The organism is Burkholderia sp. Ax-1719, from assembly GCF_011753055.1.
Lineage (GTDB): Bacteria > Pseudomonadota > Gammaproteobacteria > Burkholderiales > Burkholderiaceae > Paraburkholderia.
The window spans coordinates 56,906-153,226 of record NZ_VWWJ01000021.1 but is presented as its reverse complement, the minus strand read 5'-3'; the positions used below and the strand labels follow the sequence as shown (position 1 = coordinate 153,226).

Here is a 96,321-nt window from a genome sequence, read left to right as displayed (position 1 = left end):
ACTCGTGCTGCCGGAAACGCCCGCGCCGACACCGCCCGCGCTGGCCGAACTCGACGATCCGTTGCCACTGCCGCCGCGGCCGCCCTGGCCGCAGTTGCCGCTGTTGTTGCCGTAGCAGTTCTTCGGCAGGAAGACCGTGGCGGCGTCAGACGCTTCGCTCGTGGTGTCGCTGCCAGCGCCCGCTGTGCCCGCCGCTGTGCCCGCAGTACCGGCCGTACCGGCGGTGCCTGCCGCGCCAGGCGCACCTGCGCCAGCCGCCTTGCCGGGCGCTGTCGCTGCGCCCGCGCTGCTTGCCGGAAGGGCGCTGGCCGCGCCGAACGGGCTCGCGCCCGACATCGGCGTCGAGCCGCCTGCCGTCCCGGCGCCGCCCGCGGTTCCAGCCGTGGCCGACGAACCCGGACCCGAGCCTTCGACCGGCATCCCGGCGTCGTTGACTGCGCCGCCGCTCGCCGGCAATGCGGCATCGGCGACGATCATCCAGGTCGGGGACGTGACGTTGCTTTCGGCGTGCGCGCCGACGGCGGGCAGGAGCACGCTGGCTCCCGCCGCGCCGATTGCAACAATAGCGAGTCCTCGGCCAACCCCGTAGCAGTACTGATGAAATGATCTGTTCTTCATGACGTCCTCCCGGGAAGCGATGGCGCGTGTCCGCTTCGCTTCTCTTGCGCCTTGTGTCTGACGTCGCGCAGTAACTGCGTCAACGCCGACCCCCGTCAGGCTGGATCCGCTTTGCGCCGGTGTGCGCTCCATATCGTGGGAGCGCCATGTCATGCCAGTTGGAGCGGTACACGAGGCACACGGCCGGCTTCGCATCGGATGACCGGTTTGTGCAGGAGTCCTTGCCGATTGTCGTCAGCCCGATGGCGGAGCGGCAGAAAGCAAGCGCGTCGTGCGTCCGGTCATCCGTTCGCCTGGTTCGATGCAGGGCGCTTACACGCCCTGAGCCGTCGTCAGGCGGCGACCGGATGCCTGGTATCGATATAGCGAGTTCTGTGCCATCGGCCGCAAAAGGCCGTAGGTAGGGGACTTTACAATTCACCTATGGTGCTGGCGCAGGAAAAATCGCTGAAAACGTTTCGGCGATGAAACGTGTCAGTGCGGAATGTCGAAATCCGTTTCAAACGCGGACAACGCAACGAGTTTCCGCAGGCGGGTTTCGTCAGACCTTCTGTGTGTCTGACGAATCGCCCGATGCCACACTGAGCCCGCGCTGCAATTCGCGTAGTTCGGCGGCGGGGATATGGCAGCGGATGCGATGGCCGTCGCCATCGGTACGGTCATCGGCATCGAAGGGTGGAGCGCTCTCGTCGCAGATCGCGCCGAGCTTGCGCGGGCAGCGGCCGCTGAACACGCAGCCCGTGCTTGAATGTGCCGCGGCTATCGTGGCGATCGTGGCGCTGCTGCGCGCCGGATCGCTCGACGTCGCCTTGCCGGCGTTGAGCAACATTTCGGTGTAAGGATGGCAAGGGCCGCCGAGCACCGCGCTCGCCGGACCGCTTTCCAGCACATGGCCCGCGTAGAGCACCATCACGCGATCCGCGAGATAGCGCACCACCTCAAGATCATGCGAGATGAAGAGATAGCTCACGCCGCGCTCGCGTTGCAGACGCGCGAGCAGGTTCAGGATCGCCGCTTGCACCGAGACATCGAGCGCCGAGGTCGGCTCGTCGCAGATCACCACGCGCGGCTCGCCCGCGAAGGCCTGGGCAATCGCCACGCGCTGTTTGAGGCCGCCCGAAAGCTGCCGGGCACGCGCGTTGAGATAGCGCAGGGGCACGCGCACGGCGTCGAGCAGACTGGCGACGCGAGGCGTGGGGTCGGCGCTCGTGCTCGTTGCAGAGCCTTCGCCTTCGGCACGCACGAGGGCGCGGCCAACCAGCCGCTTCACGGGCAACGCGCGGTTGAGCGAGGCATCGGGATGCTGGAACACGATGCGCAGCGCGCGCAATGCGCGGGCATGGCGCTGTGCAAGACGTGCCGAAAGCGGCTGGCCGTCGAGTTCGATCGTGCCGCCCGCATCGGCGCTATGTACCCCTAGCAGGAGCTTTGCGAGTGTCGTCTTGCCGCTGCCCGATTCACCGACAAGCCCGAGCGTTTCGCCCGCACGCAAGGCGAGCGAGACATCGTTGAGCACGCGCCAGGATCGCGCGCCGTGACCGAAGGTCAGCGAAAGATGGGCCGCGCGCAGCACGATGGGCGCGGCGCGCTGCCCGCTTGCCACAGGCGTTTTGTCTGTTTGTTCGTTTGTCTGTTGTATGGCGTCTTGTCTGGCCGCTTCGGTTGGGTGCGTGGCGCTCTGTGCGCTTGCGCGCGCATCGAATGTATCGATATCGCTTGTATTCGCCGCGTCCGCTGCGGGCAGGTCGATGGCGCGTTCGTGGTAGTGGCAACGCGCCATCTGCTCGCCATGCGGCGCTTCCATGCGATGCGGCGGCGGCGCATGCTCGCGGCAGCGCGCGTCGGCCATGCGGCAGCGCGGCGCGTAGACGCAGCCGTGCGTGAGCGTGCCCGGCGCGGGCAGTTCGCCCGCAATCGTATCGAGCGTGCCGTGCGCTTTGGTGCGACCTGGCGCGGGCAGGCAGCGCAACAAACCCACCGTGTACGGATGGCGCGCGCGAGCGAACACATCCTGCGTCGCGCCTTCTTCCACCAGACGCCCCGCGTAAAGCACGCCCACGCGCTCGCACATGCGCGCGATCACGCCCAGATCGTGGCTGATGAGCAGCACCGCCATGCCGAGTTCCGCACGCAACTGCGCGACGAGCGCGAGCACTTCGGCTTCGACGGTGGCGTCGAGGCCGGTGGTGGGTTCGTCGAGAATCAGCAGGGTGGGGTTCGAGGCCAGCGCCATCGCGATCACCACGCGCTGCTGCATGCCGCCCGAAAGCTGATGCGGCCAGCTCGCCATCACGCGCGCGGGATCGGCAATGCGCACGCGGGCGAGCATCGCGTGCGCCTGAGCGAGCGCGTCGGTGGCGCTCGCACCCGCGGCTTCGAAGGCCTCGCTGAGCTGCCGCGCGATGGTGAGCGTCGGGTTGAGCGCGCTCGCCGGATCCTGATAGACCATCGAGACCTTGTGCGCGCGCAGCAGACGCAAGCCTTCGCGATTGAGCTTGAGCACGTCCTCGCCGCCGATGGCGATGCGGCCGGATTTCACGCGGCCGTTGTGGGCGAGATAGCGCAGCACGGCCAGCGCCACCGTCGATTTGCCGCAGCCCGATTCGCCGACGAGCCCAAAGGCTTCGCCGCGTTTGATGCGCAGCGAGACGTCGGTGAGCACGTCGCGATCGCGCCCGCGCACGCGGTACGACACCGTCAGGCCGACGAGCGCGAGCGCATCGTCGGCGCGCGGGGCGCTGAAGGTGGCGAGAGCGGGGCCGCGGGCGGTGCCGGCGTTCATGTTTCGCTCATGTTTCAAGCACCTCGCGCAGGCTATCGGCGATCAGATTGGCGGCGACCACCAGCGAGGCGATGGCGAGCGCATCGAACGCCACGGTCCACCACGCGCCGCCCGCGAGCAGCGCGTACGACTCCGCCAGTGCAAGTCCCCAGTCGGCGGAAGGCGGCTGGATGCCGAAGCCGAGAAACGACAGCGTTGCGACCGCGAAGATCGCGTAGCCCAGCCGCACGGTGGCCTCGACGACGATGGGCGGCCAGACGTTGGGCAGGATCTCCGCGAACATCACGTAGAGCGCGCGCTCGCCGCGCAGGCGCGCCGCCGCCACGTAGTCGAGATGACGTTCGGCCAGCACCGCGGCGCGCACCGTGCGCGCGACCAGCGGCGCGAAGGTGATGCCGATCACCAGCACCACGGCGAGATTCGATGCGCCCACAGCCGCGAGCACCAGCAGGGCGACGATCACGAGCGGCAGCGCCAGCACGGCGTCGAGCGCGCGCGCGACCAGCGTGCCGCCCCAGCCTTCCAGATAGCCGGTAAGTAGGCCAAGCGCCGCACCCGCGAGCGTGCCGGTCAAGGTGGCGAGCGGCGCGATCGTGAGAATGTCGCGTGCGCCGACGATCACACGCGAGCAGATGTCGCGGCCAAGCTGATCGGTGCCGCACCAATGCGTGTGATCGGGCGGCAGCAGCGAGCTGAGCGGATCGGAAGCGTAGGCGTCGTACGGCGCGATCCACGCACCCGCAATCGCGCAGACGATCCACGCGAGCAGGATCAGCGCACCCACCACGAAGGTGGGCGAGCGCAGCAGCAGGCGCAGCGTTGCCGCGAAGCGCGATGGTTCGTGCGATGGCTCGTGCGAGGGCGCGTGCGCCGCGTCATCGCTGATCGTTTCGGAGGCCGTATCGGTCATGGGGCGCTTATCGACATTGATCGACCTTCATCGGCCGGAAGGATTGCGCAGGCGCGGATCGAACAGCGCGTGCAGCAGATCGGCCGCCAGATTCGCAAGCGTATAGACGAGGCCCACCGTCAGCACGCCCGCTTCGAGCAGCGGAAAGTCCTTCGCCTTGGCCGCGTTGTAGATCAGCGAGCCGATGCCCGGATAGCGGAACAGCGACTCCACCACCACCAGCCCGCCGATCAGATAGCCGAGCTGCGTAGCCGCCACCGTGACGCTGGGCAGCAGCGCATTGCGCAGCACGTGGCGCACGATCACGGTATGGCGCGGCAGCCCTTTGAGGATGGCGGTGCGGGTGTAATCGGCGTCGAGCGCTTCGAGCATGCCCGCTCGCGCGATGCGGGCGAGATAGCCGAAGAACACCAGCACGAGCGGCAGCACGGGCAGCACCAGATGGCGCAGCGTTTCGAACACGCCCGCATCGGGCGGCGCGACGGCTTCGATCGGCAGCCAGCGCAGCCACACGCCGAACACGAGAATCAGCGCAATCGACGAAACGAATTCCGGCACCGCGCTCGCGCATAGCCCGAGCGTGCTGATGAGGCGATCGAGCCAGCGCCCGCCGTTGAGCGCCGCCCACACGCCGCCGCCGATGCCAAGCGGCACCACCACGATAAACGCCAGAAAGCCGAGCTTTGCCGTTTGCAGCAGGGCGTCGCCGACCATCGGCGCGACGGGTTGGCGGAAGGTCCACGACGTGCCGAAGTCGCCGCGCAGCGCATGGCCGATCCAGCCGCCGTATTGATCGAGCAGCGGGCGGTCCGCGCCCAACTGGTGGTTGAGCGCGGCCACGGCGCGGGCATCGGCGAGTGGCCCCAGCACCGCGCGGCCGATGTCGCCGGGCAGCAGCTGGCCGCCCGCGAACACCAGCACGGAGAGCAGCCACAGCGTGAACAGCGCCCACGCGGCGCGTTGCGCGAGAAAGCGCGCCGCGCCGCTGCCCAGGCGCTGGCGCGGTGCACGGCGAGGGAGGTGGGGCGGTCTCGTCAGCTCAGTGGCCATGCGCGGTTTCTTCGACGCCGTGAGTCAGCCCGCGCTCAGCCCGAAAGCGTGGCGCGGTCGAAGTACAACTGCGCGAGCGCCGTGAAGTGCACGCCCGAGAGCTTCGTGCTTTGCGCGATCAACTGATCGTAGAAGTACGGGATGATCATGGGCGTTTCGTCGAGCAGCAGCGTCTGGATCTGCGCGGACACCTGCTTTTGCGCGGCGACGTCGAGCGTCGCCACGAATTGCGCGACCAGCTTGTCGTACTGCGGATTGCGGAAATGCGCTGCGTTCCACGTGCCGCCGCTTGTGAGCGGCGCGTTGAGGAATACGTTCGGCACGCCGCGATGGCCGTAATCGGTGATACCCAGCGGCGCGTCGAGCCAGTCCGATTTGCCGTAGGTGCCCGCGCCGTAGTACTGCGACTGGCTCTCCACTTTCAGCGTGATGCGCACGCCGATCGCCTTGGCCGCGTTCTGCACGACCACGGCCAGATCGGGAATCTCCATGTACTTCTCGGTCGTGAGCGTCGCGTCGAAGCCGTTGGCCACGCCCGCCTGCGCGAGCAATTGACGCGCCTTCGCCAGATCGACCTTGCGTTGCGGCACGGTCGTGGCCGTCGACGGGAAGATTGGCGCGAACGGGCTGTCGTTGCCCACCACGGCGCGGCCCTTGAAGAGGCCGCGCACCATCACGTCGCGATCGAGTGCGAGCGCCAGCGCCTGGCGCACGCGCTTGTCCTTGAATTGCGCGACGTCGTTGCGCATGTGAATCTGGCGATGCGCGCTCGAACGCACGCCGATCACCTTGAAATCCGGATTGTTGAGAATGCCGATGCCGCCCTGCACGGTGAAGGTGCCCATCACGTCGGCCTGTCGGCCTTGCAGCGCGAGAATCTGCGCCTGCTCGTCGGCGTAGAAGGCGAACTGCACGCGTTCGGGCAGCGCCTTGTCGCCCCAGTAGCCGTCGTGGCGCACGAAGCTCGCGCCGCGCCGCGCTTCGAACTTTTCGAGCTTGAACGGGCCGGTGCCGATAAAGCTTTTCTCGTAGTTGCCAGCGTAATTCGCGGGCAGCAGCACGGCGTTGTAGTTGTCCGACGAGACGTAGTAGGGGAAGTTGCCGTTGGGCGCATCCAGATGAAACGCGACGGTGTGTTCGTCGACGAGCTTCGTGCCGCCTTTCGAGAGCACGCCCTTGAGGACCGAGAGCGCCGCCGAGCCGCTGGCCGGGTCGGCGAGGCGGTCGAACGTGGCCACCACGTCCTTTGCGCCGAACGGCTGGCCATCGTGGAATTTGACGCCAGGGCGCAGCTTGAAGGTCCAGACGTCGGCCTTGTCGTTGGGCTGCCAGGACAGGGCGAGCGCGGGTTGCAGATGGCCGTCAGCGTCGTCGTTGGCGAGGAATTCGCCGGTCTGGTTCAGGAGACACAGCGCGCCGGCATCGGTGACCGTGAGCGGATCGACGGCGCCCGCCGGCATCAGATGGGCGACGCGGATGGTCTGGTTGCCAGGTTTGCCCGCGGCCTGGGCGCGGGCGTTCTGCGGCGCGATCAAGCCGCCGCCCGCCAACGCGAGACTCGACAGGCCGAGTACGCTCGCAAAGCGCAGCAGTTCGCGGCGTGTGAGGCGACCGGCGAGCAATTCGTCGATGGCGTGGTTGCCGTAGTCCCCTGCGACGCGGCGCAGCGGTTCAAGACGCGGGTTTTCGAGGCTGGACGGTGCGCTGGCGTGCGCAAGCGGGCGGGAAGAGCGGGACTGCGGACGTTTCATCGGCGCGAGATTCCGTGCGGTTCCGTGAATGGGCGCGGCGGCTTCAGGTAGGGAAGCAGCCACGACGGCGGCATGCGGTGCGGCGGACGACGTTTGAGACCTGGTCGGACCAGTTTACGCGTTTTCGGAGATCGGCACGAGGCCCAGGGTTGTGCGGGGTTGCGCTCTGGCGCGAGCGCGGGCAGGGGCGGCGCGCGGTTTGTCAGCCTGTGGCTGTGCCGTTGCGCAAGACGCTGCGAAAGCGGCGCGGTCGTCCGCTATCGCAAGGGAAAAATCACAGCGGCCCGCCCGCGCTCACCGCCGGGCGACGCCAGCGATGGAACAGCACCGAGCCGATCCAGCAGGCGATGAAGAGCGCGACGATCCCATATCCCAGCTCGCCGAAACGGTCGTTCAGATCGCTGGCGATCGCCCACACTCCGCCGCTCGCGCCGAGCTTGTCGCCGATCAGGCCCACGGCTTCCACGCCGCCGATCACGATCGCCACCAGCGCGGAGACAAACGTGATGCTGGCGTTGTAGTAGAGCTTGCGGCGCGGGTCGTCCATCGCCCAGCCGTAGGCATGGACCATCAGCACGTTGTCGGTGGAATCGACCAGCGTCATGCCCGCCGTGAAGAGCGCCGGGAACACGAGGATCGAGTACATCGGCAGGCCCTTGCCCGCTTCGGCGGCGGCAATCGCCAGCAGACCGATTTCCGTCGCCGTGTCGAATCCCAGGCCAAACAGCACGCCGACGGGATACATGTGCCAGCTTTTCGTGACGAGCCTGAAGAGCGGGCGCAGTGCGCGCGAGAGCAGACCGGCAGGCGCGCTGGCCTGCGCCGCAAGCTGCGCGGCGTGCTCGTCCGGTGCGCGCCCGGCCTGGCGATAACGCCGCCAGACGTCGCGCAGGATCACCAGATTCACGCCCGCGAGCACCAGCAGAAAGCCCGACGACACGAGAGTGCCGATAGTCGAGCCGATCTCGTGGAACTGCTCGAATCGCCCATGCAGCGTAAGCGCCGAAAGCGCGATGCCGACCGTCGCCGCGACAACGATGGTCGAATGCCCGAGCGAAAACGCGAGCCCCACACCGATCGGCTGCTGGCCGCGCTGCATGAGCTTGCGCGTGACGGCGTCGATGGCGGCGATGTGATCGGCGTCCACCGCATGTCGCAGGCCGAAGCCATAGGCGAGCAGGGCGGTGCCGAGCAGCAGCGGATAGTGACGAAAGGCGATCAGCGCCCACGCCCAGGCCGCGAGATTCGCGGCGATCAGCACGGCATAGAGCGGAATCAGTCGGCGGCGCAGCGGCGTGGCGGTCGGTGTCATGCTGTTTTTACGGGGGGAGCGATTCAGTGATCGTGAGGATGACGATGGATCGGATCGACCCAGTAGACCGTTTCGGGCGCTTCGACGGCGTCGATGTTCAGGTTCACGACCACGGCTTCGTTGTCGCTTCGCACCAGCACGCATTCGAGCGGATCGTCGGTGCTGGCGTTGATTTCCTGGTGCGGTACGTAGGGCGGCACGAAGATAAAGTCGCCGGGCCCGGCTTCGGCGGTAAATTCCAGATGTTCGCCCCAGCGCATGCGCGCGTGGCCGCGCACCACGTAGATCACGCTTTCCAGTGCGCCGTGGTGATGCGCGCCGGTTTTGGCGTTCGGGTGGATCGTCACGGTGCCGGCCCAGATTTTCTGCGCGCCCACGCGCGCCGCGTTGATGGCGGCGGCGCGGTTCATGCCGGGCGTCTGCGCGGTATTGCTGTCGAGTTGATCGCCGCGGATTACCTTGACGCCGTTTTCGCGCCAGTCCACAGGCTGGTCGTGATCGTGTTCGTGAGGGTGCTCATGGTCGTGATCGTGGCTCATGTCGTGTCTCCTCGATTGGGCTTGGCGCTCGCTGAACGCTCGCTTTTCATTGTGGCACGGTCAAAAAACACTCGCGCGCGGAACAAAAAAGCCCGTCCGGTGAGGGACGGGCTTTCGGTTGAAGCATGGAACGCGTGGGCTTAGGTTTTCTTCGCGTTGATGACCGCTTCGGCCACGTTTTGCGGCGTTTCCGAGTAGTGCTTGAACTCCATCGTGTACGTCGCGCGGCCCTGCGTGAGCGAGCGCAGCGAAGTCGAGTAGCCGAACATTTCCGACAGCGGCACTTCGGCGCGCACGATCTTGCCGCCGCCGCCCGCGATGTCCTCCATGCCCTGCACGATGCCGCGACGGCTCGACAGATCGCCCATCACGTTGCCCATGAAGTCCTCGGGCGTTTCCACTTCCACCGCCATCATCGGTTCGAGCAGGATCGGCTTTGCTTTGCGCATCGCTTCCTTGAAGGCCATCGAACCGGCCATGCGGAAGGCGTTTTCGTTCGAGTCCACGTCGTGGTACGAACCGAACGTGAGCGTCACCTTGGTGTCCACCACCGGATAACCCGCGAGCACGCCCGCCTTCAGCGTTTCCTGGATGCCCTTGTCGACCGCCGGAATGAATTCGCGCGGAATCACGCCGCCCTTGATGGCATCGACGAATTCGTAGCCCTTGCCCGGCGTTTGCGGTTCGAGCGTGATGACCGCGTGGCCGTACTGGCCGCGCCCGCCCGACTGCTTGACGAACTTGCCTTCGACATCCTCGACCTTGTTCTTCACCGTTTCGCGATACGCCACCTGCGGCTTGCCGACCGTCGCTTCCACGCCGAACTCGCGCTTCATCCGATCGACCAGAATTTCCAGGTGCAGCTCGCCCATGCCGGAGATGATGGTCTGGCCGGATTCCTCATCGGTCTGCACGCGGAACGACGGGTCTTCCTGCGCCAGACGATTGAGCGCGATGCCCATCTTTTCCTGGTCGGCCTTGGTCTTCGGCTCCACGGCCTGCGAGATCACCGGTTCCGGGAAGATCATGCGTTCGAGCACGATCGGGTTGGCCGGATCGCACAGCGTGTCGCCGGTGGTGGCTTCTTTCAGGCCCACAGCGGCGGCGATATCGCCCGCGCGCACTTCCTTGATTTCCTTGCGCTCGTTGGCGTGCATCTGCAGGATGCGGCCGAGGCGCTCGCGCTTTTCCTTGATCGCGTTGAGCACCGTGTCGCCCGATTCCACCACGCCCGAATAGACGCGGAAGAAGATCAGCTGACCGACGAACGGGTCGGTCATGATCTTGAACGCGAGCGCGGAGAAGGGCTCGTCGTCGCTCGGATGACGTTCGATTTCCTTGTCGCTCAGGTCGTGGCCGAGGATAGCGGGCACGTCCACCGGCGAGGGCAGATAGTCGATCACGGCGTCGAGCATGGCCTGCACGCCCTTGTTCTTGAACGCGCTGCCGCACAGCATCGGCACGATTTCGCCGGCGATGGTGCGCTTGCGCAGCGCCGCCTTGATTTCGTCTTCGGTCAGGCTTTCGTGATCTTCGAGGTACTTTTCGAGCAGCGCTTCGTCGGCTTCGGCGGCGGCTTCGACCATCTTGCCGTGCCACTCCTTCGCCGTCTCAAGCAGATTCGCCGGGATCTCTTCGTACTCGAACTTCACGCCCTGGCTTTCGTCGTCCCAGACGATCGCCTTCATCTTCACGAGATCGACCACGCCCTGGAAGTGATCTTCCGCGCCGACCGGAATCTGGATCGGCACCGCCACGCCTTTCAGGCGCTCGCCGATCTGACGCTGCACGCGGAAAAAGTCCGCACCGACACGGTCCATCTTGTTGACGAACGCAATGCGCGGCACCTTGTACTTGTTCGCCTGACGCCACACGGTTTCCGACTGCGGCTGCACGCCGCCGACCGAGTCGTACACCATGCATGCGCCGTCGAGCACGCGCATGGAACGCTCGACTTCAATCGTGAAGTCCACGTGCCCCGGGGTGTCGATGATGTTGATGCGGTGTTCGGGGTAGTTGCCGGCCATGCCTTTCCAGAACGCAGTCGTCGCGGCCGAGGTGATCGTGATGCCGCGTTCCTGCTCCTGCTCCATCCAGTCCATGGTCGCCGCGCCGTCGTGAACCTCGCCGAGCTTGTGATTCACACCGGTATAGAAAAGGATGCGCTCGGTCGTGGTGGTTTTGCCGGCATCGATGTGGGCGCTAATGCCAATATTGCGATAGCGCTCGATGGGAGTCTTGCGAGGCACGGTGATCTCCTTGGAAAGACGCGCCATGGAAAGTGCCGGGCGGCGCGCGGCGCGGCCTGCGCGCGGTCCGGCGGCCCGCGCGGTGGCTGGTCCGGACTGTTCCGGGTCAAGCCTGTGCTGCGCGGCGGATTACTAGGATAGCGCTTGCGCGCGGCTTTTGCTGGTAAGGGTGTCATAGCGGCCGCGCGACCCTTGCCAGCCGGTGCGTGGGCGAAAAAAAACCGGCGCCGCCTGGAGCGGAACCGGTTTTTGGCGCGCGTGCTACAGCGCTTATTGCAGCGGCGGCAGACCGTCGATCTTCATGCCGGGCTTGATGCCCTTCGACGTGAAGAAGCCCTTGCTCATTTCCAGGGCATAGACACCGTTGTTGCGCGGGCAGTGATTGTTGGTCGTTTCCGCCTGCATCTCGTCGATGTCGGTGATCGTGCCGTCGGCGCGCATGAAGGCGATCGACAGCGGGATCAGCGTGTTCTTCATCCAGAAGCAGTGCACGGCGTTTTCGCCGAACACGAACAGCATGCCTTCGTTGGGCGCGAGCTGCGTGCGATACATGAGGCCTTGCTCGCGATCCGCATCATTGGCGGCGACGGCGGCGTCGATCACGAACATGCCTGCCGTGAGCTTCAAACGCGGAAAATCGCCGGGCTGCTTCGCGCCGGGCGGCATCTGCTGGGCGTATGCCGGTGTGCTGATCAGGGCCGACGAGAACGTGAAGGCCGACACGGTGGCAAACGCTGCGAGCGCGCAGCGCGCGATCAGCGGGCGCAGGGAAAATCGCACGAGTGAGCTCCTTGCTAGAGATTAGTCCGCGCATGTTACGCGACCAGGTCGGCGCGGGTCAAAACTTGCAGCGCGATAACAGTGACATTCGCAGCAACATGGCGACGCTGCAAAAACAAAAGGCAGAGCGCCTTGCGACACTCTGCCTTTCAAACGAAGCGAAGATCGGCGCGGAGCGCCATTCTTCGTTGCGTCTTACAAGAAGCTTACTCCGAAGCTGCCGAAGCTGCTTCAGCCTTAGCTGCCTTCTTGTGCGACGACTTCTTGTGCGACTTCTTGTGCGAAGCCTTGTGTGCCGACGAAGCAGCAGCTGCCGGAGCAGCCGAAGCAGCTTCCGGAGCCGAAGCTTGTGCGAATGCAGCCGATGCGAAGAGGCCAGCGACCAGAGCAGCGATCAGTTTGTTCATTTTGTGAATCCTCAGCTTGAGTTAATTAACCAAGTGACCCGGTTATTGGATCAGGTCGGTAAACGTGCCATCCACCTTTCGGTTGACAGTCGGATCGACAAATTCTTGTGAACTTGCAATTCGTGTCTGCCAGCGGTCGGGACCGTGCATTGCTGCGAGGACCCTGAAGGCTGAATGCCGGATAGCTTCGGGCGGCATCTGCGTGATTTAACGCATGGTCTCGCGAAGCGGTTGACGCGAAGTTTCCATTTGCTTTGCGATTTTTCAGCTATGCGTGGCAACTGAAAGACACGCTTTTTACAGGCTCAAAACGCATGTCGAACGCAAAAAGTGCTTGCGCAACAGTTACTTGTGCGCGCGTCGCGCATGCATTGCGGGCTTCCACGGCGCATCCACAGGCACATCGACGCTCTCGCCGGGCGTGAGACCCAGCGAAAAAATATCGAGCGAGCCGATCGCCACGCGCACGAGACGCAGCGTCGGAAATCCCACGGCTGCCGTCATACGCCGCACCTGACGGTTTTTTCCTTCGCTGATGGCGAGTTCGATCCAGGTGGTGGGAATCGCTGCGCGAAAGCGGATGGGCGGATTGCGCGGCCAAAGCATGTCCGCATCGGCATCGGAAATTTTCTTGGCGCGACATGGCTGTGTCACAAAGTCCTTGAGATCGACGCCGCGTTCGAGCGCGGCGAGCGCGTCGTCGCCGGGCGCGCCTTCCACCTGCGCCCAGTAGCGCTTGACGAGCTTGCGCTTCGGTTCGGCGATGCGCGATTGCAAGGCGCCGTCGTCGGTGAGCAGCAGGAGGCCTTCGCTATCGGAGTCGAGACGGCCGGCGGGGTAGACGTTCGGCGTCTTGACCCAATCCGCAAGCGACTGGCGCGTCTCGTGCGGCGAAAACTGGCAGATCGTGCCGAACGGTTTATTGAGGGCGATCAAGCGCATGGCGAAAGAAGCAGTGTGAGAAACAAAATGCAAAAACGGTAAGAGGATGTCGCGCCGCGATCTTAATGCATAACGCGTCGCGCCTCGCGCACGTCGATCTCTTGAGTCTTATATAAGACATGAGACATCAGCCAGCAGTGAGCGAATGCCGCCGCAGCGGTGAGAGGGCGTCGGCACGAGCGTTCGGGGCGTGGGCTAGAATAACGGCCAGAATAATTGCATTGCGAACTGTCGCGCTCCACAGACCGATCCCCCTTCTGGAGTTGATCATGCCGTATCAGCACATCAAGGTCCCGGCGGGCGGTGAGAAGATCACCGTCAATCCGGATTTCTCGCTCAATGTCTCCGACCAGCCGATCATCCCGTATATCGAAGGCGATGGCACGGGCGTCGATATCACGCCGGTCATGCTCAAGGTGGTCAACGCAGCCGTGGAGAAGGCCTACGGCGGCAAGCGCAAGATTCACTGGATGGAGATCTACGCGGGCGAGAAGGCCACGCGCGTCTATGGCCCCGATGTCTGGCTGCCCGATGAAACGCTCGATGTGGTGAAGGACTACGTCGTGTCGATCAAGGGGCCGCTGACGACGCCGGTGGGCGGCGGCATCCGCTCGCTGAACGTCACCCTGCGCCAGCAACTCGATCTGTATGTGTGCCTGCGTCCGGTGCAGTACTTCAAGGGCGTGCCTTCGCCGGTGCGTGCGCCGGAGAAGGTCAACATGGTGATCTTCCGCGAGAACTCGGAAGACATCTATGCGGGCATCGAATGGCCTGCCGATTCCGAAGGCGCGAAGAAGCTCATCGCTTTCCTGCGCGACGAAATGGGCATCTCGAAGATCCGTTTCCCGGATAGCTCGGGCATTGGCGTGAAGCCGGTGTCGCGCGAAGGCACCGAACGCCTCGTGCGCAAGGCGATCCAGTACGCGATCGACAACGAGCGCCGTTCGGTCACGCTGGTGCACAAGGGCAACATCATGAAGTTCACCGAAGGCGCGTTCCGCGACTACGGTTATGCGCTCGCGCAGAAGGAATTCGCGGCGGAACTGATCGACGGCGGCCCGTGGATGAAGATCAAGAACCCGAAGACGGGTGCCGACATCGTCATCAAGGACGTGATCGCCGACGCCTTCCTCCAGCAGATCCTGCTGCGTCCGGCCGAATACGACGTGATCGCCACGCTGAACCTGAACGGCGACTACATTTCGGATGCGCTGGCGGCGCAGGTGGGCGGCATCGGCATTGCCCCGGGCGCGAATATGTCGGATTCGGTGGCGATGTTCGAAGCCACGCACGGCACGGCGCCCAAGTATGCGGGCAAGGACTATGTGAATCCGGGCTCGGAAATCCTTTCGGCGGAAATGATGTTGCGCCACCTTGGCTGGACCGAGGCCGCGGATCTGATCATCGCGTCGATGGAAAAGTCGATTCAGCAGAAGCGCGTGACGTATGACTTCGCACGGCTGATGGAAGGCGCGACGCAGGTGTCGTGCTCGGCGTTTGGCCAGGTGCTGATCGACAATCTGTAATTACGCGTTGTCGTCAAGACGCGAAACCCCGGCGAGCCTCATGGGCTGCCGGGGTTTTTCATTTCAGGCTGCTAAAATTCGCGAATTTATGATTCGTTATCCGAATCATGTTGCTTTCGGCATCGGCGTGAATTAATTGCTGAGTCGCGTAATTTTCTGACCCTGAACGCCAAGCCCGGCCATCAATCCTTCCTGACCATAAATAAACGCGTAGACGTCCGAGCGCGCGGTAGTGGTCGACAGATCCGTGCCCATGCCGGAATCTGCGACGACGACACTCGGCCCCGCGCCGACCGACCAGCCATCTGAGCTGTCGAGATACCGCGTCGCTTCGTGCGTCATCAGGAACATGGCTTCCGAATATTGCTGCGCGCCTGCCTGAAGGCCGTACGACACCGAACTCGCGTTGTAGTAGCCGAGCACACGCCCGTCATGCGAGAACAACACGCCATTGCCGCCCGAGCCGCCAACCAGCAGACCTGCCTTCAGGATGCCCGGAAAAATCAGGATGGCAGTGGCATGGGTGCGCAATTCGCGTGCGCGAGGCGAGCTTGCGTAAAGCTGGTTCAGCGCCGCACGCGCATCGCGTTCGAGTTGTGCGCGTGAGTTCGTTTCGTTAGCGGTCGGTGGCGTGGCGCTCGTTGTCGACATGCCCGTGGTCGAACAGGCTGCGACGAGCAGGGCGGAAACTAGTGCGGAAAGCAGCGCGGCGATGCGCAGAGGTCGGGTTGACATGAGTGGGGCGCTCCTGGTTCGTTGGCGATGAACCTCGCCAGCGCACTCGATGACGCCGCGGGCCGGCGAGGACGTCGGATCTTAGCGAGCAGTCCTGCCGGTCTCTTTGTCCTGGTCATGGCTTGTGGTCGATTAGCGCGCGCGTCGTGCATCCAGCGGTGCGCTATCATGACGGGCATCAAATTCGCGTCGTATTTCTGATGGGCATTCTGTGTCGCTTCCTCCTCGTTTGCGTGTTTGCGCTGCTTGGCATGCGCGGCGCGAACGCGTGCGAACACATGCCGCATGACGCGGTTTCCGTGAGCCATGTCACGCACGCGCAGGCGATGCAGCGCGCTCATTGCAGCGGCGTCGACCGCTCCGGTTGCACCCATCACGCGGGCTGTTGCAGCGTGGGCTGCGGCCTGCATTGCTGGGCGCCCACGCTCGAATCCCGTATCGATACCCATACGAGCGCGCATGACGCCCCGTCAGTGCGAGTCGCCGCCTTGCGCGCCGGGATCACCCACGCGCCGCCTTTGCCTCCTCCTATCGTCTGAACGCCCGTCGCTGACGATGTGCTTCGCACACCATGACGAACGTGTGCGAACGCGATGCCCGCTTGCGCGCCGCGCAGGCAGACGTATTTGAGGAATTCATCGATGAAACGCAGAGTGTTTTTGTCCGGCGTGCTGGGCGCCGCTACCGCCTCGATCTTCGCGCGCGCGTCGGTCGCTGGGGAATCTGGCGATGGCATGTCGGGGATGGCCGGCATGAGTCACGCGCCGGCAGCGTCGCCGCTCGCGGCGGTTGATGCGCTGCCTGCCGGCGCGCCGCTTGCCGGTTTGCGCACGCTCGCCAACGAAAGCCGCGAAGCAGGCGTGTTCCGCGCGACGCTGATCGCGCAACCCGCCGCACATGCTTTGCTCGCGGGACAGCCGGCCACCACGTTCTGGCAATACGACGCGAACGCAGCGCATCACGAAGGGCCGGTGATCGGCCCGTTGATCGACGTGCGCGAGGGCGATCGCGTCGAGATCCGTCTGGTCAACCGCCTCGCGCAGCCCACGACGATTCACTGGCACGGCTTGCCCGTGCCGCCCGACCAGGACGGCAACCCGGCGAATCCGGTCTTGCCAGGCGCGGAGCACACCTATCGCTTCACCTTGCCGAAAGGCAGCGCGGGGACTTACTGGTATCACCCGCATCCGCATATGCATACGGCGGAGCAGGTGTTTCGCGGGCTGGCGGGGCCGATCATCGTGCGTGCTGCCGACGATCCGCTCGCGGCCTGGCCCGAACGTCATCTGTTCGTCTCGGATCTGAAGCTGGCCGCCGATGGAACGATTGCCGCGAACAGCATGATGGACTGGATGAACGGCCGCGAAGGTCAGTTCGTGCTGGTGAACGGTGCGCGCGAGCCGCGCATCGACATCGTGCGCGATGAGCGCTGGCGCGTCTGGAACGGCTGTAACGCGCGGTATCTGCTGCTGGCCTTCGACGATGGCCGCGCCTTCGCGCAGGTCGGCACGGACGGCGGTTTGCTGGGCGTGCCGCGTGAAGGTGTGACGTCGCTGTTGCTCGCGCCTGGCGAGCGCGCCGAATTGATCGTGCGTGCGGGGCAGGGCGCGTCGGCGGCGCGTCTGCTCGCGGCGCAATACGACCGTCGCAAGATGGCAATGACCCACGGCAGCTTGCCGCCCACGCCTGCGGTCACGCTCGCGCAGGTGCAGTTCGCGCCGCAGGGCGACGGCGAAGAGACGAACAAGGCGCTGCCCGCACAGCTGCGCCCGATCGCGCCCCTGGTGCCATCGGATAGTCAAAAATCCGTCGTATTTAGCGAAGCGATGGACATGCACGCGATGCACCAGCCGGGTGCATCAAAGATGGGCATGCCCCAAGGTATGCAATTCATGATCAACGGTGCGTCATACGACCCCGCACGCATCACACTCGCGAGCCGGCGAAATGAGGTCGAGCAGTGGACGATTGCGAACCAGACCGATATGGATCATCCGTTCCATTTGCACGGCACGCAGTTCCAGGTGCTTGCGCGCGAGATCGATGGCAAACGTGTGAGTGAGCCTTTGCTCGCCTGGCGCGACACGGTCAACGTGACGCCAGGTGAAAGCGTGCATATCGCGACCGTTCAGCGCGATGCGGGCGATCGCATGTTCCATTGCCACATCCTCGAACATGAAGATCTCGGCATGATGGGCACGCTGCGTGTGACGTAATGCTTAATTAGCACGCGCAAATGAAATGAATGTGAAAAAGTGTGTCGGCGCGATGTGATATTCCAGGTGTTTTATTCAAAATGCCTGGGCGCGAATAAAGTACGCATAAAAATCGTTCGCACAAAAAAAGAAACCCGGCCGAAGCCGGGTTTCCAAGGTACGGGTACCGAACGTATCAGGCTGCTGCCTGAATGTTCGATGCCTGTTTACCCTTCGGGCCTTGCACGACCTCGAAGCTCACCTTTTGACCTTCTTTGAGGGTCTTGAAGCCATTCATTTGAATAGCCGAAAAGTGAGCGAACAGGTCCTCGCCGCCTTCATCCGGCGTGATGAACCCGAAACCCTTCGCGTCGTTGAACCACTTGACCGTACCGGTTGCCATACCAACTTCCCCTGTAACTCATGTCACTACCACGAGCAGTTCGAAAAGCTAAACGTTCGCGGAATGCGAGCGCCCCCTCCTCACAAGCTCACCAACGGCATTTTTTCGAAATTAAAGGCGGTTGAAAAAAGTGCCAGCTTGATTGTTGAGGCTCTTTATTCTGGTGTCAAGAATATTTTGAGACGTTCAGTTGCGCGTTGTAAAGATCGCATTTCCAGGGTTTTTCCGGCTTTTCTAGCGGCCTTTGCTGCTGCGAAGCGCAGTGGGTTGCCGATCCGCGCATCGGGTTCGCTTTTTGTCCCTACGCCAACGATGGGGTTGCACGACCCATCTTGAAAAGTCGCATAATCGACTCACATGGGAAGCACTGCAACGGCACACCCGAAAGCGACGCTTTGGCGGACATTGGAGGTGTGGTGGCACGGAATCTGTTTGTCTGCGTGCGCAGGCTGACAAATCGAGGCGGAATCGGCCGAGGGCACTGCCCACGCGAGCGCGCAGGTTGTGCGATACTCGATTCAACGGTGGCGCGAAAGCTGCTGGCAGGAAGATTCGAACCGGCCCCGCAGCCGGGCGCCCAAGCAAGACCACGCATGATGCGGTCGGGGCGAAGTTGATCGAGCCCGGAACGGAGAAGGCGCAGGGATTGCTCGCAGGATGCAGGGCGCCGGAGCCAGCTTCACCGGACGGCCGGTCGGGTTTCGGCAGGATTGCGGGCCTGTCCGAGTTGTTTAGAATGGGTGTATGGCGATTATCCCGGACAAGCAGGATTCAACTGTACTGGAGCGGCAGGAGCAAAAGGTCAAACCGCCCTCCATGTACAAGGTCGTCCTGATGAACGATGACTACACGCCGATGGAATTCGTCGTGATGGTCGTGCAGGAGTATTTCAATAAAGACCGCGAGACCGCAACGCAAGTTATGTTGAAGGTCCATCGCGAGGGCAGGGGTGTTTGTGGGGTCTATACGCGGGACATCGCGTCGACCAAAGTTGAGCAAGTCGTTACCCACGCACGGCAGGCCGGGCATCCGCTGCAGTGTGTGATGGAGGAAGCATGATTGCCCAGGAACTGGAAGTCAGCCTGCACATGGCGTTCATGGAAGCACGTCAGGCGCGGCATGAGTTCATCACGGTCGAGCACCTTTTGCTGGCATTGTTGGACAACCCAACAGCCGCAGAAGTGCTGCGAGCGTGCGCCGCGAATATCGAAGACCTGCGACAGAACCTGCGCAACTTCATTCACGACAACACCCCTACGGTGCCCGGTACGGATGACGTCGATACGCAGCCTACCCTTGGGTTCCAGCGCGTGATCCAGCGCGCGATCATGCACGTGCAGTCCACTTCCAACGGCAAGAAGGAAGTCACGGGTGCGAACGTGCTGGTTGCGATCTTCGGCGAGAAGGACTCGCACGCGGTGTACTACCTGCAGCAGCAGGGCGTCACGCGTCTGGACGTCGTGAATTTCATTTCGCATGGCATTGCCAAGACCGGCAGCGGCGAAGCCGCCAAGTCGAGCGACGCCAACGCTGAAGCGGAAGACGCCGCAGGCCAGAAGGAAACCCCGCTCGCCCAGTTCACGCAGAACCTGAACCAGATGGCGAAGGATGGCCGCATCGATCCGCTGATCGGGCGCGAGTCCGAAGTCGAGCGCGTGGTGCAGGTACTCTGCCGCCGCCGCAAGAACAATCCGCTGCTGGTGGGCGAAGCTGGTGTTGGCAAGACCGCGATCGCGGAAGGCCTCGCATGGCGCATCACGCGCGGCGAAGTGCCGGACATCCTTGCGGACGCACAGGTTTATTCGCTCGACATGGGCGCGCTGCTCGCGGGCACCAAATACCGCGGCGACTTCGAGCAACGTCTGAAGACGGTGCTCAAGGAGCTGAAGGAACGCCCGCACGCGATCCTGTTCATCGACGAGATTCACACGCTGATTGGCGCGGGCGCGGCATCGGGCGGTACGCTCGACGCATCGAACCTGCTCAAGCCGGCGCTCTCGTCGGGCACGCTCAAGTGCATCGGCGCGACCACCTTCACGGAATATCGCGGCATCTTCGAAAAAGACGCGGCCCTGTCGCGTCGTTTCCAGAAGGTCGACGTGATCGAGCCGACGGTCGAACAGACCGTGGCGATCCTGCGTGGCCTGAAGTCGCGCTTCGAAGAGCACCACGGCGTGAAGTATTCGTCGGGCGCGCTCAACGCGGCGGCTGAGTTGTCGGCACGCTTCATTACCGACCGTCATCTGCCCGACAAGGCGATCGACGTGATCGACGAAGCGGGCGCGGCGCAACGCATCCTGCCGAAGTCGAAGCAGAAGAAGACCATCGGCAAGAGCGAGATCGAAGAGATCATCTCGAAGATCGCGCGCGTGCCGGCGCAAAGCGTGTCGCAGGACGATCGCAGCAAGCTGCAGACGCTCGACCGCGATCTGAAGGCCGTGGTGTTCGGCCAGGATCCGGCCATTGACGCGCTGTCGGCTTCGATCAAGATGGCGCGCGCGGGTCTGGGCAAGACGGACAAGCCGATCGGCTCGTTCCTGTTCTCGGGTCCCACGGGCGTCGGCAAGACCGAAGTGGCGCGTCAACTGGCGTTCACGCTCGGCATCGAGCTGATCCGCTTCGACATGTCCGAGTACATGGAGCGTCACGCGGTCAGCCGTCTGATTGGCGCGCCGCCGGGATACGTTGGGTTCGACCAGGGTGGTCTGCTCACCGAAGCCGTCACGAAGAAGCCGCACTGCGTGCTGCTGCTCGACGAAATCGAGAAGGCGCACCCGGACATCTTCAACGTGCTGCTGCAGGTGATGGATCACGGCACGCTGACGGACAACAACGGCCGCAAGGCGGATTTCCGCAACGTCATCATCATCATGACGACGAATGCGGGCGCCGACACGATGAACAAGTCGACCATCGGTTTCACGACTCGCCGCGAACAAGGCGACGAAATGGCCGATATCAAGCGCCTGTTCACGCCGGAGTTCCGCAACCGTCTGGATGCGACGATCAGCTTCCGTGCGCTCGATGAGGAAATCATCATGCGCGTGGTCGACAAGTTCCTCATGCAACTGGAAGATCAGCTGCACGAGAAGAAGGTCGATGCGCTGTTCACCGATGCGCTGCGTGCCCATCTGGCCAAGCACGGTTTCGACCCGCTCATGGGTGCGCGCCCGATGCAACGCCTGATCCAGGACACGATCCGCCGTGCGCTTGCCGACGAACTGCTGTTCGGCAAGCTCATGAACGGTGGCCGCGTGACCGTGGACGTCGATGCGGACGACAAGGTGCTGCTCACGTTCGACGAGCAACCGGCCACACGTCCGCCCGAGGCGGTCGAAGTAGAATAAGCGGTTTCCGCTTCAGGTCAGCCGGAACGGCGCGGACTTCACGGTCCGCGCCGTTTTGTTTTGTGCGTGCAATTTCGTCTATTGGCGGCGAATGTGTGTGCATCGTCGGCAAATGGCCGCATGCCGTAGAGGGTGAAGGTGAGTTCAGATAAAAAGGGTGCGTTCGATGCGATCGTCGAGCGCGAGCGCGGTCTGCGCCGTGGGCTGTCCGCTGGACAGATGACGATGATCGCCATCGGCGGCGCGGTCGGTACGGGTTTGTTTCTTGGCAGCGGCTTTGCCATCAGCTTTGCCGGGCCGGGCGTGCTCATTTCCTACGCGATCGGCGCACTGATCGCCTTGCTGCTGATGGGCGCACTCGCCGAGATGACGGTGGCGCATCCCACGTCCGGCTCGTTCGGCGCGTATGCCGAGCACTACATCGGGCCGCTCGCGGGCTTTCTGGTGCGTTATGCGTACTGGTCGGCGTATGTGCTGGCGGTGGGCACCGAGGTATCGGCCATCGCCGTCTACATGAAGTTCTGGTTCCCGCACGTGCCGGGCTTGTACTGGATCGTCGGTTTTTCGGCGGCGCTGATCGTCGTGAATGCGATGAGCGTGCGCGCCTACGGTTCCATCGAATACCTCTTTTCCAGCCTGAAGATCGCCGCCATCGTCGCGTTTATCGTGCTGGGCGCGTGGTTCGTCTGGCATGCACCGGCGGATTCGGGCGTGGGCGTGGCGAACTACACCTCGCACGGCGGCTGGCTGCCCAAGGGCTGGTGGGGCGTGTGGGTGGGCACGATCGTCTCGCTGTTCAGCTATCTGGGGCTTGAGACTATCGCGGTGGCCGCCGCTGAAGCGCAGGACCCACAGCGCGCCGTCACGCGCGCGTTCCGTGCGACCGTCGTGCGTCTCGTGCTGTTCTATCTGCTCACGCTCGCGCTGATGCTCGCGATCGTGCCGTGGACCGCAGCGGGCGGCAACGAAAGCCCGTTCGTGAAGGTGATGGCCGAAACCGGTGTGCCGTACGCGGCAGGCGCGATCAACTTCATCGTGCTGGTGGCCGCGCTCTCGGCGATGAACAGCCAGCTCTACATCACCACGCGCATGATGTTCAGCCTGTCGCGCGCGGGCTATGCGCCTGCGGTGTTCGGGCGTCTCACGCGCCAGGGCGTGCCGACGGCGGCGCTGTCGCTCTCGACCATTGGCATTGCGGTGTCGGCGGTGCTCAACGCGCTGTGGCCGCAGACGGCCTTCACGCTGATGATGTCGATCGCCATGTTCGGCGCGATGTTCACGTGGCTCATGATCTTCGTGACGCAGATTTTCTTCCGCGTGAAGCAAGAGAAAGGGCACAACGCGGAGCCCCTGAAATTCCGCATGTGGGGCTTTCCGTTCACCAGTGTGCTGGGCGCGTTGCTGATGCTCGGCATTCTGGTTGGCACGGCGTTCACGCGCGAGTTCCGCATGACGATGGCGTACGGCGTGGCCTTCCTCGTGGCGCTGACGATCGTCTACGCGCTGTGGTATCGGCGACGGGAGCAGCCTGCCGCGGCATCCAGCGCGACACGCTAAAAACAAAAAAGCACGCTCAAGAGCGTGCTTTTTTATTGCCGCAAGCAAGCGACGAAGCTTAATGCTTGCCCGTGCTGCCGAAACCGCCTTCGCCGCGCTGGCTCGCTTCGAAGTCGTCGACGATGTTGAACTGCGCCTGCACGACCGGCACGATCACGAGTTGCGCGAGGCGCTCCAGCGGGTTCAGTGTGAAGGTGGTATGGCCGCGGTTCCAGGTGGAGATCATCAGCTCGCCCTGGTAGTCCGAGTCGATCAGGCCGACCAGGTTGCCCAGCACGATGCCGTGCTTGTGGCCAAGGCCCGAGCGCGGCAGGATCAGCGCGGCATAGCCCGGATCGGCGAGATGGATGGCCAGACCCGTCGGGATCAGCTTGGTCTCGCCCGGTTCGAGCGTCACCGGCGCGTCGAGGCACGCGCGCAGATCGAGGCCCGCGCTGCCCGGCGTGGCGTAGTGGGGCAGCTGGTCGCGCATGCGTTCGTTGAGGATCTTGATGTCGATTTTCATGGGGTTCCGCATGGGTTCCGTTCAGGTTCGAGGCAGTTTATCGAGGTAATTCAAACGCCTCGGCGAGTAATTCGTAGGAGCGCAGGCGCGCCTTGTAGCTGCCTGCGACGGTGAGCACGATGAGTTCGTCGGCGTTGAAGCGCTCCTGCAGCGCGTGCAGGCGCTCCGTGACGCTTTCGGGCGTGCCGATGATGCTGCGCGGCTTTTCGCGGTCGATCACGATCTGCTCGCGTTCGCCGTATTCCTGCGCGCGGCCTTGTTCGAGACTCGGGATCGGCGCGTTCAGGCCGTAGGCCATCTGCACGCGGCGCAGATCGACGGCTTTTTCGAGGTCGGCGGCTTCGGCTTCGGTATCGGCGCAGATCGCGAACACCGCGCAGGCCAGATACGGCTTTGCCTCGTGGCCCGGCTGGAAGCGGTCGCGATACGCATTCGCCACCAGATGACCGAAGTGCGCGTTGATGAAATGCGCGAACGAGAAGCGCAGGCCCAGTTGCGCGGCGAGCTCACCGCCGAAGTCGCTGGAGCCAAGCACCCACAACTGCGGACGCGTGGCGATCTGCGGTTGCAACACCACGCCATTGGCGAGATGGTCGGACGCAAGCGTGCCGTCCATCAGGCCAACCAGATCCTGCACCTGCTGGGCGAACTGATCGCCGCGATTGTAGGCGCCCGCCGCGACCGCTTGCGCCGTGCGCATGTCGCCGCCCGGCGCACGGCCCACGCCCAGATCGACGCGGCCCGGAAACAGTGCTTCGAGCATCATGAACTGCTCGGCGACCTTGAACGGGCTGTAGTACGGCAGCATGATGCCGCCCGAGCCGATGCGGATGCGCTTCGTCACGCTGCCCAGACGGGCGAGCATGACTTCGGGACAGGGATTGCACACGCCCAGCAGGCCGTGGTGCTCGGCGCACCAGTAGCGCGTGTAGCCGAGATCATCGGCGAGTTGTGCAAGCTCGATGGTGGCGGCGATAGCGTCCGCCGCGCTGTGCCCGGCGATGACGGGCGACTGGTCCAGTACGGAAAGCAATGTCATGGCAGCTCCTTCAATGACATGCACGAGGCTCGCGCCTCGCTGCATGCATCAGGACAGGATGCCCGTATCCGGCAGGCGTTTCGCGATTTCGGCGATCAGCGTCTGCGCGAGCGTGACCTTGGCGGCGCGCGGCAGCGGCGTGCGGCCGGCCGGCTCGAACAGCACGACTTCATTGTCGTCCTGACCGAAGGTGAGTGGGCCCAGATTGCCGATCAGCAGCGGCACCTTCTTGCGCGCGCGCTTTTCTTCGCCGTGCACGTCCAGATCGCCGCTTTCCGCCGCGAAGCCCACACAGTAGGGCGGATTGGGCAGCGCGGCGACCGAGGCGAGAATGTCGGGATTCTCGACGAAGGAGAAGGTGGGCATGCGATGCTCCGCCGTCTTCTTGATCTTGTGCTCGGCGACGTGATCGACGCGCCAGTCGGCCACGGCGGCCACGCCGATGAAGACATCGGCATCGGGCACGCCGCGCATCACGGCGTCGTACATCTGCTGCGCGGTCTGCACGTTCTCGCGGTACACGCCCCAGGGCGTTTCCAGCGCGACCGGACCGGCGACCAGATGAACTTCGGCGCCGGCCTGCTGCGCCGCGCGCGCGAGCGCAAAGCCCATCTTGCCGCTCGAACGGTTGGTGATGCCGCGCACCGGATCGAGCGGTTCGAACGTCGGCCCGGCGGTAATCAGCAGCTTGCGGCCCGCGAGCACCTTGGGCGCGAAGAACGCCACGATCGCTTCATAAACGGCTTCCGGCTCCAGCATGCGCCCGTCACCGACTTCGCCGCAAGCCTGCGGGCCGGAATCGGGGCCGAGCGTTTCGATGCCGTCTGCGCGGATCTGCGCGACGTTGCGCTGCGTGGCCGGGTTCTGCCACATCTGCCGGTTCATCGCGGGCACCACCAGCAGCGGACAATCGCGCGCGACGCACAGCGTCGAGAGCAGATCGTCGGCGAAACCGTTGGCGAGCTTGGCGATGAAATCGGTCGAAGCGGGCGCGATGACGATGGCGTCCGCTTCGCGCGACAGGTCGATGTGCGCCATGTTGTTGGGCACGCGACCGTCCCACTGGCTCGTGTAGACCGGGCGGCCCGAGAGCGCCTGCATCGTCACGGGCGTGATGAACTGCGTGGCGGCCTCGGTCATCACGACCTGCACGGTCGCGCCGGCCTTGGTCAACAGACGCGTCAGCTCGGCGATCTTGTAGCAGGCGATGCCGCCCGACATGCCGAGCACCAGATGGCGCCCAGCCAGTTCGCCAGAGTTAGCTGCGGAGGTGTTCAAGTCAACGCTCCTTCAGGAGAGGCCCGAGCTTCAGCGCGAACCGCGCACGCGGCGCAGCTCGTCGAACACCAGCAGCACCGCGCCGACGGTGATCGCGCTATCCGCGACGTTGAACGCGGGCCAGTGCGACGCGCCCAGATGGAAGTCGAGGAAGTCGATCACATGGCCGTACATCAGGCGGTCGAGCACGTTGCCGAGCGCGCCGCCCAGGATCAGCGCGAGCGCCGTGCAGAAGAGGCGTTGCCCCGCATGACGCTTGAGCAGATAGCCGATCACCACCGCCGCCACCACGCCGAGCGCCGTGAAGGCCCAGCGCTGCCAGCCGCCCGCCGCAGCGAGGAAGCTGAACGCCGCGCCCTTGTTGTACACCAGCACGAGGTTGAAGAACGGCGTGATCATGCGGCCTTCGCCATAGGCGAACACCTTCGAAATGGCGATCTTGGTGAGCTGATCCGCGAGGATCACGATCACCGCAATGCCCAGCCACGGCACCAGCGTACCTTTGGTGCCGCCCGCGCCGTTCGGCTTCGCCTGCTTGGACAGGGTCTTGGCCATTATGCGGCGCTCCGGTTTTCGCCGTTACCGAACAGATTCGACACGCAGCGGCCGCACAGGCCCGGGTGCTCGGCGTTCGCGCCCACGTCCTCGCGGTAGTGCCAGCAGCGCTCGCACTTGAGGTACTTCGACGTGACCACTTCGACGCCTTCCTGTTCTTCGCTTTCGACCTTCACGACTTCCGCCGCCGAGGTGATCAGCACGAACTTGAGATCGTCGCCGAGCGTTTGCAGGGCGTCGTAACGCGCGCCGCTCGCGAGAATGCGCACCTCCGCCTGCAGGGACGAGCCGATCTGGTTCGCCACGCGCGCTTCTTCCAGCGCCTTCGTCACGTTGCCGCGTACTTCACGCAGCAGCGTCCACTTGGCGATCAGTTCCGGCGCGTTCGCCACGTCGGGGAACGCGTGGAAGGTTTCGGTGAAGATGGTTTCGCTGTTCGGCTGGAACACCTTCCACGCTTCTTCGGCCGTGAACGAGAGGAACGGCGCGAGGATGCGCAGCAGGCTGTGCGTGATGTGGTGCAGGGCCGTCTGCGCGCCACGACGCGCGGCCGAATCCGGCGCACTCGTGTAGAGACGGTCCTTCAGCACGTCCAGATAGAAGCCGCCGAGGTCTTCCGAGCAGAACGTCTGCAGCTTCGCGACGACCGGGTGGAACTCGTAGCGGTCGTAGTGCGACAGCACGTCGTTTTGCAGCGTGTGCGTGAGCGCCACGGCATAACGGTCGATTTCGAGCCACTGATCGGCGGGCAGCGCGTTTTTCTCGAAGTCGAAATCCGACAGGTTCGAGAGCAGGAAGCGCAGCGTGTTGCGGATACGGCGATAGCCTTCCGTGACGCGCTTGAGAATTTCTTCCGAGATCGCCAGTTCGCCCGAGTAGTCGGTCGAAGCGATCCACAGACGGATGATTTCCGCGCCCAGACGGTTCGCCACTTCATGCGGATCGACGCCGTTGCCGAGCGACTTCGACATCTTGCGGCCTTCGCCGTCGACGGTGAAGCCGTGCGTGAGCAGGGCGTTGTACGGCGGGCGGCCATCGAGCATGGAAGCCGTCAAGAGCGACGAATGGAACCAGCCGCGATGCTGGTCCGAGCCTTCCAGATACAGATCGGCCGGGAATTGCAGTTCTTCCGCGTGCGAGCCGCGCAGCACGTGCCAGTGCGTCGTGCCCGAGTCGAACCACACGTCGAGCGTGTCGCGGTTCTTCTCGTACATGTTGGCGTCGTCGCCCAGCAGTTCGCGCGGGTCGAGCGTCTGCCACGCTTCGATACCCGAGACTTCGACGCGCTTGGCGACTTCTTCGAGCAGCTCCAGCGTGCGCGGATGCAGCTCGCCGGTTTCCTTGTGCACGAAGAAGGCCATCGGCACGCCCCATTGACGTTGACGCGACAGCGTCCAGTCCGGGCGGTTGGCGATCATCGAGAACAGGCGCTGCTTGCCCCACGACGGGTAGAACGCGGTGGCTTCGATGCCTTCGAGCGCGGTTTCGCGCAGCGTCTTGCCGCCGTCCTTGGGCGTCACGTCCATGCCCGCGAACCACTGCGAGGTGGCGCGGTAGATGATCGGCGTCTTGTGGCGCCAGCAGTGCATGTAGCTGTGCAGGTACTTTTCGCTGCGCAGCAGGGTGCCGGCGGCGTCGAGCGCGTCGACGACCTTCGGATTCGCGTCCCAGATCGACAGGCCGCCGAACAGCGGCAGCGATTCGACATAGCGGCCATCGCCCATCACCGGGCTGATGATGTCCGAGTCGGCCATGTTGTGCGCCTTGCACGACACGAAGTCTTCCACGCCGTAGGCAGGCGCCGAGTGCACGATGCCCGTGCCGGTGTCGGTCGTGACGTAGTCGCCCAGATAGATGGGCGAGGTGCGCTTGTAGCCCGGATGCGCCGAAGCGAGCGGGTGGTTGAAGCGCAGTTCCGAGAGCTTTTCGCCCTGGGTGGTGGCGATGACCGTGCCTTCCAGACCGAAGTCCTTCAGGCAGGCTTCGACGCGCTCGGTTGCGAAAATCAGCAGGCCGCGCGGCGTATCGACCAGCGCGTACTCGATTTCCGGATGCACGTTGAGCGCCTGGTTCGACGGGATCGTCCAGGGCGTCGTCGTCCAGATGACGATGCCGCCTTCTTCGCGCGGCAGCGCGGGCAGGCCGAACGCCGCCGCCGTTTCTGCCGGCTGCGCGAACGTGAACAGCACGTCGATGGTCGGATCGGTCTTGTCCTTGTATTCGACTTCCGCCTCAGCCAGCGCCGAGCCGCAGTCGAAACACCAGTTCACCGGCTTCAGGCCGCGGAACACATAACCCTTTTCGATGATCTTCGCGAGTGCGCGGATTTCGCCCGCCTCGTTCGCGAAGTTCATGGTCTTGTACGGGTTGTCCCAGTCGCCCAGCACGCCCAGACGCTTGAAGCCGAGCTTCTGCGTCTCGATCTGGCCCGACGCGTACTCGCGCGCCTTCTTCATCACTTCCTGGGCAGGCAGCGACTTGCCGAACTGCTTTTCGATCTGGATTTCGATCGGCATGCCGTGGCAGTCCCAGCCCGGCACGTAGACCGCGTCGAAGCCCGCCAGATTGCGCGCCTTGACGATCATGTCCTTGAGGATCTTGTTCACCGCGTGGCCAAGGTGAATATCGCCGTTCGCATACGGCGGGCCATCGTGCAGGATGAACTTCTTGCGGCCCTTCGAAGCGGCGCGGATCTTCTTGTAGATCCCTTTCTCTTCCCACTCCTTGACCCATTGCGGCTCGCGCTTGGGCAGATCGCCGCGCATCGGGAACGCGGTATCGAGCAGATTGACGGGGTACTTCGATTCGGACTTCTGCGGCTTGCCGGAGGATGCTTTCTTGTCGCTCATGGTGAGATCACGGTGAATTCGGGGATTGCACGGCGTCAGCATTGCGGCTTAGCCGCGCAACCGTCGCCTCGCGCGCCTTTCACGGCGTTTGCCGCGTGGCGCTGGGGGCGGGGCGGTCCATTCGGGCGTCGCGCTGGCTCGATGTCGATCAAGCCGGGCGCGATGCCCGCGGACCGCAGGTCACCTAATTCGGTCGGTCGCCGACGTGGCGAAACCGTTGGAACGGCCGCCGGGCACATCGGCGCCCACGGCCACGCCTGCTGCCGCGAACCACGCGCGGGCATTCGTCACGTCGCGGGCGATGGCGGCGGTCAGCGTTTCGAGGTCGGCGAACTTCTCCTCGTCACGCAGCTTTTTCAGAAATTCGACCCGCACGAGCTTGCCATAGGCGTCGCCGTGCCAGTCGAGCAGATGCACTTCGAGCAGCACGCGGCCCGAATCGTCCACGGTCGGGCGCAGGCCGAGGCTGGCGACGCCGGGCAGCGGATGGTCGGCGAGACCATGCACCTGCACGACGAAAATGCCCTTGAGCGCCGGACGCTTGTGGCCGATCGGCAGATTCAGCGTGGGAAAGCCGAGATCGCGGCCCAGTTTCAGGCCGTGCGTGACGTGCCCGCTGATCTCGTAGCCGCGGCCCAGCGAAGCGCGCGCCGCGTCCAGATCGCCCGCGGCAAGCTGGGTGCGCACCGCCGAGCTGGAAATGCGCACGCCGGACGGATCGGCCACGGTCGCCATCTGTTCGACTTCGAAGCCGTGTTCCGCGCCCGCCACCTGCAGCGAAGCGAAATCGCCCGCACGCTTCGCGCCGTAGCGGAAGTCGTCGCCGATCATCATCCAGCGCGCGTGCAGGCCGCCCACGATGATGCGCGAGACGAAGTCGTCCGGCGACTGGCTCGCGAAGGTGTGGTTGAAGTGCTCGACCACCACGCGGTCCACGCCGTTTTCGCGCAGCGCTTCGAGCTTGTCGCGCAGCATGGCGATGCGCGGCGGGGCGCTTGCGGGGTTGAAGAACTCGCGCGGATGCGGTTCGAAGGTCATCACGCAGACGGGCAGGCCGCGCGCGTCGGCGGCTTCGCGCACGCGCGCAAGCAACGCCTGATGCCCGCGGTGGACACCGTCGAAATTGCCGATGGTGAGCGCGCAGGGCGCGCGGCTTTCGGCATTGGGAAGACCGCGGAAGACTCTCACGATAACGGAACCTGAGCAGACGCCGGCCAGGCGTCCTGTATATGACCGAATTTTGACCGGATGAGACCAGTTTGGCGGCGGTGGGCCGCGACGGAACAGGAGATTATAAACGCACGAGACGCCGATCGCCGCCGCCCGAACGTTGGGCGTGCCGCCCAATGATAAAATCCGCGGATGAAAAATCTCGTCATCCTGATTTCGGGGCGGGGCAGCAACATGGAAGCCATCGTGCGCGCCTGTGCGCACGAAGCCTGGCCGGCGCGCATCGCCGCCGTGATTGCCAATCGCCCGGATGCCGCGGGGCTTGCCTTTGCAGCCTCGCACGGCATCGCCACGGCGGTCGTCGATCACCGCCAGTATCCTGATCGCGCCAGCTTCGACGCGGCGCTCGCGCAGACCATCGACGCTTATGCGCCCGACCTCGTCGTGCTCGCGGGTTTCATGCGCGTGCTGACCGAAGGCTTCGTCCAGCATTATTCGGGCCGGATGCTCAACATCCACCCGTCGCTGCTGCCGAGCTTCCCGGGTCTCAAGACGCACCAGAGCGCGCTCGACGCGGGTTGCCGCGTGCACGGCGCGACGGTGCATTTTGTCACGCCCACGCTCGATCATGGTCCGATCGTCGCACAGTCGGCCGTACCGGTGCGCAGCGGCGACGACGCCGCCACGCTTGCCGCGCGCGTGCTGAAAACCGAACACACGATGTACCCGCGGGCGATCCGCTGGTTCCTCGAAGGGCGCCTCGCGCTCGACGGCGAACGCGTGACGCTCACACCGCCCGAGCCGCAATGGCTCTTCCTTGACGACGCAAACGAAACACAAGCACACACCGCCGGGGAGGGCGTATGAAGCTACATGGTTTTCTGATTGGACAAACTGAGACGTTGCTGGCCGACGTTCTGAAATTCACCGGTCCTGCCGACGCAGTGACGAGCCGCTTCTTCCGCGAGCATCCGAAGCTTGGCCACGGCGAGCGCGGCGTGATCGCCGAAGCGGTGTTCGCAGTGCTGCGCCGCCGCATGGAGTTCGCGCATCTGGCCGAAAGCGGCACGGGCAGCCCGACGCGCCGTCTCACGCTGCTGGGCCTGATGGCCACGGCGGGCCGTGGTGCGATTCGTCCCTTTCTGTCGGACGCCGAAGCGAACTGGCTCGAACACGTCGCGAAGATCGATCCGGCCAGCCTGCCGCTGCGCGTGCAGCTGAACCTGCCCGAGTGGATCTACAAGGCGCTCGAACCGCGTTTCGCACCTGCCGAAATGGCGCAACTGGCCGCCGCGCTGAACTATCCGGCGCCGCTGGACCTGCGCTCGAATCCGATCAAGGCGAGCCGCGAAGAATTGCTGCGCGCGCTCTCGCAGGCGGGCATCGAAGGCGGCGAGACGCCGTTCGCGCCGTTTGGCGTGCGCGTGACGGGCAAGCCGGCGCTCTCGAAGCTCGATTCCTTCAAGGACGGCTGGTTCGAGGTGCAGGACGAAGGCAGCCAGTTGCTGTGCACGCTGCTCGCGCCGCGCCGCGGCGAAATGGTGGTGGACTTCTGCGCAGGCGCGGGCGGCAAAACGCTGGCGCTGGGCGCGATGATGCGCTCGTCGGGCCGTCTGTATGCGTTCGACATCTCGGACAAGCGTCTGGCCAAGCTCAAGCCGCGTCTCGCGCGTAGCGGCCTGTCGAACGTGAATCCGGTGCTGATCGACAGCGAACACGACGCGAAGATCAAGCGCCTGATCGGCAAGATCGACCGCGTGCTGGTGGACGCGCCTTGCTCGGGCCTCGGCACGCTGCGCCGCAATCCCGACCTCAAGTGGCGTCAATCGCCGGAATCGATCGCGGAACTCGCGCCCAAGCAGCTGTCGATTCTCACTAGCGCCGCGCGCCTGCTCAAGCGCGGTGGCCGTCTCGTCTACGCGACCTGCAGCATCCTGGAAGCCGAAAACGAAGCCGTCGTAAAGGCGTTCCTCGAAGCGCATCCGGACTACGTGCTGATTCCCGCACGCGACGTGCTGGCGGACCAGCGCGTGGGTCTCGATACGGGCGACTTCTTCTCGCTGTGGCCGCACCGCCACGCCACGGATGGCTTCTTTGCCGCCGTGCTGGAGCGTCGCGGCGACGCGCAGCCCAAGACGAAGAAGGCCAAGGCCGAAGCCACGCCGGACGAAGCGGCCGCTGCGAGCGAAACCGCCGACGCGATCGCCAAGGCCCAGCAGCCCGAGGCTGCCGAGCCGGACGCCGCGCTCGAATAAGCGCATAGTCGCGTTCTAACGCGACCAGCGACGTGCAGGCGCGGGGCCGTCCGGTGCAGACCGGGCGGCCCCGCGTCGCATGGACGCTCCTTTCTTTGATCTCTACGTATTACCCGACGCGAAAGCGCTCATGATGGAAAACCGTTTGCTCTCTCATATGCTGGGCGGCGTGATCCGCGACTTTGGTCAGCCGGTCATGCTCTGGCAGTCCGGCGTGCTGATCGGCGCGCTGCTGCTGGCCTGGCTGCTCGCGCGCCTGCTGCGCCACGCGCTCGAAGCGCGCCGCCAGGATCGCTACGAAGCGCTGCGCTTCGGCGCCGAAAGTCTCACCCGCGCGCTGTTCCCGCTGATCGGCGCGGGCTGCGTCTGGGGCGCGCGCGAAATCGCCAGCAATTTCATCCACACCTCGCTGCTCAATCTGGCCCTGGTGCCGCTGTTCGGTATCGGGCTGATCTATATCGCGTTCTTCTTCGCGCGGCGCGTGTTTGGCCGCGACGGGCAAACGCACGCGTGGCTGTCGATCGTCGAAAAGCTGGTTTCGTTGATCGTCTGGCTCGGCATGCTGTTCACGGTGCTCGGCATTCAGGACGATGTGCTGGCGTGGATGGAGAGCGTGCGCTTTCGCATCGGCACGGCGCATGTGAGCCTGCTGTCGCTCTCCAACGGCATCCTGTGGGTCTGCGTGACCATGGTGGTGGCGGTCTGGGCGGGCGCGGCGCTGGAAGACCGTCTGATGCGCGCGACCACCATCGACGCCAATCTGCGCGTCGTGCTCGCACGCGTGGGCCGCGCGCTGCTGGTGTTCGCGGCAATCCTGTTCAGCCTGTCGATCGTCGGCATCGACATTACGGTGCTGGGCGTGTTCGGCGGCGCGCTGGGCGTGGGGCTGGGTTTCGGCTTGCAGAAGATTGCGAGCAACTATGTGTCGGGCTTCATCATCCTGATCGACCGCTCGTTGCGTCTGGGCGACACCATCAACGTGAGCGGCCTCGCGGGCAAGGTCACGCAGATCCGCACGCGTTACACGGTGGTGCGCGGCCTCGACGGCGTGGAAACGCTGATTCCTAACGAAAAGCTCATCACCGACGTGGTACAGAACCAGTCGTCGTACCTGACGCGCGGCTACGCGAAGGCGGCGGTGCAGGTCGCTTACGACACCAATATCGACGAGGCGATGGCGCTGCTGGCCCGCGCAGCCGAAGGCGTCGAGCGGGTCTTGAACGATCCGGCCCCGACCCCATATCTGGCAGGCTTCGGTGCGGATGGCATCAACCTGGAGCTGGGCTTCTGGATCGCCGATGCGGCCAACGGAACGTCGAGCGTGCGCTCAAACGTGAATCTGAACATCTGGCGCTTATATAACGAGCACGGCATTTCGATTCCGTTCGCGCAGCGCGAGGTGAGAATCGTCGGCCAGGGCGCTCAAGGGTTTGCGATCGCTTCAGAGGCGGCCGCGCCTGCCGTTAAAACAGGCGAGGCAAGCGGGGCGGTCCAGGCCCGCTAGATCGGAGTAGCGGGAAGGGGAGCCCGGGCGAAAGTTTGAAGCGTCTGGAAGGGCCGAATCAGGTGCGGCAAAGCGCCTCCAGGGGCGAAAATTCGGTGTCCAGACGTTGACTCAGACGTCATTAGGGAAAAAAATCTTCATTTGTTACAAACACTTGGAACGGTTCTAGTAGAATGCCGTCCAACCTCTCCTGAACGCTTTCACTTTTCTGACAACCGCGTAAGGCCACAAGCCGGCGCGCTTCGTTTCACGGGTACGAACCTTGTTGAATTCCCTGCTTGATTTTCTCGCCCATGGGGTGCTGCATTTCTCGTGGTGGCAGATCCTGCTCTGCGCGCTCGCGGCCACGCACGTCACGATCGTCGGCGTCACGGTGTATCTGCACCGTTGCCAGGCGCACCGCGCGCTCGACCTGCATCCCATCGCGAGCCACTTTTTCCGTTTCTGGCTGTGGATGACCACGGGCATGCTCACGGGCCAGTGGGCGGCGATCCACCGCAAGCACCACGCCAAGTGCGAAACCGAAGAAGATCCGCACAGCCCGCAAACGCGCGGCCTGATGAAGGTCATGCTCGAAGGCGCCGAACTCTATCGCGCCGAAGCGAAGAACGAAGAAACGCTGCGCCGTTTCAGCCACGGCACGCCTAACGACTGGATGGAGCGCAACGTCTACACGCGCTACCCGATCCTCGGCGTGAGCATCATGATGGTGATCGACGTCGCGCTGTTCGGCGTGGTCGGTCTGTCCGTCTGGGCCGTGCAGATGGCGTGGATCCCGTTCTGGGCCGCCGGCGTCGTGAACGGTCTGGGCCACTTCTGGGGCTATCGCAACTTCAACTCGTCGGATGCCAGCACGAACCTGATCCCGTGGGGCATCATCATCGGCGGCGAAGAACTGCACAACAACCACCACACCTTCGCGACTTCCGCGAAGCTGTCGAACAAGTGGTACGAGTTCGATATCGGCTGGATGTATATCCGTCTGATGTCCTTCGTGGGCCTCGCCAAGGTCAAGAAGGTGGCGCCTACGCCGCGTCTGGCCAAGGAAGGCAAGCTGATCGCCGACCATGAAACGCTGCAGGCCGTGCTGTCGAACCGCTACGAAGTGATGGCGCGTTACGCCAAGGCCGTGAAGCAGGCCTATCGCCAGGAACTGGCGCACCTCAAGGAAGTGGGCGAGCGTGAGAAGTACAAGCTCATGCGCGGCGCGAGCAAGTGGGTCGCCAAGGAAGAAGCCAGCCTGAACGAGCCGCAAAAGCGCCAGCTGCCGCAGATTTTCGCCAACAGCCAGAAAATGCGTACGTTCATCGAACTGCGCAACGAACTCGCGCAGATCTGGGACCGTTCGAGCGCTTCGCGCGAACAACTGCTCACGCAGCTCCAGGATTGGTGCCATCGTGCCGAACAAAGCGGCATCAAGGCGCTTCAGGAATTCGCGTCGCGTCTGCGCCGTTATGCCTGATACGGCCTGATGCCCCCTGCGTGACCTGAAGAAAATCCATTAGAATTCAGGTACGTCACAAAACCCCGCGTTGGCGGGGTTTTTCTTTTTGGGCCGCGGAAAAAGCAGGGTGCCGCAGCGATCGGACGAGACGCAACGAAGTTGCATGGGGTCGGAGCATGAGTGGGAACCAATCGGTCAAAACTCACTCTCCCGGCCGGTAGAGGAGATCATGAGTCAGGCGATTAAAGCGGTCGAATTCGACCGTCCGCAGGGCGCGGTATGCGGTGTCGGGCAGGCGTGGGCGAAAGTGCCCGACGCGCCTTCGATGGCGGAGCGCGTTGCACTGAAGGAGCGCATCCGCGCATTGCTCAAGCGCGAAAAAGCGGTGCTGGTCGCGCACTATTACGTCGATCCCGAATTGCAGGAACTGGCCGACGAAACCGGCGGTTGCGTGGCCGATTCGCTCGAAATGGCGCGCTTTGGCCGCGATCACGACGCGCAGACGCTCGTCGTTGCCGGTGTGCGCTTCATGGGCGAGACCGCCAAGATCCTGAGCCCGAACAAACGCATCCTGATGCCGGACCTCGACGCGACCTGTTCGCTCGATCTGGGTTGCCCGGCTGACGAATTCTCGGCGTTCTGCGACCAGCATCCCGACCGCACCGTGGTGGTCTACGCCAACACCAGCGCAGCCGTGAAGGCGCGCGCGGACTGGATGGTCACTTCGTCGATCGGTCTGGAGATCGTCGCCGATCTGCATGCGAAGGGCGAAAAGATTCTCTGGGCGCCCGATCGTCACCTCGGCAGCTACATCCAGAAGAAGACGGGCGCCGACATGCTGCTGTGGCAAGGCTCCTGTCTTGTGCACGACGAGTTCAAGGGCGTCGAGCTCGATCTGCTGCGCGCCGAATATCCCGATGCGAAGGTGCTCGTGCACCCGGAATCGCCGGAAGGCGTGGTGGCGCTGGCGGATGTGGTCGGCTCGACCACGCAGCTGATCGACGCCGCCGTGAAGCTCGACGCGCAGCGTTTCATCGTTGCGACCGATCTGGGCATTCTGCACAAGATGCGCCTGGCCGCGCCCGGCAAGACCTTCATCGAAGCGCCCACGGCCGGCAATAGCGCGACCTGCAAGAGCTGCGCGCATTGCCCGTGGATGGCCATGAACGGCCTGGCCAATCTCGCTGACGTGCTGGAGCGCGGCCACAACGAAATCTTCGTCGATGCCGCCATCGGCGAGCGTGCGCGTCTGCCGATCGACCGCATGCTGGCATTCGCGGCCGAGCACAAGCGCCGCGTGCAGGCGAGCGGCGATCTCGCGCGCGATGGCGCGCTGTTCTCTAACGTGGGGGCGGCATAAATGGGTGCACTCGAATTGCTGGCGGTGGACGCGGTATCGGACCTGTTGCCCGAGGTGCGCGCGCAGTACGGCGCGGCGTTTGACGAAGCGATCGCGCGCAATGTCGCCGATGCGCTGGCGGAAGACGTCGGCAGCGGCGACCAGACCGGCCGCCTCGTGCCCGCCGACGAAGTGCGCGACGCGCGCATCATCGTGCGCGAAGACGCGGTGCTGTGCGGCGTGCTCTGGTTCGATGGCGTGGTCAAGCAGGTCGATCCGCGCATCGAAGTGCGCTGGCACTATCGCGAAGGCGAGCGCATGACGGCGGATACGCCGGTCTGCTCGCTGCGCGGCCCGGCGCGCTCGCTGCTCACGGCCGAGCGCAACGCGATGAACTTCCTGCAACTGCTCTCGGGCGTGGCCAGCGCGACGCGCCGTTATGTCGATGCGATTGCAACGGTCGCGCAGTCGAAAACGCGCGTGCTCGACACCCGCAAGACGCTGCCGGGCCTGCGACTCGCGCAGAAATACGCGGTGCGCGTGGGCGGCGGCGCGAACCAGCGCCTGGCGCTCTACGACGGCATCCTGATCAAGGAAAACCACATCGCGGCAGCGGGCGGCGTGGGCGCGGCAATGGACGCGGCGCTGGCGCTCAACGCGGGCGTGCCGATCCAGATCGAAGTCGAAACGCTCGAACAGCTCGACCAGGCGCTCGCACATGGCGCGAAGTCGGTGCTGCTCGACAACTTCTCGTTCGAGATGATGCGCGAAGCGGTTGAGCGTACGGCGGGGCGCGCGGTACTGGAAGTCTCGGGCGGCGTGAACTTCGATTCCGTGCGCACGATCGCGCAAACCAACGTGGACCGCGTGTCCATCGGCGCGTTGACGAAAGATGTGCGCGCGACGGACTTTTCGATGCGGATTATCTAAAGCGTCGGATCCTGCGCACTCAGCGCGGTAGAAAAGCAAAAAGGCCGTCTCGCGAGAGACGGCCTTTTCATTTGCGGCGCGACGCGCGGCGTGGCCCGCGCGCTCAGACGACCGTGCGATTGCGCACGCGTTCCGGCGACAGCAGGCTCGGCAGCGCCTTGGGCAGCGAGTTCGGCCAGTCGCGGCTGTAGTGCAGCCCGCGGCTTTCGCGGCGCGAACGCGCGCTTTCGACGATCAGCGAAGCGACTTCGACCAGATTGCGCAGCTCCAGCAGATCGCGCGTGACGCGGAAGTTTGCGTAGTACTCCTGGATTTCGTCGCGCAGCAGCGAGATGCGATGTTGCGCGCGCTCAAGGCGCTTGTCCGTGCGCACGATGCCGACGTAATTCCACATCAGGCGGCGCAGTTCGTCCCAGTTGTGGGCAACCACGACTTCCTCGTCGGAATCCGACACGCGGCTTTCGTCCCAGTCGGGCAGCGGGGCGTGCGCGCCGGCTTCGAAGCCTTCCGCTTCGATCGCCTCGGCCGCCGAGCGGCCAATCACGAGACATTCGAGCAGCGAGTTGCTGGCGAGGCGGTTCGCCCCATGCAGGCCCGTGTAAGAGGTTTCGCCCACGGCATAGAGGCCCGCCAGATCGGTGCGGCCCGCCAGATCCGTGACCACGCCGCCGCAGGTGTAATGCGCGGCCGGCACGACCGGAATCGGCTCTTTGGTGATGTCGATGCCGAACTCACGGCAGCGCGCGAGGACGGTGGGGAAGTGCTCTTCGAGGAACGCGGCCGGTTGATGGCTGATATCGAGATGCACGCAGTCGATGCCGTGCTTCTTGATTTCGAAGTCGATGGCGCGCGCGACGATATCGCGCGGCGCGAGTTCGGCGCGCGCGTCGTGCTCGGGCATGAAACGGGTGCCGTCGGGCAGACGCAGCAGGCCGCCTTCGCCGCGCACGGCTTCGGTGATGAGAAACGACTTGGCGTGCGGATGGAACAGGCAGGTCGGATGGAACTGGATGAACTCCATGTTCGCCACGCGGCAGCCCGCGCGCCAGGCCATCGCAATGCCGTCGCCGGTCGCGGTGTCGGGGTTCGTCGTGTAGAGATAGACCTTGCCCGCGCCGCCCGTGGCCAGCACGGTATGCGGCGCCTGGATCGTCACGGTGCGGTCGTTGCGCAGGTCGAGCGCATAGAGGCCGTGACAGCGGCGGCCCGGCAGGCCAAGACGGTCGGAGGTGATGACGTCGATCGCCTGGTGATCTTCGAGGATCGTGATGTTCGGGTGCTGGCGGGCGCGTTCGAGCAACGTTTGCACGACGGCGTGGCCGGTAGCGTCGGCGGCATGGATGATGCGGCGGTGGCTGTGGCCGCCTTCGCGCGTGAGGTGGAAGCCCAGTTCGGCGGCGGCGTCTTTGGTGAACGGCACGTCCTGGGCGATCAGCCATTCGATGGCCGCGCGGCCATGCTCGACGATATAGCGCGTGGCGCTTTCGTCGCACAGTCCGCCGCCGGCGACGAGCGTGTCATCCACGTGATTTTCCACGCTGTCGGCCGAATCGAGCACCGCTGCGATGCCGCCTTGCGCGCGATCGCTCGCGCCTTCGGTCATCGCGCGCTTGGCGATCACCACCACGCGGCGCGTGTCGGCAAGGTTCAGGGCGACGCTCAATCCCGCCAGCCCGCTGCCGACGATCGCTACATCGAAATTCATGGTCCCGCTTCTCCGTCTCTTTTGTTCTGCGCTTGTCCCGCTCTACGCTGCTGTCCGCCGCTGTCATGCGCGCGCCCACTTCGCGTGGTAGGCGTGCCGGCGGCGGGTGAAGCGGCAAGCATACTCCGAGTGGGGAGCGTAGGAAAAGCCGCACATGAGGCGGGAAAGGAAAAAGGGGAGGCGGAAAAGGAAAAGCCCCGCCAAAGGCGGGGCTTTTCTTGTCTTCGTCAGGCTCGAAACCGGATCAATTACTTGATCTTGGTTTCCTTGTACTCGACGTGCTTACGAACAACCGGGTCGAACTTCTTGATCGACATTTTTTCCGGCATGTTGCGCTTGTTCTTCGTCGTCGTGTAGAAGTGACCCGTGCCTGCGGTCGACTCGAGCTTGATCTTGTCGCGAATACCCTTGGCCATGATTTACTCCTTACAGTTCGCCGCGTGCGCGCAGGTCTGCGAGCACGGAATCGATGCCGTTCTTGTCGATCAGGCGCAGGCCTGCGTTCGAGATGCGCAGACGCACCCAACGGTTTTCGCTTTCAACCCAGAAACGGCGATTTTGCAGATTCGGGAGGAAACGGCGCTTGGTTTTGTTGTTTGCGTGGGAAACGTTGTTGCCGCTCATCGGCGCTTTCCCAGTGACTTGGCATACACGTGCCATGAGTGCACTCCTACGGAAATTCTGAGTTCGAGAGCCGCTTATTGTAGTTTCCCAGGCGAGAAATGGCCGGAATAAGAGCGCGCTCACGTATGGATGAGAGACAACCTCGAACCCAGGCCGTATTTCCCCTGGAAGACCGCGAAGGGCTTCAGAACAGGGTTGGAAATAGGCAAACCGTGAGTCTAGCAGAAAATTGCCTGGAAAATCAAACATCATTTAACGGTGCTGGTTCAATCCAGCCCATGGCGCGCGAACGAAAACGTCTCCTGCGTGCCAATGATCAGGTGATCGACGAGTCTTACGTCGACGAGAGCAAGCGTTTCGCGTAGAACCCGCGTGAGACGGCGGTCGCTTGCACTTGGCTGGACGGCGCCGGAAGGGTGATTGTGCGCCACGATCAGATGCGCGGCGTTGAGCATCAGCGCGCGCCGTACGACCTCGCGAGGATACACCGCCATGCGCGTAAGCGTGCCGCGCGTACTTTCCTCCGTGCGGATCAATCGGTGCCGGATGTCCAGAAAGAGGCAGATGAACACCTCATGGGCGCGGCCGCCTATCAATAAGCGCAAATAATCCTCCACCGCCCCGGGCGAGTCGATCAGCGGTTTTTCCTCGATCTGTTCGGCGAGCGCACGCCGCGCCAGTTCCAGCACGGCCACGAATTTCGATGATTTGGCCGGGCCGATGCCGCGCAACGCTTCGAATTCCTCGCGCTCGGCGTCCAGCATGGCGCGCAGCGAGCCAAAGTGCTTGAGCAGCGAGCGCGCGACGTCGAATACGTCGTGGCCCGGCAGGCCCGAGCCGAGCAGCAGCGCGACCAGTTCGAGGTCGGATAGCGCGCCAGGCCCGGCTTCGCGCAACCGCTCGCGCGGCATGGCGGGACGACGCGGCGCGCCGGGCTCGAGCGGCGCGAACGCGACTGCGCCGCCGGGTTTCAAACCCGGCAACGGCTGCAGCGGTGGCGCACAGGCGGCGTCGCTGCTCCAGAGCGGCTTGTCACAGGCAATTTCGAACATTCGACCTCCTTTGCGAGGGCGGCGCCGGCCATGCGCGCGGCGTCCGCCCAGGAACTATGTGGCTTACAATACGGGTTTTCCGACCGCTGTCAGACGGCGGCCGGGCCGGCCCCTCGGGGCGTTAGGGGCGAGCACGCACGTCGGGCGCGCCCAGACGAAAATGAGTACCGCATGAGCATCATCGACATCTCCGAGGTGAAACCCGGTTCCCACGTCACGTTGCACTACCGGCTTTCGCTCGCCGATGGCACCGAGATCGTCAACACCTTTGTCGACCGGCCCGCCACGCTGCTGCTGGGCGCCGGCCAGCTCGCGCCGCCGCTGGAAGATATTCTGCGGGGTCTCAAGGTGGGGCACCACTCCACCTTTCAGCTAGAACCGGGCGTCGCCTTCGGTCAGCGCAACCCCGACCTGATCCAGCGCATTTCGCTCAAGACCCTGCGCGACAACGCGGTGATCGGCGAGAGCTTCCGCCCCGGCGATCTGGTCGAATTCAACGCACCTAACGGTGATCGTTACGCCGGCGTGCTCAAGGAAGTCAACGAAACCTCCGCGCTGTTCGATTTCAACCATCCGCTGGCAGGCGCGGCGGTTGCGTTCGAAGTGCAAATCATTGGAATCCTGTAAAGAAAGCCCATGACCACGGACACGTCCTTTCTCGCCAACGCTGAAATTCTGCTAGCCCAGCCGCGCGGTTTCTGCGCCGGCGTCGACCGTGCCATCGAGATCGTCGAGCGGGCCATCCAGATCCACGGCGCGCCCATCTACGTGCGCCACGAGATCGTCCACAACGCGTATGTCGTCGAGGATCTGCGCAAGAAGGGCGCGATCTTCATCGAGCAGCTCGAAGAAGTGCCCGCGGGCAATACGGTGATCTTCAGTGCGCACGGCGTCTCCAAGGCGGTGCGCGCCGACGCCGAAGCGCGCGGCCTGCGCGTCTACGACGCCACGTGTCCGCTCGTGACCAAGGTGCACGTCGAAGTCGCGAAGATGCGCGACGAAGGCCTCGACATCGTTATGATCGGCCACAAGGGTCACCCGGAAGTGGAAGGCACGATGGGCCAGGTCGGCGAGGGCATGTATCTGGTCGAAGATATCGCCGACGTCGAAAAGCTCACGCTGCGCGACCCCGAGCGCGTGGCGTTCGTCACGCAGACCACGCTGTCCGTGGACGATGCCGCCGACATCATCGCCGCGCTCAAGACGCGCTTCCCGGCGATCCGCGAGCCGAAGAAGCAGGACATCTGCTACGCCACGCAAAACCGTCAGGACGCGGTCAAGTTCATGGCGCCGCAGTGCGACGTGGTGATCGTGGTCGGCAGCCCGAACAGCTCGAACTCGAACCGTCTGCGCGAAGTCGCGGAAAAGCGCGGCATCCCCGCCTATATGGTGGATGCGCCCGACCAGATCGATCCGAAGTGGCTTGAAGGCAAGCGTCGTATCGGCCTGACGGCGGGTGCGTCGGCGCCCGAGGCGCTCGCGCAGCAGATCATCCAGCGTCTGAACGAGCTGGGCGTGCGCAATGTGCGCGCGCTCGAAGGCATTGAGGAAAACATTGCGTTCCCGCTGCCGCGCGGTCTGGGCCAGGCTGCCTGAAGTCGGCTTAGCCTCACGCTCGATCCCGAAGCGCGCCGCTGGCGCGCTTTTTTCACGCCTGCGCCAATAAATAGGGATCAATCGTCAGAAACGTGCGGTTAACCGCGTTGCTACACCCTCTTCGTATTAGTGTTTTCGCTATAGGGCAGGGTCGTTTGTCATGGTGTGACCCCGTTTAATGGGGCATGTGGAGTCCTGAATATCTCCATCGCACCAACTCGGTGCTCGCACTCAATGATCGCTTAAATCTCTGTCATCACACATGCGATGCCCGCCCCATAAGGGACTGCGGCCGCCGGTTACAACACTTGATGCGAATTGCGCCGAATTCTGGTGCAACTGATGCACGAAAATGCGGCGCAACCAAGGGTGCAACCTCTGACGGCTTCTTCTTTCAGAGGGTGGTTGCAATGCAGGAAAACCCTGTCGGTTCAACAATATTGCCGGCCGCATAATTGGAGTTACAATGCGCGCGTTCTGAGGGGCCAAACGTCCGCGTGAGGCCCGCCAGGCAAGCATTTCGGAAGGCGCAGGAGACCTGTTTACATGCAATTCGAGTTTGCTTTCGCCGCGTCTTCAGCGGCTGCGGTTGCGCCACACTTCGTGGGGTGTTCCCGTGGCCTTGAAGCGGGTGTGAATGCGACATCGATGACCGTTGCGCTCCCGGAGAGAACCGATATGCATTCCGGAAACGACGATGACAACGGCCACAAACGCCTTGGGGAAAGGCGTTTGAGCCACGTGTGCCTGAAGCAGGTGCGCGCTGCCGAGCCGACCGGAATCGCAATCCTCTCCGTTGTCATGAAAACTGGCACGCATGTTGCATACAGCAACGGCGCCACGAAGCCCGCAGAAGCGGATTTCGTAACGGACCCAAAAGTTGGGGGCGATGCTGCCGTAAAAGGTAGCGCGGCTCGAACCCAGGAACTGTCTGCCAGTTTGACCGCAGGACTGCGCGGCCCCACAGCGTCGATCGACGCCGTGTCCGCGAGTGCCGCGATCCGCCTGGAAAGGGGAGTCATGACGCAAGGCGCAGAGGGTGCCGGCCGCGAGGCTTGCACCATGCGCGTCGCAGCGAAAGTGACAGGTCGTTGAACCCGACGGCACCGAACCATCCGACGGTGCCGTTTTTGCATCCGCCTCTGGCGAGCCTGCCGCTGCGACACAGCGACAACGCGAACCAGATGTGGCCAACCGTTACCGGTCTTTTACTTCAGTACCCGAGAGTGTCGTTGCGGTTCCGTAAAACATCGCCCACCGGCCGATGACAAGCGCGAATCCGGTCGCACGGGCAAAGGAGCATTAAATGGATATTTTCATCCAGCAGGTCCTGAATGGGCTGGTGCTAGGCAGCATCTACGCCATCATCGCGCTGGGCTACACGATGGTGTACGGGATTCTGGGCATCATCAACTTCGCGCACGGCGACGTGCTGATGGTCGGCGCGATGGTGGCGCTGTCCGCGATCACGGTGCTGCAGAACCACTTCCCGGGCCTTGGGAACATTCCCACGCTGTGCATCGCGCTGGTGATTGCCGCCGTCGTCTGTGCGTTCGTGGGCTACACGATCGAAAAAGTCGCGTACCGGCCGCTGCGCCGCGCGCCGCGTCTCGCACCGCTGATCACCGCCATCGGCGTGTCGATCCTGCTGCAGACGCTCGCGATGCTGATCTGGGGCCGCAATCCGCTGCCCTTCCCGCAGCTCATCTCGACCGACCCGATCAACGTCATCAAGCCGACTGACACGGGCGTAGGCGCGGTGATCTCGCCGACCGAAATCGTCATCATCATCGTGGCGTTCGTCGTGATGGCAGGCCTCTTGCTGCTCGTGCACAAAACCAAGCTCGGCCGCGCCATGCGTGCGATCGCCGAGAACCCGAACAACGCCTCGCTGATGGGCGTGAACCCGAACTTCGTGATTTCGGCCACCTTCATGATCGGCTCGGCGCTCGCAGCGCTGGCTGGCGTGATGATCGCCTCCGAATACGGCAACGCGCACTTCTACATGGGCTTCATCCCGGGTATGAAGGCATTCACCGCAGCGGTGCTGGGCGGTATCGGCAACCTCGGCGGTGCGATGGTCGGCGGCGTGGTGCTCGGTCTGATCGAGCAGCTTGGCGCAGGCTACATCGGCAATCTGACCGGTGGGGTATTCGGCAGTAACTATCAGGACGTCTTCGCATTCGTCGTGCTGATCGTCGTGCTCGTGTTCCGTCCGTCGGGGCTGCTGGGCGAACGTGTCGCGGACCGCGCATAAGAGGGGGTAGGACAACATGACTTCCATTCAACCGATCGAGCCGTCGACGACGCTCATCCCCGAAAAGAACATGACGAAGACGCTGACCGTGGGCATTCTCACGGCGGCCTTCGTGATCGCCCTGCCGATGGTGGTGGGCGCAACGGGCGGCAACTACTGGGTGCGCGTGCTGGACTTCGCGATGCTCTATGTGATGCTCGCGCTGGGCCTGAACGTGGTGGTGGGCTTCGCCGGCCTGCTGGACCTGGGCTATATCGCGTTCTACGCGGTGGGCGCCTACGTTGCCGCGCTGCTGTCTTCGCCGCATTTGACCTCGCAGTTCGAGTGGATCGCGCACATGTTCCCGAACGGGCTGCATGCGCCGTTCTGGATCATCATTCCGTGCGCGATGGCGCTCGCGGCGTTGTTCGGCGTGCTGCTCGGCGCACCTACACTGCGTCTGCGCGGCGACTACCTCGCGATCGTGACGCTGGGCTTCGGGGAAATCGTTCGTATCTTCATGAACAACCTCGACCGTCCGGTGAACATCACCAACGGCCCGAAGGGCATCACGGGTATCGATCCGCTGACGATCGGCGGCTTCAATCTCGCGCAGACACACACCTTCCTCGGGTTCTCGTTCCCGTCGGTGTACATGTACTACTACGCCTTCGTGGTGTGCGCGCTGTTCGTGATCTGGGTCTGTACGCGTCTGCAGCACTCGCGTATCGGCCGTGCATGGGCCGCAATCCGCGAAGACGAAATCGCCGCCAAGGCGATGGGCATCAACACGCGTAACGTCAAGCTGCTCGCCTTCGCCATGGGCGCGTCGTTCGGCGGTCTGTCGGGCGCGATGTTCGGTTCGTTCCAGGGCTTCGTGTCGCCGGAATCGTTCACGTTCTGGGAATCGGTCGTGGTGCTGGCCTGCGTGGTGCTGGGCGGCATGGGCCACATTCCGGGCGTGATCCTGGGCGCGGTGCTGCTCGCGATCTTCCCTGAGTTCCTGCGCTCGACCATGGGTCCGCTGCAGAACGCGATCTTCGGTCATGAGATCGTCGATACGGAAGTGATTCGCCAGCTGCTCTACGGTCTCGCCATGGTCGTGATCATGCTGTACCGCTCGGAAGGCCTCTGGCCCGCGCCGAAGCACGAAGACAAGATCGCGAAGATCGCCAAACGCGGCAGCAAGAAGCCGGTGCGCGCTTAAGGGGGCCACACATATGAGCAACAAGCAAATCCGCCTGTCCGTCAAAGGCGTGAACAAGCGCTTCGGCGGCCTCCAGGCTCTGTCCGATGTGGGCCTGCAGATCGAAGAAGGCACGATTTACGGTCTGATCGGCCCGAACGGCGCCGGCAAGACCACGTTCTTCAACGTGATCACGGGCCTCTACACGCCGGATTCGGGCGAGTTCAAGCTCGACGGCGACGCCTACACGCCGACGGCCGTGTACCAGGTCGCGAAGGCCGGTATCGCGCGTACTTTCCAGAACATCCGTCTGTTCGGCGGCATGACGGCGCTCGAAAACGTGATGGTCGGCCGTCACGTGCGGACGAAACACGGCCTTTTGGGCGCCGTGTTCCAGACGCCTTCGGAGCGCAAGGAAGAGCGCGAGATCAAGGAACGCGCGATCGAGCTGCTCGAATATGTGGGCATCGCCCAGTACGCGGACTACACCTCGCGCAACCTCTCGTACGGCCACCAGCGCCGTCTGGAAATCGCGCGTGCGCTCGCCACCGATCCGAAGCTGCTCGCGCTCGACGAGCCGGCAGCGGGCATGAACGCAACTGAAAAGGTCGAACTCACGCGCCTGCTCGACAAGATCCGCGCCGATGGCAAGACCATCCTGCTGATCGAGCACGACGTGAAACTGGTGATGGGCCTGTGCAACCGCATGACAGTGCTCGACTACGGCAAGGTGATCGCCGAAGGTCTGCCGCAGGACGTGCAGAAGGACCCGAAGGTTATCGAAGCATATCTGGGCGCGGGAGTTCACTGATGGCTACACCGATGTTGAAAATCAAGGGCCTGCAGGTCAATTACGGCGGCATCCAGGCAGTGAAGGGCGTGGACATGGAGGTCCAGCAGGGCGAACTCGTCACGCTGATCGGCGCGAACGGCGCCGGCAAGACCACCACCATGAAGGCGATCACGGGCCTGAAGGCGTACGCGGCGGGCGACATCGAGTACATGGGCAAGTCGATCAAGGGCATCCCCGCGCACGAACTGCTCAAGCAGGGTCTGGCGATGGTGCCGGAAGGCCGCGGCATCTTCGCGCGCATGTCGATCATCGAAAACATGCAGATGGGCGCTTATCTGCGTAACGATAAGGACGGCATCGCGAAGGACGTCGATCGCATGTTCGGCTTCTTCCCGCGCCTGAAGGAACGCGCCACGCAGCTCGCGGGCACGCTCTCGGGCGGCGAGCAGCAGATGCTGGCGATGGCGCGCGCGATCATCAGCCGTCCGAAGCTGCTTTTGCTGGACGAGCCGTCGATGGGTCTCTCGCCGATCATGGTCGAGAAGATCTTCGAAGTGGTGCGCACGATTTCGGGCGAAGGCATCACCGTGCTGCTGGTCGAGCAGAACGCGCGTCTGGCGCTGCAGGCAGCGAACCGCGGCTACGTGATGGATTCCGGTCTCGTCACGATGGAAGGCGACGCCAAGCAGATGCTCGACGATCCGAAGGTGCGCGCTGCGTATCTGGGTGAGTAAGTAACGCGACGCCAGAAGGACAAAAGCCGCATGAGCGTGATGCTCATGCGGCTTTTTTTATTGCCGGTAGCGCGGATCGTGCTTCAGGCGACTGCTTCGGATTCCTGCGCGACAGCGAGCCGCTTGCCCAGACTCACCACCGCATCCGCGCGATAACCGAGCGAATCGTAGAACGCGATCACCTCGGGTTTGTCGGCGAGCACCTGCAGGTTGAGCTTGAGGCAGCCCATCGCCGCGAGCGCGCTTTCCGCGTGGCGCACCAGGCGCGTGCCGATGCCCAGACGCCGCGCCTCGTTCGCCACGGCCAGCGAGTACAGCCAGCCGCGATGTCCGTCGTAACCCGCCATTGCCGTGCCGACGATCACACCGTCTTCATCGCGGGTGGCGACGAAGAACAGCTCCGGCTGCGTGCCGAGCTTGTTCGCAATCGACAGACGCGGATTGCGGTGCGGCCGGGTCGTGTCGTTGTACTCCGGAAACGCCTGCAGCCAGAGCGCGAGCACGGCCTCGGTATCGGCTTCCGAAAAAACGCGGAGGGTGACAGACATCGCGTGCTCCGGCTTTTACAGCGAGTCGAGGATGGTGCGCAGCATCGCCATCATCTGGTCGATTTCCTCGTTCGTGACGTTCAGCGCGGGCATAAAGCGCAGCAGGTTCGGGCGCGCCGCGTTGAGCAGCAGGCCGTCCGGCTGCATGACGCGGGCCTTTTCGACGATTTCCGGGCCGATGTCCTTGCCGAGCATCAGCGCGCGCAGCAGACCTTCGCCGCGCTCGCCCTGGAAGCCGCGTTCAGCCGACAGTTCGAGCAGCTTTTCGCGCAGGTATTCGCCGCGAGCGCGCACGCCTTCGAGGAAGCCCGGCGCGACCATTTGCGAGATCACCGAATAGCCGACCGCCGTCATCAGCGGATTGCCGTTGTAGGTGCCGCCCTGATCGCCCGCTTCGAACACGCAGACTTCCTGCTTCGCGCACAGCGCCGCGAGCGGCACGCCGCCGCCGATGCCCTTGCCGAGCGTCATGATGTCCGGTTCGATGCCCGACAGTTCATAGGCGAACAGGGTGCCCGCACGGCCGCAGCCGGTCTGCACTTCGTCGACGATCAGCAGGATGCCGTGCTTCTTCGTGAGCGCGCGCAGTGCCTGCATGAATTCACGCGTGGCGGGAATCACGCCGCCTTCGCCCTGGATCGGTTCGAGCATCACGGCCACGGTCTTGCCGGTGATGAGCTTTTCGACCGAGGCGATGTCGTTCAGATCGGCCTTCGGGAAGCCCGGCACTTGCGGTGCGTAGATCGTGTCCCAGCCCGGCTTGCCGCTCGCCGACATCGTCGCGATGGTGCGGCCGTGGAAGCTGTGATCGAACGTGATGATCTCGTACGCGCCGTCGCGATGCTTCTTGCCCCACTTGCGCGCGAGCTTGATCGCGCCTTCGTTGGCTTCCGCGCCGCTGTTGGCGAAGAACACTTTGTCGAAGCAGCTATGTTCGGTCAGCAGGCCGGCGAGCTTCGCCATCGGCTCGTTGTAGAAGGCCGGCGACGGGTTGATCAGCAGGCGCGCCTGCTTTTCCAGCGCTTCGATCATGCCTTCGTTGCCGTGGCCCAGGCTGTTGACGGCCCAGCCCTGGATGAAGTCGAGGTATCGCTTGCCTTCGTTGTCGTAGAGCCACGACCCCTTGCCATGCGTGAAAACGATTTCGGGCCGGTTGGTGATGTACATCAGCGACTCGATCGGGTACTCGGAAAAATTCATGGCAACGGGCTCCGCGATGGGATTGCAAAAGGGTTGAAAACGGGGTGAAACGATGCGGCAGAAAAACAAAAAGCCACGGGCTGGCCGTGGCTTTCGTGATTCGAACTTCCTGTGCGCTGTGGGGTGAAACCCTTCGCAACGCGCGTCCGCGACTAAGCCAGGCCCTAGAGATGGGGCGAGCGGCGACGTCGGAGTTCGGACAGGATGCGGTTCATGGGCGCAAGAATACGACAAGCGGATCGGCGATGTAAACCGTCAATGTGCAGGCCGGCGAAGAAATTTTCGTGACGGCGGCCAGGCTTGCGCGCGCAACGGGCGCGGCGCAAGCCTTTGACGACGGCGCTTGCACTGGATTAGACCGCGTTCGCGAGGTCCGCGGCGCTCGTGAACGAGTCCGCGTAGAACTCGTCTTCGGGCAGGCCGTGGTGTTGCGTGAAGTCGCGCTGGGCCGATTCCACCATCACCGGCGCGCCGCAGGCGTAGACCTGGCAGGCCGACAGATCGGGCAGATCCTCGATCACCGCGCGGTGCACGAAACCGGTGCGGCCGGTCCAGGCGTCCTCGGCGGCGGGTTCGGAGAGCACCGGCACGAAGCGGAAGTTCGGGATGTCCTTCGCCCATTGTTCGGCGAGCTCCATCAGGTACAGATCCTTCTTCTGGCGCGCCCCCCAGTAGAGCGTCATCGGGCGGTTCAGGTTCTTGTGAACCGCATGCTCGACAATCGCCTTGAGCGGCGCGAAACCGGTGCCCGAAGCCAGCAGCACGATGGGTTTGTCCGAATCCTCGCGCAGGAAGAAGGTGCCGAGCGGCGCTTCGAAGCGCAGGATGTCGCGCTCCTTCAGTTGCGTGAAGACGTGGTCGGTGAACTTGCCGCCCGGCATGTGGCGGATGTGCAGCTCGATCGGGCCTTCCTCGTGCGGGGCGCTGGCCATCGAATAGCAACGGCGCGTGCCATCCTTAAGGATGAATTCGAGGTATTGGCCGGCGAGGTACTGCAGACGCTCGTTGGCGGGCAGTTGCAGCTTGAGGACGACGACGTCGTCGGCGCGGCGCTCGATCGCGGCGATGCGGGTAGGCAGCTTGCGCACCTGCATGTCGCCCACGCCCGCGACTTCGCGGATGTCGACTTCGAGGTCGGTCTGCGCGGTCGCGCAGCACAGCAGCGCCATGCCGCGCGTGCGTTCGTCGTTCGACAGCGCCGAGGCCGCGTGGGCGCGCTGCTCGACTTCACCGCTGCAGACCGTGCCCTTGCACGATCCGCACGCGCCGTTCTTGCAGCCGTACGGAATGCCGACGCCCTGACGCAGGGCCGCGTTGAGAACGGTTTCGTCGGGCTCGACCTGGAATTGCCGGCCACTTTGCTTAAGCGTTACGTTGAAAGCCATATTCGAGAAAGCGTAAGTCTGTCATTCGGGGGAACGGCGGGCGGCGGATAAAATAGGTCCACCATGATTGCCACACGAACCTTGCGCCGTGCGCGCATCCTTATCGTCGGTTGCGGCGACGTCGGCCTGCGCTGCGTCGCGCAACTTCAGGCGCGTCGCGCTCGTCCGCGCGTATTTGCTCTGACCCGCCGACCGGAGCGCGTCGACCTGCTGCGCGCCGCGGGCGCCGTGCCCGTTCTGGGCGACCTCGACCAGCGTTCGCGTATGACGCGGCTGGCGGGTCTCGCCGGCACCGTGCTGCACCTCGCGCCGCCCCAGAAAGACGGCGACGACGATTTGCGCACCCGCAGGCTGATTGCCGCGCTCAAGGCGCGCCGCCGGTCGGTTGCACGTCTTGCTACACGTCGCGCCGCACGCCACTTCAGTCGCAAAATGCGCGCCGCATCGGGACCAACCGCGGGCCCGGCTTCAGGCACTTTTTCGGCGCCAAAACCATCCTCTATTGTACCCGAGCGCACCTTACGATCCCGTCGCGCCCAACCCGCCGCGCGCCTGCGTCCGACGCTGGTTTATGCCAGCACGACGGGCGTTTACGGCGATTGCGGCGGAGCGCGCATCGACGAAACGCGCACGCCGCGGCCCGCCAACGCGCGCGCCAAACGGCGCGTGGCCGCCGAGCGCCAATTGCGGCGCGCCACGGCAAGCGGCGCGCTGAAGGCGACCATCGCCCGCATCCCCGGCATTTACGCGGCGAGCCGCCTGCCGCTGGCGCGGCTGGAAAAGCGCACGCCCGCGCTCGCGGCCAGCGACGACGTCTACACCAGCCACATCCACGCCGACGATCTCGCGGCCATCCTTGTGCGCATGACCACCCACGGCAAAGCGGGCCGCATCGTTCACGCAAGCGACGATAGCGAACTCAAGATGGGGGAATATTTCGACCGCGTCGCGGATGCCTTCGGTCTGGAGCGCGCGCCGCGCGTGAGCCGCGCCGTGGCCGAGCGCGAGCTTGACCCGGTGCTGCTGTCGTTCATGCGCGAATCGCGGCGGCTGGACAACACGCGGCTCACGCGCGAATTGCGTGTGCGCCTGCGTTATCCCGATGTGGATGCGTTTTTGAGCGAGTCCGTGCGCTCGCGGTCGCCGCACCCGTAAGGTCGGATGGGCGGCGCGGCGCAAGCGTGCCGTTCACGTGATTGCCGGCAGCGCCTCGATCAGGAGGAAGCACAGCAGAGCCCCGATGAGCGCTCCGATCAGATTCGGATGGTATTGATGCCGATAACGCATCGACGCCAGCAGGCCGCCGATCAGAATCACCCCTAGACCCATGAAAGCCATCAACACGAATGGAATGCCGAAGGTGTCGTTGATGTCCATGATGCCCCTCCTTGAAACTTGTAATCGTTGTTTAAGGGAGTATAGGGCGGGGTGTCAGGAAGAGCATGCTGCGGCGCGGCATAAAAAGGGCGCATTCAGCGCTTGAAAACGTTGACCGCCCGGCTGGACAAGGCCGCGCGGCATGCGACGTGGTTTACCCCGTGTTGCGCAATGCGGTCAGTTCAGCGGCGTCGAGCCACTTCCAGGCGCCCGGCGCGAGGTCCGCGGGCAGCGTATAGCCGCCGATGCGCTCGCGATGCAGCGCCTCCACACGGTTGCCCGCCGCGGCCACCATGCGCTTGACCTGGTGATACTTGCCTTCGAGCACGCTCAACTCCAGCTCGTGCTCGCCGCGCGCGTTGGCCGCGAGCGCCACGCTCGGCGCGCGCTCGCCGTGCAACAGGACGCCGTCGCGCAGCGCCTGCAACTGCGCATCGTCGACTGGATGGCGCGTGGTCGCCACGTAGATCTTCGGCACCTTGCGTTTGGGCGACGTGAACGCATGCACGAACTGGCCGTCGTCGGAGAGCAGCAGGAGGCCGGTGGTGTCCTGATCGAGCCGGCCCACGCACTGCACATTGCGCTCGGCGAACTGCGGCGGCAGCAGATGAAACACGCTCAAATGATGCTGCGGATCGCGCGAGCACTCGTAGCCCGCAGGCTTGTTCAGCGCGAGATAGGCGCGTTCGTGAAACGGCCAGGATTCATCATCGACGCCGAACACCAGACCGTCCGTGTCGAAGTCGGCGAGCGGATCGGTGCAGGACTCGCCCGCGACGCTCACGCGAGCGTCGGCGATCAGGCCGCGGCACTGGCGGCGCGTGCCGAAACCCTGTGAGAAAAGAATGCTTTCGAGATTCATGACGAGACGCCGGCTACCTGAAACCGCAGCATTTTAGCGAAGCCTACGGGCCGCCAGGCTCGCAACGCTGCGCTCGCCGACGATCGGCTTGCGGTTCGCATCCAATCTGGTTGCAGTTGAACGCCGTTCACGACGTGTTTCGCGCACTTGGCGTAACGTAGCGCGATGCAGTGGCCCGTGGATCGCTTCACGCCATCGCGCTCGGGCTGCTCGCTTCCCTTTTTTTCGCGCAGCGCCGCGCCGCCGCCATGTGGCGTGCGCTGCGCCTGTCAGCTTACGTGGAGGACAGCATGGCGAAGACGATTGCGGATTTTCTGGCGAAAACGCTCGAAACGGTGGGTGTCGAACGGATCTGGGGCGTGACGGGCGACAGCCTGAACGGGTTGTCGGCGAGCCTGCGCAAGCTTGGCTCGATCCGCTGGATGCATACGCGACACGAGGAGGTGGCTGCCTTCGCGGCCGGCGCCGAAGCCGCCGCGACCGGCCGCCTCGCAGTCTGCGCGGGCAGTTGCGGCCCGGGCAATCTGCACCTCATCAACGGCCTGTACGACTGTCATCGCAACCGCTCGCCGGTGCTGGCGATTGCCGCGCATATCCCGTCGACGGAAATCGGCCTCGGCTATTTCCAGGAAACGCACCCGACCGAACTCTTTCGCGAGTGCGCCCATTACGTTGAACTCGTCACCAATCCCTCGCAATTTCCGCGCGTGCTGGCCACGGCGCTGCGCACGGCGATCGACCAGAAGGGCGTGGCCGTGATCGTGCTGCCGGGCGACGTCGCGCTGCTCGACGCGCCCGACGAGGAACCGACGTGGGTGCAGACCGAGCGCCCCGCGACCTTGCCCGCCGCGGCGGACCTCGACCGGCTGGCGGAACTGCTCAACCGCTCGGAGGCCGTGACGCTGCTGTGCGGCAGCGGCTGCAAAGGCGCGCACGACGAAGTGGTGGCCTTCGCGGACGCGCTCGGTGCGCCGACTGTGCACGCGCTACGCGGCAAGCAATACGTCGAATGGGATAACCCGTACGACGTGGGCATGACCGGTCTGATCGGCTTCAGCTCGGGCTATCACGCGATGATGTCGTGCGACACGCTGGTCATGCTCGGCACGGATTTCCCGTATCGCAACTTTTATCCCGGACACGCCAACATCGTGCAGATCGACCGCGATGCGGCGGCGCTCGGCAAACGCGCGCCGCTCGCGCTGGGTTTGATCGGCGATGTGCGCGAGACGCTGCGCGCGCTCACGCCCAAGCTCACGCGCAAGACGGACCGCCACTTCATCACCAAGGCGCGCGGACATTACGCCGAGGCGCGCAAGGGACTCGACGATCTCGCGCGTCCGGCACCCGCGGGCAAGCCGCTGCATCCGCAATACGTGACGGCGCGCCTCGACGCGCTCGCCGCCGACGATGCGATTTTCGCCGTCGACGTCGGCACGCCCACGCTATGGGCCGCGCGCTATCTGACAATGAACGGCCGCCGCAGGCTGCATGGCTCGTTCAACCACGGCTCGATGGCGAATGCGATGCCGCAGGCGCTTGGCGCGCAGGCCGCGCACGTGGGGCGTCAGGTGATTTCGCTGTCGGGCGACGGCGGACTGTCGATGTTGCTTGGCGATATCCTCACGGCGCGCCAGCTCGACCTGCCGATCAAGATCGTTGTCCTGAATAATGGCTCGCTCGGTTTCGTGGCGATGGAGATGAAAGCGGGCGGCTACGTGGAAACGGGCACCGATCTCGCCGCGACCAACTTCGCGGATATCGCCAGGGGGGCGGGGCTGTTCAGCTTGCGCGTGGAAACGTCGGAGGCGCTCGACGATGCGCTGCGCGAAGCGTTTGCGCATCCGGGGCCGGCGCTCGTCGATGTGGTGACGGCAAAGCACGAACTGGCGATGCCGCCGAAGCTGCAATGGGCGCAGGCGAAGGGCTTCAGCCTGTACATGCTGCGCGCAGTGCTGAGCGGACGCGGCGACGAGGTGCTGGAACTGGCGGAGACGAATTTGCGGTGAGGGTGGTGCACTAGGAGAACACGAAGCCCCGCTGCGGCGGGGCTTTGCTTTTGTAGCGTCACTGCGTTTGATGTGCGTCGAGACATGTGCGCGATACGCTCGATTGCGCTGGCGTAACCCATAATAATTATGGGTATGACTATCCAGTCCATACCGTTCAGATTGAGCGACGTGAACCTGTAGCGGTTGATTCGTGAAACTGCCGAGGATACGGCGCGCGTATCCATTTCGCCGCATGCAAAGAAGCGGATGCGCGAGCGAAAAATCACGCCGACGCAGATTTACGATTGCCTCAGACGTGGCAGCGTTACCGAACCGGCCCACACGAACAGCAAAGGGCATTGGCAATGCACTTTGAATCGTAGGAGTGCGGGCGACGATGTCAACGTGGCGGCGGTGTTGGAGCGCGATGAACACGGCGACTGGGTCATCGTCGTCACTGTATTTTGAGAGGAAGCCATGTACCACTACACAGAGACCGGACTGCTAAACGTGTGGCTGGCTAACGGCTACACCGTCAGAAAAACATCTTCCGGGGAAGCCGTATCGATCGAAAACGCAGATGGACTTCATCGCGAGATTGGTCGTGTGCTGGCACGCAAAAGCCATCTGACAGCAGCGGAATTCCGCTTCCTCAGAAAGGAGTTGGATTTGTCCCAACATCGCGCCGCAGATTTGCTTGGAACGTCCGAGCAAACCGTGGCGCTCTGGGAAAAGCGCGGCAAGATACCCAAGACCGCGGACAGGATGTTTCGCGCGATTTATCTAGAAACAATCGACGGAAACGTGAAGCTGAAGGAGTTGATCGAGCGCGTCGCAGATCTGGATCGGAAAGTCGATGAGCGACTGATATTCCAGGACACGGAAGGAGTCTGGCTGAAGGCTGCCTAAGAATTTCAAGTCGAAGAGCGCAGAGCCGAAAACCGAAAACCCACGTAGATCCGCAGTAGCCCCAGAAGCCCGCAAGGCCTCGCCGGCCTGTCCATACATCGTGTGCCGTGGCGCGCTGGAAGTGCTTCGCGAGGCTCAGAAAGCAAAAAGCCCAACCGGGTTAGGGCTGGGCTTTTTGCTCGAATCTCTTTGTGGTGCCTCGGGCCGGAATCGAACCGGCACTCCTTTCGGAACCGGATTTTGAGTCCGGCGCGTCTACCAATTTCACCACCGAGGCAGCTCTCGCAACCCGTCTAGAGAACAGGCGCTCGAAGTAGCCGTAAATTATGACGTAAAACCGCAGCCTCGGCAAGCTGCGCTCAGATCGTGCGCGAAAAGCGCTCTGCCTGCTGCGTGCCCAGATAGCGGTCGAACACCATGGCGATGTTGCGCACGAACATGCGCCCGGCGGGCAGCACCTCCAGCCGGTCGGAGCTGCGCGCGATCAGCCCGTCCGCTTCGAAGGCGCGCAGCCGCTCCAGTTCCGGCGCAAAGGCCGCTGGAAAGCGCACCCCATAGGCCGCCTCGAATTCATCGAAACGCAATTCGAGATTGCACATCAGCTCGGTGATGATGTCGCGGCGCAGCCGGTCGTCGGCGGTGAGGCGCACGCCGCGCGAGATTGCCAGCCGCCCGGCGTCGATGGCCGCGCCGTAGCCAGGCAGATCCTTCGCGTTCTGCGCGTACACATCGCCGACCTTGCCGATCGACGAAGCACCGAAGCCGATCAGATCGCAGTCCGCGCGCGTGCTGTAGCCCTGGAAGTTGCGATGCAGCGTGCGCTGCCGCTGGGCGCGCGCGAGTTCGTCGGTGGGCAGCGCGAAATGATCCATGCCGATGTACACATAGCCCGCGTCGGTCAACTGTTCGACCACCCTTTGCAGCAGGGCGAGCCGCGTGGCGGGCGTCGGCAGTGCTGCGGCGTCGATTTGCCGCTGCATCTTGAAGAGCTGCGGCATGTGCGCGTATCCGAACACCGAAATGCGCTCGGGCGCGAGCAGCAGGATCGTGTCGAGTGTGCGCCCGAAGCTTTTGACGTCCTGATGCGGCAGCCCGTAGATCAGATCGACGCTGATCGAATCGAAGCCGTTCGCGCGCGCCGCGTTCATCACGTCGATGGTCAGTTCGAGCGGCTGCACGCGGTTGACGGCACGCTGCACGACCGGATCGAAATCCTGCACACCAAGGCTCAGCCGGTTGAAACCCAGGCTGCGCAGGTGGCCGATCGTTTCGGCCGAGGCCTCGCGCGGATCGATCTCGATCGAGTATTCGGCTTCGCTTTCGGGCTGCAGCGCGAAATGTTCACGCGTGGCCGCCATCAACGTACTCATTTCGTCGAGCGAAAGAAACGTGGGCGTGCCGCCGCCCCAGTGCAGTTGCGATACGGGGCGCTTCGTGTCGAACAGCGCCGCCTGCAATGCCATTTCTCGCACGAGTTGCTGGACGTAAGGCTTTGCGCGGGCGCGGTTTTTTGTCGCGATCTTGTTGCAGCCGCAATAGAAGCAGACGGTGTCGCAGAACGGGATGTGGAAGTAGAGCGAGAGGTCGGTATCGGCGGCGCCGGGATCGGCGGCCGCGCGCCGGTAGTGGTCGAGATCGAAATCGTCGCGGAACTGCAGGGCGGTCGGATAGGACGTATACCGTGGGCCGTTCGCGCCGTACTTCGCGAGCAGGTCGGGGCGGAAGAGGAGGTCGGCGTCGCTCATGCGGGGCTCTCTGGGATGAGGCGCGGGGGCGCCGCACGGGCAGGCGGCTCCGACAGCGCCGGATGAATCCAGTGTAAGAGGGCGATGGGCCGCACCGTTTGTGTAAAAAGGTCGCAGTCAGAGCCAGTCCAGGCCGACGCGCGCGAGGTGGCACAATGCGGGCAGCGCCGCGCAAGTTGTTGCCGCGCTGTCGTTTTGATTCAGCAACCGTTTTGTTTCAGGAAGCCGATGTGAGTGCCGCTTCAACTTCTAGCGCGTCCGCGCACGCCTGCCGCCCCGGCTGCGGCGCGTGCTGTATCGCGCCCTCCATCAGCTCGCCGATTCCCGGCATGCCCGATGGCAAGCCCGCCGGCGTGCGTTGCGCGCAGTTAGGCGAGGACTTGCAGTGCAAGATATTCGGTTCGCCGTTGCGGCCCGCCTGCTGCTCCGGACTGCAACCGCAGGCCGAGATGTGCGGCACGTCGCGCGAAGAGGCGCTGTTCTGGCTCGATCAGCTCGAAGCCGCCACGCAGCCGCCGTCCACGCCCCGGGGTGCGCATTGACGCGCTCGTTGAGCATCGCCGTTCTTCAAGGAGATTTCGCATGATCCGACGCGCGCCGCGCGCTCCCCACCTCTCGCGCACTCCGGACGCACCTCGCGCCACGCGGCGCGCTTTCCTGCTGTCGGCCTGTGCTGCCGCGGGCGCGGCGATGTCGCTCGGCGCCTGCGCGAGCGGCACGTTCCCGTTCATCCCCGATCACTACACGTTCTCGCAGCAGCAGGTGCAGGATGCGGTGCTGCGCAAGTTCCCGTATCACCGCTCGGTGCAGCAGTTGTTCGAGGTCGCGCTGACCAATCCTGTCGTCACCTTGCTGCCCGATCGCAATCGCGTGGCCGTGCATGTCGACGCCCACCTCGAAAGCCCGCTCATGCAGCAGCCCGTCAACGGCGCGTTCACACTGTCGAGCGAACTGGCCTACGACGCGACCAGCCGCTCGGTCGTGCTGCGCTCGCCGTCGGTCGATAGCGTCGATATGGCGGGCAATGCCGCCGCGTACGGGCAGCAGGTCAACGCCGTGGCGGCGATGGCCGCCGCCCAGTTGCTCACCAACTATCCCGTCTACACGTTCAAGCCCGATCAGCTCCAGTTCGCCGGCGTGAATTACGAACCCGGTACAATCACCATCCTTACAAACGGCATACGCGTGCAGATCGTCGAGAAATAGCGACAGAAGCTAGTCTCGGCACGCGCGACGCCACTATCGCGAGGTGCAGGGATGGACTGGATCGTGACGTGCAAGGCCCTGATTCTGGGCATCGTCGAAGGGCTGACGGAATTTCTGCCGGTTTCCAGCACGGGGCATCTGATCGTGGCGGGCAGCGTGCTCGGCTTCGACGGCGAGTATGAAAAGACCTTCGACGTCGTGATCCAGTTCGGCGCGATTCTCGCGGTGTGCTGGGAGTTTCGCCGCAAGATTGGCGGCGTGGTGGCTGGCCTGCCGTCGCGGCCCAATGCGCGTCGCTTTGCGCTCAACGTCATCGTGGCGACCATTCCCGCCGTCGTGCTCGGCCTGATGTTCGAGAAAGCGATTAAGTCGGTGCTGTTTTCGCCGGTTCCAGTGGCGTGTGCGCTCGTCTTCGGCGGTTTGGTCATTCTGTGGGTGGAAGGGCGCATGCGGGCGGCTGGCGGCGTGATGAGCAATGCGGCCGGCAACGCCGCAGGGACGGTGGCCGTCAGCACGGCGCGGCCCGCCCGCGTGAATTCGCTCGACGAGATCACGCTGCTCGACGCCTTCAAGATCGGCTGTGCGCAGTGCTGCGCGCTGATCCCCGGCATGTCGCGTTCCGGCGCGACGATCATCGGGGCGATGCTGTTTGGCGTCGAGCGCCGCGTCGCCACGGAGTTCTCGTTCTTCCTCGCGATTCCGGTGATCTTCGGCGCGACGCTCTATGAGCTTCACAAGACCTGGCAGACGCTGTCGATGGACTGGTTCGGTCTGTTCGGCGTGGGTTTTATCGCGGCTTTCGTGAGCGCGTTCGCCTGTGTGCGCTGGCTGCTGCGCTATGTCGCCTCGCACGATTTCACGGCGTTCGCGTGGTATCGCATCGTGTTCGGTCTGGTGATCCTGCTGGTGGGTTATAGCGGCGGCCTGGACTGGGGCGATTGACGTTCGCCTTCACGATTCGATCCAGCAATGCAAAACGGGCGCCGCGAAGGCGCCCGTTTTGTTTTGTCAGCGTCGTTTGATCCGATTTCAGACCGCGCGGCGCTTGAACACCAGATCCCACACGCCATGACCGAGGCGCAGACCGCGGCGCTCGAACTTCGTCACCGGGCGATAGTCGGGGCGCGGCGCGTAATCGGCGGCCGTGTTTTCGAGCGCGGCTTCGCCGCCCAGCACTTCAAGCATCTGTTCCGCGTAGTTCTGCCAGTCGGTCGCGCAATGCAGATACGCACCCGGCTTCATGCGCGAGATCAGCAGTTGCACGAACTTCGGCTGGATCAGGCGGCGCTTGTGATGGCGCGCCTTGTGCCACGGATCGGGGAAGAAGATGTGCACGCCGTCGAGGCTGTCCGGCGCGATCATGTTTTCGAGCACTTCCACGGCGTCGTGCTGGATGATGCGGATGTTCGTAAGGTCCTGCTCGCCGATCAGCTTGAGCAGCGCGCCGACGCCCGGCTCGTGCACTTCCACGCCGAGGAAATCGTCGTTCGGGCGCAATGCGGCAATTTCCGCCGTGCTCGCGCCCATGCCGAAACCGATCTCCAGCACGCGCGGCGCTTCACGGCCGAACAGGGCGCTCAAGTCGGCCGCCTCGGGTGCATAGGGCACGACGAAGCGCGGCCCGAGTTCGTCCATCGCGCGGCGCTGGCCTGTCGACACGCGCCCGGCGCGCGTCACGAAGCTGCGGATACGGCGATGGCGCAGGCCGGCTTCCGTGCCTTCTTCGGCGGTTTGGTCAGCGTCGGCTGCGGCGGGCATTTCAGCGGCGTCGGGAGCGTCGTCCGCCGGATCGTTCGGTTCGTGGTTCATCTTCGAGGATGGGAAATAGAGGCAGCGGGCCGCGTCTGGCGCAGAGGCAGACATTGCTTGCGGCGGGACTCGCTGCTGGCGGACATGTGCCGCTCAAGTTCGGGCAGATCGGCATGCGCAGGCGCGCAAGGTCGCTAACAGGCGCACGCGAGGCACACACGACCGCGAACCGCTCATTATAACAGCGCGGCTTGTGGCCCCTGACGCGGTGCCTGACGCGCTGCGGGGCCGGGTTTATTCCGCGCTTCGGGTCAGTCCGACGAGATGGTGATGTGCATCGACGCCGGATCTTTCAGCTCGAACACACTGACGCGGCCGGCGCGCACGTCGAACAGCAGACGCGTGAGTGCGGCGACGCGCTCCTGCTGACGCTGGGCGTTGGCGGGCGGCTGGTCGTCGTTATGGGCAAGCAGTGATGTGCGCACTCTCACGATGAGCGCAACCGCACTGCGGCGGGACATGAAAAATCGTTCCATCGATGACGCCTGCGCGCGGGCACGCAGGGGGAAAACGCGGGTGGTTGGCGGAGGATCGGATTGCGCCGATCATGCGGGTCTAAATCGGAACAAGTCTGGATCGAGCCACGCAAACAAGATGCTAGCGCAACGATCGAGCAACGCGCAGCGAACTGCGCAAGCATGCCGAAAGCCGGGCGCGCGAAGGCACTGGCGGGAGAACCGCAAACTTTGCAAAAGAGGGGAGCCGGTTTGGCGCTGGATGCCGTTCCGTCACGATGACGAAGAGCGGCGAGGCATTCTGGAGCGGGCGATGGGAATCGAACCCACGTCATCAGCTTGGGAAGCTGAGGTAATGGCCATTATACGACGCCCGCAGAGCGCGCCATTTTACGCGTTTTTCGCCGGGTTGCGCAAATTCGCGCAATCTGAAAAACCCGGCGACGCGATTCAAACGATGATCCGGAGACCCGGTCAGACCCGGATCAGATACCGAACAGCGTGAGCGAAACCGCCGCGCGCGTGACGACCATCAGCAGCACCTGCACGATCACGAACAGCAGGATCGGCGAAAGATCGAGGCCGCCGAAGTTCGGCAGGATCCGGCGCAGCGGGTTGAGGAACGGCGCGGTGACCTGGAACAACACCGGCATGGCGGGCGAGCGCGGGTTCAGCCACGACAGCAGCGCCATCAGGATGGTGAGCCAGATCAGCAGGTTGAGCGCCCACTTCACGAGCGTGAGCACCGCGACGATCAGCAGCGTGGGCAACAGGCCGAGCGGATCGACGCCCACCAGCCACACCATCAGCAGCACGTAGACGATCGACGCAAGCAGCGCGGCCACGATGCTCGCCCAGTCGACGCCACGTACGCCCGGAATCACCCGGCGCAGCGGCAGGACGAGCCAGTTGGTGGCCTGCTGGATGCCGTGCGTGACCGGGTTATAGGGCGGCACGCGGACGAACTGGAGCCAGGCGCGCATCAGCAGGGCGGCGCCGAACAACGTGAAGATCGTGTTGAGCAGAAAACGGGCGATATCGCCGAACATCGGTGTTTTTTCCTTCTTTTGGTGAGTGACGGTACGCGGTGGCGCCGCTGGGCGCCTGCACGCGTGCGATGGCTCGCGGCGCGCGGATCAGACCGTGATCTTGATCTCGCTGATGAGGATCGTGCCGTTGCCGCCGTCGGTGTAGTTGGGAATATCGTCGATGAGCACCTTGTCGTGCGCGGCGAACACCGCGTAAAAGGCGTCGAGCGTTTCAAACAGGAAGTGCCCCGTCGCCACATAGGGCGGCGGCGTGCCCGGTGGCCCCGCGTTGATGCCGATGTCGACCGACCAGCCCTTGCAGGCGTCCCCGAACAGTTGCGCGGCGAGCGGCATGTGCCGCGTCACGTAGTACTCGCTGTCGAACCGGCCGTTTTCCCGATACGGATAAAGGATGCTGACCTTGATCATTGTGCGTTCTCGTCGATGAATCCCTAAGCGTGCGCCCCGTGCCGCCTTGCGCCGGCACCTGCGCGCCGTTGCCACATTACCACGGCTTACGCCTCGCCAGGATGGGCGCGGGATGACGGCTGCCCGTGGCTTGCGCACATGATTCTGACAGGCTTCCGGGTAAACCGTTACAGTGGTTTCAGTGGCCGCCCGACGTTCGGCGTCGCGCAGTGTTCGCTGACGTACCGAAGCGATGCGCATGGTCCGGTTAAAAAGGACGCGAGGGCACAACGGCAGCAGCCCAATAAAGACAGGATGGCTGTCGCCGACAGAATTCATGACGAACCCGTGGCACGGGTTCTGCTGCGCGAACGTGGGCGCGCATGGAAGGGGCTCGATCGCAGGTCGCAGCCGGCACCCGGAGCAACGGGATTTCGCCTGGCGCGCGCGATGGATGCCCGGGGCAATCGATTCGACCCGCAGCGTGACTGGCCAGGGGCCGCCGCTGCCGCGTTCGCCCAGCACGTTGAACGTGCGACGAACAGGTCCCGGACGTTATGTCCCGCGCACGCGGCTATCTCGCTACACCGCGTTCGGCGCTCGCGCGATCTGCGCACAATGGTTTCCATGACTGCGGTTTTTCCAGCTCTTTTCTGTTGCTGTCGTGCAATTGGGCTGTTTCCTTTCGGTACACCGATTCGGGAGGTCACCATGAGCATTTTTGCTTACCGTAAGCATCTGCGGTTCCTCACCCCCCATCAGCGTCGCCGTTGGTGGGATCAGAAAAAGCGTCTCACGCCACGCGTGCAGATCAGCGGCGCCTACGTGCCGCCGAGCGTCTCACGCGAATTCGCGTATGTGAAAGTCGGCTAGCGTCCGACATCCCGATCCGATCCGACGAAGCCCGGTCTCTGCACCGGGCTTCGTCGTTTCCGGCGCCAGGTTCGTGGGGCGAGGCGACGCGACCAATTTGTAATCAAACATTACCTACGTATCAGAGACCTTTGGCGACGGGTCAGGTAACTCTGACCGGGCGCACGCGATGCGCCGTCACCAGGCCGCCTGGCGGCGCGATACGGCGTCATTTGCGGGTCTTTTCGGCAGAAATGTTTTACCTGCGCTTGTTGCGGCGCATTCAATGCGTATAAGGCAATTGCAATTTGCAACAAATGGCAACCTTTGACGGGGGCGCTTTTAGATAGAGTCTTTACGTGGGCACTGCCCGTCATGTGGAGCGACGCCGTCGTCGGCCGCCAGGAGAAGAGAAGTGAAAAAGACCGTTTCGTTTATCGTTGCCGCAGCGCTGGGCGTGGGGCTCGTCAGCGCAGCGCAGGCGCACGTTTCGGTGGGTATCGGCATTGGCATTCCGGTCGCACCGGCTTATCCCGTCTATGCAGCGCCGGTTTATGCACCGCCGCCGCCGCCGGTGTACTACGCACCGCCCCCGCCGGTGGTCTATGCGCCGCCGCCCGCCGTGGTCGTTGGCGGCTACGGTGGTTATGGCTACTACGGCCACCCGTATTACCACCATGGCTATGGCTACTACCACGGCTATCACGGTGGCTGGTATCGCCGTTAAGATTTGAGGGTGAGGCGGCGGATGGCGGGGGCCATCTGCCAGTCTTATCGATCTGATAAACAAAGGCGCAACGCCGGCTCTCGCCGCGTTGCGCCTTTGTCGTTCTGGGTGCGAAAACGAAGGGCGCGCTTCAGGATGCGCCCGCGCCCTGAACGATCAAATCGCGATAGCCGTTCACGATCACGCTATAAGAGAACCACGCGAAAAGCAGTGCCGAAAGCACATGGCACGCGCGCAGCAGTCCAGTGCCCGCGCGCTTGCGCCCGTGGCTTGCGAGCCCGCAGAGAAAGAGCGTCCAGCCAAGCCCGCCGAGAAAAAATCCCGACAAAAATAGCGCCGCCGATCCTGCGCTCGTCGCGCCCGATTTGGCGATGAGCGCGCCGCCCACCGCGGCGAACCACAGAATCGCGCTGGGCGACGACACCGCCAGCAGCACGCCGCGCACGAAACTGCGCCACGGGTTGGGCAAGGGCGAGGCGCTGTCCGCTTCGCCCTCGACCGGAGGCGCCTTCGCGGGGTTGAGCGCTTCGCGCGCCATCTTCCAGGTGAGCATCAGCAGCACCGCCGCGCCGCCAATCCATACGACCCAGCGCACCGCCTCGAACTGCAGCAGCGCCGCCATGCCGGCGAGCGCGAGCGCCGCGTAAATCAGATCGCCGAAACACGAGCCGAAGCCGAGCCAGAAGCCCGGCCGGAACCCGTGCGAGAGCGTGAGGGAAATGATCGCGACATTGACGAGACCGATGTCGAGGCACAGCGAAAGCGACAGAAAAAAGCCGTCGGAAACCAGGGAAACGTGAGACATAAAGCCAAGTTTGTTGTTGTCGTGCGCCGCGCGGAAGAGCGCTAGAAGCGAGCCGCGCGGCGAGTTACAGCAGGTTCAGCGAAGCATCGCTTCAAACGCCGATGCACAGATATTTCAGCTCGACATATTCGTCGATGCCGTACTTCGAGCCTTCGCGTCCCAGCCCCGATTGCTTCACGCCGCCAAACGGCGCGACCTCGTTCGAGATCAGTCCGGTATTGATGCCGACCATGCCGTATTCGAGCGCCTCGGCCACGCGCCAGATGCGGCCGATATCGCGGCTATAGAAGTAGGAGGCGAGGCCGAATTCGGTATCGTTGGCGAGTTCGACCACTTCGGCTTCGTCGCTGAAACGGAACACGGCGGCGACCGGCCCGAAGGTTTCTTCGCGCGCGATCAGCATGTCGCGCGTGACGTCGGCGAGCACGGTCGGCTCGACGAAGCGGCCCTCGCTCGCCTGGCCGCCCGCGACGAGTTTCGCGCCTTTCGACGTGGCGTCTTCGACGTGTTTTACGACTTTGGCCACGGCATCGTCGTCGATCAGCGGGCCTTGATTGACGCCCGCGTCGAAGCCGTTGCCGACCTTGATCTTGCGCGTGGCGGCAGCCAGTTTTTCGACGAATGCGTCATAGACGGCGTCGTGTACATAGAAGCGGTTCGTGCACACGCAGGTCTGCCCGGCATTGCGATATTTCGAGATGACTGCGCCTTCAACGGCGGCGTCGATATCGGCGTCGTCGAACACGATGAAGGGCGCGTGACCGCCCAGTTCCAGCGCGATTTTTTTGACCGTCGGCGCGCATTGCTGCATGAGGACGCGGCCCACCGGCGTCGATCCGGTAAAGGAAAGATGACGCACGACGTCGCTTTCGCACAGCGTCTTGCCGACTTCGATCGAATTCGCCGAATCGGCGGTAATCACGTTGAAGACGCCCTTGGGCACGCCCGCGCGCTGGGCGAGTTCGGCCAGCGCCAGCGCGCACAGCGGCGTCTGTTCGGCAGGCTTGACGACGATCGTGCAACCCGCGGCCAGCGCGGGCGCGACCTTGCGCGTGATCATCGCGATCGGGAAATTCCACGGCGTGATGGACGCGCACACGCCAATCGGCTGCTTGAGCACGACCAGCTTGCGGTCGGTGGCGGGGCTGGCGAGCACGTCGCCGTTCACGCGCTTGGCTTCTTCGGCGAACCATTCCAGGAAAGACGCGCCGTACAGCACCTCGCCGCGCGCTTCGGCGAGTGGCTTGCCTTGCTCGGCGGTCATGATCGCGGCGAGGTCGTCGGCGTGCTCGATCACGAGGTCGAACCAGCGGCGCAGCACGGCGGCGCGCTCCTTGCCGGTCTTCGCGCGCCACGCCGGCAGCGCGGTGTGCGCGGCGGCGATCGAGCGACTCGCCTCAGCCGCGCCGAAGTCGGGCACGCGGGCGATTTCAGAGTTATCGGCGGGATCGAGCACGGCGAAGGTCGTCGCGCCGCCACTCCATTCGCCGTCGATCCAGGCGCGCGTCTTGAAGAGGGCGGGGTCCTTCAGCTGGGTCAGGCGTTCGGATGCCAACTGGCTCATCGTCGTGTCTCCTCTATGCATGAGCGCTGCGGCTCACGGCGAGCCGCAACGGGCGCGGCGTCGCAAAAGGCGTCGCGGATGAACGACAGGGCGCGCGCCGCAGCTCCTTGCGAGCCGCGGCGCGGCGCACTCAGGCGCGACCGAGTCCGAGTTCGTCGTAGAGACGGTCTACGCGCATTTTTACGTCCTGACTCATCTCGATGGCCTGGCCCCACTCGCGGTCGGTTTCGCCGGGCCATTTGTTGGTGGCGTCGAGGCCCATTTTCGAGCCGAGGCCTGCCACCGGCGACGCAAAATCGAGATAGTCGATCGGCGTGTTTTCGACAAGCACTGTATCGCGCGCTGGGTCGATGCGCGTCGTGATCGCCCAGATCACTTCCTTCCAGTCGCGGATATCGACGTCCTCGTCGACCACCACGATGAACTTCGTATACATGAACTGGCGCAGGAAGCTCCATACGCCGAACATCACACGCTTGGCGTGCCCGGCGTAGCTCTTCTTCATCTGCACGATCGCCATGCGATAGCTGCAGCCTTCGGGCGGCAGATAGAAGTCGGTGATCTCGGGAAACTGCTTCTGCAACAGCGGCACGAACACTTCGTTGAGCGCGACGCCGAGCACCGCGGGCTCATCGGGCGGCTTGCCTGTATACGTAGAGTGATAGATCGCGTCGCGGCGCATCGTGATGCGCTCGACGGTGAAGACGGGGAACCACTCCTGCTCGTTGTAGTAACCGGTGTGATCGCCGTAGGGGCCTTCGAGCGCATGCTCGTAAGAGGCACTTGCGCTCTTTGCAGGACGCGGCGGCGCACCGGCGGGAGCAGGCGAGGGCGTGCCTTCTTGCGGGTAGATGAAACCTTCGAGCACGATTTCGGCGCGCGCGGGTACTTGCAGCGTATCGACGCCAGGCGTCAGGCACTTCGCAAGCTCGGTGCGTCCGCCGCGCAGCAGACCGGCGAACTGGTATTCGGAGAGCGTATCGGGCACCGGCGTCACCGCGCCGAGGATGGTCGCCGGATCGGCGCCGAGCACCACGGCCACGGGATAAGGTTTGCCAGGATTGCGCAGCGCGAATTCGCGGAAATCGAGCGCGCCGCCCCGATGCGCGAGCCAGCGCATGATGAGCTTGTTGCGGCCGATCAATTGCTGACGATAGATGCCCAGATTCTGGCGCGTCTTGTTCGGCCCGCGCGTGACCGTGAGACCCCAGGTGATGAGCGGACCGGCGTCGCCGGGCCAGCAGGTCTGGATCGGCAGCTTCGCGAGATCGACATCATTGCCCTCCCAGACGATTTCCTGGCAGGGCGGCGCACTGACGGTTTTCGGCGCCATGTCCCACACGGCCTTGGCCAGCGTGAAGAGCTTGCCCGCGTCCTTCAGGCCGCGCGGCGGCTCGGGTTCCTTGAGCGCGGAGAGCAGGCGGCCCACGTCGCGCAGCGATTCGAGCGCGGCGGCGTCGCCCGTGCGGCCGTGATCCGTTGCGCCCGCATCGATACCCATGCCGAGCGCCACACGCCGCGGTGTGCCGAACAGATTGCCGAGCACGGGGAACGCATGCGTCTGGCGGTTCTCAAACAACAATGCCGGACCGCCGGCGCGCAGCACGCGGTCGCACAGCTCGGTCATCTCCAGCACAGGAGAGACGGCCTGCGGCACGCGGCGCAGTTCGCCAAGCGTCTCCAGGCGACCGACGAAGTCACGTAAGTCTTTGTATTTCATCAGGATAGGGTCGGAGCCGCAGTGTGCGGCAAAGCAGGAATCAGGGCCGGAGCCGAAGCTGAACGAAATCGATTGTCGATTTTACCTGCGTTACCTGGCGCACGCTGGCAGGCAGATCCGCCAACTGGCCGCAGACGCGCGTACCACGCGGGTCTGCCCGGATTGAACACTGTTCATTATTACAATTAGTTATAGATTTGACATTCTATAGTGTTGACGGTCTATAAATCCCTGCTAGAATTCGCCCACATTGGTTGCAGGGCTTGCAATTTTTAACCACCGTCCCGGTCCTTCAGACGCAACGCGTCGCCGTTAAGCCGATTCCCTGCGCGGCTTTTCCACGGTTTTAGATTGGCTGTCCTCGCCGGCGCCTTTGCGCCGGCTGTTCGCGTGAGAACCCCCACGCGCCGCTCCCGGCGTGTCTGCTGTTCCTGAGGGGTTCCACCCACGGCGTACTTTGCCGTTTTCCCGACGCCGCTGCCGCACCAGCCAGGGCGCGCGGCGTCTTGATCCTGCGATTGGCCCTTGGCCTCGCGCCGAGTTTCGCTCGCCGGATCATGCACCATGGGGAGATCTGTTAGATGAATACCTGGTTATCGTGGTGGCGCGCCGATGAGCGTCTCGCTCTTGGCTTGCGTGCGCTGCTGCGCCGTGGCACGCGTCTGAGCCATCACCTGTTTAGCATCGTCGGCGGTTGCGCCGTCGTGCTCGCGCTTGCCGTGTGGCTCCTGCCCACCTGGCGCGGCACGCTCGCCGCGCGCATGATGCCCTTCGTTTCCGCTGCCGTGCAGGCGGGTCCCGCCCGTCTGCTGCAAGGCAATCCGCTGCCGTCGCTGATGCCCTCGGGCGCAGCGTCCAGCGACGACAACAACCCTGCCGATGGCGCGACCCTGCCCACGGCGCTTGTCCCCGACGCCGGCCTGCCCGGCGCGGGCATCACCCCGGCCGGCTCGAACGGCGCGGTGGCCCACGTGGCCAGCAGCGTCTCGAACGGCGGCATGGCCACGCTCGACGCGGTCACGCTCAACGGTCTCGACCCGCGTTCGCTGCCGAGCGTCGGTACGCTGGCGCGCATGATCCCGGCGCAGCGCATCACGCCGGACGCCCGCGACGACCGCGTGCTCGTTTCGGCGCGCGAACAGGCGCTGGTCGCTACCTACATCTCGCGTCGCTACCGCGTCGCGCAGGAACCGGTGGGCGAACTCGTGAAGGCCGCTTTCGACACGGGCCGCGAAGTGGGTCTCGATCCGCTGCTGCTGCTCGCCGTGATGGCGATCGAATCGGGCTTCAATCCGTACGCCGAAAGCGGTGTGGGCGCGCAGGGCCTCATGCAGGTCATGTCGAAGGTGCACTCGGACAAGTTCCAGTACTTCGGCGGCCAGAGCGCGGCGCTCGATCCGCTCGCCAACATCAAGGTCGGCGCGCTGGTCCTGAAGGACTGCATCGCACGCGGCGGTTCGCTGCCCGGCGGTCTGCGCCTGTATGTCGGCTCGACTTCGCCGGACGACGGCGGTTACGGCGCCAAGGTGATGGCTGAGCGTGGGCGTCTGCGTGACGTTGCCCGCGGCCGCGATGTGCCGATCAACGCGCCGCAGGCACCCACTACTACGACGGCCAGCACCGGCGGTACGCAGAAAGTGGCCAGCGTGACGGCCCCGAACGGCGAAAAGCGCGTACGCATGACGCTCGACGGTGCGCATCCGCTGATGGAAAAGACCTCGGCTTCGTCGTCGCCCTCGCAGGACGACGCGAGCACCGGCGGTGCGGCTGCGAAGCACGGCTCGGAGCTTGGCGCTTGAGGTCTGACTCAGGCCCCAGCCACAGTAGTGACCGTACGTAAGAAAAAAGGCACCCTCGGGTGCCTTTTTTCATTTCCGCCTCTGTTCTATATGACGATTGGGCGGTCTAGCGCTCGAACAGTACGCGCAATCGCGCGACCGCTTCTTCCAGCCGCTCGTACGCGGTGGCGTAAGACAGCCGCACATACTGACGCGGCGCCGCGACGCCGAAATCCATGCCAGGCACCATCACCGCACCCGCTTCGAGCAGCATTGCGCGGGTGAGCGCGTCGCTGTCGCCGGCGGCGGGGTGATTGACGTTCGTGCAGTCCGCATAGACGTAGAACGCGCCGTCCGGCATCACGGGCACCGTGAAGCCAAGCGATTCGAGCGCAGGCGCGATGAAGTCGCGACGGCGCTTGAACTCCAGCCGGCGCGCTTCGTAGATCTTGAGCGTATCCGGCTCGAAGCAGGCGAGCGCCGCGTGCTGCGCGAGCGCCGACGCGCAGATGAACAGATTCTGCGTGAGCTTCTCGAACGCGCCGACCAGCGACGGCGGCACCACGAGCCAGCCCAGACGCCAGCCGGTCATGTTGAAGTACTTCGAGAAACTGTTGACCGTCACCACGTCGTCGCCGAAGGAGAGGGCGCTCACGGGCGGTTCGCCGTACGACAACCCTTGATAGATCTCGTCGACGATTGTGAAACCGCCGCGCGCACGCACGCTTTGCACGATGCGCTTGAGTTCGGCGGGTTCGATCGAGGTGCCGGTGGGATTCGATGGCGAAGCCAGCAGCACGCCACGCGTGCGCGGCGTCCACAGACGCTCGACATCGGCGGCGGTCAGCTGGAAACGCGCTTCGGGGCCGCTTGGCACGAGCACCGGCTTGCCTTCCGCGGCGGCCACGAAGTGCCGGTTGCACGGATAGGACGGGTCGGGCATGAGCACTTCGTCGTCGCGATCGACAAGCGCCGTGCACGCCAGCAGCAACGCCGCCGACGCACCCGCCGTCACCACGATGCGCGCCGGATCGATCGTCAGACCATACGCGTGCTGATAATGCCCAGCGATCGCTTCGCGCAGCGCGTGAATGCCGAGCGAATTGGTGTACTGCGTGACACCCTTGCGCAGTGCCGCCGCTGCGGCTTCGACCACAGGCTCGGGCGCCGTGAAATCCGGCTCGCCGATACCCATGTGGATGATGTCGCGCCCGGCGCGTTCGAGCTTCGCGGCTTCCTTCGCCAGTTCCATGACATAGAACGGCTGGATCGCGTCGACGCGGGCGGCCAGCCGCAGGAGCGGTTCGGCAACGGAGTTCATGCGGGTGATTCCAGTGCTGGCGGCCGTGACGCGCGCCGGGCGGGGCGGACCTGAAAGTCCGGCTCCGCGCCAGCTGCGCCATGACGCGCGATGAAAACTACAACGACTTACGACTTGCGGGCGTTCTGGGCTTCGGTGGCGCGCAGTTGCGCCGCGAGCTTGTCGAGCACGCCGTTCACGTACTTGTAGCCATCCGAGCCGCCGAAGGTCTTCGTGAGTTCGACGGCTTCGTTGATGACGACGCGATACGGAATGTCGACGTGGTGCTTGAACTCGTAGGTCGCGACCAGCAGCACGGCGCGTTCGACGGGCGAAAGCTGCTCGATCGGACGGTCCAGGCACGGCGCGATGGCGCCGGACAGTTCGTCCGCTTCACGGATCACGCCGTGCAGCAGCGTGTCCAGGTGCTCGTGGTCGGCTTTGTCGTAGCCCTGCGAACCGCGCAGTTGCGCATCAATCTCGCCGGCGGGCACACCCGACAGCAGCCACTGATACAGACCCTGCGTGGCCAGTTCGCGGGAGCGGCGGCGCGCGCTCTTCATTGCTGTTCCTCTTCGTCTTCTTCGTCCTCGTCGTCGTCGCCGCCGTCGAGTTGTTCCAGCGCAACCGTCAGGTTCGCCATTTCGACTGCGACGCGTGCGGCGTCACGACCCTTTTCGGTCATGCGCGCGACGGCCTGCTCGTCGTTTTCGGTGGTCAGGACCGCGTTCGCAACCGGCACGCCGAAGTCGAGCGCGATGCGCGTGATGCCCGCGCCGCTTTCGTTCGAGACCAGTTCGAAGTGGTAGGTTTCGCCGCGCACGACCGCGCCAAGCGCGATCAGGGCGTCGAACTGGCCGCTTTCGGCGAGCTTTTGCAGCGCCAGCGGGATTTCGAGCGCGCCCGGCACGGTGACGAGCAGCACGTCTTCGCCCGTCACGCCGAGGCGTTCGAGTTCTTCGATGCAGGCGTCGGCCAGGCCGTTGCAGACGGGTTCGTTAAAGCGCGACTGGACGATGCCGATGCGCAGTCCGTCGCCGTCGAGGTTCGGTTGGTATTGTCCGATTTCCATGTGGTATCCGTAAGTTCGGTTGAGCGTGGTGACGCGTGAAAATGGGCGTGCGGTGCGGCGTAGTGTATGTCAGCTAGACAGCGATGCCGGCTTTACTGCGCCGCGCGCTCGGCCGTTTCCGGCGGGCAGGGTGCTTCGGTCTGGCTGCCCGGCATCGGCACGAAGCCGGTGACTTCGAGGCCGTAGCCCGACATGCTGCCAAGCCGGCGCGGCTTGGAGAGCACCTGCATGCGGCCCACGCCGAGTTCGCGAAGGATCTGCGCGCCGACGCCGTAGGTCTTGAAATCCACGGGCCGGCGTGCGAGCGCCTCCGCGCGCTCTTTCTGGTCGAACGCCTTGAAGACGTCGACCAGATGTTCCTTGCTCTCGCCGCAATTGAGCATGACGATCACGCCGAGATCGCGTTCGGCGATCTCGCGCATGGCGGCGTCGAGCGTCCACGAATGCGTGGACGAGCCCGTTTCCAGCAGATCCAGCAGCGAGATCGGTTCGTGCACGCGCACGGGCGTATCGACTTCCGGCGAGGGCGTGCCGCGCACCAGCGCGATATGCGGCGTGCCCGTCGGGCGATCGACATACATGATCGCGCGGAAGGCACCGTGCGCCGTTTGCATGGTGCGTTCACCCACGCGTTCGACGATCGATTCCGTGCGGCTGCGATAGTGAATCAGGTCGGCGATGGTGCCGATCTTGATGTCGTGCTCCTTCGCGAACTCCATGAGGTCGGGCAGGCGCGCCATCGTGCCGTCGTCCTTGATGATCTCGCAGATCACCGAGGCGGGCGTGAGGCCCGCGAGCGCCGTGAAGTCGCAGCCCGCTTCCGTGTGGCCCGCGCGCACCAGCACGCCGCCCGGTTGCGCCATGATCGGGAACACGTGGCCCGGTTGCACGATATGTTCGGCGCGGGCGTTGGGCGCCACCGCCGTCTGGATCGTGCGCGCGCGGTCGGCGGCGGAAATGCCCGTCGTGACGCCTTCGGCTGCCTCGATGCTCACCGTGAACGCGGTGCCGTACTGCGTGCCGTTGCGGGAGGTCATCAGCGGCAGGTTGAGCAGCTTGCAGCGCTCCTGGGTGAGCGTGAGGCAGATCAGCCCCCGACCGTACTTCGCCATGAAGTTGATGGCTTCGGGCGTGACGAATTCAGCCGCGATGACGAGGTCGCCCTCGTTTTCCCGGTCTTCTTCGTCGACAAGGATCACCATCTTGCCGGCTTTCAGTTCGGCGATGATCTCAAGAGTGGAGGCGAGCGTCATGATGGGATTCTGGCTGGAAAGCGCACATTTTACGCCACGCGGGCGGGCGCGTCGCCCAGAACGGGGGCGATGCGGCGGGTTTTGAGCGCGGCGGGGGCGTTCGGCGCGCTGCGTTCACGTACTGGCGGTACGGCCAGGCTTAGCGCCGCAAGCCTGCGCATTGGCCGGATGGCCAGGGCTGGCGTGCCTGTGGCGTCAGCGCGACAAATGAAAGGTTTCGCGGGCGCGATGTTTCGCGGTCATCGCGCCCTCAAACACGCTACGCGCTCACCGCAACACCACATCGTCGGCGAGGCCTTTGGTCAGCTCCAGCGCCTGGCGCTCGAACAACCGCCGATACAACCCGTTTTCGCGCCGCACGAGTTCATCGTGCGTGCCTTCCTCGGCCACGCGTCCGCGTTCCAGCACCAGCAGCCGGTCGAGCGCGCGCACGGTCGAAAGGCGGTGCGCCACCACCACGGTCGTGCGGCCTTCCATCAGCCGCTCCATCGCCTGCTGGATCAGCACTTCGCTTTCGCTGTCGAGGCTGGAGGTGGCTTCGTCGAAGATCAGGATCGGTGCGTTCGCCAGGAACGCTCGCGCAATCGCCACGCGCTGGCGCTCGCCGCCCGACAGCTTCACGCCGCGCTCGCCCACCAGCGTGTCGTAGCCGCGCGGCAGCGCCATGATGAAATCGTGCGCGCTCGCCAGCTTCGCGGCGTGCACGATTTCGGCGTGCGTGGCGCCCGGTCGCGCATAAGCGATGTTCTCCGCGAGCGTGCGGTGAAACAGCACCGGCTCCTGCTGGACGATGGCGATCTGCGAGCGCAGCGAGGCCTGCTGCACCCGCGCGATATCCTGCCCATCGATCGTGATGCGGCCTTCCGACGCGTCGTACAGGCGCTGGATCAGCTTGATGAGCGTCGTCTTGCCCGAGCCCGAATGGCCCACCAGCCCCACGCGTTCGCCCGGGGCGATGCGCAGATTCAGATCCGTATACAGCGGCCGCTCCAGCGCGCCGTAGCGGAACGTCATGTTCTCGAAGCGGATGTCGCCGCGATCGATCACGATGGGCGGCGCGCCCGGCATGTCCTCGATGCCGAGGGGCTGGTCGTCGAGCATCACCAGCTCTTCCATGTCGTTGACCGAGCGCTGCAGATTGCGCACGTGCATGCCGACATCGCGCAGATAGCCCTTGAGCAGGAAAAACAGCGTGAGCGCGAAGGTGATGTCGCCCACGCTCGCCAGACCGCGCGCCCACAGCATCAGCGCCGCGCCGAGAATCGCTGCCTGCATCGCCACTAGCAGCGCGCCCTGCACGCCGCCGTTGAAGGTGCCGCGCCGCCATGTGCGCCGCGTGCGGCTATCCCACTTGTCGATCACGCGCGCGAGCCTCGCCTCTTCGCGCGCCTCGGCGCCGAAGGCCTTCACGACCGGATTGCACGACACCGCATCCGCGAGCGCGCCGCCCATCTTCGTGTCCCACTGGTTCGCCAGACGCGCGGACGGCGCGACATAGAACAGCGAAAGCGACACCGTGATGGCGAGATAGATCACCGAGCCGACGCCTACGACGAGCCCCATCACATGCCACTGCACCGCGAGCAGCACGGTCGAGCCCACCAGCATCACGAGCGACGGAAACAGTGCGACCAGCAGCGTGTCGTTGAGCAGGTCGAGCGCCCACATGCCGCGTGTGATCTTGCGCACGGTGGAGCCCGCGAAGCTGTTCGCATGCCAGTCGGTGGAGAAGCGCTGCACGCGATGGAACGCGTGCGTGGCGACTTCGCTCATCATGCGCAGCGTGAGCATGATGATGTTCTGGAATGCGGCCTGGCGCATCAGCGTGCCGGCGAGGCCGAGCGCGGTGAGCGCCACGAACGCGACCACGGCCGCATGCCAGGCGGCGGCGTTGCCGTTCGCATCGTGCGCGAGCGAGTCGACGAGCTTGCCGGCGTAGTGCGGCGTGAACACATCGGCGAGCGCGCCGAGCAGGGCAGTCAGCGCCACCGCGCTCACGCGGACGGGCTGGCTCGACCAGTGCCGGAAGGTAAAGCCGAGCACCTTGCGGAAGGTGTGGCCGCCGGAAACGGATTGTTTGTCTTGATCTGTCATGGACAGCATGCCCCGGCCAAAAGGCCCGGAGACTTCCCTGAAAGAGAGGAAAAAGCGGATAGCGACGGCAGCGCATTCCGGTACGAAGAACCGGACGCAAAACCCAAAAAAATCGCTGGAAAGTGACGCAGCCGGAAGAAACCCGCTGCGCCGCGACACCCTACGGTTGCGGTCGACCCGCTCGACGGAGGATGCCGGCGCTCTGTGCTACTGAAGCAACATGAGCGCCACGAGACATCACCCAAACCGGCGACACGACAGCAGCTATCTCGATCGTTGCCATCTTTGCCTCCTTGCGAAGTTCGGGTGATTAAGAGTGCGGCATGCTGGCGCATACCGCGAGAGGAATAGTCCGAATCTTAGCAGCGCTATCGATCTTGCGCTTGCTGGCTGCGCGCCGCGTGAGATACGGCGCGCATTGCTGCTGACGCTTGATTCAACTAACAGCCGATCAATCCTGCGCCGCGCCGGTCTTCGCGCCCGCCGACAGCATCCGCTCCACATAGCGCGCAATCAGATCGATCTCCAGATTGACCTTGGTGCCGGCCGCGAGATGCTTGAGCGTCGTCACTTCGACGGTATGGGGGATCAGGTTGATCGAGAACTCGCAGCCATCGGCGCGATCGTCCACCGAATTCACCGTCAGGCTCACGCCGTTGACCGTGACCGAGCCCTTGTAGGCCAGATAGCGGCCGATTTCCACGGGCGCGAGAATGCGCAGTTCATGCGATTCGCCCACCGGCGCGAAACGCGTCACGATGCCCAGACCGTCCACGTGACCCGAGACGATGTGGCCGCCCAGGCGGTCATGCGCGCGCAGCGCCTTTTCCAGATTCACTTCGCCGGTATCCGCGAGACCCACGGTGCGGTTCAGGCTTTCGCGCGAAACGTCGACGTCGAAGGTCGTCGCGGTCTTGGCGATGGCGGTCATGCACGCGCCCTGGATGGCGATGCTGTCGCCCATCTGCACGTCGTCGAGGTCGAGGCCGCCCGCGTTGACGGTGAGGCGCACGCCCGCGTCGGCGTCGGTGCCCAGCGGCTTGATCGATTCAATGCGGCCCACGGCCGCGACGATTCCGGTAAACATCTGGCTGTCCTTGATAGATTCGTTCAGTACGTTCGTGAGATTCATTGTGCGTCCTCAAGCGTGCCCGCCTTGCCGTGCTCATCGTCCGCGCCGGCTTGCGGCAGGAGACGCGCAAGAATGCGCAGGTCGTCGCCGACGCGCTCGACCGAGTGGAAGTTCAGGCGCGTGCGTGCGTCGAGCGTGTCCGGCGCGACCAGATCGGCCATGCCGAGCGACTGCGTGCCGAGCAGCGAAGGCGCGAGATAGACCAGCAGTTCGTCCACGCAGCCTTCGCGCAGCAGCGAGCCGTTGAGCTTGTAACCCGCTTCCACGTGCAATTCGTTGACGCCGCGCGCCGCGAGTTCGCTGAGCATCGCGGGGAGATCGACCTTGCCATGCTCGTTGCCGAGCGCGACGATTTCCGCGCCGCGCGCGCGCAGCGCATCGGCGCGTTCTTCGTTGCTCGCATCGAGCGCGGAGCAGAATACCAGCGTGGGCGCGCCCACGAAAATCTGCGCGAGCGGCGAGGCGTCCAGGCGGCTGTCGATCAGCACGCGTCTGGGCTGGCGCGGCGTGTCGATGGCGCGCACGGTCATGCGCGGATCGTCTTCCTTCACCGTGCCGATGCCCGTGAGAATCGCCGAGGCGCGCGCGCGCCAGGCGTGGCCATCGGCGCGTGCGGCTTCGCCGGTGATCCACTGGCTTTCGCCGGAGGGCAGGCCGGTGCGGCCGTCGAGCGTCGCCGCCACTTTCATGCGCACCCAAGGGCGCTTGCGCGTCATGCGCGAGACGAAGCCGATGTTAAGTTCGCGCGCCTCGTTGGCCAGCAGGCCGCAGCGCACGTCGATGCCCGCATCGCGCAGGATCGACAGGCCGCGCCCGGAAACGAGCGGGTTCGGGTCTTCCATCGCGGCGATCACGCGCGCGACCTTGGCTTCGATCAGCGCGTTCGCGCACGGCGGCGTGCGGCCGAAGTGGCTGCACGGCTCCAGCGTCACGTAGGCGGTCGCGCCGCGCAGGTCGTGGCCACGCGCGCGGGCGTCCTTCATCGCCTGGATTTCGGCGTGATCGAAACCGGCGGGCTGCGTGAAACCTTCGCCGATCACCTGGCCGTCCTTGACCAGCACGCAGCCGACGCGCGGGTTGGGATCGGTCGTGTAAAGGCCGCGCGTCGCCAGGGCGAGCGCGCGCTCCATATGGACGAAATCGGATTGCGAGAACATCGTCGAGCTTTTCTCCGCGACGGCGGTCGGTGGAACCGGCGAGGCTGATGTGCCTGGGCCTCGCCTGCGGCTTGTTCTAATGCGCCTGGCGCTTACTTCTGCGCGAAAGCGCGGCGCGCGGCGTCGATGGTCTCGTCGAGGAGCGCGTCGTCGTGCACGCTCGACACGAAGCCCGCTTCGTACGCCGACGGCGCGAAGTACACGCCCGCGTCCAGCATCTGATGGAAGAAGTGGTTGAAGCGCGCGACATCGCTCTTCGTGACTTCGGCGAAGCTGCCCGGTACTTTTTCCGCGAAATAGAGGCCGAACATCGCGCCCACCGAATCGGCGACGAACGGCACGCCCGCTTCGCGCGCGGCCTGCGTGAGGCCTTGCGTGAGACGCGCGGTTTTGGCGGCGAGGTTCTCGTAGAAGCCCGGCGCCTGGATCAGTTGCAGCGTCTTCAGACCCGCCGCGACGGCGATCGGGTTGCCCGAGAGCGTGCCCGCCTGGTAGACCGTGCCGTTGGGCGCGAGGTGATCCATGATTTCACGTCGACCGCCGAACGCCGCTGCCGGCATCCCGCCGCCGATCACCTTGCCCAGACAGACGAGGTCGGCTTCGACGTTGTAGAGCGCCTGTGCGCCGCGCAGACCGACGCGGAAGCCGCACATCACTTCGTCGAAAATCAGCACGCTGCCGTGCTTGCGCGTGAGCGCGCGCAGCGTGTGGATGAACTCCGGCGTGGCCTTCACGAGGTTCATGTTGCCCGCAACCGGCTCGATGATGACGGCAGCGATTTCATCGCCGAACGCCTTGAATGCTTCTTCCAGCGCCGCGACGTTGTTGTATTCGAGCACCGTGGTGTGCTTGGCCGTATCGACCGGCACGCCCGCCGAGGTGGGGTTGCCGAACGTCAGCAGGCCCGAGCCGGCCTTCACCAGCAGGCTGTCGGCGTGGCCGTGGTAGCAGCCTTCGAACTTCACGATGCGGTCGCGCCTGGTGTAGCCGCGCGCCAGGCGCAGCGCGCTCATGGTCGCTTCGGTGCCGCTCGACACCATGCGCACCTGTTCCATCGACGGGACGATCTTGCAGATTTCCTCGGCGATCTCGATTTCGGCTTCGGTCGGCGCGCCGAACGAGAAGCCGTTGGCCAGCACCTTCTGCACGGCTTCGAGCACTTCCGGATGCACATGGCCGACGATCATCGGGCCCCAGGAGCCGATGTAGTCGATATAGCGCTTGCCTTCCGCGTCCCACATGAACGGGCCTTGCGCGCGCTCGATGAAGCGCGGCGTGCCGCCCACCGAACGGAACGCGCGCACGGGCGAATTCACGCCGCCCGGGATGGTGCGTTGCGCGCGCTCGAAGAGGGCTTCGTTGGTGGCCTGATTCGTGGTCTGGGTGCTGGAAGTGGAAGACATGAGTGCTGGACCTGCGAGAGTGGTATCGGATGTCGGCGCTGTCTGGAGTGCCGCAAGGGTGCCGCATGATGCGCCCTGCCGAGCTGTGGCAGCGCACGGACCCGCGAAATGGCGGCCCGTGGGCGAGGGGCGTAGTGTCTGAAATTGTACCGGACTCGCGCCGAACGGGCCGGGGGCCGGACTCGACCGCGCGGCAAGCGCCGGTGGGTCAGGCAGCGCTACGCGAGGCTGCGCGCTTGCGTGTCGCGGCGGCCTTGCGCGGCTTTTCGTGTTCCGCTTTCGCGTCGTTCGCCACTTCAGCCTTTTCCGCCTCTTCCGCCTGCGCGAGGCGCGCGTTTTCCGCCGCATGCATCGCCGCGACGGCCAGAGGCGGCATGGGCCGCTTGCCGGTCAACTCGGCCCAGCGCTTTTCCAGCGCGCCCAGCGCGATCGGCTTGATGACGGTGCCCGAACTTTGCGCGTCCCAAGTCTGCACCGACCACGGATGCGCGCGCAGCGCATCGCGCCCGATCACGACTGCGCCGTTCGCATCCACGAGCCAGTCATAAACGAAGTCGACACACAGCCGATAACCGCGCTTATAGGCCGCATCGGGCACTTCATACGGACCGCGCAGGACGTAGCCGGAGCCGAACAGGCCGCGCGGCTCGGCGGCGACGCGATGCAGGAACACGCGGTCGCCCGGCAGGATGCCGCGCGCGAAGCCGCAGCCCCACGTGTCGGTGACGGTTTCGCCTGCCTGCACGCGGCGGGCGAAGTCGGGCAGTTCGGGCCAGGGCCACTTTTTGGGGCTCCAGATCAGCAGGTAGGCGCTCATGATGGGGGGCGTGCCGCGAGGCGAAGGCGAGGCAAAGCGCGCAGCTTAGCGCATACGCGGGTGCAGGGCAGACCCGGCAGACCCGGCAGACCCGGCAGACCCGGCAGACCCGGCGGTCGCGGCGGTCGCGTCGGCGAAAGCCCGTTGTAGCCCTCGGGGTACAATGCACCGGCTACATTGCCGCCTCGCTGCGCCCGGTTTTACCGCCCGCGCAGACCGATCCGGGCGATGACTTCGAGACCGCCGCGCCTGGGTTGATGGCGCGCGGTCCGCTCCCAGCCCGTTCCAGCCGCCGATTGACCCGCTGATCACATGTCCCATTCCCCGCGACGCCGACCCGATGGCCGGCTGATCCTGTTGCTCGGTGCGCTCGCCGCCTGCGGCCCGCTCGCCACCGACATGTACCTGCCGAGCCTGCCCGCCATCGCCCAGTCTTTCGGCGTGACGGCGGGCGCGGCCGCTTCGACGCTCACCAGTTTCATGGCCGGTTTCTCGATCGGCATGCTGCTCTATGGCCCGGTCTCCGACGCCTATGGCCGACGTCCCGTGCTGCTTGGCGGCATCGCGCTCTTCACGCTGGCAAGCATCGCGTGCTGGCTCTCGTATTCGGTCGGCGAGCTGACCTTTGTGCGCTTTCTGCAGGCGCTCGGCGCGGGTGCGGCTTCGGTGCTCGCGCGGGCGATTGCGCGCGACGCGCACGAGCCGTCGGACGCCGCCAAGGTGTTGTCGATGGTCGCCATCGTCACCTCCATCGGGCCGCTGCTCGCGCCGTTGATCGGCGGACAGTTGCTGCTGCTGGGCGGCTGGCGCATCGTGTTCGTCGCGCTCACGCTGTTTGGCCTTGCGTGCGGCGCGGCCGCGTGGCTGCGCGTGCCGGAAACCTGGCCTGCGGAAAAACGCGAAAGCGCCGCCGTGCTGCGCTCGTTCGCCGCGTACGGCCGGCTGCTGCGCGACCCGCTGGTCTGGGGTCACATGCTGTGCGGCGGCATGGCGTTCGCGTCGATGTTCACCTATATCTCGGCCACGCCGTTCGTCTATATCGAGTACTTCCACGTTTCGCCGCAGCACTACGGGCTGTTCTTCGGCATGAACGTGTTTGGCATCATGCTCGGCAATTTCCTGAACACGCGCTTTATCGGGCGGCTCGGGACGCTGAAGATGGTGTCGATGGCCTCGACGGTCAGCATCGTCGCATCGCTATTTGTCGCGCTGATGTGCGTGACGGGGTGGGGCGGCCTGTGGTCGATCGTGTTCGGCCTGTTCTTCGTGGTGAGCGTGGTGGGCTTGCTCGGCGCGAATTGTGCGACCGATCTGATGTATCGCTATCCGAAGAATGCGGGTGCGGCGGCCGCTGTGTTCGGCGCGGCGCAACTCGGGCTGGGCGCGTTCGCGAGCGCGGTGGTGGGCTGGTTTCCGGGCGTGTCGCCGTTTGGCATGGGCTGCACCATCGGCACCTGCGGTGTGCTGACGTGGCTCGGACGCCGCATCGTCGTGAAGTGGCACGGTCATCCCGCGCCGGGCGCGGCGGCTGCGGCGCCGAACGCCTGAAGCGGCATGCGACGCCGCTTCGACCAATGAAAAACGGGACGCTTGAGCGTCCCGTTTTTTTATGCCGGCTCCAAACCGCCTTATTCGCGCGGCGAGGAAGACGCGCCGTGGCTCAGCCAGTCGAGCACGGCGGACGCATCGTCGTCGGCCTGCTCGCGCGCCTGCGCCACCGCGTTGCGCACGTCGTTATCGGGCGAGGCGCGACGGATCGCAACGCCCACCGCGAGGATGTCGATCATCAGCAGATGCAGGATGCGCGAGATCATCGAGAGCTGCGACTCGCGCATTTCGATGTGATCCGTTTCCAGCGCCACGGTCGCGCGCTTGGCGAGCGGCGTGTTGCTGGAGGTGATGGCGATCACCTTCGCGCCGGCCTGCATCGCCACATCGAGCACGCGCAGCAGTTCGGGCGCGCGACCCGACTTCGACACCGCCACGATCACATCGCCCTTGCCGAGCAGCGCCGCCGAAGCGGCCTGCATGTAGAGATCGCCATAAGCGATGGTCGGGATGCCGAAGCGGAAGAACTTGTAGTGCGCGTCCTGCGCGACGATGTGCGAGTTGCCCAGCCCGTAGAACTCGATGCGCCGTGCGCCGTTGAGCAGCGAAATCGCCTGCTCGACCTGATCGAAATTCAGATGCTCGCGCAACTGCAGGATCGCCGACACCGTGTTGTCGAGCACCTTCGCGCCGAAATCGGTGGCCGTGTCGCCCAGATGCACCTGGCTGTGGCTGACCGGAATCGTGCCCGTCAGGCCGGTGGCGAGCTTGAGCTTGAAATCCGACAGACCCTGACAGCCGAGCGACCGGCAGAAGCGGATCACGGTCGGCTGGCTCACGTCGGCCTTGCGCGCGATATCGACGATCGGATCGTTGATGATCGAGCGCGGATGATTGAGCGCGAGATCGGCCACGCGGCGCTCGGCGGGCGTGAGCGCGTCGCGCATCTGGCGGATGCGCTCGAACACCGCCGACGATCCGCCGCCTGCGCGGTTCGACAGCTGCTCCGCGAGAATCGCCGACACCCCCAGAAATGCGGGGTATTCCGCCGTGATCACATAGGTGGGCACGTTGGCGAGATAGACGTCGAAGCGGCCCTTGGCCTCGAAGCGTTGGCGGAACGGCGAGCGCATGAACAGCTCGCCCAGACGCCCCACCACGCCGCCGCCGATATAGATGCCGCCCAGTGCGCCGAGCGTCACCGCGATATTGCCCGCAAAGCTGCCCAGAATGCCGCAGAAGACTTCGACCGTTTCCAGCGCGAGGGCTTCGCCTTCGTGCGCGCGCTTGACGACTTCGGCCGGGTTGATATCCGCGCCCACTTTCTTCTTGTCGCGCGCAGCGAGCGCGCGATAGATCAGCTCGACGCCAGGCCCGGCGCAGACGCGCTCGAACGACACATGCGGCCACTTCTTGCGCGCGTATTGCAGCACGATGTCTTCGCGTTCGTCCTGCGGCGAGAAGCTGGCGTGACCGCCTTCGCTGCCGAGCGCAATCCAGCGGTCGTCGGCGGGAATCAGGCCGGAGACGCCCAGACCCGTGCCCGGCCCAAGCAGGCCGATCACGCTGTTCTGGCGACGCTGGCCGCCGCCCACCTGGACGCGCTGCGCGTCGGTGAGACCCGGCAGCGCCATGGCAAGCGCGGTGAAGTCGTTCACGACCAGCAGCGTGTCGAAACCGAGCGCGCGGCGCGTGGCTTCGATCGAGAAGGTCCAGTCGTGATTGGTCATGCGCACCTGGTCGCCGTCGACCGGATTGGCGATGGCGATCGCCGCATGATTGACGCGGCCGATCTTCGTGTCTTTCAGATACTGCTGGATCACCTCGGCGACGCCCGGATACTGCGCGCACGGATACACACGCACCTGGCCGATGTCGCCCGGCGCGGTTTCCAGCGCGAAGCGCGCGTTGGTGCCGCCGATATCGGCGAGCAGTCTCGGTCCGTCGGCGTGCTGGCCCGCGCCAGAGGCGGATTTGTTAGGCGCACCAGTAGACATCGAGTCTCACTCCCTTGTCGTTCGCCAGCTTCGAGATGGCGTTGTTTTGTTCTGTCGCGGCGGCCTGTTGCAGCACGTCGAGCTTGCGCTGTCCCGCGATCAGCAGGAACAGACGGTCGACCTGGCGCAGGGCCTGCATCGACCACGACACGCGCGCATGGGGCGCGGCCTGCGGATGCACGGCCACGAACGGGCGCGCGGTGGTGATGGCCTCATGCCACTCGGGGGCGTCGGCGAAGATCGAGGCGGTGTGGCCGTCCTCGCCCATGCCCAGCACGGCGACATTCGGCACAAGGCGCTGCGGATCGGCATTGAGCGCGGCCACATGGGCGTCGAGATCCTGCGTCACGTCCACCAGCGGCAGAAAGCGCGCGTGAGCGGCTTCGTGCTTGAGCAGCGTTTCGCGCACGAGGCGCGCGTTGCTGGCGCTATCGGCTTCCGGCACCCAGCGGTCGTCCACCAGCGTGACGTCGGTGTGGGCCCAGTCGAAACGATGCGTCGACAGGTTCTCGAGAAACGGACGCGGGCTCGTGCCGCCGGAGACGGCGAGCGTCGCACGGCGCGCACCGGTGCCGGGCGCGGCTGCAAGAGCGGTGAGCGACGCATGTAGCGCGTCGCCCACGGCTCGCGCCAGCGCGTCGGATTGGACGCGCGGGTCGTCGAATACGTGAAGCTCGATCACTTCTCCTCCAGGCTGCTTTTTTGTAGGTCTTCGGGGTCGTTCATCTGTCCGTTACGGCGTGCGCGCACTGATGCGCCCGCATCAATTCTCTTCTTCGAGCCAGCAGGTGCCGTGCTGCGCCAGCATCGCGCTCGCCGCCGCCGGTCCCCACGTGCCCGCCGCATACGGCTTGGGCGGGCGGGTGGAGGTGGTCCAGTCGTTGAGGATCGGCTCGACCCATTTCCACGCGGCTTCCTGTTCGTCGCGGCGCACGAAGAGGGCCAGGCGACCGTTGATGACGTCGAGCAGGAGACGTTGATACGCCTCCATCTGCCCTTCGCGGAAGAACTGGTCGAACGCGAGATCCAGATGCACGCTCGCGAGGTTCATGCCTTCGCCGGGCTGCTTGGCGAGGCAGTAGAGACGAATCGTTTCATTCGGCTGCAGGCGGATCACGAGTCGGTTCGAACCGGGACGCAGCGCCGTGGGACCGAGCGCCGAATGCGGCACCGGACGGAAATTGACCACGATTTCCGCGACGCGATCGGCCAGACGCTTGCCGGTGCGCAGGAAGAACGGCACGCCGGCCCAGCGCCAGTTTTCGATCTCGACTTTCAGCGCAACGAAGGTGTCGGTGCGGCTGTCGGGCTTCACGCCTTTTTCGGTGGCGTACGCGGGCACCGGCGTGCCGCGGATCACGCCCGCGTGATACTGGCCGCGCACGGCGACCTTGCTGATTTCGTTGGGATCGATGGGCTTGAGCGCGCGCAGCACGCGCAGCTTTTCGTCGCGCACCGAGTCCGAATCCATCGAGTGCGGCGGCTCCATCGCCACGATCGAAAGCAGCTGCAGCAAGTGGTTCTGCACCATGTCGCGCAGCGCGCCGGTGTTGTCGTAGAAGTCGCCGCGCGCTTCCACGCCGAGCTCTTCCGCAATCGTGATCTGGATGCTTTCGACCCATTCGCGGCGCCACAGCGGCTCGAACAGCGCATTGCCGAAGCGCAGCGCCAGCAGGTTCTGCACCGGCTCTTTGCCGAGATAGTGGTCAATGCGATAGATCTGCTCTTCGGCAAAAATTTCGCCGACTGCATCGTTGATCGCATTCGACGACTTCAGGTCGTAGCCGAGCGGCTTTTCCAGCACGATGCGCGAGTTCTCGTTCAGGCCGACCGCGGCGAGCGCGCGGCAGATCGGCACGAACAGGGACGGGCCAGTCGCCAGATAGAACACGCGGATGCCCGGCAGCCCGGCGATGCCGTCGCGCAGCATGCCGAAGTCTTCGGCGCGCGACAGGTCGAGCTTCACATAGACGATGCGTTCGAGGAAGCTGGCCCAGGCGGCTTCGTCCAGACCGCCCTTCGAGACGTGCGGCTTGACGTGCTCCTCGACCCACTGGAGATAGTGATCGCGGTCGTTTTCATGGCGCGCCACGCCCACGATCTTGCCGGATTCGGCCAGCATGCCCGAGCGGTGCGCCTCGAACAGTGCCGGAAGAATCTTGCGCATCGCCAGGTCGCCGGTGGCGCCGAACAGCACGAACGTGAATCCTGAATCGGTAGGGAATTGCATAGTCTCCGTCACAGTCCAGATGGGTCGAACCCAGGCCAAAAGCAGACTCGAACCGGGCCGCTCGGGCCGCGCCAGCAGGGCGCGGGCAGCGGTCCGTCAAGCGGCCGTAGTCCGATAAAATTTTTTTTGACACTGAATTGTAGTTTAACTACAATCCAAATCAAGAGGTAACGTTGATTCGATGAAAAAAGCGTGGGGAAGCGCGGCCCGGCGAGGGTTTGCGGCGGTCTTCAGGCGTATTTCGCGAGTCGGACGGAACGTCTCCCATGTTAAAGGACAATGAATCTGTCCATCGGCGAGCCCGGCGAATGATCGAGGTTAGCCACATATGGAAGGCGTGAGCCGCACGCGCATGAACGATGCAGGCGGCGCCTCGACTGGCCGCGCATCTACAGGCAGCGAATAAGCCTGGCGGGCGTGGGCCGGACAAAATCAAAAGAGGAGACAGTCTTTGCATCCCGAACCACTCATCTCTTGAGCGTCCAGCGGCCGGAAACCGGCCCGCGGCCCGCGCGCATCCCAAGACAACACGCGCGCGCGGTACTCCGGCGCCACTTTCGTCCGTCCAGTGTTTTGCCTGTTTGAACTACACCGCACCCTGGCGAAATCAGGGGCCAACCGACTTTTTTGTTCAGGTGTCTGGAGGAGATAAGCAATGAAATTCCGAGCGATCATGGGCGCACTGTGCGCAGCAGGTCTGATGGGCGGCGTCGCCACGGCGCAAGCTGCCGAGTCGATCGAAGTGCTGCACTGGTGGACGTCGGGCGGCGAATCGAAGGCCGTCGGCGTGCTCAAGGACGACATGCAGAAGCAGGGCTACACCTGGAAGGACTTCGCCGTTGCCGGTGGCGCGGGCGCGGCAGCAATGACCGCACTGAAGACCCAGGTGATCTCGGGCAATGCGCCTTCGGCGGCCCAGATCAAGGGTCCGCTGATCCAGGAATGGGCGGAGCAGGGCGTGCTGGTGCCGATCGACTCGGTCGCCGGCGACTGGAAGGCGAATCTGCCGCCGCAGATCGACAAGATCATCCACGCAGACGGTCACTACGTTGCCGCGCCGTTCTCGGTGCACCGCGTGAACTGGCTGTGGATCAACAAGGCAGCGCTCGACAAGGTTGGCGCAAAGGCCCCGACCACGTGGCCGGAATTCTTCGCCCTGGCTGACAAGCTCAAGGCCGCAGGCATCCAGCCGGTGGCAGCCGGCGGCCAGCCGTGGCAGGACCTGACGCTGTGGGAAGACGTGGTTCTGTCGCAAGGCGCGGACTTCTACAAGAAGGCCATCGTCGATCTGGACCAGAAGACGCTGACGTCGGCGCAGATGGTCGGCGTGTTCGACACGGTCCGCAAGATCGAGTCGTACATGGATAACGGTCGCACGGGCCGCGACTGGAACCTGGCCACCGCCATGGTCATCAACGGCAAGGCCGGCATGCAGTTCATGGGCGACTGGGCCAAGGGCGAGTTCAACAACGCGAACAAGAAGCCGGGTGCGGACTACATCTGCGCACCGGTGCCGGGCACGTCGAAGGGCTACACCTTCAACGTCGACTCGTTCGTGTTCTTCCAGCAGAAGGGCCAGAAGACGGCAACGCCGGGCCAACTGGCGCTGGCCAAGACCATCATGAGCCCGGCCTTCCAGGAACAGTTCAGCCTGTACAAGGGTTCGATCCCGGTGCGTCTGGGCGTCGATATGAGCAAGTTCGACGATTGCGGCAAGCAGTCGTACGCGGATGAGCAGACGGCCATCAAGGCTGGCGGCTACGTTCCGTCGCTGGCTCACGGCATGGCGCAAGCCGATGCCACGGCCGGTGCGATCACCGACGTCGTCACCAAGTTCATGAACTCGACGCAAGATTCGAAGAGCGCAGTCGAAGCGCTCGCGAAGGCAGCGAAGACGAAGTAATCGTGTGATGAGTTGTTGAAGCAAGACGGGATGCGCACGCCGCGTGCGGCGCATCCCGGGCATGACGGTTCAACCCGAACCCCATCATCGTGCGCAAAGTCGCTTTCGATTTTTCGCACCGTAACAGGAGTTGCGCAGTGACTGCTTCTCTTAGCGGCAACGGCAAGGCGGCCTCGCCTGCTGAATCGCGCCGCGCGTCGCCCATGGCGGCGCTTGCAGACCGCTGGATTCCGAAGCTGGTGCTTTCGCCCAGTATTCTGATCAGCCTTGTGTTCGTCTACGGCTTCATCGCCATCACCGGCTATATCTCGCTGTCCAATTCGCGATTGATGCCGCGCTACGATTTTGCAGGCTTCGACCGCTACAGCGAGCTGTTCTCGAACGACGTCTGGTGGACGTCGGCGCAGAACCTCGGCTGGTTCGGCATTCCGTTTATCGTCATCTGCGTGTTTCTCGGCCTGTTCCTCGCGATCCTGCTCGACCAGCAGATTCGTCAGGAGGGCGCGCTGCGCGCGGTGTTCCTCTACCCGATGGCGCTCTCGTACATCGTGACGGGTACGGCCTGGCAGTGGATTTTCAATCCCGATCTGGGCATCCAGCAGGTGTTGCACGACTGGGGCTGGACCAGCTTCCAGCTGGGCTGGCTCAACGACCCGGACAAGGCGATCTTCTGTATCGTCGTGGCGGCGGCGTGGCAGTCCACGGGCTTTTGCATGGCGCTGTTCCTCGCGGGCCTGCGCGGCGTGGATAGCGAAATCTTCAAGGCTGCCCAGGTGGACGGCGCGACGCTGCCCACGATCTACCGCAAGATCGTGATTCCGAGCATGCGTCCGGTGTTTTTCTCGGTGCTGCTGATCCTGTGCCACATCACGATCAAGACCTTCGACCTGGTGGTGGCGCTCACCGCTGGCGGCCCGGGTACGTCGTCCTCGCTGCCGGCCATCTTCATGTACACGTTCTCGTTCAACCGCGGGCAACTCGGCGTCGGCGCAGCTTCGTCGATGATGATGCTCGCCACCGTCGTGGCCGTACTCGTGCCGCTCATGTATCTGGAATCGAGGAGCACGCGCAATGCAGCCTAAGATGAATGTGAGCCGCGTGTTCATCTACGCGGTGCTGATCCTGTTCGCGCTGTACTTCCTGTTCCCGCTCTACGTGATGCTGTCGACGTCGTTCAAGACGCTCGACGAGCTGCACACGGGCAACATGCTCACGCTGCCTGCGCACCCGAGCTTCGCGCCGTGGGTGAAGGCATGGGCCGAGGCCTGTACCGGCGTGCGTTGTGACGGTATGCAGCCGTTCTTCATGAACTCGGTGAAGATGGTGATTCCGGCTGTGCTGATCTCGTCGATCATCGGCGCGTTCAACGGCTATGTGCTCACGCACTGGCGCTTCCGCGGCGCGGATGCGCTCTTCACGATGCTGCTGGTGGGCTGCTTCATCCCGTTCCAGGCGATCCTGCTGCCGATGGCGCGTCTCGAAGGCTTCCTCGGCCTGTCGAACACGATTGGCGGTCTGGTGGTGGTACACGTGGTCTACGGTATTGCGTTCACGACGATGTTCTTCCGCAACTTCTACGTGAGCGTGCCGGCTGAACTCGTGAAGGCTGCGCGCATCGACGGCGCCGGTTTCTTCATGATCTTCACGCGCATCATGCTACCGATCTCGCTGCCCATCTTCATGGTGTGCCTGATCTGGCAATTCACGCAGATCTGGAATGACTTCCTGTTCGGTATCGTGTTCTCGGGCGTCGATTCGATGCCGATCACGGTGGCGCTGAACAATCTCGTGAACACGTCCACGGGCGTGAAGGAATACAACGTCGACATGGCCGGCGCGATTATCGCCGCGCTGCCCACGCTGCTCGTCTACGTGATCGCCGGCCGCTACTTCGTGCGCGGCCTCACGGCGGGCGCGGTGAAGGGCTAAGAAGCTCTAATCGATTAAAAGGATTCATAGCATGGCAAGCCTTTCCATTCGCGACGTCTACAAGACCTACCCGAACGGGGTGCCCGTCCTCAAGGGCGTGAACATCGACATCGAAGACGGCCAGTTCCTGATTCTGGTCGGCGGCTCGGGCTGCGGGAAGTCGACGCTGCTCAACATGATCGCGGGTCTCGAAACCGTGACCAAGGGCGAGATCATGATGGACGGCAAGGTGGTGAATAACCTCTCGCCGAAAGATCGCGATATCGCGATGGTGTTCCAGTCGTACGCGCTCTATCCGTCGATGACGGTGCGCGAGAACATCTCGTTCGGCCTGAACATCCGCAAGGTGCCGAAGGCCGAACAGACGCAGATCGTCGACCGTGTCTCCAGCATGCTGCAGATCCAGCATCTGCTCGACCGCAAGCCGGGCCAGCTGTCGGGCGGCCAGCGTCAGCGCGTCGCCATGGGCCGCGCGCTGGCGCGCGATCCGATCATGTTCCTGTTCGACGAACCGCTCTCGAACCTCGACGCCAAGCTGCGCATCGAGATGCGTTCGGAAATCAAGCTGCTGCATCAGCGCGTGGGCAAGACCATTGTCTACGTGACGCACGACCAGATCGAGGCCATGACGCTCGGCGACCGCATCGCGGTGATGAAGGACGGTATCGTGCAGCAGTTCGGCGCACCGCAGGACATCTACGATTCGCCGTCGAACCTGTTCGTGGCGGGCTTTATCGGCGCGCCGCCGATGAACTTCATCAACGGCAAACTGGTGGAGCAGGGCTCGGGTGTGGGTATCGAACTGGATACGGGCGTGGCGCGCAACGTGCTGAACCTGCCGTTCGAGGCGAACAAGCTGCGCAGCCATATCGGCCAGGAAGTGGTGCTGGGCCTGCGCCCGGAACGCATCACCGACGCGCGCAGCTCGCACGACGGTCACGGCCACGAACTGCAACGTCACACCGTGAAGGTCGATGTGATCGAGCCGACCGGTCCGGACACGCTGGTGTTCGCACAGGTCAACGGCAAGCGCGTGGTGAGCCGCGTGCACCCGGGCGCGAATCCGCAGCCGCTCAACAGCATGGAACTGCTGTTCGACGTCTCGAAGGCCGTGCTGTTCGATCCGAAGACGGAAGAGCGGATCGCTTAACGATCGCGCTTCGCGGTAAAAGAAAAACCCGTTCGCGGCGCTCGCCGGAACGGGTTTTTTATTTCGCGGGTGGGCGTTTCACAGCGGCGCGTGCTGACCGTGCCCATGCGAATGCGGTTGCAGCAGCACGAGCACCGCGCCCGCGCCGCCGTCATGCGGCCGCGCCTGGCAGAACGCGATCACTTCTTCCTTCTGCACCAGCCACGCGCGCACCTTGCCCTTGAGCACGGGTTCCTTGCCGACCGACCCCAGTCCCTTGCCGTGAATCACACGCACGCAGCGCAGCCCGCGCTTGCCGGCTTCGCGGATAAAGGTCTGTAAGGCTTCGCGCGCTTCTTCGCGGCGCATGCCGTGCAGGTCGAGTTGCGCCTGCACGATCCACGTGCCGCGCCGCAGCTTCTTGACCACTTCCTCGCTGATGCCGGGACGATGGTAGTAGAGCGAATCGTCGGTATCGAGCAGCGCTTCGGGGTCGAATTCGTCAGAGATGGCTTCGTGCAGGACGGCCTGCTCGTCGAGCTGGGTCTGCAGCGGCAGCGGCGCGGGCGATGCGCGGCGCGGTTGCGCGCGCGGCGGCGCCACAAGCGGCGCAACCTGGCCGATCTCGCGGCGGAACAGATCGCTGTCGGCGGCGGCTTCCACACGTTTGGCCTGGGCCGCGACTTTTTCGCGCTCGCGTTGGCGGGTCTGGGTCTTAAGCGCATCGCGCAGGCTGCCGAGGCCGGAGAAGCCACTCGCAGCCTTGCCGGGTTCCAGCGCCGGAGCGGGCGCAGTGACGGGAGCCGGGGCGGGACGCGCGGTGGCGGGGCGCTTGGGTTCGCCCGGATGGGGGACGTTCTTGGGCATGAGAGTCGATCTTGAAGCAGAAAGTAGTGCGCGCGACGCCAATGAAAAGGGCCGCCGGCTGGCTGGCCGCGGCCCTCTTGCGATGCGCCGCTGAGCTTGACGAAGCTCCAGCGCGCTATTTTACCGGCTGTACGGCAAGTGCTTAGCGATCGGCTTCGGCGCTCATCACGTGCGCCTGGCCGAGTTCATCCACGGTTTCCAGGTAGCGCTGCGCGTCGAGCGCGGCCATGCAGCCCGTGCCGGCGCTGGTGATCGCCTGGCGATAGACGTGATCCTGCACGTCGCCTGCCGCGAACACGCCCGCGATGCTCGTGCCGGTGGCGTTGCCGTTCAGGCCGCCGTTGGTGATGATGTAGCCGTTCTTCATCTCCAGCTGGCCTTCGAAGATGTCGGTGTTCGGCTTGTGGCCGATCGCGACGAACACGCCTTGCAGATCGAGATCGGTGGTTTCGCCGGTCTTGGTGTTCTTGATGCGCAGGCCGTTCACGCCGCCTTCGTTGCCCTTCACTTCGTCGAGCACGTGATCCCACTTGATCTCGACCACGCCTTCCTTTTCCTTCGCCAGCAGGCGGTCGATCAGGATCGGCTCGGCGCGGAACTTGTCGCGGCGGTGGATCACCGTGACCTTCTTCGCGATGCCCGCCAGGTACAGCGCTTCTTCCACGGCCGTATTGCCGCCGCCGATCACGGCGACGTGCTGGTTGCGGTAGAAGAAGCCGTCGCAGGTTGCGCAGGCCGACACGCCGCGGCCCATGAACAGCTCTTCGCTGGGCAGGCCGAGGTATTGCGCCGATGCGCCCGTCGCGATAATCAGCGAGTCGCAGGTGTACTCGGCCGAATCGCCGATCAGGCGGATCGGCTTTTCATCGAGCTTGGCCGTGTGGATGTGATCGAACACGATTTCCGTGTTGAAGCGCTCCGCGTGTTCGAGGAAACGCTGCATCAGTTCCGGGCCCTGCACGCCGTTCGGGTCGGCGGGCCAGTTTTCCACGTCGGTGGTGGTCATCAGCTGGCCGCCCTGGGCCAGACCCGTGACGAGCAGCGGCGACAGGTTCGCGCGCGCCGCATAAACGGCTGCCGTGTAGCCGGCGGGGCCGGAACCGAGAATCAGGACTTTGGCGTGTTTGGTTGCGGACATGGTCGAATTCCGTAGAAGGCGCTGCGCGGCGGGTAGCCGGCGCGGCTGCCGGGTTCGCATGGGGGCCGTACGGCGATGCGGCGGCGCTCATGCAGGTAGTTGGGTATCAGCCCGTAATTATAAAGGCCGGGGCAAACCGATGCGTCATGAGGGTTTCTGATCGCGCTGATAGCCTCGCGGGCATCAGAGAAGGGCCTTGAGGGTTCAGTCCTACGCCGTTGTCAGTTACCGTCATTTACAGCCTGGGGCAGCCGGGGCCGAAACAACGCGTTTACAATAGGCCGGATCGGACGGCCGCCGCGCCCGTCTGCCGGGGCGTCCGGCAGCGCGCCCGCGCCGCGCATGCATTAAGAATCACCGGGATTCAATGGCCAAAGCTCCCTTTTCCGCGCAGGCGCAGGCATTGCCTCACCGCATGTCGCGTCTTTTCACCGAAATCCGCTGGATCCTGCAGGTCGCGCTAGGCGTGTTCCTGCTGATGGCGCTCATCAGCTACAGCCGGCGCGACCCCAGCTGGACCCATGCCGCCCAGGTCGACCACATCTCGAACTGGGCCGGGCGCGTGGGCGCCTGGACGTCGGACATCCTGCTGCTGCTGTTCGGGCTGTCGGCCTACTGGTGGGTCGTCATACTCGCGCGGCATATCTCGAAGAACTATCGGCGCATCACCCGGCACGAGTCGCTGGACGATGACGACGAGGACAAGCCGCGCGACCATAGCTGGATCGCCGAAGCCTTCGCCTTCGTGCTGGTGCTGCTCGCCTGCGACGGCATCGAGGCGCTGCGCATGTGGTCGCTCAAGGTGCAATTGCCGCGCGCGCCGGGCGGCGTGGTGGGGGAGGCCGTCGCGCGCGGCGTCTCGCACGCGCTCGGCTTTACGGGCGGCACGCTCGCGCTGCTGCTGGCGCTCGGTATCGGCCTGTCGCTGTATTTCCGTTTTTCCTGGCTTTCCGTGTCCGAGAAAGTGGGCGAATCGATCATCAATGCCGTGACGATGGCGCGTCTGCGCCGCGAGGAACGCAGCGACCGCAAGCTCGGCGAAGCCGCCGCGGTTAAGCGCGAAGGCAAGGTTGAGCGCGGCCGCGTGAAGATCGAGGAGCACGAGCCGGTTACGATCGTGCCGCCGGTGGTTACGCCGCAGCGCTCGGAGCGCGTGGAGAAGGAGCGCCAGGTGCCGCTCTTCACCGACCTGCCCGGCGACTCCACCTTGCCCGCGATCTCGCTGCTCGATCCCGCGCCCGCGAGCCAGGAAACGATCTCCGACGACACGCTGGAATTCACCTCGCGTCTCATCGAGAAAAAGCTCAAGGACTTTGGCGTCGATGTGGCCGTGGTGGCTGCTTATCCCGGCCCGGTCGTGACGCGCTATGAAATCGAGCCCGCCACCGGCGTAAAGGGCAGCCAGATCGTCAATCTGGCCAAGGATCTGGCGCGTTCGCTCTCGCTGGTGTCGATCCGCGTGGTGGAAACGATTCCGGGCAAGAACTGCATGGCGCTGGAGTTGCCGAACCAGCGCCGCCAGACCGTGCGGCTGTCGGAAATCCTTGGCTCGGCGGTTTATGCCGATGCGGCTTCGGCGCTCACCATGGGTCTGGGCAAGGACATCGGCGGCAAGCCGGTGTGCGCCGATCTCGGCAAGATGCCTCACCTGCTGGTGGCCGGTACGACCGGTTCGGGCAAGTCGGTGGGCATCAACGCGATGATTCTCTCGCTGCTCTACAAGGCGAGCGCCGAGCAGGTCCGCATGATCCTGATCGACCCGAAGATGCTCGAAATGAGCGTCTACGAAGGCATTCCCCATCTGCTCTGTCCAGTCGTGACCGACATGCGCCAGGCCGGCAACGCGCTGAACTGGACCGTCGCCGAAATGGAGCGCCGCTACAAGCTCATGAGCAAGCTGGGCGTGCGCAATCTGGCGGGCTACAACAACAAGATCGAAGAGGCGAACAAGCGCGAGGAAAAGATCCCGAATCCGTTCAGCCTCACGCCGGACGATCCGGAACCGTGCCAGAAGCTGCCGCATATCGTGGTGGTGATCGACGAACTCGCCGATCTGATGATGGTGGTCGGCAAGAAGGTGGAAGAGCTGATCGCGCGTATCGCGCAGAAGGCGCGCGCGGCCGGCATCCACCTGATCCTGGCGACGCAGCGCCCGTCGGTGGACGTGATTACCGGTCTTATCAAGGCCAACGTGCCCACGCGCATGGCGTTCCAGGTGTCGTCGAAGATCGACTCGCGCACGATTCTCGACCAGATGGGCGCGGAATCGCTGCTCGGCATGGGCGACATGCTCTATCTGCCGCCGGGCAGCGGCATGCCGGTGCGCGTGCACGGCGCGTTCGTCAGCGACGAGGAAGTGCATCGCGTGGTGGACAAGCTCAAGGAGCAGGGCGAGCCGAACTACGTCGAAGGCATTCTCGAAGGCGGCGTGACGGGCGAGGGCGACGAGGGCACGGCAAGTGCTTCCGGTACGGGCGACGAGTCCGATCCGCTCTACGATCAGGCCGTCGAAGTGGTCATCAAGAACAAGCGCGCGTCGATCTCGCTCGTGCAGCGGCATCTGCGCATCGGGTATAACCGTGCTGCGCGGCTGCTCGAACAGATGGAGCAGTCGGGACTGGTTTCGGCGATGTCGTCGAGCGGCAACCGCGAAATCCTCGCGCCCACGCGCGACGCGGATTGAGTCCGCAATCAACGCTGAATTTGCTTTTTGGAGAACGCTACATGCAGGTTTTTGCAGGACATTCGAATCGTTTGAAACCCGCTGCATTCGTGCGCTCCCTCGTTGTCGCGCTGGGCGCGACGCTCGCGATGGCGGGCCACGCTTACGCCAGCGGCAGCGACCAGCTCAAGCAGTTCGTCACGCAGGTACACGCCGCGCGCGGCAGCTTCGTGCAGCGCGAACTCAAGGTGCCCTCGAACGCGCAGAACGCCAGCGACGCCATCGCCACGGCCACGCTCAACTCGAAGGTGTCGAGCGGCACCTTCGTGTTTTCGCGCCCGGGCAAGTTCGTCTGGTCGTATGAAAAGCCGTACCAGCAACTGCTGCAATCGGACGGCGACAACCTCTACGTCTACGACAAGGA

85 protein-coding genes, 2 tRNA genes and 1 pseudogene (1 of these 88 running past the window's edge) are annotated in these 96,321 nt (G+C 64.4%); 36 read left to right on the top strand and 52 right to left on the bottom strand.

Annotated elements, in window-relative coordinates; all coding sequences use genetic code 11:
- From F3J17_RS27930 to F3J17_RS27880, 11 genes and pseudogenes are all read right to left on the bottom strand, one after another.
- Positions 1–618 (bottom strand): annotated as a pseudogene (locus F3J17_RS27930) (hypothetical protein); the annotation flags it as partial.
- A gap of 541 nt (positions 619–1,159) precedes the next feature.
- Entirely contained in the window at positions 1,160–3,400 is a 2,241-nt protein-coding gene (locus F3J17_RS27925) for an ABC transporter ATP-binding protein (RefSeq protein ID WP_167066831.1), read from the bottom strand.
- Between the two features lie 7 nt (positions 3,401–3,407).
- On the bottom strand, positions 3,408–4,310 hold the full coding sequence (locus F3J17_RS27920; protein ID WP_167066828.1) for an ABC transporter permease: 903 nt from the start codon (positions 4,308–4,310) through the stop codon (positions 3,408–3,410).
- Between the two features lie 27 nt (positions 4,311–4,337).
- The gene (locus tag F3J17_RS27915; protein WP_167066824.1) at positions 4,338–5,360 is read right to left on the bottom strand and encodes an ABC transporter permease; all 1,023 of its coding nucleotides are present in this window, start codon (positions 5,358–5,360) and stop codon (positions 4,338–4,340) included.
- A gap of 35 nt (positions 5,361–5,395) precedes the next feature.
- Entirely contained in the window at positions 5,396–7,111 is a 1,716-nt protein-coding gene (locus F3J17_RS27910) for an ABC transporter substrate-binding protein (RefSeq protein ID WP_167066821.1), read from the bottom strand.
- A 274-nt stretch (positions 7,112–7,385) separates the two neighbouring features.
- Positions 7,386–8,423, bottom strand: coding sequence for a HoxN/HupN/NixA family nickel/cobalt transporter (locus tag F3J17_RS27905; protein WP_167066818.1), 1,038 nt, complete (start codon positions 8,421–8,423; stop codon positions 7,386–7,388).
- A 23-nt stretch (positions 8,424–8,446) separates the two neighbouring features.
- Positions 8,447–8,962: a cupin domain-containing protein gene (locus tag F3J17_RS27900; RefSeq protein ID WP_167066814.1), complete on the bottom strand. Its 516-nt coding sequence runs from the start codon at positions 8,960–8,962 to the stop codon at positions 8,447–8,449.
- A gap of 140 nt (positions 8,963–9,102) precedes the next feature.
- Positions 9,103–11,211 (bottom strand): elongation factor G, encoded by a 2,109-nt coding sequence (fusA, locus tag F3J17_RS27895; protein ID WP_167066811.1) that lies wholly within the window; start codon positions 11,209–11,211, stop codon positions 9,103–9,105.
- A 270-nt stretch (positions 11,212–11,481) separates the two neighbouring features.
- Complete coding sequence (locus tag F3J17_RS27890; RefSeq protein WP_167066808.1) at positions 11,482–11,991, bottom strand: DUF192 domain-containing protein; 510 nt, start codon at positions 11,989–11,991, stop codon at positions 11,482–11,484.
- 206 nt (positions 11,992–12,197) lie between these two features.
- A complete protein-coding gene (locus tag F3J17_RS27885) occupies positions 12,198–12,398 on the bottom strand; it encodes a hypothetical protein (protein ID WP_158951189.1) in 201 nt (66 codons plus the stop codon).
- 345 nt (positions 12,399–12,743) lie between these two features.
- Positions 12,744–13,340 carry a pseudouridine synthase gene (locus F3J17_RS27880; RefSeq protein WP_167066805.1) on the bottom strand — a complete coding sequence of 199 codons (597 nt, stop codon included), beginning with the start codon at positions 13,338–13,340 and terminating at the stop codon, positions 12,744–12,746.
- A gap of 269 nt (positions 13,341–13,609) precedes the next feature.
- Here F3J17_RS27880 and icd point away from each other — a divergent pair, with 269 nt between their 5' ends.
- Entirely contained in the window at positions 13,610–14,866 is a 1,257-nt protein-coding gene (gene icd, locus F3J17_RS27875; RefSeq protein WP_167066803.1) for an NADP-dependent isocitrate dehydrogenase, read from the top strand.
- A 132-nt stretch (positions 14,867–14,998) separates the two neighbouring features.
- Here the strand turns inward: icd and F3J17_RS27870 are convergent, their stop codons facing one another.
- Positions 14,999–15,601 (bottom strand): lipid-binding SYLF domain-containing protein, encoded by a 603-nt coding sequence (locus tag F3J17_RS27870; protein ID WP_167066800.1) that lies wholly within the window; start codon positions 15,599–15,601, stop codon positions 14,999–15,001.
- 641 nt (positions 15,602–16,242) lie between these two features.
- On the opposite strand from F3J17_RS27870, the gene F3J17_RS27865 reads away from it, so the two are divergent.
- Positions 16,243–17,817, top strand: coding sequence for a multicopper oxidase family protein (locus F3J17_RS27865; protein ID WP_167066797.1), 1,575 nt, complete (start codon positions 16,243–16,245; stop codon positions 17,815–17,817).
- Between the two features lie 175 nt (positions 17,818–17,992).
- Here F3J17_RS27865 and cspD read toward each other — a convergent pair whose 3' ends face one another.
- On the bottom strand, positions 17,993–18,199 hold the full coding sequence (cspD, locus tag F3J17_RS27860) for a cold shock domain-containing protein CspD (protein WP_017776809.1): 207 nt from the start codon (positions 18,197–18,199) through the stop codon (positions 17,993–17,995).
- A 63-nt stretch (positions 18,200–18,262) separates the two neighbouring features.
- Between cspD and F3J17_RS36075 the strand changes: the two genes are divergently transcribed.
- The 4 genes from F3J17_RS36075 (at position 18,263) to F3J17_RS27845 (ending at position 23,103) form a co-directional block, all read left to right on the top strand.
- The gene (locus F3J17_RS36075) at positions 18,263–18,535 is read left to right on the top strand and encodes a hypothetical protein (protein WP_205194998.1); all 273 of its coding nucleotides are present in this window, start codon (positions 18,263–18,265) and stop codon (positions 18,533–18,535) included.
- A 408-nt stretch (positions 18,536–18,943) separates the two neighbouring features.
- Entirely contained in the window at positions 18,944–19,258 is a 315-nt protein-coding gene (gene clpS / locus F3J17_RS27855) for an ATP-dependent Clp protease adapter ClpS (protein WP_167066794.1), read from the top strand.
- Positions 19,255–21,546, top strand: a complete 2,292-nt coding sequence (gene clpA, locus F3J17_RS27850) for an ATP-dependent Clp protease ATP-binding subunit ClpA (RefSeq protein ID WP_027817519.1) — start codon at positions 19,255–19,257, stop codon at positions 21,544–21,546. The genes clpS and clpA overlap by 4 nt, the downstream gene beginning before the upstream one ends.
- Positions 21,547–21,684: 138 nt before the next feature.
- Positions 21,685–23,103: an amino acid permease gene (locus tag F3J17_RS27845; RefSeq protein ID WP_345891259.1), complete on the top strand. Its 1,419-nt coding sequence runs from the start codon at positions 21,685–21,687 to the stop codon at positions 23,101–23,103.
- A 58-nt stretch (positions 23,104–23,161) separates the two neighbouring features.
- On the opposite strand, the gene dut is transcribed toward F3J17_RS27845, so the two are convergent.
- The 6 genes from dut to F3J17_RS27815 form a co-directional block, all read right to left on the bottom strand.
- Entirely contained in the window at positions 23,162–23,608 is a 447-nt protein-coding gene (dut, locus tag F3J17_RS27840; protein WP_167066791.1) for a dUTP diphosphatase, read from the bottom strand.
- Between the two features lie 37 nt (positions 23,609–23,645).
- A complete protein-coding gene (locus tag F3J17_RS27835; protein WP_167066788.1) occupies positions 23,646–24,647 on the bottom strand; it encodes an LLM class flavin-dependent oxidoreductase in 1,002 nt (333 codons plus the stop codon).
- A gap of 48 nt (positions 24,648–24,695) precedes the next feature.
- On the bottom strand, positions 24,696–25,925 hold the full coding sequence (gene coaBC, locus F3J17_RS27830) for a bifunctional phosphopantothenoylcysteine decarboxylase/phosphopantothenate--cysteine ligase CoaBC (RefSeq protein ID WP_275692929.1): 1,230 nt from the start codon (positions 25,923–25,925) through the stop codon (positions 24,696–24,698).
- Positions 25,926–25,955: 30 nt separating this feature from the next.
- The gene (gene lspA / locus F3J17_RS27825; protein WP_167066785.1) at positions 25,956–26,480 is read right to left on the bottom strand and encodes a signal peptidase II; all 525 of its coding nucleotides are present in this window, start codon (positions 26,478–26,480) and stop codon (positions 25,956–25,958) included.
- Entirely contained in the window at positions 26,480–29,329 is a 2,850-nt protein-coding gene (ileS, locus tag F3J17_RS27820) for an isoleucine--tRNA ligase (protein ID WP_167066782.1), read from the bottom strand. The genes lspA and ileS overlap by 1 nt, the downstream gene beginning before the upstream one ends.
- Before the next feature lie 180 nt (positions 29,330–29,509).
- Complete coding sequence (locus tag F3J17_RS27815; protein ID WP_167066779.1) at positions 29,510–30,517, bottom strand: bifunctional riboflavin kinase/FAD synthetase; 1,008 nt, start codon at positions 30,515–30,517, stop codon at positions 29,510–29,512.
- Between the two features lie 174 nt (positions 30,518–30,691).
- Here F3J17_RS27815 and purN point away from each other — a divergent pair, with 174 nt between their 5' ends.
- From purN to nadC, 6 genes are all read left to right on the top strand, one after another.
- On the top strand, positions 30,692–31,366 hold the full coding sequence (gene purN, locus F3J17_RS27810; protein ID WP_167066776.1) for a phosphoribosylglycinamide formyltransferase: 675 nt from the start codon (positions 30,692–30,694) through the stop codon (positions 31,364–31,366).
- Entirely contained in the window at positions 31,363–32,754 is a 1,392-nt protein-coding gene (locus F3J17_RS27805) for an RsmB/NOP family class I SAM-dependent RNA methyltransferase (protein WP_167066773.1), read from the top strand. The genes purN and F3J17_RS27805 overlap by 4 nt, the downstream gene beginning before the upstream one ends.
- Before the next feature lie 133 nt (positions 32,755–32,887).
- Positions 32,888–34,258: a mechanosensitive ion channel domain-containing protein gene (locus tag F3J17_RS27800; protein WP_167066851.1), complete on the top strand. Its 1,371-nt coding sequence runs from the start codon at positions 32,888–32,890 to the stop codon at positions 34,256–34,258.
- A gap of 262 nt (positions 34,259–34,520) precedes the next feature.
- Positions 34,521–35,720, top strand: coding sequence for an acyl-CoA desaturase (locus tag F3J17_RS27795; RefSeq protein WP_167066770.1), 1,200 nt, complete (start codon positions 34,521–34,523; stop codon positions 35,718–35,720).
- Between the two features lie 211 nt (positions 35,721–35,931).
- Positions 35,932–37,062 (top strand): quinolinate synthase NadA, encoded by a 1,131-nt coding sequence (gene nadA, locus F3J17_RS27790; RefSeq protein ID WP_167066767.1) that lies wholly within the window; start codon positions 35,932–35,934, stop codon positions 37,060–37,062.
- Positions 37,063–37,971 carry a carboxylating nicotinate-nucleotide diphosphorylase gene (nadC, locus tag F3J17_RS27785; RefSeq protein ID WP_167066764.1) on the top strand — a complete coding sequence of 303 codons (909 nt, stop codon included), beginning with the start codon at positions 37,063–37,065 and terminating at the stop codon, positions 37,969–37,971. It begins immediately after the preceding gene.
- 103 nt (positions 37,972–38,074) lie between these two features.
- On the opposite strand, the gene nadB is transcribed toward nadC, so the two are convergent.
- From nadB to radC, 4 genes are all read right to left on the bottom strand, one after another.
- Positions 38,075–39,676, bottom strand: a complete 1,602-nt coding sequence (gene nadB / locus F3J17_RS27780; protein ID WP_167066761.1) for an L-aspartate oxidase — start codon at positions 39,674–39,676, stop codon at positions 38,075–38,077.
- A gap of 248 nt (positions 39,677–39,924) precedes the next feature.
- A complete protein-coding gene (rpmG, locus tag F3J17_RS27775) occupies positions 39,925–40,092 on the bottom strand; it encodes a 50S ribosomal protein L33 (RefSeq protein ID WP_027817504.1) in 168 nt (55 codons plus the stop codon).
- A gap of 10 nt (positions 40,093–40,102) precedes the next feature.
- Complete coding sequence (gene rpmB / locus F3J17_RS27770; protein WP_027794135.1) at positions 40,103–40,336, bottom strand: 50S ribosomal protein L28; 234 nt, start codon at positions 40,334–40,336, stop codon at positions 40,103–40,105.
- A 230-nt stretch (positions 40,337–40,566) separates the two neighbouring features.
- Positions 40,567–41,352 (bottom strand): DNA repair protein RadC, encoded by a 786-nt coding sequence (gene radC, locus F3J17_RS27765; RefSeq protein ID WP_167066758.1) that lies wholly within the window; start codon positions 41,350–41,352, stop codon positions 40,567–40,569.
- Positions 41,353–41,523: 171 nt separating this feature from the next.
- On the opposite strand from radC, the gene F3J17_RS27760 reads away from it, so the two are divergent.
- The 7 genes from F3J17_RS27760 to F3J17_RS27730 all read left to right on the top strand — a co-directional run bounded on the left by F3J17_RS27760 (position 41,524) and on the right by F3J17_RS27730 (position 47,897).
- On the top strand, positions 41,524–41,979 hold the full coding sequence (locus F3J17_RS27760) for a peptidylprolyl isomerase (RefSeq protein ID WP_167066755.1): 456 nt from the start codon (positions 41,524–41,526) through the stop codon (positions 41,977–41,979).
- Between the two features lie 9 nt (positions 41,980–41,988).
- Positions 41,989–42,948, top strand: coding sequence for a 4-hydroxy-3-methylbut-2-enyl diphosphate reductase (ispH, locus tag F3J17_RS27755; protein ID WP_167066751.1), 960 nt, complete (start codon positions 41,989–41,991; stop codon positions 42,946–42,948).
- A 546-nt stretch (positions 42,949–43,494) separates the two neighbouring features.
- A complete protein-coding gene (locus tag F3J17_RS27750) occupies positions 43,495–44,043 on the top strand; it encodes a hypothetical protein (RefSeq protein WP_167066748.1) in 549 nt (182 codons plus the stop codon).
- A 211-nt stretch (positions 44,044–44,254) separates the two neighbouring features.
- Positions 44,255–45,205 carry a branched-chain amino acid ABC transporter permease gene (locus tag F3J17_RS27745; RefSeq protein WP_167066745.1) on the top strand — a complete coding sequence of 317 codons (951 nt, stop codon included), beginning with the start codon at positions 44,255–44,257 and terminating at the stop codon, positions 45,203–45,205.
- Between the two features lie 16 nt (positions 45,206–45,221).
- A complete protein-coding gene (locus F3J17_RS27740; protein ID WP_167066742.1) occupies positions 45,222–46,391 on the top strand; it encodes an ABC transporter ATP-binding protein in 1,170 nt (389 codons plus the stop codon).
- Positions 46,392–46,404: 13 nt separating this feature from the next.
- Positions 46,405–47,181, top strand: coding sequence for an ABC transporter ATP-binding protein (locus F3J17_RS27735; RefSeq protein WP_167066739.1), 777 nt, complete (start codon positions 46,405–46,407; stop codon positions 47,179–47,181).
- Positions 47,181–47,897, top strand: coding sequence for an ABC transporter ATP-binding protein (locus F3J17_RS27730; protein ID WP_167066736.1), 717 nt, complete (start codon positions 47,181–47,183; stop codon positions 47,895–47,897). Before F3J17_RS27735 ends, F3J17_RS27730 begins: the two co-directional genes overlap by 1 nt.
- Before the next feature lie 83 nt (positions 47,898–47,980).
- Here the strand turns inward: F3J17_RS27730 and F3J17_RS27725 are convergent, their stop codons facing one another.
- From F3J17_RS27725 to F3J17_RS27715, 3 genes are all read right to left on the bottom strand, one after another.
- Positions 47,981–48,445 carry a GNAT family acetyltransferase gene (locus F3J17_RS27725; RefSeq protein ID WP_167066732.1) on the bottom strand — a complete coding sequence of 155 codons (465 nt, stop codon included), beginning with the start codon at positions 48,443–48,445 and terminating at the stop codon, positions 47,981–47,983.
- A gap of 15 nt (positions 48,446–48,460) precedes the next feature.
- A complete protein-coding gene (locus F3J17_RS27720; protein ID WP_167066729.1) occupies positions 48,461–49,645 on the bottom strand; it encodes an acetylornithine transaminase in 1,185 nt (394 codons plus the stop codon).
- Between the two features lie 353 nt (positions 49,646–49,998).
- Positions 49,999–51,030: a CDP-6-deoxy-delta-3,4-glucoseen reductase gene (locus tag F3J17_RS27715; protein WP_167066726.1), complete on the bottom strand. Its 1,032-nt coding sequence runs from the start codon at positions 51,028–51,030 to the stop codon at positions 49,999–50,001.
- Positions 51,031–51,093: 63 nt separating this feature from the next.
- Between F3J17_RS27715 and F3J17_RS27710 the strand changes: the two genes are divergently transcribed.
- Positions 51,094–52,185, top strand: a complete 1,092-nt coding sequence (locus tag F3J17_RS27710) for an NAD-dependent epimerase/dehydratase family protein (protein WP_167066723.1) — start codon at positions 51,094–51,096, stop codon at positions 52,183–52,185.
- A 33-nt stretch (positions 52,186–52,218) separates the two neighbouring features.
- On the opposite strand, the gene F3J17_RS27705 is transcribed toward F3J17_RS27710, so the two are convergent.
- Together F3J17_RS27705 and F3J17_RS27700 are read right to left on the bottom strand one after the other, a co-directional pair.
- The gene (locus tag F3J17_RS27705; protein ID WP_167066720.1) at positions 52,219–52,407 is read right to left on the bottom strand and encodes a hypothetical protein; all 189 of its coding nucleotides are present in this window, start codon (positions 52,405–52,407) and stop codon (positions 52,219–52,221) included.
- 154 nt (positions 52,408–52,561) lie between these two features.
- Complete coding sequence (locus F3J17_RS27700; RefSeq protein WP_167066717.1) at positions 52,562–53,269, bottom strand: 16S rRNA pseudouridine(516) synthase; 708 nt, start codon at positions 53,267–53,269, stop codon at positions 52,562–52,564.
- Between the two features lie 290 nt (positions 53,270–53,559).
- Between F3J17_RS27700 and poxB the strand changes: the two genes are divergently transcribed.
- From poxB to F3J17_RS27685, 3 genes are all read left to right on the top strand, one after another.
- Positions 53,560–55,278 carry a ubiquinone-dependent pyruvate dehydrogenase gene (gene poxB / locus F3J17_RS27695; RefSeq protein ID WP_167066714.1) on the top strand — a complete coding sequence of 573 codons (1,719 nt, stop codon included), beginning with the start codon at positions 53,560–53,562 and terminating at the stop codon, positions 55,276–55,278.
- 186 nt (positions 55,279–55,464) lie between these two features.
- Positions 55,465–55,728 (top strand): DUF4258 domain-containing protein, encoded by a 264-nt coding sequence (locus F3J17_RS27690; RefSeq protein ID WP_240161180.1) that lies wholly within the window; start codon positions 55,465–55,467, stop codon positions 55,726–55,728.
- 9 nt (positions 55,729–55,737) lie between these two features.
- Positions 55,738–56,169, top strand: a complete 432-nt coding sequence (locus tag F3J17_RS27685) for a helix-turn-helix domain-containing protein (protein WP_167066712.1) — start codon at positions 55,738–55,740, stop codon at positions 56,167–56,169.
- 192 nt (positions 56,170–56,361) lie between these two features.
- Here F3J17_RS27685 and F3J17_RS27680 read toward each other — a convergent pair.
- Together F3J17_RS27680 and hemN are read right to left on the bottom strand one after the other, a co-directional pair.
- Positions 56,362–56,446 (bottom strand) — tRNA-Leu (locus F3J17_RS27680).
- An 82-nt stretch (positions 56,447–56,528) separates the two neighbouring features.
- Positions 56,529–57,914, bottom strand: a complete 1,386-nt coding sequence (gene hemN / locus F3J17_RS27675; RefSeq protein ID WP_167066710.1) for an oxygen-independent coproporphyrinogen III oxidase — start codon at positions 57,912–57,914, stop codon at positions 56,529–56,531.
- A 230-nt stretch (positions 57,915–58,144) separates the two neighbouring features.
- Here hemN and F3J17_RS27670 point away from each other — a divergent pair, with 230 nt between their 5' ends.
- The 3 genes from F3J17_RS27670 to F3J17_RS27660 all read left to right on the top strand — a co-directional run bounded on the left by F3J17_RS27670 (position 58,145) and on the right by F3J17_RS27660 (position 60,062).
- A complete protein-coding gene (locus tag F3J17_RS27670) occupies positions 58,145–58,456 on the top strand; it encodes a YkgJ family cysteine cluster protein (RefSeq protein WP_345891258.1) in 312 nt (103 codons plus the stop codon).
- Between the two features lie 148 nt (positions 58,457–58,604).
- Positions 58,605–59,120, top strand: coding sequence for a DUF1439 domain-containing protein (locus F3J17_RS27665; protein ID WP_240161182.1), 516 nt, complete (start codon positions 58,605–58,607; stop codon positions 59,118–59,120).
- Between the two features lie 51 nt (positions 59,121–59,171).
- Positions 59,172–60,062: an undecaprenyl-diphosphate phosphatase gene (locus F3J17_RS27660; RefSeq protein WP_167066701.1), complete on the top strand. Its 891-nt coding sequence runs from the start codon at positions 59,172–59,174 to the stop codon at positions 60,060–60,062.
- A gap of 87 nt (positions 60,063–60,149) precedes the next feature.
- Here the strand turns inward: F3J17_RS27660 and trmB are convergent, their stop codons facing one another.
- The 5 genes from trmB to F3J17_RS27635 form a co-directional block, all read right to left on the bottom strand.
- A complete protein-coding gene (gene trmB / locus F3J17_RS27655; protein ID WP_167066698.1) occupies positions 60,150–60,929 on the bottom strand; it encodes a tRNA (guanosine(46)-N7)-methyltransferase TrmB in 780 nt (259 codons plus the stop codon).
- 251 nt (positions 60,930–61,180) lie between these two features.
- Complete coding sequence (locus F3J17_RS27650; RefSeq protein ID WP_167066695.1) at positions 61,181–61,390, bottom strand: hypothetical protein; 210 nt, start codon at positions 61,388–61,390, stop codon at positions 61,181–61,183.
- A 296-nt stretch (positions 61,391–61,686) separates the two neighbouring features.
- Positions 61,687–61,761, bottom strand: a tRNA-Gly gene (locus F3J17_RS27645).
- A 108-nt stretch (positions 61,762–61,869) separates the two neighbouring features.
- Positions 61,870–62,433 (bottom strand): YggT family protein, encoded by a 564-nt coding sequence (locus tag F3J17_RS27640; protein WP_167066692.1) that lies wholly within the window; start codon positions 62,431–62,433, stop codon positions 61,870–61,872.
- A gap of 87 nt (positions 62,434–62,520) precedes the next feature.
- Entirely contained in the window at positions 62,521–62,841 is a 321-nt protein-coding gene (locus F3J17_RS27635; RefSeq protein WP_167066689.1) for an EthD family reductase, read from the bottom strand.
- Positions 62,842–62,979: 138 nt separating this feature from the next.
- Here F3J17_RS27635 and F3J17_RS27630 point away from each other — a divergent pair, with 138 nt between their 5' ends.
- Both F3J17_RS27630 and F3J17_RS27625 read left to right on the top strand, forming a co-directional pair.
- A complete protein-coding gene (locus F3J17_RS27630) occupies positions 62,980–63,693 on the top strand; it encodes a hypothetical protein (protein WP_167066492.1) in 714 nt (237 codons plus the stop codon).
- Between the two features lie 394 nt (positions 63,694–64,087).
- Positions 64,088–64,399 carry a hypothetical protein gene (locus F3J17_RS27625; RefSeq protein WP_167066686.1) on the top strand — a complete coding sequence of 104 codons (312 nt, stop codon included), beginning with the start codon at positions 64,088–64,090 and terminating at the stop codon, positions 64,397–64,399.
- A 130-nt stretch (positions 64,400–64,529) separates the two neighbouring features.
- Here the strand turns inward: F3J17_RS27625 and F3J17_RS27620 are convergent, their stop codons facing one another.
- The 3 genes from F3J17_RS27620 to F3J17_RS27610 form a co-directional block, all read right to left on the bottom strand.
- A complete protein-coding gene (locus tag F3J17_RS27620) occupies positions 64,530–65,204 on the bottom strand; it encodes a LysE family transporter (protein ID WP_167066683.1) in 675 nt (224 codons plus the stop codon).
- A 91-nt stretch (positions 65,205–65,295) separates the two neighbouring features.
- Entirely contained in the window at positions 65,296–66,768 is a 1,473-nt protein-coding gene (locus F3J17_RS27615) for an NAD-dependent succinate-semialdehyde dehydrogenase (RefSeq protein WP_167066680.1), read from the bottom strand.
- Positions 66,769–66,898: 130 nt separating this feature from the next.
- The gene (locus tag F3J17_RS27610) at positions 66,899–68,488 is read right to left on the bottom strand and encodes a UbiD family decarboxylase (protein ID WP_167066677.1); all 1,590 of its coding nucleotides are present in this window, start codon (positions 68,486–68,488) and stop codon (positions 66,899–66,901) included.
- A 581-nt stretch (positions 68,489–69,069) separates the two neighbouring features.
- Between F3J17_RS27610 and F3J17_RS27605 the strand changes: the two genes are divergently transcribed.
- A complete protein-coding gene (locus F3J17_RS27605) occupies positions 69,070–70,287 on the top strand; it encodes a transglycosylase SLT domain-containing protein (RefSeq protein WP_167066674.1) in 1,218 nt (405 codons plus the stop codon).
- A gap of 106 nt (positions 70,288–70,393) precedes the next feature.
- Here the strand turns inward: F3J17_RS27605 and F3J17_RS27600 are convergent, their stop codons facing one another.
- The 9 genes from F3J17_RS27600 to F3J17_RS27560 all read right to left on the bottom strand — a co-directional run bounded on the left by F3J17_RS27600 (position 70,394) and on the right by F3J17_RS27560 (position 80,494).
- Complete coding sequence (locus F3J17_RS27600) at positions 70,394–71,587, bottom strand: pyridoxal phosphate-dependent aminotransferase (protein ID WP_167066671.1); 1,194 nt, start codon at positions 71,585–71,587, stop codon at positions 70,394–70,396.
- A 107-nt stretch (positions 71,588–71,694) separates the two neighbouring features.
- Positions 71,695–72,129: a transcription antitermination factor NusB gene (gene nusB, locus F3J17_RS27595; RefSeq protein WP_027817474.1), complete on the bottom strand. Its 435-nt coding sequence runs from the start codon at positions 72,127–72,129 to the stop codon at positions 71,695–71,697.
- Entirely contained in the window at positions 72,126–72,638 is a 513-nt protein-coding gene (ribH, locus tag F3J17_RS27590; RefSeq protein ID WP_027817473.1) for a 6,7-dimethyl-8-ribityllumazine synthase, read from the bottom strand. Before ribH ends, nusB begins: the two co-directional genes overlap by 4 nt.
- A gap of 92 nt (positions 72,639–72,730) precedes the next feature.
- Complete coding sequence (ribBA, locus tag F3J17_RS27585) at positions 72,731–73,891, bottom strand: bifunctional 3,4-dihydroxy-2-butanone-4-phosphate synthase/GTP cyclohydrolase II (protein WP_167066668.1); 1,161 nt, start codon at positions 73,889–73,891, stop codon at positions 72,731–72,733.
- 267 nt (positions 73,892–74,158) lie between these two features.
- Positions 74,159–75,985, bottom strand: a complete 1,827-nt coding sequence (locus F3J17_RS27580; RefSeq protein ID WP_167066665.1) for an ABC transporter ATP-binding protein — start codon at positions 75,983–75,985, stop codon at positions 74,159–74,161.
- Between the two features lie 451 nt (positions 75,986–76,436).
- Complete coding sequence (locus F3J17_RS27575) at positions 76,437–77,072, bottom strand: riboflavin synthase (RefSeq protein WP_167066848.1); 636 nt, start codon at positions 77,070–77,072, stop codon at positions 76,437–76,439.
- A 41-nt stretch (positions 77,073–77,113) separates the two neighbouring features.
- Positions 77,114–78,274: a bifunctional diaminohydroxyphosphoribosylaminopyrimidine deaminase/5-amino-6-(5-phosphoribosylamino)uracil reductase RibD gene (gene ribD / locus F3J17_RS27570; RefSeq protein ID WP_167066662.1), complete on the bottom strand. Its 1,161-nt coding sequence runs from the start codon at positions 78,272–78,274 to the stop codon at positions 77,114–77,116.
- A 92-nt stretch (positions 78,275–78,366) separates the two neighbouring features.
- Positions 78,367–79,677 (bottom strand): glutamate-1-semialdehyde 2,1-aminomutase, encoded by a 1,311-nt coding sequence (gene hemL / locus F3J17_RS27565; protein ID WP_167066659.1) that lies wholly within the window; start codon positions 79,675–79,677, stop codon positions 78,367–78,369.
- A gap of 208 nt (positions 79,678–79,885) precedes the next feature.
- On the bottom strand, positions 79,886–80,494 hold the full coding sequence (locus F3J17_RS27560; protein ID WP_167066656.1) for a hypothetical protein: 609 nt from the start codon (positions 80,492–80,494) through the stop codon (positions 79,886–79,888).
- Positions 80,495–80,806: 312 nt separating this feature from the next.
- On the opposite strand from F3J17_RS27560, the gene F3J17_RS27555 reads away from it, so the two are divergent.
- Positions 80,807–82,042 (top strand): Bcr/CflA family multidrug efflux MFS transporter, encoded by a 1,236-nt coding sequence (locus tag F3J17_RS27555; RefSeq protein ID WP_167066653.1) that lies wholly within the window; start codon positions 80,807–80,809, stop codon positions 82,040–82,042.
- An 80-nt stretch (positions 82,043–82,122) separates the two neighbouring features.
- Here the strand turns inward: F3J17_RS27555 and F3J17_RS27550 are convergent, their stop codons facing one another.
- From F3J17_RS27550 to zwf, 3 genes are all read right to left on the bottom strand, one after another.
- Positions 82,123–84,039 carry a bifunctional transcriptional regulator/glucokinase gene (locus tag F3J17_RS27550; protein ID WP_167066650.1) on the bottom strand — a complete coding sequence of 639 codons (1,917 nt, stop codon included), beginning with the start codon at positions 84,037–84,039 and terminating at the stop codon, positions 82,123–82,125.
- A complete protein-coding gene (gene pgl, locus F3J17_RS27545) occupies positions 84,020–84,721 on the bottom strand; it encodes a 6-phosphogluconolactonase (RefSeq protein ID WP_167066647.1) in 702 nt (233 codons plus the stop codon). The genes F3J17_RS27550 and pgl overlap by 20 nt, the downstream gene beginning before the upstream one ends.
- Before the next feature lie 81 nt (positions 84,722–84,802).
- Positions 84,803–86,269 (bottom strand): glucose-6-phosphate dehydrogenase, encoded by a 1,467-nt coding sequence (zwf, locus tag F3J17_RS27540; protein WP_167066644.1) that lies wholly within the window; start codon positions 86,267–86,269, stop codon positions 84,803–84,805.
- Positions 86,270–86,924: 655 nt separating this feature from the next.
- Between zwf and F3J17_RS27535 the strand changes: the two genes are divergently transcribed.
- The 4 genes from F3J17_RS27535 to ugpC all read left to right on the top strand — a co-directional run bounded on the left by F3J17_RS27535 (position 86,925) and on the right by ugpC (position 91,251).
- Positions 86,925–88,172 carry an ABC transporter substrate-binding protein gene (locus F3J17_RS27535; protein ID WP_167066641.1) on the top strand — a complete coding sequence of 416 codons (1,248 nt, stop codon included), beginning with the start codon at positions 86,925–86,927 and terminating at the stop codon, positions 88,170–88,172.
- A 137-nt stretch (positions 88,173–88,309) separates the two neighbouring features.
- Positions 88,310–89,254: a sugar ABC transporter permease gene (locus tag F3J17_RS27530; protein WP_167066638.1), complete on the top strand. Its 945-nt coding sequence runs from the start codon at positions 88,310–88,312 to the stop codon at positions 89,252–89,254.
- Complete coding sequence (locus F3J17_RS27525; RefSeq protein ID WP_205194988.1) at positions 89,244–90,101, top strand: carbohydrate ABC transporter permease; 858 nt, start codon at positions 89,244–89,246, stop codon at positions 90,099–90,101. Before F3J17_RS27530 ends, F3J17_RS27525 begins: the two co-directional genes overlap by 11 nt.
- A gap of 31 nt (positions 90,102–90,132) precedes the next feature.
- Positions 90,133–91,251, top strand: a complete 1,119-nt coding sequence (ugpC, locus tag F3J17_RS27520; protein ID WP_167066635.1) for a sn-glycerol-3-phosphate ABC transporter ATP-binding protein UgpC — start codon at positions 90,133–90,135, stop codon at positions 91,249–91,251.
- 78 nt (positions 91,252–91,329) lie between these two features.
- On the opposite strand, the gene F3J17_RS27515 is transcribed toward ugpC, so the two are convergent.
- Together F3J17_RS27515 and trxB are read right to left on the bottom strand one after the other, a co-directional pair.
- Positions 91,330–92,097 (bottom strand): Smr/MutS family protein, encoded by a 768-nt coding sequence (locus F3J17_RS27515; RefSeq protein WP_167066632.1) that lies wholly within the window; start codon positions 92,095–92,097, stop codon positions 91,330–91,332.
- A gap of 142 nt (positions 92,098–92,239) precedes the next feature.
- A complete protein-coding gene (gene trxB / locus F3J17_RS27510; RefSeq protein ID WP_167066629.1) occupies positions 92,240–93,235 on the bottom strand; it encodes a thioredoxin-disulfide reductase in 996 nt (331 codons plus the stop codon).
- A gap of 367 nt (positions 93,236–93,602) precedes the next feature.
- Here trxB and F3J17_RS27505 point away from each other — a divergent pair, with 367 nt between their 5' ends.
- Both F3J17_RS27505 and lolA read left to right on the top strand, forming a co-directional pair.
- Positions 93,603–95,918, top strand: a complete 2,316-nt coding sequence (locus F3J17_RS27505) for a DNA translocase FtsK (protein WP_167066626.1) — start codon at positions 93,603–93,605, stop codon at positions 95,916–95,918.
- A 71-nt stretch (positions 95,919–95,989) separates the two neighbouring features.
- A protein-coding gene (lolA, locus tag F3J17_RS27500) for an outer membrane lipoprotein chaperone LolA (protein WP_240161179.1) crosses the window boundary here: on the top strand, positions 95,990–96,321 show its start. The gene runs 349 nt beyond the window's last position; the window shows 332 of its 681 coding nt (coding positions 1–332); the start codon lies at positions 95,990–95,992; the stop codon falls past the right edge of the window.

What these genes read in the sequence shown, in the direction of transcription:
- F3J17_RS27925 (WP_167066831.1), bottom strand. Translation starts at nt 3,400, where the DNA reads ATGAACGCCGGCACCGCCCGCGGCCCCGCTCTCGCCACCTTCAGCGCC.
- F3J17_RS27920 (WP_167066828.1), bottom strand. Translation starts at nt 4,310, where the DNA reads ATGACCGATACGGCCTCCGAAACGATCAGCGATGACGCGGCGCACGCG.
- F3J17_RS27915 (WP_167066824.1), bottom strand. Translation starts at nt 5,360, where the DNA reads ATGGCCACTGAGCTGACGAGACCGCCCCACCTCCCTCGCCGTGCACCG.
- F3J17_RS27910 (WP_167066821.1), bottom strand. Translation starts at nt 7,111, where the DNA reads ATGAAACGTCCGCAGTCCCGCTCTTCCCGCCCGCTTGCGCACGCCAGC.
- F3J17_RS27905 (WP_167066818.1), bottom strand. Translation starts at nt 8,423, where the DNA reads ATGACACCGACCGCCACGCCGCTGCGCCGCCGACTGATTCCGCTCTAT.
- F3J17_RS27900 (WP_167066814.1), bottom strand. Translation starts at nt 8,962, where the DNA reads ATGAGCCACGATCACGACCATGAGCACCCTCACGAACACGATCACGAC.
- F3J17_RS27885 (WP_158951189.1), bottom strand. Translation starts at nt 12,398, where the DNA reads ATGAACAAACTGATCGCTGCTCTGGTCGCTGGCCTCTTCGCATCGGCT.
- F3J17_RS27880 (WP_167066805.1), bottom strand. Translation starts at nt 13,340, where the DNA reads ATGCGCTTGATCGCCCTCAATAAACCGTTCGGCACGATCTGCCAGTTT.
- icd (WP_167066803.1), top strand. Translation starts at nt 13,610, where the DNA reads ATGCCGTATCAGCACATCAAGGTCCCGGCGGGCGGTGAGAAGATCACC.
- F3J17_RS27870 (WP_167066800.1), bottom strand. Translation starts at nt 15,601, where the DNA reads ATGTCAACCCGACCTCTGCGCATCGCCGCGCTGCTTTCCGCACTAGTT.
- F3J17_RS27865 (WP_167066797.1), top strand. Translation starts at nt 16,243, where the DNA reads ATGAAACGCAGAGTGTTTTTGTCCGGCGTGCTGGGCGCCGCTACCGCC.
- cspD (WP_017776809.1), bottom strand. Translation starts at nt 18,199, where the DNA reads ATGGCAACCGGTACGGTCAAGTGGTTCAACGACGCGAAGGGTTTCGGG.
- F3J17_RS36075 (WP_205194998.1), top strand. Translation starts at nt 18,263, where the DNA reads ATGCGAGCGCCCCCTCCTCACAAGCTCACCAACGGCATTTTTTCGAAA.
- clpS (WP_167066794.1), top strand. Translation starts at nt 18,944, where the DNA reads ATGGCGATTATCCCGGACAAGCAGGATTCAACTGTACTGGAGCGGCAG.
- clpA (WP_027817519.1), top strand. Translation starts at nt 19,255, where the DNA reads ATGATTGCCCAGGAACTGGAAGTCAGCCTGCACATGGCGTTCATGGAA.
- dut (WP_167066791.1), bottom strand. Translation starts at nt 23,608, where the DNA reads ATGAAAATCGACATCAAGATCCTCAACGAACGCATGCGCGACCAGCTG.
- F3J17_RS27835 (WP_167066788.1), bottom strand. Translation starts at nt 24,647, where the DNA reads ATGACATTGCTTTCCGTACTGGACCAGTCGCCCGTCATCGCCGGGCAC.
- lspA (WP_167066785.1), bottom strand. Translation starts at nt 26,480, where the DNA reads ATGGCCAAGACCCTGTCCAAGCAGGCGAAGCCGAACGGCGCGGGCGGC.
- ileS (WP_167066782.1), bottom strand. Translation starts at nt 29,329, where the DNA reads ATGAGCGACAAGAAAGCATCCTCCGGCAAGCCGCAGAAGTCCGAATCG.
- purN (WP_167066776.1), top strand. Translation starts at nt 30,692, where the DNA reads ATGAAAAATCTCGTCATCCTGATTTCGGGGCGGGGCAGCAACATGGAA.
- F3J17_RS27805 (WP_167066773.1), top strand. Translation starts at nt 31,363, where the DNA reads ATGAAGCTACATGGTTTTCTGATTGGACAAACTGAGACGTTGCTGGCC.
- F3J17_RS27800 (WP_167066851.1), top strand. Translation starts at nt 32,888, where the DNA reads ATGGAAAACCGTTTGCTCTCTCATATGCTGGGCGGCGTGATCCGCGAC.
- nadA (WP_167066767.1), top strand. Translation starts at nt 35,932, where the DNA reads ATGAGTCAGGCGATTAAAGCGGTCGAATTCGACCGTCCGCAGGGCGCG.
- nadC (WP_167066764.1), top strand. Translation starts at nt 37,063, where the DNA reads ATGGGTGCACTCGAATTGCTGGCGGTGGACGCGGTATCGGACCTGTTG.
- nadB (WP_167066761.1), bottom strand. Translation starts at nt 39,676, where the DNA reads ATGAATTTCGATGTAGCGATCGTCGGCAGCGGGCTGGCGGGATTGAGC.
- rpmG (WP_027817504.1), bottom strand. Translation starts at nt 40,092, where the DNA reads ATGGCCAAGGGTATTCGCGACAAGATCAAGCTCGAGTCGACCGCAGGC.
- rpmB (WP_027794135.1), bottom strand. Translation starts at nt 40,336, where the DNA reads ATGGCACGTGTATGCCAAGTCACTGGGAAAGCGCCGATGAGCGGCAAC.
- radC (WP_167066758.1), bottom strand. Translation starts at nt 41,352, where the DNA reads ATGTTCGAAATTGCCTGTGACAAGCCGCTCTGGAGCAGCGACGCCGCC.
- F3J17_RS27760 (WP_167066755.1), top strand. Translation starts at nt 41,524, where the DNA reads ATGAGCATCATCGACATCTCCGAGGTGAAACCCGGTTCCCACGTCACG.
- ispH (WP_167066751.1), top strand. Translation starts at nt 41,989, where the DNA reads ATGACCACGGACACGTCCTTTCTCGCCAACGCTGAAATTCTGCTAGCC.
- F3J17_RS27750 (WP_167066748.1), top strand. Translation starts at nt 43,495, where the DNA reads ATGCAATTCGAGTTTGCTTTCGCCGCGTCTTCAGCGGCTGCGGTTGCG.
- F3J17_RS27745 (WP_167066745.1), top strand. Translation starts at nt 44,255, where the DNA reads ATGGATATTTTCATCCAGCAGGTCCTGAATGGGCTGGTGCTAGGCAGC.
- F3J17_RS27740 (WP_167066742.1), top strand. Translation starts at nt 45,222, where the DNA reads ATGACTTCCATTCAACCGATCGAGCCGTCGACGACGCTCATCCCCGAA.
- F3J17_RS27735 (WP_167066739.1), top strand. Translation starts at nt 46,405, where the DNA reads ATGAGCAACAAGCAAATCCGCCTGTCCGTCAAAGGCGTGAACAAGCGC.
- F3J17_RS27730 (WP_167066736.1), top strand. Translation starts at nt 47,181, where the DNA reads ATGGCTACACCGATGTTGAAAATCAAGGGCCTGCAGGTCAATTACGGC.
- F3J17_RS27725 (WP_167066732.1), bottom strand. Translation starts at nt 48,445, where the DNA reads ATGTCTGTCACCCTCCGCGTTTTTTCGGAAGCCGATACCGAGGCCGTG.
- F3J17_RS27720 (WP_167066729.1), bottom strand. Translation starts at nt 49,645, where the DNA reads ATGAATTTTTCCGAGTACCCGATCGAGTCGCTGATGTACATCACCAAC.
- F3J17_RS27715 (WP_167066726.1), bottom strand. Translation starts at nt 51,030, where the DNA reads ATGGCTTTCAACGTAACGCTTAAGCAAAGTGGCCGGCAATTCCAGGTC.
- F3J17_RS27710 (WP_167066723.1), top strand. Translation starts at nt 51,094, where the DNA reads ATGATTGCCACACGAACCTTGCGCCGTGCGCGCATCCTTATCGTCGGT.
- F3J17_RS27705 (WP_167066720.1), bottom strand. Translation starts at nt 52,407, where the DNA reads ATGGACATCAACGACACCTTCGGCATTCCATTCGTGTTGATGGCTTTC.
- F3J17_RS27700 (WP_167066717.1), bottom strand. Translation starts at nt 53,269, where the DNA reads ATGAATCTCGAAAGCATTCTTTTCTCACAGGGTTTCGGCACGCGCCGC.
- poxB (WP_167066714.1), top strand. Translation starts at nt 53,560, where the DNA reads ATGGCGAAGACGATTGCGGATTTTCTGGCGAAAACGCTCGAAACGGTG.
- F3J17_RS27685 (WP_167066712.1), top strand. Translation starts at nt 55,738, where the DNA reads ATGTACCACTACACAGAGACCGGACTGCTAAACGTGTGGCTGGCTAAC.
- hemN (WP_167066710.1), bottom strand. Translation starts at nt 57,914, where the DNA reads ATGAGCGACGCCGACCTCCTCTTCCGCCCCGACCTGCTCGCGAAGTAC.
- F3J17_RS27665 (WP_240161182.1), top strand. Translation starts at nt 58,605, where the DNA reads ATGTCGCTCGGCGCCTGCGCGAGCGGCACGTTCCCGTTCATCCCCGAT.
- F3J17_RS27660 (WP_167066701.1), top strand. Translation starts at nt 59,172, where the DNA reads ATGGACTGGATCGTGACGTGCAAGGCCCTGATTCTGGGCATCGTCGAA.
- trmB (WP_167066698.1), bottom strand. Translation starts at nt 60,929, where the DNA reads ATGAACCACGAACCGAACGATCCGGCGGACGACGCTCCCGACGCCGCT.
- F3J17_RS27650 (WP_167066695.1), bottom strand. Translation starts at nt 61,390, where the DNA reads ATGTCCCGCCGCAGTGCGGTTGCGCTCATCGTGAGAGTGCGCACATCA.
- F3J17_RS27640 (WP_167066692.1), bottom strand. Translation starts at nt 62,433, where the DNA reads ATGTTCGGCGATATCGCCCGTTTTCTGCTCAACACGATCTTCACGTTG.
- F3J17_RS27635 (WP_167066689.1), bottom strand. Translation starts at nt 62,841, where the DNA reads ATGATCAAGGTCAGCATCCTTTATCCGTATCGGGAAAACGGCCGGTTC.
- F3J17_RS27630 (WP_167066492.1), top strand. Translation starts at nt 62,980, where the DNA reads ATGATTCTGACAGGCTTCCGGGTAAACCGTTACAGTGGTTTCAGTGGC.
- F3J17_RS27620 (WP_167066683.1), bottom strand. Translation starts at nt 65,204, where the DNA reads ATGTCTCACGTTTCCCTGGTTTCCGACGGCTTTTTTCTGTCGCTTTCG.
- F3J17_RS27615 (WP_167066680.1), bottom strand. Translation starts at nt 66,768, where the DNA reads ATGAGCCAGTTGGCATCCGAACGCCTGACCCAGCTGAAGGACCCCGCC.
- F3J17_RS27610 (WP_167066677.1), bottom strand. Translation starts at nt 68,488, where the DNA reads ATGAAATACAAAGACTTACGTGACTTCGTCGGTCGCCTGGAGACGCTT.
- F3J17_RS27605 (WP_167066674.1), top strand. Translation starts at nt 69,070, where the DNA reads ATGAATACCTGGTTATCGTGGTGGCGCGCCGATGAGCGTCTCGCTCTT.
- F3J17_RS27600 (WP_167066671.1), bottom strand. Translation starts at nt 71,587, where the DNA reads ATGAACTCCGTTGCCGAACCGCTCCTGCGGCTGGCCGCCCGCGTCGAC.
- nusB (WP_027817474.1), bottom strand. Translation starts at nt 72,129, where the DNA reads ATGAAGAGCGCGCGCCGCCGCTCCCGCGAACTGGCCACGCAGGGTCTG.
- ribH (WP_027817473.1), bottom strand. Translation starts at nt 72,638, where the DNA reads ATGGAAATCGGACAATACCAACCGAACCTCGACGGCGACGGACTGCGC.
- ribBA (WP_167066668.1), bottom strand. Translation starts at nt 73,891, where the DNA reads ATGACGCTCGCCTCCACTCTTGAGATCATCGCCGAACTGAAAGCCGGC.
- F3J17_RS27580 (WP_167066665.1), bottom strand. Translation starts at nt 75,985, where the DNA reads ATGACAGATCAAGACAAACAATCCGTTTCCGGCGGCCACACCTTCCGC.
- F3J17_RS27575 (WP_167066848.1), bottom strand. Translation starts at nt 77,072, where the DNA reads ATGTTTACCGGAATCGTCGCGGCCGTGGGCCGCATTGAATCGATCAAG.
- ribD (WP_167066662.1), bottom strand. Translation starts at nt 78,274, where the DNA reads ATGTTCTCGCAATCCGATTTCGTCCATATGGAGCGCGCGCTCGCCCTG.
- hemL (WP_167066659.1), bottom strand. Translation starts at nt 79,677, where the DNA reads ATGTCTTCCACTTCCAGCACCCAGACCACGAATCAGGCCACCAACGAA.
- F3J17_RS27560 (WP_167066656.1), bottom strand. Translation starts at nt 80,494, where the DNA reads ATGAGCGCCTACCTGCTGATCTGGAGCCCCAAAAAGTGGCCCTGGCCC.
- F3J17_RS27555 (WP_167066653.1), top strand. Translation starts at nt 80,807, where the DNA reads ATGTCCCATTCCCCGCGACGCCGACCCGATGGCCGGCTGATCCTGTTG.
- F3J17_RS27550 (WP_167066650.1), bottom strand. Translation starts at nt 84,039, where the DNA reads ATGTCTACTGGTGCGCCTAACAAATCCGCCTCTGGCGCGGGCCAGCAC.
- zwf (WP_167066644.1), bottom strand. Translation starts at nt 86,269, where the DNA reads ATGCAATTCCCTACCGATTCAGGATTCACGTTCGTGCTGTTCGGCGCC.
- F3J17_RS27535 (WP_167066641.1), top strand. Translation starts at nt 86,925, where the DNA reads ATGAAATTCCGAGCGATCATGGGCGCACTGTGCGCAGCAGGTCTGATG.
- F3J17_RS27525 (WP_205194988.1), top strand. Translation starts at nt 89,244, where the DNA reads ATGCAGCCTAAGATGAATGTGAGCCGCGTGTTCATCTACGCGGTGCTG.
- ugpC (WP_167066635.1), top strand. Translation starts at nt 90,133, where the DNA reads ATGGCAAGCCTTTCCATTCGCGACGTCTACAAGACCTACCCGAACGGG.
- F3J17_RS27515 (WP_167066632.1), bottom strand. Translation starts at nt 92,097, where the DNA reads ATGCCCAAGAACGTCCCCCATCCGGGCGAACCCAAGCGCCCCGCCACC.
- trxB (WP_167066629.1), bottom strand. Translation starts at nt 93,235, where the DNA reads ATGTCCGCAACCAAACACGCCAAAGTCCTGATTCTCGGTTCCGGCCCC.
- F3J17_RS27505 (WP_167066626.1), top strand. Translation starts at nt 93,603, where the DNA reads ATGGCCAAAGCTCCCTTTTCCGCGCAGGCGCAGGCATTGCCTCACCGC.